This is a genomic window from Pseudomonas fluorescens (assembly GCF_000730425.1).
In the GTDB taxonomy this organism is placed as follows: domain Bacteria; phylum Pseudomonadota; class Gammaproteobacteria; order Pseudomonadales; family Pseudomonadaceae; genus Aquipseudomonas; species Aquipseudomonas fluorescens_X.
On the sequence record NZ_CP008896.1, the window covers coordinates 3,491,271 to 3,604,690 of the forward strand.

The 113,420-nt window shown below is 61.5% G+C and carries 105 protein-coding genes and 1 other RNA gene (2 of these 106 cut by a window edge); 43 read left to right on the forward strand and 63 right to left on the reverse strand.

The window, feature by feature from the left end:
- A protein-coding gene (locus HZ99_RS15645) for a hydrolase (protein WP_038444174.1) crosses the window boundary here: on the forward strand, positions 1 to 187 show its end. The gene continues 812 nt to the left of window position 1, outside the view; only the last 187 of its 999 coding nucleotides appear in the window; its start codon lies off the left edge, out of view; the stop codon is at positions 185 to 187.
- A 55-nt stretch (positions 188 to 242) separates the two neighbouring features.
- Here HZ99_RS15645 and HZ99_RS15650 read toward each other — a convergent pair whose 3' ends face one another.
- Together HZ99_RS15650 and HZ99_RS15655 are read right to left on the reverse strand one after the other, a co-directional pair.
- The gene (locus HZ99_RS15650; RefSeq protein WP_038444176.1) at positions 243 to 1,097 is read right to left on the reverse strand and encodes a sulfurtransferase; all 855 of its coding nucleotides are present in this window, start codon (positions 1,095 to 1,097) and stop codon (positions 243 to 245) included.
- Between the two features lie 33 nt (positions 1,098 to 1,130).
- Positions 1,131 to 1,802, reverse strand: coding sequence for a TetR/AcrR family transcriptional regulator (locus HZ99_RS15655; RefSeq protein WP_029300622.1), 672 nt, complete (start codon positions 1,800 to 1,802; stop codon positions 1,131 to 1,133).
- A 147-nt stretch (positions 1,803 to 1,949) separates the two neighbouring features.
- On the opposite strand from HZ99_RS15655, the gene HZ99_RS15660 reads away from it, so the two are divergent.
- The 5 genes from HZ99_RS15660 to HZ99_RS15680 all read left to right on the forward strand — a co-directional run bounded on the left by HZ99_RS15660 (position 1,950) and on the right by HZ99_RS15680 (position 6,753).
- Positions 1,950 to 3,377 carry a coniferyl aldehyde dehydrogenase gene (locus HZ99_RS15660; protein ID WP_038444179.1) on the forward strand — a complete coding sequence of 476 codons (1,428 nt, stop codon included), beginning with the start codon at positions 1,950 to 1,952 and terminating at the stop codon, positions 3,375 to 3,377.
- A gap of 28 nt (positions 3,378 to 3,405) precedes the next feature.
- The gene (locus HZ99_RS15665; protein ID WP_038444181.1) at positions 3,406 to 3,951 is read left to right on the forward strand and encodes a hypothetical protein; all 546 of its coding nucleotides are present in this window, start codon (positions 3,406 to 3,408) and stop codon (positions 3,949 to 3,951) included.
- A gap of 134 nt (positions 3,952 to 4,085) precedes the next feature.
- Positions 4,086 to 5,681: a GMC family oxidoreductase gene (locus tag HZ99_RS15670; RefSeq protein WP_038444183.1), complete on the forward strand. Its 1,596-nt coding sequence runs from the start codon at positions 4,086 to 4,088 to the stop codon at positions 5,679 to 5,681.
- A gap of 237 nt (positions 5,682 to 5,918) precedes the next feature.
- A complete protein-coding gene (gene coaD, locus HZ99_RS15675; protein WP_038444185.1) occupies positions 5,919 to 6,398 on the forward strand; it encodes a pantetheine-phosphate adenylyltransferase in 480 nt (159 codons plus the stop codon).
- A gap of 103 nt (positions 6,399 to 6,501) precedes the next feature.
- Positions 6,502 to 6,753 carry a YfhL family 4Fe-4S dicluster ferredoxin gene (locus tag HZ99_RS15680; RefSeq protein WP_038444187.1) on the forward strand — a complete coding sequence of 84 codons (252 nt, stop codon included), beginning with the start codon at positions 6,502 to 6,504 and terminating at the stop codon, positions 6,751 to 6,753.
- Positions 6,754 to 6,877: 124 nt separating this feature from the next.
- Here HZ99_RS15680 and mutM read toward each other — a convergent pair whose 3' ends face one another.
- Both mutM and HZ99_RS15690 read right to left on the reverse strand, forming a co-directional pair.
- Positions 6,878 to 7,690, reverse strand: a complete 813-nt coding sequence (mutM, locus tag HZ99_RS15685; protein WP_038444189.1) for a bifunctional DNA-formamidopyrimidine glycosylase/DNA-(apurinic or apyrimidinic site) lyase — start codon at positions 7,688 to 7,690, stop codon at positions 6,878 to 6,880.
- Positions 7,691 to 7,711: 21 nt separating this feature from the next.
- Complete coding sequence (locus HZ99_RS15690; RefSeq protein WP_181883270.1) at positions 7,712 to 8,524, reverse strand: HDOD domain-containing protein; 813 nt, start codon at positions 8,522 to 8,524, stop codon at positions 7,712 to 7,714.
- Positions 8,525 to 8,768: 244 nt separating this feature from the next.
- Between HZ99_RS15690 and HZ99_RS15695 the strand changes: the two genes are divergently transcribed.
- Both HZ99_RS15695 and ilvD read left to right on the forward strand, forming a co-directional pair.
- Positions 8,769 to 9,965, forward strand: coding sequence for a class I SAM-dependent rRNA methyltransferase (locus HZ99_RS15695; protein WP_038444195.1), 1,197 nt, complete (start codon positions 8,769 to 8,771; stop codon positions 9,963 to 9,965).
- A gap of 324 nt (positions 9,966 to 10,289) precedes the next feature.
- The gene (gene ilvD / locus HZ99_RS15700) at positions 10,290 to 12,131 is read left to right on the forward strand and encodes a dihydroxy-acid dehydratase (protein WP_038444197.1); all 1,842 of its coding nucleotides are present in this window, start codon (positions 10,290 to 10,292) and stop codon (positions 12,129 to 12,131) included.
- Between the two features lie 189 nt (positions 12,132 to 12,320).
- Here the strand turns inward: ilvD and HZ99_RS15705 are convergent, their stop codons facing one another.
- Complete coding sequence (locus HZ99_RS15705; RefSeq protein WP_038444199.1) at positions 12,321 to 13,379, reverse strand: phosphorylcholine phosphatase; 1,059 nt, start codon at positions 13,377 to 13,379, stop codon at positions 12,321 to 12,323.
- A 242-nt stretch (positions 13,380 to 13,621) separates the two neighbouring features.
- Between HZ99_RS15705 and HZ99_RS15710 the strand changes: the two genes are divergently transcribed.
- On the forward strand, positions 13,622 to 15,013 hold the full coding sequence (locus tag HZ99_RS15710; RefSeq protein WP_038444201.1) for an L-cystine transporter: 1,392 nt from the start codon (positions 13,622 to 13,624) through the stop codon (positions 15,011 to 15,013).
- Between the two features lie 95 nt (positions 15,014 to 15,108).
- Here HZ99_RS15710 and HZ99_RS15715 read toward each other — a convergent pair whose 3' ends face one another.
- A complete protein-coding gene (locus tag HZ99_RS15715; RefSeq protein WP_038444202.1) occupies positions 15,109 to 15,621 on the reverse strand; it encodes a dihydrofolate reductase in 513 nt (170 codons plus the stop codon).
- A gap of 69 nt (positions 15,622 to 15,690) precedes the next feature.
- Between HZ99_RS15715 and HZ99_RS15720 the strand changes: the two genes are divergently transcribed.
- Entirely contained in the window at positions 15,691 to 17,070 is a 1,380-nt protein-coding gene (locus tag HZ99_RS15720; protein WP_038444204.1) for a DUF2868 domain-containing protein, read from the forward strand.
- Positions 17,063 to 18,430 carry a DUF3482 domain-containing protein gene (locus HZ99_RS15725; protein WP_038444206.1) on the forward strand — a complete coding sequence of 456 codons (1,368 nt, stop codon included), beginning with the start codon at positions 17,063 to 17,065 and terminating at the stop codon, positions 18,428 to 18,430. The genes HZ99_RS15720 and HZ99_RS15725 overlap by 8 nt, the downstream gene beginning before the upstream one ends.
- Here HZ99_RS15725 and HZ99_RS15730 read toward each other — a convergent pair.
- The 7 genes from HZ99_RS15730 to HZ99_RS15760 form a co-directional block, all read right to left on the reverse strand.
- The gene (locus HZ99_RS15730; protein WP_038444207.1) at positions 18,427 to 18,981 is read right to left on the reverse strand and encodes a phosphonate degradation HD-domain oxygenase; all 555 of its coding nucleotides are present in this window, start codon (positions 18,979 to 18,981) and stop codon (positions 18,427 to 18,429) included. The genes HZ99_RS15725 and HZ99_RS15730 overlap by 4 nt on opposite strands.
- Positions 18,981 to 20,114 carry a TIGR03364 family FAD-dependent oxidoreductase gene (locus HZ99_RS15735; protein WP_038444208.1) on the reverse strand — a complete coding sequence of 378 codons (1,134 nt, stop codon included), beginning with the start codon at positions 20,112 to 20,114 and terminating at the stop codon, positions 18,981 to 18,983. The genes HZ99_RS15730 and HZ99_RS15735 overlap by 1 nt, the downstream gene beginning before the upstream one ends.
- Before the next feature lie 124 nt (positions 20,115 to 20,238).
- The gene (locus HZ99_RS15740; protein WP_038444210.1) at positions 20,239 to 21,264 is read right to left on the reverse strand and encodes a putative 2-aminoethylphosphonate ABC transporter substrate-binding protein; all 1,026 of its coding nucleotides are present in this window, start codon (positions 21,262 to 21,264) and stop codon (positions 20,239 to 20,241) included.
- A gap of 26 nt (positions 21,265 to 21,290) precedes the next feature.
- A complete protein-coding gene (locus HZ99_RS15745; protein WP_038444211.1) occupies positions 21,291 to 23,015 on the reverse strand; it encodes a putative 2-aminoethylphosphonate ABC transporter permease subunit in 1,725 nt (574 codons plus the stop codon).
- Position 23,016: 1 nt separating this feature from the next.
- Positions 23,017 to 24,081, reverse strand: a complete 1,065-nt coding sequence (locus HZ99_RS15750) for a putative 2-aminoethylphosphonate ABC transporter ATP-binding protein (protein ID WP_038444213.1) — start codon at positions 24,079 to 24,081, stop codon at positions 23,017 to 23,019.
- Positions 24,082 to 24,316: 235 nt separating this feature from the next.
- Positions 24,317 to 25,180 (reverse strand): LysR family transcriptional regulator, encoded by an 864-nt coding sequence (locus tag HZ99_RS15755; protein WP_038444215.1) that lies wholly within the window; start codon positions 25,178 to 25,180, stop codon positions 24,317 to 24,319.
- 16 nt (positions 25,181 to 25,196) lie between these two features.
- On the reverse strand, positions 25,197 to 27,470 hold the full coding sequence (locus tag HZ99_RS15760) for a heavy metal translocating P-type ATPase (RefSeq protein ID WP_038444217.1): 2,274 nt from the start codon (positions 27,468 to 27,470) through the stop codon (positions 25,197 to 25,199).
- Between the two features lie 85 nt (positions 27,471 to 27,555).
- Between HZ99_RS15760 and cadR the strand changes: the two genes are divergently transcribed.
- Positions 27,556 to 28,005 (forward strand): Cd(II)/Pb(II)-responsive transcriptional regulator, encoded by a 450-nt coding sequence (cadR, locus tag HZ99_RS15765; protein ID WP_038444219.1) that lies wholly within the window; start codon positions 27,556 to 27,558, stop codon positions 28,003 to 28,005.
- Between the two features lie 117 nt (positions 28,006 to 28,122).
- Here the strand turns inward: cadR and HZ99_RS15770 are convergent, their stop codons facing one another.
- On the reverse strand, positions 28,123 to 29,094 hold the full coding sequence (locus HZ99_RS15770; protein ID WP_038444220.1) for a thymidylate synthase: 972 nt from the start codon (positions 29,092 to 29,094) through the stop codon (positions 28,123 to 28,125).
- A 51-nt stretch (positions 29,095 to 29,145) separates the two neighbouring features.
- The gene (gene lgt / locus HZ99_RS15775; protein WP_038444222.1) at positions 29,146 to 29,958 is read right to left on the reverse strand and encodes a prolipoprotein diacylglyceryl transferase; all 813 of its coding nucleotides are present in this window, start codon (positions 29,956 to 29,958) and stop codon (positions 29,146 to 29,148) included.
- A gap of 213 nt (positions 29,959 to 30,171) precedes the next feature.
- On the opposite strand from lgt, the gene HZ99_RS15780 reads away from it, so the two are divergent.
- Positions 30,172 to 30,918, forward strand: coding sequence for an NRDE family protein (locus HZ99_RS15780; RefSeq protein ID WP_038444223.1), 747 nt, complete (start codon positions 30,172 to 30,174; stop codon positions 30,916 to 30,918).
- Between the two features lie 81 nt (positions 30,919 to 30,999).
- On the opposite strand, the gene ptsP is transcribed toward HZ99_RS15780, so the two are convergent.
- Together ptsP and HZ99_RS15790 are read right to left on the reverse strand one after the other, a co-directional pair.
- Positions 31,000 to 33,279, reverse strand: a complete 2,280-nt coding sequence (gene ptsP, locus HZ99_RS15785; RefSeq protein WP_038444226.1) for a phosphoenolpyruvate--protein phosphotransferase — start codon at positions 33,277 to 33,279, stop codon at positions 31,000 to 31,002.
- Positions 33,280 to 33,301: 22 nt separating this feature from the next.
- Positions 33,302 to 33,781, reverse strand: a complete 480-nt coding sequence (locus HZ99_RS15790) for an RNA pyrophosphohydrolase (RefSeq protein WP_003176750.1) — start codon at positions 33,779 to 33,781, stop codon at positions 33,302 to 33,304.
- Between the two features lie 143 nt (positions 33,782 to 33,924).
- Here HZ99_RS15790 and HZ99_RS15795 point away from each other — a divergent pair, with 143 nt between their 5' ends.
- The gene (locus HZ99_RS15795) at positions 33,925 to 34,581 is read left to right on the forward strand and encodes an HAD family hydrolase (RefSeq protein WP_038444229.1); all 657 of its coding nucleotides are present in this window, start codon (positions 33,925 to 33,927) and stop codon (positions 34,579 to 34,581) included.
- A gap of 127 nt (positions 34,582 to 34,708) precedes the next feature.
- Here HZ99_RS15795 and HZ99_RS15800 read toward each other — a convergent pair whose 3' ends face one another.
- Positions 34,709 to 35,122 (reverse strand): DUF2269 family protein, encoded by a 414-nt coding sequence (locus HZ99_RS15800; RefSeq protein ID WP_038444231.1) that lies wholly within the window; start codon positions 35,120 to 35,122, stop codon positions 34,709 to 34,711.
- Positions 35,123 to 35,162: 40 nt separating this feature from the next.
- Entirely contained in the window at positions 35,163 to 36,677 is a 1,515-nt protein-coding gene (gene ilvA, locus HZ99_RS15805) for a threonine ammonia-lyase, biosynthetic (RefSeq protein ID WP_038444234.1), read from the reverse strand.
- Positions 36,678 to 36,813: 136 nt separating this feature from the next.
- Between ilvA and rpiA the strand changes: the two genes are divergently transcribed.
- Positions 36,814 to 37,485, forward strand: a complete 672-nt coding sequence (gene rpiA, locus HZ99_RS15810; RefSeq protein WP_038444236.1) for a ribose-5-phosphate isomerase RpiA — start codon at positions 36,814 to 36,816, stop codon at positions 37,483 to 37,485.
- A 361-nt stretch (positions 37,486 to 37,846) separates the two neighbouring features.
- Complete coding sequence (locus HZ99_RS15815; RefSeq protein ID WP_038448088.1) at positions 37,847 to 39,793, forward strand: autotransporter domain-containing protein; 1,947 nt, start codon at positions 37,847 to 37,849, stop codon at positions 39,791 to 39,793.
- A 90-nt stretch (positions 39,794 to 39,883) separates the two neighbouring features.
- Here HZ99_RS15815 and HZ99_RS15820 read toward each other — a convergent pair whose 3' ends face one another.
- The 4 genes from HZ99_RS15820 to HZ99_RS15835 form a co-directional block, all read right to left on the reverse strand.
- On the reverse strand, positions 39,884 to 40,798 hold the full coding sequence (locus HZ99_RS15820) for an SdiA-regulated domain-containing protein (RefSeq protein WP_038444238.1): 915 nt from the start codon (positions 40,796 to 40,798) through the stop codon (positions 39,884 to 39,886).
- Between the two features lie 122 nt (positions 40,799 to 40,920).
- A complete protein-coding gene (locus tag HZ99_RS15825) occupies positions 40,921 to 41,841 on the reverse strand; it encodes an SdiA-regulated domain-containing protein (protein WP_038444241.1) in 921 nt (306 codons plus the stop codon).
- 175 nt (positions 41,842 to 42,016) lie between these two features.
- Positions 42,017 to 42,682 carry a fumarylacetoacetate hydrolase family protein gene (locus tag HZ99_RS15830; protein WP_038444243.1) on the reverse strand — a complete coding sequence of 222 codons (666 nt, stop codon included), beginning with the start codon at positions 42,680 to 42,682 and terminating at the stop codon, positions 42,017 to 42,019.
- Positions 42,683 to 42,706: 24 nt separating this feature from the next.
- The gene (locus HZ99_RS15835; protein ID WP_038444246.1) at positions 42,707 to 44,101 is read right to left on the reverse strand and encodes an FAD-binding oxidoreductase; all 1,395 of its coding nucleotides are present in this window, start codon (positions 44,099 to 44,101) and stop codon (positions 42,707 to 42,709) included.
- Positions 44,102 to 44,306: 205 nt separating this feature from the next.
- Here HZ99_RS15835 and serA point away from each other — a divergent pair, with 205 nt between their 5' ends.
- A complete protein-coding gene (gene serA, locus HZ99_RS15840; RefSeq protein ID WP_038444249.1) occupies positions 44,307 to 45,536 on the forward strand; it encodes a phosphoglycerate dehydrogenase in 1,230 nt (409 codons plus the stop codon).
- A 64-nt stretch (positions 45,537 to 45,600) separates the two neighbouring features.
- Here serA and HZ99_RS15845 read toward each other — a convergent pair whose 3' ends face one another.
- Positions 45,601 to 46,038 carry a DUF4399 domain-containing protein gene (locus HZ99_RS15845; protein WP_038444251.1) on the reverse strand — a complete coding sequence of 146 codons (438 nt, stop codon included), beginning with the start codon at positions 46,036 to 46,038 and terminating at the stop codon, positions 45,601 to 45,603.
- A gap of 134 nt (positions 46,039 to 46,172) precedes the next feature.
- On the opposite strand from HZ99_RS15845, the gene HZ99_RS15850 reads away from it, so the two are divergent.
- On the forward strand, positions 46,173 to 46,796 hold the full coding sequence (locus HZ99_RS15850; protein WP_038444252.1) for a transporter substrate-binding domain-containing protein: 624 nt from the start codon (positions 46,173 to 46,175) through the stop codon (positions 46,794 to 46,796).
- A 131-nt stretch (positions 46,797 to 46,927) separates the two neighbouring features.
- On the opposite strand, the gene HZ99_RS15855 is transcribed toward HZ99_RS15850, so the two are convergent.
- Together HZ99_RS15855 and HZ99_RS15860 are read right to left on the reverse strand one after the other, a co-directional pair.
- The gene (locus tag HZ99_RS15855) at positions 46,928 to 47,422 is read right to left on the reverse strand and encodes a DUF523 domain-containing protein (protein ID WP_038444253.1); all 495 of its coding nucleotides are present in this window, start codon (positions 47,420 to 47,422) and stop codon (positions 46,928 to 46,930) included.
- A gap of 2 nt (positions 47,423 to 47,424) precedes the next feature.
- On the reverse strand, positions 47,425 to 48,057 hold the full coding sequence (locus tag HZ99_RS15860) for a 2OG-Fe(II) oxygenase (protein WP_038444255.1): 633 nt from the start codon (positions 48,055 to 48,057) through the stop codon (positions 47,425 to 47,427).
- Positions 48,058 to 48,188: 131 nt separating this feature from the next.
- Between HZ99_RS15860 and HZ99_RS15865 the strand changes: the two genes are divergently transcribed.
- Positions 48,189 to 48,941, forward strand: a complete 753-nt coding sequence (locus HZ99_RS15865; RefSeq protein WP_038444257.1) for a DUF2059 domain-containing protein — start codon at positions 48,189 to 48,191, stop codon at positions 48,939 to 48,941.
- Between the two features lie 23 nt (positions 48,942 to 48,964).
- Here HZ99_RS15865 and HZ99_RS15870 read toward each other — a convergent pair whose 3' ends face one another.
- Complete coding sequence (locus HZ99_RS15870; RefSeq protein WP_038444259.1) at positions 48,965 to 49,906, reverse strand: alpha/beta hydrolase; 942 nt, start codon at positions 49,904 to 49,906, stop codon at positions 48,965 to 48,967.
- Between the two features lie 111 nt (positions 49,907 to 50,017).
- On the opposite strand from HZ99_RS15870, the gene HZ99_RS15875 reads away from it, so the two are divergent.
- Together HZ99_RS15875 and HZ99_RS15880 are read left to right on the forward strand one after the other, a co-directional pair.
- Complete coding sequence (locus tag HZ99_RS15875; RefSeq protein WP_038444261.1) at positions 50,018 to 50,605, forward strand: DUF6436 domain-containing protein; 588 nt, start codon at positions 50,018 to 50,020, stop codon at positions 50,603 to 50,605.
- A gap of 15 nt (positions 50,606 to 50,620) precedes the next feature.
- A complete protein-coding gene (locus HZ99_RS15880) occupies positions 50,621 to 52,981 on the forward strand; it encodes a penicillin acylase family protein (protein WP_038444263.1) in 2,361 nt (786 codons plus the stop codon).
- A gap of 73 nt (positions 52,982 to 53,054) precedes the next feature.
- On the opposite strand, the gene HZ99_RS15885 is transcribed toward HZ99_RS15880, so the two are convergent.
- Entirely contained in the window at positions 53,055 to 54,020 is a 966-nt protein-coding gene (locus tag HZ99_RS15885) for a GlxA family transcriptional regulator (RefSeq protein WP_038444265.1), read from the reverse strand.
- 310 nt (positions 54,021 to 54,330) lie between these two features.
- Between HZ99_RS15885 and HZ99_RS15890 the strand changes: the two genes are divergently transcribed.
- On the forward strand, positions 54,331 to 54,972 hold the full coding sequence (locus HZ99_RS15890) for an HD domain-containing protein (protein WP_038444268.1): 642 nt from the start codon (positions 54,331 to 54,333) through the stop codon (positions 54,970 to 54,972).
- 117 nt (positions 54,973 to 55,089) lie between these two features.
- Here HZ99_RS15890 and HZ99_RS15895 read toward each other — a convergent pair whose 3' ends face one another.
- From HZ99_RS15895 to HZ99_RS15930, 8 genes are all read right to left on the reverse strand, one after another.
- The gene (locus HZ99_RS15895; RefSeq protein WP_038444270.1) at positions 55,090 to 55,974 is read right to left on the reverse strand and encodes an ABC transporter permease subunit; all 885 of its coding nucleotides are present in this window, start codon (positions 55,972 to 55,974) and stop codon (positions 55,090 to 55,092) included.
- Positions 55,971 to 56,891 (reverse strand): ABC transporter permease subunit, encoded by a 921-nt coding sequence (locus tag HZ99_RS15900; protein ID WP_038444272.1) that lies wholly within the window; start codon positions 56,889 to 56,891, stop codon positions 55,971 to 55,973. The genes HZ99_RS15895 and HZ99_RS15900 overlap by 4 nt, the downstream gene beginning before the upstream one ends.
- The gene (locus tag HZ99_RS15905) at positions 56,888 to 58,030 is read right to left on the reverse strand and encodes an ABC transporter ATP-binding protein (protein ID WP_038444275.1); all 1,143 of its coding nucleotides are present in this window, start codon (positions 58,028 to 58,030) and stop codon (positions 56,888 to 56,890) included. The genes HZ99_RS15900 and HZ99_RS15905 overlap by 4 nt, the downstream gene beginning before the upstream one ends.
- A 68-nt stretch (positions 58,031 to 58,098) precedes the next feature.
- On the reverse strand, positions 58,099 to 59,193 hold the full coding sequence (locus tag HZ99_RS15910) for a polyamine ABC transporter substrate-binding protein (protein WP_038444278.1): 1,095 nt from the start codon (positions 59,191 to 59,193) through the stop codon (positions 58,099 to 58,101).
- Positions 59,194 to 59,432: 239 nt separating this feature from the next.
- Entirely contained in the window at positions 59,433 to 60,530 is a 1,098-nt protein-coding gene (locus HZ99_RS15915) for a polyamine ABC transporter substrate-binding protein (RefSeq protein WP_038448089.1), read from the reverse strand.
- A 194-nt stretch (positions 60,531 to 60,724) separates the two neighbouring features.
- Complete coding sequence (locus HZ99_RS15920) at positions 60,725 to 62,089, reverse strand: aspartate aminotransferase family protein (RefSeq protein ID WP_038444280.1); 1,365 nt, start codon at positions 62,087 to 62,089, stop codon at positions 60,725 to 60,727.
- Between the two features lie 54 nt (positions 62,090 to 62,143).
- Positions 62,144 to 63,502, reverse strand: coding sequence for a glutamine synthetase family protein (locus HZ99_RS15925; RefSeq protein ID WP_038444282.1), 1,359 nt, complete (start codon positions 63,500 to 63,502; stop codon positions 62,144 to 62,146).
- Between the two features lie 39 nt (positions 63,503 to 63,541).
- The gene (locus HZ99_RS15930; RefSeq protein ID WP_038444284.1) at positions 63,542 to 64,318 is read right to left on the reverse strand and encodes a gamma-glutamyl-gamma-aminobutyrate hydrolase family protein; all 777 of its coding nucleotides are present in this window, start codon (positions 64,316 to 64,318) and stop codon (positions 63,542 to 63,544) included.
- Between the two features lie 278 nt (positions 64,319 to 64,596).
- Between HZ99_RS15930 and HZ99_RS15935 the strand changes: the two genes are divergently transcribed.
- Together HZ99_RS15935 and HZ99_RS15940 are read left to right on the forward strand one after the other, a co-directional pair.
- Positions 64,597 to 65,973: a glutamine synthetase family protein gene (locus HZ99_RS15935; protein ID WP_032858908.1), complete on the forward strand. Its 1,377-nt coding sequence runs from the start codon at positions 64,597 to 64,599 to the stop codon at positions 65,971 to 65,973.
- 215 nt (positions 65,974 to 66,188) lie between these two features.
- On the forward strand, positions 66,189 to 66,818 hold the full coding sequence (locus tag HZ99_RS15940; RefSeq protein ID WP_038444288.1) for a TetR/AcrR family transcriptional regulator: 630 nt from the start codon (positions 66,189 to 66,191) through the stop codon (positions 66,816 to 66,818).
- Positions 66,819 to 66,941: 123 nt separating this feature from the next.
- Here the strand turns inward: HZ99_RS15940 and HZ99_RS15945 are convergent, their stop codons facing one another.
- From HZ99_RS15945 to HZ99_RS15980, 8 genes are all read right to left on the reverse strand, one after another.
- Entirely contained in the window at positions 66,942 to 67,157 is a 216-nt protein-coding gene (locus HZ99_RS15945) for a TOBE domain-containing protein (RefSeq protein ID WP_003213899.1), read from the reverse strand.
- Positions 67,158 to 67,184: 27 nt separating this feature from the next.
- Entirely contained in the window at positions 67,185 to 67,991 is an 807-nt protein-coding gene (ssuB, locus tag HZ99_RS15950; RefSeq protein ID WP_038444290.1) for an aliphatic sulfonates ABC transporter ATP-binding protein, read from the reverse strand.
- A complete protein-coding gene (gene ssuC / locus HZ99_RS15955; RefSeq protein WP_038444293.1) occupies positions 67,988 to 68,776 on the reverse strand; it encodes an aliphatic sulfonate ABC transporter permease SsuC in 789 nt (262 codons plus the stop codon). The genes ssuB and ssuC overlap by 4 nt, the downstream gene beginning before the upstream one ends.
- 9 nt (positions 68,777 to 68,785) lie before the next feature.
- Positions 68,786 to 69,934, reverse strand: coding sequence for an FMNH2-dependent alkanesulfonate monooxygenase (ssuD, locus tag HZ99_RS15960; RefSeq protein WP_038444296.1), 1,149 nt, complete (start codon positions 69,932 to 69,934; stop codon positions 68,786 to 68,788).
- A gap of 25 nt (positions 69,935 to 69,959) precedes the next feature.
- Entirely contained in the window at positions 69,960 to 70,928 is a 969-nt protein-coding gene (locus HZ99_RS15965) for a sulfonate ABC transporter substrate-binding protein (RefSeq protein WP_038444298.1), read from the reverse strand.
- Positions 70,929 to 71,021: 93 nt separating this feature from the next.
- Positions 71,022 to 71,615 (reverse strand): NADPH-dependent FMN reductase, encoded by a 594-nt coding sequence (gene ssuE / locus HZ99_RS15970; protein ID WP_038444301.1) that lies wholly within the window; start codon positions 71,613 to 71,615, stop codon positions 71,022 to 71,024.
- A 299-nt stretch (positions 71,616 to 71,914) separates the two neighbouring features.
- Entirely contained in the window at positions 71,915 to 72,553 is a 639-nt protein-coding gene (locus HZ99_RS15975; RefSeq protein WP_038444304.1) for a peroxiredoxin, read from the reverse strand.
- A gap of 276 nt (positions 72,554 to 72,829) precedes the next feature.
- A complete protein-coding gene (locus HZ99_RS15980; RefSeq protein ID WP_038444305.1) occupies positions 72,830 to 74,164 on the reverse strand; it encodes an OprD family porin in 1,335 nt (444 codons plus the stop codon).
- A 369-nt stretch (positions 74,165 to 74,533) separates the two neighbouring features.
- Between HZ99_RS15980 and tauA the strand changes: the two genes are divergently transcribed.
- Positions 74,534 to 75,520: a taurine ABC transporter substrate-binding protein gene (gene tauA, locus HZ99_RS15985; RefSeq protein ID WP_038444307.1), complete on the forward strand. Its 987-nt coding sequence runs from the start codon at positions 74,534 to 74,536 to the stop codon at positions 75,518 to 75,520.
- A gap of 132 nt (positions 75,521 to 75,652) precedes the next feature.
- Here the strand turns inward: tauA and argA are convergent, their stop codons facing one another.
- Together argA and argE are read right to left on the reverse strand one after the other, a co-directional pair.
- On the reverse strand, positions 75,653 to 76,951 hold the full coding sequence (argA, locus tag HZ99_RS15990; protein WP_038444309.1) for an amino-acid N-acetyltransferase: 1,299 nt from the start codon (positions 76,949 to 76,951) through the stop codon (positions 75,653 to 75,655).
- Positions 76,952 to 77,085: 134 nt separating this feature from the next.
- Positions 77,086 to 78,234: an acetylornithine deacetylase gene (gene argE, locus HZ99_RS15995; protein ID WP_038444311.1), complete on the reverse strand. Its 1,149-nt coding sequence runs from the start codon at positions 78,232 to 78,234 to the stop codon at positions 77,086 to 77,088.
- Positions 78,235 to 78,394: 160 nt separating this feature from the next.
- On the opposite strand from argE, the gene HZ99_RS16000 reads away from it, so the two are divergent.
- Entirely contained in the window at positions 78,395 to 79,762 is a 1,368-nt protein-coding gene (locus HZ99_RS16000; protein WP_038444312.1) for an inorganic triphosphatase, read from the forward strand.
- A gap of 84 nt (positions 79,763 to 79,846) precedes the next feature.
- Here the strand turns inward: HZ99_RS16000 and HZ99_RS16005 are convergent, their stop codons facing one another.
- Entirely contained in the window at positions 79,847 to 80,317 is a 471-nt protein-coding gene (locus HZ99_RS16005; RefSeq protein WP_038444314.1) for an Lrp/AsnC family transcriptional regulator, read from the reverse strand.
- A gap of 127 nt (positions 80,318 to 80,444) precedes the next feature.
- Between HZ99_RS16005 and HZ99_RS16010 the strand changes: the two genes are divergently transcribed.
- The 6 genes from HZ99_RS16010 (at position 80,445) to HZ99_RS16035 (ending at position 85,758) form a co-directional block, all read left to right on the forward strand.
- Positions 80,445 to 80,780, forward strand: a complete 336-nt coding sequence (locus HZ99_RS16010) for a hypothetical protein (protein WP_038444316.1) — start codon at positions 80,445 to 80,447, stop codon at positions 80,778 to 80,780.
- Positions 80,781 to 80,864: 84 nt separating this feature from the next.
- The gene (locus HZ99_RS16015) at positions 80,865 to 82,616 is read left to right on the forward strand and encodes a GspE/PulE family protein (RefSeq protein ID WP_038444318.1); all 1,752 of its coding nucleotides are present in this window, start codon (positions 80,865 to 80,867) and stop codon (positions 82,614 to 82,616) included.
- 75 nt (positions 82,617 to 82,691) lie between these two features.
- A complete protein-coding gene (locus HZ99_RS16020; protein WP_038444319.1) occupies positions 82,692 to 83,612 on the forward strand; it encodes an SPFH domain-containing protein in 921 nt (306 codons plus the stop codon).
- A gap of 10 nt (positions 83,613 to 83,622) precedes the next feature.
- Positions 83,623 to 84,069 (forward strand): NfeD family protein, encoded by a 447-nt coding sequence (locus HZ99_RS16025; protein WP_038444321.1) that lies wholly within the window; start codon positions 83,623 to 83,625, stop codon positions 84,067 to 84,069.
- Positions 84,070 to 84,138: 69 nt separating this feature from the next.
- Positions 84,139 to 84,456 carry a DUF2388 domain-containing protein gene (locus HZ99_RS16030; protein ID WP_038444322.1) on the forward strand — a complete coding sequence of 106 codons (318 nt, stop codon included), beginning with the start codon at positions 84,139 to 84,141 and terminating at the stop codon, positions 84,454 to 84,456.
- Positions 84,457 to 84,618: 162 nt separating this feature from the next.
- Entirely contained in the window at positions 84,619 to 85,758 is a 1,140-nt protein-coding gene (locus tag HZ99_RS16035; RefSeq protein ID WP_038444324.1) for a DegT/DnrJ/EryC1/StrS family aminotransferase, read from the forward strand.
- 98 nt (positions 85,759 to 85,856) lie between these two features.
- Here the strand turns inward: HZ99_RS16035 and gcvH are convergent, their stop codons facing one another.
- The 9 genes from gcvH to HZ99_RS16080 all read right to left on the reverse strand — a co-directional run bounded on the left by gcvH (position 85,857) and on the right by HZ99_RS16080 (position 95,259).
- Positions 85,857 to 86,240 carry a glycine cleavage system protein GcvH gene (gcvH, locus tag HZ99_RS16040; protein ID WP_038444326.1) on the reverse strand — a complete coding sequence of 128 codons (384 nt, stop codon included), beginning with the start codon at positions 86,238 to 86,240 and terminating at the stop codon, positions 85,857 to 85,859.
- Between the two features lie 52 nt (positions 86,241 to 86,292).
- The gene (gene gcvT / locus HZ99_RS16045; RefSeq protein WP_038444327.1) at positions 86,293 to 87,375 is read right to left on the reverse strand and encodes a glycine cleavage system aminomethyltransferase GcvT; all 1,083 of its coding nucleotides are present in this window, start codon (positions 87,373 to 87,375) and stop codon (positions 86,293 to 86,295) included.
- Between the two features lie 156 nt (positions 87,376 to 87,531).
- Positions 87,532 to 89,148, reverse strand: a complete 1,617-nt coding sequence (locus HZ99_RS16050; RefSeq protein WP_038444330.1) for an ABC transporter permease — start codon at positions 89,146 to 89,148, stop codon at positions 87,532 to 87,534.
- Positions 89,149 to 89,325: 177 nt separating this feature from the next.
- A complete protein-coding gene (locus tag HZ99_RS16055) occupies positions 89,326 to 90,330 on the reverse strand; it encodes an extracellular solute-binding protein (RefSeq protein ID WP_038444332.1) in 1,005 nt (334 codons plus the stop codon).
- 139 nt (positions 90,331 to 90,469) lie between these two features.
- Positions 90,470 to 91,687, reverse strand: coding sequence for a 2-octaprenyl-3-methyl-6-methoxy-1,4-benzoquinol hydroxylase (locus HZ99_RS16060; protein ID WP_181883272.1), 1,218 nt, complete (start codon positions 91,685 to 91,687; stop codon positions 90,470 to 90,472).
- 9 nt (positions 91,688 to 91,696) lie between these two features.
- Positions 91,697 to 92,182 (reverse strand): DUF4442 domain-containing protein, encoded by a 486-nt coding sequence (locus tag HZ99_RS16065; RefSeq protein ID WP_038444338.1) that lies wholly within the window; start codon positions 92,180 to 92,182, stop codon positions 91,697 to 91,699.
- Complete coding sequence (gene ubiH / locus HZ99_RS16070) at positions 92,175 to 93,362, reverse strand: 2-octaprenyl-6-methoxyphenyl hydroxylase (RefSeq protein ID WP_038444340.1); 1,188 nt, start codon at positions 93,360 to 93,362, stop codon at positions 92,175 to 92,177. Before ubiH ends, HZ99_RS16065 begins: the two co-directional genes overlap by 8 nt.
- Positions 93,359 to 94,681, reverse strand: coding sequence for a Xaa-Pro aminopeptidase (gene pepP, locus HZ99_RS16075; RefSeq protein WP_038444341.1), 1,323 nt, complete (start codon positions 94,679 to 94,681; stop codon positions 93,359 to 93,361). Before pepP ends, ubiH begins: the two co-directional genes overlap by 4 nt.
- A gap of 20 nt (positions 94,682 to 94,701) precedes the next feature.
- Complete coding sequence (locus HZ99_RS16080; protein WP_038444342.1) at positions 94,702 to 95,259, reverse strand: YecA family protein; 558 nt, start codon at positions 95,257 to 95,259, stop codon at positions 94,702 to 94,704.
- A 137-nt stretch (positions 95,260 to 95,396) separates the two neighbouring features.
- On the opposite strand from HZ99_RS16080, the gene HZ99_RS16085 reads away from it, so the two are divergent.
- From HZ99_RS16085 to HZ99_RS16095, 4 genes are all read left to right on the forward strand, one after another.
- Positions 95,397 to 95,606 carry a TIGR02449 family protein gene (locus HZ99_RS16085; protein ID WP_007982902.1) on the forward strand — a complete coding sequence of 70 codons (210 nt, stop codon included), beginning with the start codon at positions 95,397 to 95,399 and terminating at the stop codon, positions 95,604 to 95,606.
- Positions 95,603 to 95,920: a cell division protein ZapA gene (locus HZ99_RS16090; RefSeq protein ID WP_029289530.1), complete on the forward strand. Its 318-nt coding sequence runs from the start codon at positions 95,603 to 95,605 to the stop codon at positions 95,918 to 95,920. Before HZ99_RS16085 ends, HZ99_RS16090 begins: the two co-directional genes overlap by 4 nt.
- A gap of 30 nt (positions 95,921 to 95,950) precedes the next feature.
- Positions 95,951 to 96,129, forward strand: a non-coding RNA gene (ssrS, locus tag HZ99_RS27885) — 6S RNA.
- A 56-nt stretch (positions 96,130 to 96,185) separates the two neighbouring features.
- On the forward strand, positions 96,186 to 96,821 hold the full coding sequence (locus HZ99_RS16095; RefSeq protein ID WP_038444347.1) for a 5-formyltetrahydrofolate cyclo-ligase: 636 nt from the start codon (positions 96,186 to 96,188) through the stop codon (positions 96,819 to 96,821).
- A gap of 2 nt (positions 96,822 to 96,823) precedes the next feature.
- On the opposite strand, the gene HZ99_RS29020 is transcribed toward HZ99_RS16095, so the two are convergent.
- Positions 96,824 to 96,973, reverse strand: coding sequence for a hypothetical protein (locus HZ99_RS29020; RefSeq protein WP_181883237.1), 150 nt, complete (start codon positions 96,971 to 96,973; stop codon positions 96,824 to 96,826).
- Positions 96,974 to 97,169: 196 nt separating this feature from the next.
- Between HZ99_RS29020 and HZ99_RS16100 the strand changes: the two genes are divergently transcribed.
- The 4 genes from HZ99_RS16100 (at position 97,170) to HZ99_RS16115 (ending at position 102,503) form a co-directional block, all read left to right on the forward strand.
- Positions 97,170 to 97,619, forward strand: coding sequence for an EVE domain-containing protein (locus tag HZ99_RS16100; protein WP_038444349.1), 450 nt, complete (start codon positions 97,170 to 97,172; stop codon positions 97,617 to 97,619).
- Between the two features lie 86 nt (positions 97,620 to 97,705).
- Positions 97,706 to 98,671 (forward strand): HlyD family secretion protein, encoded by a 966-nt coding sequence (locus HZ99_RS16105; RefSeq protein WP_038444351.1) that lies wholly within the window; start codon positions 97,706 to 97,708, stop codon positions 98,669 to 98,671.
- A complete protein-coding gene (gene rbbA, locus HZ99_RS16110; RefSeq protein WP_038444353.1) occupies positions 98,668 to 101,385 on the forward strand; it encodes a ribosome-associated ATPase/putative transporter RbbA in 2,718 nt (905 codons plus the stop codon). Before HZ99_RS16105 ends, rbbA begins: the two co-directional genes overlap by 4 nt.
- Complete coding sequence (locus HZ99_RS16115) at positions 101,385 to 102,503, forward strand: ABC transporter permease (protein ID WP_038444355.1); 1,119 nt, start codon at positions 101,385 to 101,387, stop codon at positions 102,501 to 102,503. Before rbbA ends, HZ99_RS16115 begins: the two co-directional genes overlap by 1 nt.
- A gap of 123 nt (positions 102,504 to 102,626) precedes the next feature.
- Here the strand turns inward: HZ99_RS16115 and HZ99_RS16120 are convergent, their stop codons facing one another.
- Positions 102,627 to 103,034, reverse strand: coding sequence for a flagellar basal body-associated protein FliL (locus HZ99_RS16120; RefSeq protein WP_038444357.1), 408 nt, complete (start codon positions 103,032 to 103,034; stop codon positions 102,627 to 102,629).
- A 149-nt stretch (positions 103,035 to 103,183) separates the two neighbouring features.
- Here HZ99_RS16120 and HZ99_RS16125 point away from each other — a divergent pair, with 149 nt between their 5' ends.
- Both HZ99_RS16125 and glpT read left to right on the forward strand, forming a co-directional pair.
- Complete coding sequence (locus HZ99_RS16125; protein ID WP_038444359.1) at positions 103,184 to 104,161, forward strand: NADPH:quinone oxidoreductase family protein; 978 nt, start codon at positions 103,184 to 103,186, stop codon at positions 104,159 to 104,161.
- Positions 104,162 to 104,373: 212 nt separating this feature from the next.
- Positions 104,374 to 105,711, forward strand: coding sequence for a glycerol-3-phosphate transporter (gene glpT, locus HZ99_RS16130; RefSeq protein ID WP_038444360.1), 1,338 nt, complete (start codon positions 104,374 to 104,376; stop codon positions 105,709 to 105,711).
- On the opposite strand, the gene HZ99_RS16135 is transcribed toward glpT, so the two are convergent.
- Positions 105,708 to 106,361 (reverse strand): gamma-glutamylcyclotransferase, encoded by a 654-nt coding sequence (locus HZ99_RS16135; protein ID WP_038444362.1) that lies wholly within the window; start codon positions 106,359 to 106,361, stop codon positions 105,708 to 105,710. The genes glpT and HZ99_RS16135 overlap by 4 nt on opposite strands.
- A 41-nt stretch (positions 106,362 to 106,402) precedes the next feature.
- Entirely contained in the window at positions 106,403 to 108,790 is a 2,388-nt protein-coding gene (locus tag HZ99_RS16140; protein ID WP_038444363.1) for a TonB-dependent receptor plug domain-containing protein, read from the reverse strand.
- A gap of 327 nt (positions 108,791 to 109,117) precedes the next feature.
- Between HZ99_RS16140 and HZ99_RS16145 the strand changes: the two genes are divergently transcribed.
- Positions 109,118 to 109,594: a hypothetical protein gene (locus HZ99_RS16145; RefSeq protein ID WP_038444365.1), complete on the forward strand. Its 477-nt coding sequence runs from the start codon at positions 109,118 to 109,120 to the stop codon at positions 109,592 to 109,594.
- A 98-nt stretch (positions 109,595 to 109,692) separates the two neighbouring features.
- Here HZ99_RS16145 and HZ99_RS16150 read toward each other — a convergent pair whose 3' ends face one another.
- The 3 genes from HZ99_RS16150 to rho all read right to left on the reverse strand — a co-directional run.
- A complete protein-coding gene (locus HZ99_RS16150; RefSeq protein WP_038444367.1) occupies positions 109,693 to 110,661 on the reverse strand; it encodes a CDP-6-deoxy-delta-3,4-glucoseen reductase in 969 nt (322 codons plus the stop codon).
- Positions 110,661 to 112,127: a 4-hydroxy-3-polyprenylbenzoate decarboxylase gene (gene ubiD / locus HZ99_RS16155; RefSeq protein ID WP_038444369.1), complete on the reverse strand. Its 1,467-nt coding sequence runs from the start codon at positions 112,125 to 112,127 to the stop codon at positions 110,661 to 110,663. Before ubiD ends, HZ99_RS16150 begins: the two co-directional genes overlap by 1 nt.
- Positions 112,128 to 112,285: 158 nt before the next feature.
- Positions 112,286 to 113,420 carry the 3' portion of a transcription termination factor Rho gene (rho, locus tag HZ99_RS16160; RefSeq protein ID WP_003176825.1) on the reverse strand. The gene runs 125 nt beyond the window's last position, so 1,135 of the gene's 1,260 nt are visible here — the last part of the coding sequence; its start codon lies off the right edge, out of view; its stop codon occupies positions 112,286 to 112,288.

Below are 113,420 nucleotides of genomic sequence, written 5' to 3' on the forward strand. Positions count from 1 at the left end.
GGCGGCGGATGATCCTTTCGTGTTTGCCCACAGCTTGCCCGAGACCAGCGAACTGTCGGACTGCATCGAGTTTGAGTTGCAGGCCAAGGGCGGGCATGTGGGGTTTGTCGATGGTTCGCTGAAGCAGCCGGGGTACTACCTGGAGCGGCGGATTCCGCAGTGGCTGTTGTCGCAACTCGGTCAGTAATGTGGGAGCTGGCAAGCCAGCTCCCACATTGGATTGGGTCTACAGGCCCGGCAACTCAATCGCCGGTTGCGATTTGTCGCTGCGGATCATTGATCCACTCACTCCACGACCCCGCATACAATTTGCCCAGCGGATACCCCGCCAGGCTCAGAGCAAACAGGTTGTGACACGCCGTCACACCCGAGCCGCAATACGCCACCAACTCGTCTGGCGAACGGCCTTGTAGCTTGTCGGCAAAACGCTGCTTGAGCTGCGCCGCCGGCAAGAAGCGTCCGTCACTGCCCAGGTTCTCGTTAAACGCCGCACATTGCGCGCCAGGAATATGCCCGGCAATCGGATCGATGGGCTCCACCTCACCACGAAAACGCGGCAAGGCACGGGCGTCGATCAACGTCAGGCCGGGCTGGCCGAGGCGCTTTTGCAAGTGTTCGGCGTCCAGCAGCAGATGATTGTCCGGTGTTGCGGCAAAGGTGCCGGGCTCGATCTTCGGTGCATCCAGGCTCAAAGGGAAACCAGCGGCATGCCATGCCTTCAGCCCACCGTCGAGGATCGACACGCCGTCGCGCTTGCCCAGCCACACCAGCAGCCACCAGGCACGGGCGGCAAACGCGCCAGGGCCGTCGTCATACAGCACGATCTCGCTATCGGCATTGATGCCCCAGGCCTGCAACTGCTGGGCCAGCACCTGAGGCGCCGGCAGCGGATGGCGACCGGTCACACCCTTGGTCACCGGCCCGCTGAGATGGCGCTCCAGGTCCGCATACTGCGCGCCCTCGATATGCCCCTCGGCATAGCTGCAACGCCCGTAGTCCGGGTCTTCCAGGGCGAAACGGCAATCGAGGATGACTAAGCCTGCGTGCTTCTGGCGTTCGGCCAGTTGTTGCGGGCTGATCAGTTGCGCAAGCGGCATAACGGACTCCTGGAAATACGTTCGGGAAAGGGCCTACTTCACTTCTTCCAGTGCCTGACTTAACGGCACGTAAAACTCCTTGAACAACGCGTCCACGGCCTCTTTGGCCTGCGGCGTGATAAACCCGGCCTCCAGCACCAGCACCTGGTACACCCCACGCTTGATCGCCTCGGCACTCAGGTGTGCAGAGTTCTCGTTGGTGGTGCACAAAAAACGCACCCAGGAGGTGAGGATAATCCAGGCATTGAGGGTCAGGGCTTCGGTCTGCACCGGGTCCATATTCAGGATCCCCGCCTCGACAAACCCCCGGTAAATCGCACCGCCCTGGATCAGACAACGTTGGGAGAAACGCCGGTAACCGGTGGCCAGTTCCGGGTCGCTTTCCAACAGGTGCTCAAGGTCACGGTGCAAAAAGCGGTAGCGCCACATGCCCGCCAGCACCGCCTGCAGGTAGAAGCGCTTGTCTTCGACCACCATGGCGCGTCCCTGGGGCGGGCGCAGGAAGCTGTCCACCAGGGCTTCGTACTCGCGAAACAGCACTGCGATGATCGCCTGCTTGTTCGGGAAGTGGTAGTACAGGTTGCCCGGGGATATTTCCATGTGGGCGGCAATATGGTTGGTGCTGATGCTGCGCTCACCCTGCTGGTTGAACAGCTCCAGGCTGGTTTGCACAATGCGTTCGCTGGTCTTTACTCGTGGTGCCATGGGGGATCGGCTTCTTGAATCCTAATGCAAACATCTTACGGTCTATCCTTGCCAGGATAAAACTGCCTGTTGCTGCAAAGGCATTTGACAAAATAGAGCAATAACTCTAAAAACGCAGGTATTCCAATAACAATCGGGAACTGCGCCATGTCTGCCAACGTTGCCTACCTGCAAGATTCCCAGGCGCTGGACCAACTCCAGGACCTGTTCGCTGCCCAGCGCCGCGCCTACGCGGCCAATCCGATGCCGCCAGCGGCGCAGCGCCAGCAGTGGCTCAAGGCCTTGCGCGACCTGCTCAGCGATGAGCGCCAGGCGCTGATCGAGGCCATCAGCAACGATTTCAGCCATCGCAGCGCCGATGAAACCCTGTTCGCCGAACTGATGCCCAGCCTGCACGGCATCCACTACGCCAGCAAACACCTCAAGGGCTGGATGAAACCGTCGCGCCGCGCTGTAGGTATAGCCTTCCAGCCGGCGTCTGCCAAAGTTATCTATCAGCCCCTGGGCGTTATCGGGGTGATCGTGCCCTGGAACTATCCGCTGTACCTGGCCATCGGCCCGCTGGTCGGTGCGTTGGCGGCCGGCAACCGGGTGATGCTCAAGCTCAGCGAATCCACCCCGGCCACCGGCCAGTTGCTCAAGGCCTTGCTGGCAAAAATCTTCCCCGAAGACTTGGTGTGTGTGGTGCTCGGCGAAGCGGAAGTGGGCATGGCGTTTTCCAGGCTGCCTTTCGATCACCTGCTGTTCACCGGTGCCACCAGTATCGGCAAGCACGTCATGCGCGCCGCCGCCGAACACCTGACCCCAGTCACCCTGGAGCTGGGTGGCAAATCCCCGGCCATTGTTTCGGCCGACGTGCCTCTGAAAGACGCCGCCGAACGGATCGCGTTCGGCAAGGCGCTGAATGCCGGGCAAACCTGCGTGGCGCCGGACTACGTGCTGGTTCCTGAAGACCGTGTGGAGGGTTTCGTCGAGGCCTATACCCAGGCAGTGCGCGGGTTTTATCCGACCTTGGCCGACAACCCGGACTACACCGCCATCATCAACGAGCGACAGCTCGCCCGGCTCAATGCCTACGTCAAGGATGCCACCGACAAGGGCGCGACCCTGGTCCCACTCTATGACCAGGGCCAGGCCCGGCGCATGGCCCATAGCCTGCTACTGAATGTCAGCGATGAAATGACCGTGATGCAGGACGAGATTTTCGGCCCAGTGCTGCCCATCGTGCCCTATCGCGGGATCGACCAGGCCTTTGCCTACATCAACCAACGCCCTCGCCCGCTGGCGCTGTATTACTTCGGCTATAACAAGACCGAACAGAATCGCGTGCTCCACGAGACCCACTCTGGAGGTGTGTGCCTGAATGACACCCTGCTGCACGTGGCCCAGGACGATATGCCATTTGGCGGCATCGGCCCTTCAGGCATGGGCCACTACCACGGCCATGAAGGTTTCCTCACCTTCAGCAAGGCCAAGGGAGTGCTGATCAAGCAGCGCTTGAATGCGGCCAGGCTGATTTACCCGCCGTATGGCAAAGCCATCCAGAAACTGATCCAGAAGCTGTTCGTGCGCTAAAACCGTTACCACTGGGACAATAATAAAAATGAACCCTAGCCTGACTGAATCACCTGCGCTGTCACGGCGCGGCGTCTTGAAAATCGGCCTGTGCGCCAGTGCCTTCCTGGCGACCGCGGGCCTTGGCGCCAGCCTCAGCGGCTGCTCCAGCAGCACCCCCGCCAGCGGTTTTGCCATGCTGCGCAACAGCGACCTGCCGTTTTTGCGCGCGATAATCCCGGTGTTGCTGGAAGGCGCGGCCAGCGCCGAGGTCGTGGCAGCAGGCCTTGAAGACACCCTGAAAAAACTCGATTACAGCCTGCTGCACCTGTCGCCGGAGATGTTCAAGCTGACCCAGCAGCTGTTCGATGTGCTGGGCATGGCCGTCACCCGTGGCCCGCTGACCGGCATCTGGGGCAGTTGGGAAAACGCCAGCAGCGAACAGATCCGCAACTTCCTGCAGCGCTGGGAAAACAGCTTCCTCAACCTGCTGCGCATGGGCCAGGGTTCGCTGCTCAAGCTGGTGATCATGGCCTGGTATTTCCGGCCCGAATCCTGGGCCCATTGCGGCTACCCCGGCCCACCCCAAATCTAGCCTTGAGAACCCAATCAAATGTAGGAGCAGGCTTGCCGGCGATAGCGCTAACCCTGACACACCGCGCCGCCCGGATCGCCAGCACGCCGGCTCCTACACGTCATGACCGCTGATAAAAATAAGAGAACAAGCTAATGCCCGTACCTGATGTGTTCCGCGATGGCATGGCCCGCGGCTGGAAAACCCATAACGGCGCCGCCCTCGACCAGGACCTGACCCTGGAGGCCGACGTCGCGATCATCGGCAGCGGCGCAGGTGGCGGTACCACCGCCGAAATCCTCAGCGCCGCGGGCTACAAGGTATTGCTGATCGAAGAAGGCCCACTCAAGACCAGCAGCGACTTCAAGCTGCTGGAAGACGAGGCCTACGCCAGCCTGTATCAGGAAGGCATCGGACGCATGAGCAAGGACGGCGCTATCACCATCCTGCAGGGCCGCGCCGTGGGCGGCACCACCTTGATCAACTGGACTTCGAGCTTTCGCACGCCGGATCCGACCCTGTCTCACTGGGCCAGCGAGTACGCGGTCAAGGGCCACAGCAGTGCCGAAATGGCACCCTGGTTTGAAAAAATGGAACAGCGCCTGGGCATCGCGCCCTGGGCCATGCCGCCCAGCGCCAACAACGATGTGATCCGCAAGGGCTGCGAAAAGCTTGGCTATAGCTGGCACGTGATCCCACGTAACGTGCGTGGCTGCTTCAACCTGGGCTATTGCGGCATGGGTTGCCCGGTCAACGCCAAGCAATCGATGCTGGTGACCACCATCCCCTCAACCCTGGAGCATGGCGGCGAATTGCTGTATCTGGCCCGTGCCGAGCGCCTGAAGTTCAGCGGCGACACCATCACCAGCCTCGAATGCGCGGCTATGGATGCACGCTGCGTAGCGCCCACCGGCCGCAAGATCACGGTCAAAGCCAAGCATTACGTACTGGCCGGCGGCGGCATCAACAGCCCGGCGCTGCTGATGCGCTCAGACGCGCCCGACCCGCATTCGCGCCTGGGCAAGCGCACCTTCCTGCATCTGGTGAATTTTTCTGCGGGACTGTTCGACGAGGTGATCAACCCGTTCTATGGCGCACCACAATCGATCTACTCCGACCACTTTCAGTGGCAGGACGGCACCACCGGCAAAATGTCTTACAAGCTCGAAGCGCCCCCCTTGCACCCGGCCCTGGCCAGCACGTTGTTCGGTGGTTATGGCACGCAGAACGCCCTGGACATGAGCCAGTTGCCCAATACCCACGCGATGCTGGCCCTGTTGCGGGACGGCTTCCACCCCGACAGCCAGGGCGGCAGCGTCAGCCTGCGGGGCGATGGCACGCCGGTGCTCGACTATGAGGTCTCGCCCTACGCCTGGGACGGCCTGCGCCGGGCTTTCCACAGCATGGCCGAGATCCAGTTCGCCGCCGGTGCCAAGTCGGTCAAACCGCTGCATCACGATGCTCGCTACGTCAGCACACTGGCCCAAGCCCGCAGCCTGATTGACAGCCTGAACCTGGAGTTGCATCGCACCTGCCTGGGCAGCGCCCATGTGATGGGCGGTTGCGCCATGGGCGAAGAACCGAAAAATGCCGTGGCCGACAGCCTTGGCCGGCATCACCAGCTACGCAACCTGTCGATCCATGATGGTTCGCTGTTCCCCACCAGCATTGGCGCCAATCCCCAACTGTCGGTGTATGGCCTGACTGCGCAACTGGCGACGGCGCTGGCCGAGCGCCTGAAAACCGCATGAAACCACGGTGATGACCCTCTGCAGGAGCAAGCTTGCTCGCGAAAATCGTCAACGATAACGTGGTGTTTGCAGACAGCACGCGTTGCCTATGGGCTCTTCGCGAACAAGCTCGCGCCTACAGGGGCCATGGGGGTATTCGCGGTGTCTATAGTGCTTTCTTCTGAATAAGTTGACTTGGCCGACCGGGATGGCTGCGATACCATCCGGTTCCCCAACGGACTCCGCCAGGACGACGCGATGAACCGAGTGTTGTACCCAGGTACCTTCGACCCGATTACCAAAGGCCATGGCGATCTGGTCGAACGCGCCTCGCGCTTGTTCGACCATGTGATCATCGCGGTCGCTGCCAGCCCCAAGAAAAACCCGCTGTTTCCCCTGGAGCAGCGCGTGGATCTGGCCCGCGAGGTCACCAAGCACCTGCCCAACGTTGAAGTGGTGGGCTTTTCGACGCTGCTGGCGCACTTTGCCAAGGAACAGAATGCCAATGTGTTCCTGCGCGGGCTGCGGGCGGTGTCGGACTTCGAGTACGAATTCCAACTGGCCAATATGAACCGCCAACTGGCGCCGGACGTAGAGAGCCTGTTTCTCACGCCGTCGGAGCGTTATTCGTTCATTTCCTCGACTTTGGTCCGAGAGATTGCGGCGTTGGGCGGTGATATCACCAAGTTCGTACACCCAGCGGTGGCGGATGCGCTGACCCTGCGCTTCAAGAAGTAAGACCGCTCAACCGGCGCCTGCTCGCACTGCGGGCGCCAATGCGGCACAATTGCGCGCATTAGTTTTTCAGATGCCTTGGCAGAGTGCCCTGGCAGGAGTTTCCATGTCCCTGATCATCACCGACGATTGCATCAACTGCGACGTCTGCGAACCCGAGTGCCCGAACGCTGCCATTTCCCAGGGTGAAGAGATCTACGTGATCGACCCCAACCTGTGCACCCAGTGTGTCGGCCACTACGACGAACCCCAGTGCCAGCAAGTGTGCCCGGTCGATTGCATTCCGCTGGATGAAGCCCATCCGGAAACGCAAGAGCAGTTGATGGAGAAGTACCGGTTGATTACCGGCAAGGCCTGAAACCTTGTGGTGGCTGGGCTGGCCCCATCGCAGGCAAGCCAGCTCCCACATTTGAAGGTATTCACAAGTCAACATGTGGGAGCGGGCTTGCCCGCGATGAGGCCAGCCGCAGCGCCCGCTGTCTTCAGCTCTGGCACTTGGGGCAAAACACGCTCGCCCGCTGCCCCAGCATCACATTGCGCAATTCACTCCCACAGACCTTGCAGGCCTCGCCACCCCGGCCGTAGACGAACAGTTCCTGCTGGAAATACCCCGGCTGGCCATCGCCACCGATAAAGTCACGCAAGGTCGTACCGCCGCGCTCGATGGCGGCCGCGAGAATGCGTTTGATCTCGATCGCCAGCTTCAGGTAACGCCCACGGGAAATGCCCCTGGCTTCGCGGCGCGGGTCGATCCCGGCGGCAAACAGCGCCTCGGTCGCGTAGATATTGCCCACGCCCACCACCACCGCGTTGTCCATGATGAACGGCTTGACCGCCATGGAGCGCCCGCGGGACAGCTGGAACAGCCGCTCGCCGTCAAACAGGTCGGTCAACGGCTCCGGCCCCAGGCGCAGCAGCAGTTCGTGATTGTGCGGGTCCTGGCTCCAGAGCATCGCGCCAAAGCGCCGGGGGTCGGTGTAGCGCAGGGCCAGGCCCGATTCCAGCTCGATGTCCACATGCTCATGCTTGGCCGCCGGCAGACCGACCTCCACCAGACGCAGATTGCCTGACATGCCCAAGTGACTGATCAGCGTGCCGACTTCGGCATTGATCAGCAGGTACTTGGCCCGGCGTTCCACCAACACGATGCGCTGCCCCGACAGGCGCACATCCAGGTCTTCGGGGATCGGCCAGCGCAGGCGCCGCTCACGCACCACCACACGGCTGACCCGCTGGCCTTCCAGGTGCGGCGCGATCCCGCGCCGGGTGGTTTCGACTTCTGGCAGCTCAGGCATATTCGTCTCGCGATAAAAAGGTTAGTGCGCGCCCAACTCGCGGATCGACAGCTTCATGTTCTCGAAGTCGTAGTCCGACAGGCCCACGTAATCCAGCACCAGTTGGCCGATGCTGTCCCATTCATGGTCAACCGTCTGGTTGCCCAATACCCGATAGGACGCGCAGATATGCTCGGCCATCTTCAGGATCGCCAGCAGGTTTTTCAGCGGGCTGTTGCGCGCCGACTCATCGCTGAATATCGCCAGGGCGTTGTGATGGTTGGCGATGGCATTGGTCACATGCTCCGGCAGGCGCCAGGACTTGGCGGTGTAATAACCCACCACCGCATGGTTGGTATGGAACGCGCGGTTCTCGGTATCGACCACCCGGCAATCAGGCCCCGCCTTGGCGTAGGAATCTTCCAGCACACTCATGTAGTCCGGGAACCGCTTGAGCATCAGCGGCACGCCACAATCGTGGAACAGCCCCAAGGCATAGGCTTCGTCCACCGCCTGGGCGCCGGTGCGCTTGGCCAGGGTCAGGCAGGTCATCGCCACATCCTGGGCGGTGTCCCAGAACCGGTTGAGGGTGACAATGGTGTCGTCGCTCATCTCGCCCTTGATCGACTGGGCGTTGATCAGGTTGACGATGGAACGGCTGCCCAGCAGGTTAACCGCACGCTGGATCGAGGCAATTTTGTTGCTCAGGCCGTAATACGGCGAGTTGACGATTTTCAGCAGCGAGCCGGACAGGCCCGGGTCCTGGGAGATCAACCGTGCAATCACCTCCAGATCCGGGTCGGGCATGTATTGCTCCATCTGCAAATCCACCATGATTTGCGGTTGGGGCGGCACGCTGATGCCTTGCAGGGCCTGTTGGATCTGCTCGGCGGAAAGCTCTTGGGACATATAGGTACATACTCTGGGCTAGGTGGGGATTCTAACCTCTATCTCGGTCTTTTGTGGGAGCTGGCTTGCCTGCGATAGCATCAACGCCGTACGTCAGATACACCGCGCCGTCCGCATCGCAGGCAAGCCAGCTCCCACATGAACGGATGCGCAAAGGGTATACTCCCGCTCTTTTTTCCGGAGCGACGTCATGTCCCTGCCAAGCCTGCGTCTCAAAGCCAACGCCGATCGTCGTTTGCGCAACGGCCACCTGTGGGTCTACAGCAACGAAATCGACGTGGCCGCCACCCCACTCCACGGCTTCCAGGCGGGCGACCAGGCCATCCTCGAAGCCGCCGGCGGCAAGACCCTGGGCATCGTGGCCATGAGCCCGAACAACCTGATCTGCGCGCGCCTGCTGTCGCGCGACATCAAGTTGCCTTTGGACAAGTCGCTGCTGGTACACCGTCTGAACGTCGCCCTGTCCCTGCGCGAGCGCCTGTTCGACAAGCCGTTCTACCGCCTGGTCTACGGCGATTCCGACCTGCTGCCGGGCCTGGTGGTCGACCGTTTTGGCGACATCCTGGTGGTACAGATCGCTTCGGCGACCATGGAAGCCCATAAAGAAGATGTGATCGCCGCGCTGACCCAGGTGCTCAAGCCCAGCGGCATCCTGTTCAAGAATGATTCCGCCGCACGCGATGCCGAGGGCCTCAACCGCTACGTCGAAACCGTATTCGGCCTGGTGCCGGAGTGGGTTGCCCTGGAAGAAAACGGCGTGAAATTCGAAGCCCCGGTGATCCAGGGCCAGAAGACCGGCTGGTTCTACGACCACCGCATGAACCGCGCCCGCCTGGCGCCTTACGCCAAAGGCAAGCGTGTGCTCGACCTGTACAGCTACATCGGCGGCTGGGGCGTGCAAGCGGCAGCGTTCGGCGCCAGTGAAGTGTTCTGCGTCGACGCCTCCGCCTTCGCCCTTGACGGCGTAGAGCGCAATGCCGCGCTGAACGGCTTTGCCGAGAAAATGACCTGCATCGAAGGCGACGTCTTTGAAGCACTCAAGGAACTGAAAGCCAGCGAAGAGCGCTTCGACGTGATCGTCGCCGACCCACCGGCCTTCATCAAACGCAAGAAAGACATGAAGAATGGCGAAGGCGCCTACCGCCGCCTGAACGAGCAAGCCATGCGCCTGCTCAGCAAGGACGGTATCCTGGTCAGCGCCTCGTGCTCCATGCACCTGCCGGAAGATGACCTGCAGAACATCCTGCTGACCAGCGCCCGCCACCTGGACCGCAATATCCAGATGCTCGAACGCGGCGGCCAGGGTCCGGACCATCCGGTACACCCGGCAATTGTCGAGACACGCTATATCAAGAGCATTACCTGCCGGCTGTTGCCAAACAGCTAAGCGTCCCCCCCCTGTAGGAACCGGCTTGCCGGCTCCTACAGGGGAGCGCAGTTATTCTTTTTGCAGGCCACGCGGCCTGCCTGGACGCACGCGTTTTCATTGACGACTTTCGCGAGCACGCTCGCGCCTGCAAGAAGACGGTGTAGAATCGGCCCTATTCATCGCCAGTCATCCCCGGCGGGTTTATGAGCTCAAGGCCAATGCGCACGGCGATCCCGTAACGTTTGCGGCAACTTCCGGACACACGGCCATTTTTCGGGTGTTCCAGACGTCGAAAGAAGCTCACTCCCCTTTAGTACCTGATTAGCCGCCCGGAGTGCTCAAATGCCCGATTACCGCTCGAAAACATCCACCCATGGCCGCAACATGGCCGGCGCCCGCGCACTGTGGCGTGCCACGGGGATGAAAGATGACGACTTCAAGAAGCCGATCATCGCGATTGCCAACTCGTTCACCCAGTTCGTACCGGGCCACGTCCATCTCAAGGACCTGGGCCAACTGGTCGCCCGCGAGATCGAACGCGCCGGCGGCGTGGCCAAGGAATTCAACACCATCGCCGTGGATGACGGCATCGCCATGGGCCATGACGGCATGCTGTATTCCCTGCCGAGCCGCGAGATCATCGCCGACTCCGTGGAGTACATGGTCAACGCCCACTGCGCCGACGCCATCGTGTGCATCTCCAACTGCGACAAGATCACCCCTGGCATGCTGATGGCCTCCCTGCGCCTGAACATCCCGGTGATCTTCGTCTCCGGAGGCCCGATGGAAGCCGGCAAGACCAAGCTTGCCTCCCACGGCCTGGACCTGGTGGACGCCATGGTCATCGCCGCCGATTCCAGCGCTTCTGACGAGAAGGTCGCGGAATACGAGCGCAGCGCCTGCCCGACCTGCGGTTCGTGCTCCGGCATGTTCACCGCCAACTCCATGAACTGCCTGGTCGAAGCCCTGGGCCTGGCCTTGCCGGGCAACGGCTCGACACTGGCCACCCACAGCGACCGCGAGCAGCTGTTCCTGCAGGCCGGCCGCACCATCGTCGAGTTGTGCAAGCGTTACTACACCGAGAACGACGAGTCGGTATTGCCGCGCAATATCGCCAACTTCAAGGCGTTCGAAAACGCCATGACCCTGGATATCGCCATGGGCGGTTCCACCAACACCATCCTGCACCTGCTGGCCGCCGCCCAGGAAGCCGAGATCGACTTCGACCTGCGCGATATCGACCGCCTGTCCCGACATGTGCCGCAGCTGTGCAAGGTCGCGCCGAACATCCAGAAGTACCACATGGAAGATGTACACCGCGCCGGCGGGATCTTCTCGATCCTGGGTTCCCTGGCCCGTGGCGGCCTGCTGCACACCGACCTGCCGACCGTACACAGCAAATCCATCGCCGAAGGCATCGCCAAGTGGGACATCACCCAGACTGACGACCAAGCCGTGCACACCTTCTTCAAGGCAGGCCCGGCTGGCATCCCGACCCAGACGGCGTTCAGCCAGTCGACCCGTTGGGACACCCTGGACGACGACCGTGAAAACGGCTGCATCCGCAGTGTCGAGCACGCCTACTCCCAGGAAGGCGGCCTGGCCGTGCTCTACGGCAACATCGCCCTCGACGGCTGCGTGGTGAAGACCGCGGGTGTGGATGAGTCGATCCACGTGTTCGAGGGGCGCGCCAAGATCTACGAAAGCCAGGACAGCTCGGTGCGCGGCATCCTCGCCGATGAAGTGAAAGAAGGCGACATCGTGATCATCCGCTACGAAGGCCCGAAAGGCGGCCCGGGTATGCAGGAAATGCTGTACCCGACCTCGTACCTCAAATCCAAGGGCCTGGGCAAAGCCTGTGCGCTGCTGACCGATGGTCGCTTCTCTGGCGGCACATCCGGCCTGTCCATCGGCCACGCTTCGCCAGAAGCCGCTGCCGGCGGCGCGATTGGCCTGGTGCAGGATGGCGACAAGGTGCTGATCGACATTCCGAACCGCTCGATCAACCTGTTGATCAGCGATGAAGAATTGGCTGCGCGTCGGGTCGAGCAGGACAAGAAAGGCTGGAAGCCGGTGGAGAAGCGTCCGCGCAAAGTCACCACCGCCCTGAAAGCCTACGCGCTGCTGGCCACCAGTGCCGACAAGGGGGCAGTGCGCAACAAGGCCATGCTCGACGGCCTGTAAGCCCCGCCCCTAAAAAAGCCCCGCCAAGTGCGGGGCTTTTTTTTCCTACCAAAAACACCAGAACACCGAAGATCAAAATGTGGGAGCGGGCTTGCTCGCGATAGCGGTGGGTCAGTTGATGGATATTTGACTGACACTCCGCCATCGCAAGCAAGCCCGCTCCCACATTGGTTGATCGCGTTTAACCTGTTACTGGATTTCGTCGGGCTTGACGATCACCCAGTTCTTGTCCGCCGTCACCGGCAAACCTTCCTTGGCCTGGGCCGCGGCGTGCTTGGCGATCATGCCGTTGAGCTGGGTCATGTACTTGTCCTTGCGGTTGATCCACAAATGGATGCCACCCTTGGCCACGTCCACATCGTGGAACAGCATGTAGCCGTCGCTGGTCGGTGTGTCGCCGCCGACCAGCACCGGTTTTTTCCACTCGTCGATGTAGGTGAGGATGGCCGCGTGCTTGCCGGCCATCCAGGTTGCCGGGGTCCACAGGTAGGGGGTCAGTTCCAGGCCGAGGTTAGCCTTTTCGTCATACTTGCCGGCCGCGACTTGCTTGCGTGCGGTGGTCAGCTCGCCGGTCTTGCGGTCCTTGAGCAGCAGGCTGACGCCAATCACGTTCTGCGGCTTGACGTTGTAGCCGTACTTGGGATCAGACGCGACCATGCGCACCAGTTCTTCGGAAGCGGCGGTCATCACATACACGTCGATGCCGTTTTCCATCAGCTTGTTGTACAGCTCGGTCTGGCCGGTGAAGATTTTCGGTGGCTGCACCTCCATGTTCTTCACCACGTCGCCTTCGAAGTAGGTGACCGGCACCGGCTTGCCGGAGGCCATCAGCTCATCGACGTAGCCCTTGAGCTCCTTGAGGGTGAAACCGGAAAAGACTTGGGCGACCCACGGGTAACAGACCATGTCGTCGACTTCGCACAGGCGGTAGTAGTAACTGAACAGGCTTTCCTTATGGTCGGCGGTGTCTTTGAACGGCATCAGCTTGAGCGACGGGTCGAGACTGTCGCGGGTGATCAGGCCCTTGTTCTCCATGTATGGCAACAGCGACTCTTCGAGGTCGAAGCGGTAGCTGGTGTTGTCCATGTCGAACACCGCGTAGTTACCCTTGTTGGCGTTGGCGGCAATCATTTCATTGAGTTGCTTGGCGGCGGGCGCCGGCCAGTGTTTCAACTCGGTGGCGGCCATGACCTGGCTGGCAAGCCCCAGGCATAGCGCGGCGGCAAACAGTCTCGGCGCGAGCTTCATGTGCGTTTTCTCCCTGAGTGAAAGGCATCAACGCTAGCAAATCTGTATGACAACCTTCACCACACGCACGACCGGCGACGTCCTGATCCCGCCACCCACGTACACAGGAGCGTCAACGCCTTATTCCAAAAACGACGGTCGCCATTCCATCTTGTTATTAATTCATTAGATATCAAACTGTTAGGCTTGCCGGTTCGCAATCGCAGGCTCACGCGATTGGCAGCCTTCTACTCGGAGCTTCAATGAATCTGCCGCTGATTCTCAACTTGCTGGTGTTTTTCGCCCTCTTGCTGGGCCTGGCCCAAACCCGCCGCACCCAATGGAGCCTGGCTAAGAAAGTCCTGCTCGCCCTGGTGCTCGGGGTGGTTTTTGGTGGGGTCCTGCACACCCTCTATGGTGCTGGCCACCCGGTGCTCAAGGCTTCGATCAGTTGGTTCGACCTGGTGGGCAATGGTTATGTGCAACTGTTGCAGATGATCGTGATCCCGCTGGTATTCGCCTCGATCCTCAGCGCCGTGGCGCGCCTGCATAACGCCGCGTCCCTGGGCAAGATCAGCTTCCTGACCATCGGCACGTTGCTGTTCACCACCGCCATTGCGGCGCTGATCGGTATCGGCCTGACCAACCTGTTCGGCCTCACCGCCGAAGGCCTGGTGGCCGGCACCCAGGAACTGGCGCGCCTGCAAGTGATCCAGAGTGACTACGCGGGCAAGGTCGCCGACCTGAATATCCCGCAGTTGCTGCTGTCGTTCATCCCGCAGAACCCGTTTGCCGACCTGGCCCGGGCCAAGCCGACGTCGATCATCAGTGTGGTGATCTTCGCCGCGTTCCTGGGGGTTGCCGCGCTGCAACTGCTCAAGGATGACGTGGAAAAAGGCCAGAAAGTGCTGAACGCCATCGACACCCTGCAAGCCTGGGTGATGCGCCTGGTGCGCCTGGTGATGAAGCTGACCCCCTACGGCGTACTGGCGTTGATGACCAAAGTGGTCGCCAGCTCCAACCTGCAAGACATCATCAAGCTCGGCAGTTTCGTGCTGGTGTCCTACCTGGCGCTGGGGCTGATGTTTGTGGTCCATGGCCTGCTGCTGTCGCTGGCCGGCATCAACCCGCTGCGCTTCTTCCGCAAGGTGTGGCCGGTGCTGACCTTTGCCTTCACCAGCCGCTCCAGCGCGGCAAGTATCCCGCTGAGCATCGAAGCGCAGACCCGCCGCCTGGGCATCCCGCAATCCATCGCCAGCTTCGCCGCCTCGTTTGGCGCGACGATTGGCCAGAATGGCTGTGCCGGCCTGTACCCGGCGATGCTGGCCGTGATGGTGGCGCCGACCGTGGGCATCAACCCGCTGGACCCGCTGTGGATCGCAACACTGGTGGCCATTGTGACCCTGAGTTCGGCCGGTGTAGCCGGCGTGGGTGGCGGTGCGACGTTTGCCGCGCTGATCGTGCTGCCGGCCATGGGCTTGCCAGTGGCGTTGGTAGCGTTGCTGATTTCCGTGGAGCCACTGATCGACATGGGCCGCACGGCATTGAACGTGAATGGTTCGATGACGGCGGGGGCGATTACCAGCCAGATCATGCAGCAGACGGATAAAGAATTGCTCAATGCCGATGAGCACGCTGAGTTGGCGCAGGCCTGATAGACCCCTATCGCCGGTAAGCCGGCTTCTACCATTGAACCGGTTTCGTCAATAAAACCCGATCAACTGTAGGAGCCGGCTTGCCGGCGATGCTTTCAGGCTTTTTCCCAGACTTCAAAACTGTAGGCCGGCTTGTCACCTTCAGCCGGGTTCTGCACATTCGACACCAGCTTCCACCGGTTCAAGTCAAACTCCGGAAACCACGCATCCCCCTCCGGGCTCAACGCAACCCGCGTCAGATACAGGCGATCCGCCTGCTCCAGCCCTTGCGCATACAACTGCGCGCCGCCGATCAGCATCAGCTCGTCCACGCCCTGCTCCAGCGCCCAGGCCTCGGCCCGTTCAACGGCCGCCTCCAACGACGGAAAAACGTGCGCACCTTCGAGCACCAGATCGGTCTGACGACTGACCACAATGTTCAAGCGCCCCGGCAACGGTCGACCCAGGGAGTCCCAGGTCTTGCGCCCCATGATGATCGGCTTGCCCAGGGTGGTGGCCTTGAAATATTTGAAATCCCCCGGCAAATGCCAGGGCATGCTGTTGTCGACGCCGATCACGCGGTTTTCACCGAGCGCTGCGATCAGGCTTAAAGGGAGAGTTTTTTTCATGACGACGAGAATACCAGAGGCGCGGGCCAGGGGTTATGCTCCAGGCTCACTGACACAACAGGACGGCGCGTGACTGCTCTGAACCCCCTGCACACACTCTGGCTGACGGAAACTGTGCGCCTGCGTGAAGAACACGCCGGCCCCCTGGACGACCAGGAAGCCAATCGCCTGGCCCGCAGCAGCGGCGGCGACCTGCCGACGCGTATCCAAAACCGCGCCCTGTGGCTGGCCGAGCGTGATGGCCTGACCGCCGCCCTGCACCACTGGTTGCAAGGTGCGCGTCTGGCGCTGATCGTGCTGATGGTGCTGGCCATCGTCAGCGGCGCCGGCCTGGCCTTTGCCGCGCTGGGCAACGGCCTGGCCCCGGTCAATGTGTTCTGGGCCCTGGGCAGCCTGTTGGGCTTGAACCTGATCCTGCTGCTGAGCTGGGCCCTGGGCCTGCTGTTTGCCGGCGAACACAGCGCCAGCCTCGGCCGCCTATGGTTGTGGCTCAGCGAAAAACTCGCCCGCGATGCCAAGGCCGCGCAACTGGCGCCGGCGCTGTTGTTGTTGCTCCAGCGCCGCAAGCTCAACCGCTGGGCCGTCGGCGCGCTGGTCAATGGCCTGTGGCTGCTGGCGCTGTGCAGCGCGCTGGTGATCCTGCTGACCTTGATGGCCACCCGGCGCTACGGGTTTGTCTGGGAAACCACCATCCTGGGCACCGACACCTTTGTCAGCGTAACCCAGGCCCTGGGCAGCCTGCCCGCCCTGCTGGGCTTGAGCGTACCGACGGTGGAGATGATCCGCGCCAGCGGCGACAGCGCCTTGAACATCGAAAGCGCCCGCCAGGCCTGGGCTGCCTGGCTGGTCGGGGTGCTGCTGGTCTATGGCCTGCTGCCCCGGCTGATCCTCGCCCTGCTGTGCCTGTGGCGCTGGCAACGCGGGCGAGCGGCCTTGGCCCTGGATCTCAACCTGCCCGGCTACAGCCACTTGCGCGAAGCCTTGATGCCCAGCAGCGAGCGTCTGGGTGTCAACGACGCGGCGCCAGAACAGCTGCATCACGTCAAAGGTGGCGCCAGCGAACTGCACAGCGATGGCGCCCTGCTGGTGGCCATCGAACTGGACGACCAGCGCCCCTGGCCCCCCAAACTGCCGGCCACGGTCAAGGACGCCGGCATCCTCGACAGCCGCGAATCACGCCACAGGCTGCTGGAGCAACTGACCCGCTTCCCGCCTGCCCGCCTGGTGATCGCCTGTGACCCGCGCCGCTCGCCGGATCGCGGCAGCCTCGCGCTGATCGGCGAGTTGGCCCGCAGTGCCGGCGCTACCCGCGTCTGGCTGTTGCAAGCGCCCCCGGGCCAGGCGCTGGATGCTGAGCGCCTCGGCGATTGGCACACCGCGTTACAGCAACTGGGCCTGCCCTTCGCCGATTGCGCGCCGCTTACCTGGCTGGAGACCGGTCATGACTAAACCCCTGAAACTGGCGGTGGTCGGCCACACCAACGTCGGCAAGACTTCGCTGCTGCGCACCCTGACCCGTGATGTGGGCTTTGGCGAAGTGTCCCACCGCCCCAGCACCACCCGGCATGTCGAAGGCGCGCGCTTGTCGGTCGACGGCGAGGCCTTGCTGGAGCTGTACGACACGCCAGGCCTGGAAGATGCCATCGCCCTGCTCGACTACCTCGAACGTCTCGACCGCCCTGGCGAACGCCTGGATGGCCCGGCACGCCTGGCGCGCTTTCTGGAAGGCAGCGAAGCCCGCCAGCGTTTTGAGCAGGAAGCCAAGGTATTGCGCCAATTGCTGGCGTCCGATGCCGGCCTGTACGTGATCGACGCCCGGGAACCGGTACTGGCCAAGTACCGCGACGAGCTGCAAGTGCTGGCCAGTTGTGGCAAGCCGCTGCTGCCGGTGCTCAATTTTGTCAGCAGCGCCGAACACCGCGAGCCCGACTGGCGCGAAGCCCTGGCCCGCCTGGGCCTGCATGCGCTGGTGCGCTTTGACAGCGTGGCGCCCCCCGAAGATGGCGAGCGGCGGCTGTATGAAAGCCTGGCCCTGTTGCTGGAGAGTTCACGGCCGCAGTTGGAGCGGCTGATCCGCGACCAGGAGGCCCAGCGCCAGGCGCGCCAGCAAAGCGCCGCACGCCTGATCGCCGAGCTGCTGATCGACTGCGCCGCGTGCCGGCGCAGCGTACTCACCGAAGATGAACAGCAAGCCATCAGCGACCTGCGCAAGGCTGTGCGCCAACGCGAGCAACGTTGCGTCGAAGCCCTGCTCAAACTGTTCGGCTTTCGCCCGCAAGACGCCGCCGCCAGCGATCTGCCCTTGCTGGATGGCCGTTGGGGCGACGACCTGTTCAACCCCGAAACCCTCAAGCAGTTGGGGGTGCGGGTCGGCGGCGGGATGGCCGCGGGGGCAGCGGCCGGGGCCGGTGTGGACTTGCTGGTGGGCGGCCTGACCCTGGGCGCCGCCGCCCTCGCCGGGGCGATTGCCGGCGGCGCGCTGCAAACCGCGCGCAGCTACGGCAGCCGTCTGCTGGGCAAGATCAAAGGCCAGCGCGAGCTGACCGTGGATGACAGCGTGCTGCGCCTCCTGGCCCTGCGCCAGCGCCAGCTGCTCAAGGCCCTGAACCTGCGCGGGCATGCGGCGCTGCACAGCATCAAGGTCGACACGCCGCAGGACAAGTCCTGGCGCGACGGCAAGCTGCCCGAGGCCTTGCACAAGGCGCGCGCCCATCCGCAATGGTCGTCGCTCAACCCCCACCCAAGGTTGAGCCAGGCCGAGCGCCAGGAACAGATCGAAGCCCTGGCCCAGCGCCTGGACGAGGCTTAAGCCGCCAGCAGTTGCCGGGCCTTGGCCTTCAACACCTCAAGGTCCAGCAGCGGCACATGCATTTGCTTGGCCTGCTCATCCCAATGACGCATGCGCAGGCTCACCGCGCACAGCGGGTCCTGCTCGAACGCCCGGGCCTCGGCGGCCGTCATCACCCCGCCCTGGTAATTCAGGGTGCGGCGGCTGGCTTCGCTCAGGCGTGCGTAATAGCCCGGCTGGCTGAACGTCAGATAGCGCTTGGCTTGTACGTGATACTCCACCAGTTTCGCCAGACGCTCGCTGAACCCGGCCCGACGCAGGTAATCGGCGCCCAGGCGTTCGTGGCTGACCACGCCGTAGCCGCCCATGTTCGCGCCACCCTGGCCACAGATATGCCCGATATCGTGGAAGAACGCCGCCAGCACCACTTCATCGTCGAAGCCTTCGGCCATGGCCAACTGCGCGGCCTGGGACATATGTTCGATCTGCGACACCGGTTCGCCGATGTAATCGGCGGCGCCGTGCTGTTCATACAAAGCAAAGACCTCGGCGACGACTTGCTCAGCCTGCATCACGCCTCTCCCCACAGTTCAGTGATATTGCCCTCGGCCATCGCCGGCCCCACGCTCATGCCCACGCCTGTGTGCATCAAGGCCACGCTGACACCATCGGCGGCGCGCAGGAACGAAAACGGCCCCGGCCCCCGGGAACCATAGACGCCTTGCCAGCGTTCCACGACCTGAATCTGGCAGCCCAGGGTCTGTTCGGCCAGTTCGATCATCCAGTTGTCCACCTGCTCGGCATTGAACGGTGATGGATCGCTGCCGTAATGGTGGGAATCGCCGATGATCAACTCGCCATGGGGTGTCGGGCTGATCAGCAGGTGGATGCCATGCTCATGCAGGTGCGGCGTGTCGCGCAGGATCTGCGCCTGCACGGGCGCCGCTTGCGGCAAGTCGGCGAAGGCGCCGTAGTGCACGCAACTCAGGCCGGTCAGCAGGGCATGTTGCAGGTTCAAGTCGACCTTGGGCCGCGCGCGCAACATCTGCAATTGGCAGATTTGCGGGTTGAGTCCGGCGATCTGCTCGGCCAGCAGGGTCTGGTAGTCGTGGCCGGAGCAGACAATGATCTGCTGGCCACGAAAGCTGCCGGCGGTGGTGTGCAGTTGGCCGGGCTCGATGTCGCGCACCAGGGTGGAGAAGTGGAACTCCACCTTGAGTTCGCGGCACAGGTATTGGATCAGTGCCGGCAGGGCTTCGCGCGAATACAGTTGTTGATCGTCCAGGCCATGCAGCGCGGCGCGGTGATGACGGAACTGACCGCCGTACAGGTCGTGCAGGGCCGCCCCTTGCAGCAGGTTGACGCGGTAGCCGTACTCCTTGGCGCGACCGGCACAAAAGGCGTGCAGCAGATGCTCTTCGGCCTCGGTACGAGCAAACAGATAGGAGCCATTGCGCTTGAGTTGCAGGTTCGCCAGGTGTGCCCACTGGCCCCAGATCTCCCGGCTTTGCCGGGCCAGGTCGAGCATCTGCCCGGGCGGTTGGCCGGTGACCAGCGCCTGGCCGAAATTGCGCACCGACGCGCCCAGGGGCGTGGCCGTGCGCTCGAAGACCTTGACCTTGAGGCCGCGCCTGGCGGCAGCATAGGCATGGGACAGGCCGAGGATGCCGGCGCCGATGATCAGTAGGTCGGTGTGGTGTGTCATTAAGTGATGTCCTGAATGGGAGGCCGCCATCGCAGGCAAGCCAGCTCCCACCTGTTGAATGGTGAACACCTTCAAATGTGGGAGCTGGCTTGCCTGCGATGAGGCCATCAGCCCCAACGAATATTTACTGGCCCGCCACCTTCTCCGACTTGCCGTCATAGCGCTTGCGCCATTCAGCCAGGATGTTGTCGCGGTTTTTCGAGGCCCAGGCAAAGTCGTTCTTGATCAGGCGCTGCTCGTAGTCCGCCGGCAGTTCGGTCTGTGGCTTGGCGATACCCGGCTGGGCCAGGACCGCGAAGTTTTCCTTGTACAGCTCCATCGCTGCGGGGCTGGCGGAGAAGTCGGCGAGTTTCTGTGCCGCTTCCTGGCGGGCCGTGCCCTTGATCACCGCAGTGGCTTCGATGTCCCAGCCCAGGCCTTCCTTGGGCAGGACGATATCCAGCGGCGCGCCCTGGCGCTTCAACTGCACCGCCGGGTATTCAAAGGAAATGCCGATCGGGAACTCCCCGGAAGCCGCCAACTTGCACGGTTTGGAACCGGAGTGCACGTACTGGCCGATGTTCTGGTGCAGGTCATCCATGTACTGCCAGCCCTGTTTCTCGCCAAAGGTCTGCAACCAGGCGCTGACGTCAAGAAAGCCTGTGCCGGACGACGCCGGGTTCGGCATGACGATCTTGCCCTTGTACTCAGGCTTGGTCAGGTCCTGCCAGCTGATCGGCTTGCTCAGGCCCTGTTTTTCGGCCTCCACGGTGTTGAAGCAGATGGTCGCGGCCCACACGTCCATGCCGACCCAGGCGGGTGGGTTGGCCGCGTCGCGGTAGTTCTTGCCGATCTTGTCCAGATCCTTGGGTGCGTAGCTTTGCAGCATGCCCTGCTGATCGAGGATCGCCAGGCTGGAGGCCGCCAGGCCCCACACCGCATCGGCCTGCGGGCGGGCTTTTTCCGCCAGCAGCTTGGCCGTGATGATCCCGGTGGAGTCACGCACCCACTTGATCTCGACGTCCGGGTTGGCCGCTTCAAAGGCTTTTTTGTAGGTCTTCAACTGTTCGGCTTCAAGGGCCGTGTACACGGTCAACTCGGTCTTGGCAGCAAAGGCATTCAGGCTGAACGCGGTGAGCACAGCAGCGGCGAGGGCCAGGGGCTTGAACATGGTGCGTTTCCTTGTGTGGGGCAGCGTTATTGACCGGGCGCGGTTTGGCGCCAGGCCTGGGAGCGGCGCAACAAGCCGCGTGAGGCCCACGCCAGCAGCAGCGAGACGCCGGCCGACGTGAACAGAATCAGGGTCGACATGGCCGCGGCGCCGCCAACGTTGCCGGCATCGTCCATGTTCAACACAGCGACTGCGGCGAGGATGGTGTCGGGGCTGTAGAGAAAGATCGCCGCCGACACAGTGGTCATCGCAGAGACAAACAGATAGCGCAGGATGTCCAACAGTGCCGGCAGGCAGATCGGCACGGTGACCCGCAGATAGTGGCGGTACAGCGGCGCCTTGAGCGACAGCGCAGCGGCTTCGAACTCGGCGTCGAGTTGGCGCAGGGCGGTCATGGCCGTCATCTGCGCAGTGGTCAAATAGTGAGCAATGGTGCACACCACCAGCAGCGTCATCGTCCCGTAGAGCACATGCAGCGGGTTGCCATTGAGGTTGAAAAAGAACACATAGCCCAGGCCCAGCACCAAGCCCGGCACCGCCATCGGCACGAAACTGAGCATGCGCAGTGCCAGGTTGAGGCCTTTTTGCCCCTTGGTCTTTTCCATCAGGTAAGCGCCGGTGAAGATCAGCACACTGCCGATCAACGCGGTGCACAGGGCCATGGTCAGGCTATTGCGATAGGCCAGCCAGCCACCGCCGGCGGTGTCGTTGAACTGGTAGTGATTGAGCGACAGCGACAGGTTGTACGGCCAGAACTTCACCAGCGACGAATACACCGCCATGCCGAACACCAACAGCAGCACCGTGCAGATCAACAGCACAATCGCCAGGTAGCAGCCATCCCGCAGGCGTGACGGCGCCGGCTGGAACACCTGGGCGCGACCGCTCATGGAGTCGCCGTGACGCCGACGCAGCCAGGTATCGACCGCGAAACTCAGCAGTGCCGGCACCAGCAGCACCATGCCGATCAACGCGCCGCGACCGAACTGCTGCTGGCCGACCACCGCCTTGTAGGCTTCCAGCGCCAGCACTTGATAGTCGCCGCCCACCACCACCGGCACGCCGAAGTCGGTGATGGTCAGGGTGAACACCAGGCAGAACGCCGCGAACACCGCCTGGCGTGTCGCCGGCCAAGTGATGCTGCGAAACGCCCGCGCCGGGCTGGCGCCCATGCTTGACGCCGCATCGAACAGGCGCGCATCCGCCAAAGACAGTGCCGACAGCAGGATCATCAGCGCATGGGGGAAGGTGTAGATCACCTCGCCAAGGACAATGCCCCAGAAGCCGTAGATGTTGTCTGACAGCAGGCCGCGCAACAGGCCCTGATTGCCGAACAGGTACACCAGGGCAATGCCCGGCAGCATCGACGGCGCCATCAGCGGCAGCAATGACAGGCCACGCCAGAGGGTCTTGCCGGGGATCAGCGTGCGTTGCAGGGCGTAGGCAAACAGGTAGGCCAGGGGGACGACGATGATCGCAACGCTTAAGGAAACCTTCAGGCTATTGCCCAGCAGCCAGCGGAAGTTGGCGCTGGTCAGCAGCTCACGCGCCGCCACCAGCCCGCCGCCCTGGCCGTCTTCGGCGCTGAAGCCGCGCCAGAAGATCGCCAGCAACGGCAGCAGCACGGCGACGCCCAGCAGCACCAGCAGCAGCAATTTGCCGCCCAGGACGAAGAGGCGGTCACCGATTTCGGCGCGCGAGGCCTGACGAGCCGCGCGCTGGGGTATCGGCAGAGTCATGTCAGCGGCCATCTCAGGCAAACACCTGCAGGCTGCGCGGCGGCAGCGCCACCCAAATGTCCTGGGCCCCCAGGCGTGGCATGGCTTCCGGTGCCAGTTCAGCCAGCAGCGGGTGGCCGGGCAACTGGTCCAGTTCAAAGCTCATGCGGCAACGGTTACCGAGGAAGGTGATTTCACGCACCTTGGCCGGGAACAGGTTTTCCTCATGCACCGGCGGGTTGACGCTGATCGCTTCCGGCCGGCAGAACAGGCGGCCCGACGCCGCCTTGCCACTGTCTTCGGCCAGGCGCACATTCATCCCGCCGACCTGGGCGTGGCTGGCGCTGTTGCGGCTGAACGGCAGCCAGTTGCCCTGGCCGACAAACTCGGCGACAAACGGCGTGGCCGGACGGTCGTAGATTTCCTGGGGGGTCGCGTATTGCTCCACTTTGCCGTTGTTCATTACCGCAATGCGGTCGGCCATCAGCATGGCCTCGTCCTGATTGTGGGTGACCATCAGGGTGGTGATACCCAGGCGGCGCTGCAGTTGGCGCAGTTCGGTACACAGGTGCTCGCGCACCCGGGCGTCGAGGGCCGACATCGGCTCGTCCAGCAGCAATAGCGATGGGGCCGGCGCCAGGGCACGAGCCAGGGCGACCCGCTGCTGCTGGCCACCGGACAATTGGCCGGGATACTTCTTTTCGCTACCGCTCAGGCCCACCAGCTCCAACATCTGCGCCACGCGTTTGCGCACTTCATCGCGCCCGCTGCCGCTCAGGCCATAACCGATGTTGGCTTCGACGCTGAGGTTGGGAAACAGCGCGTAGGACTGGAACAGGATGCCGTAGTCCCGCGCCTGGGGCGCCAGTAGGGAAACATCGCGATCACCCAGGTACAACTCGCCACTGTCCTGGCGTTCCAGGCCGGCGATGCAGCGCAGCAGGGTGGTCTTGCCACAGCCCGAGGGGCCGAGCAGGCACACCAGTTCACCGGCGGCGACGTCCAGGGACACATGGTCCAGGGCAGTGAAGGCGCCGAAGCGCTTCTGGATACCACGCACCTTCATCGGCGCGCCGGGGTTGAGCTGGGCTGTGTTCATGGTGGCACCTCATCAAACTGATGAAGGCCATGCTAGGGAGCAAATGCGTCCCTGTTGTGGCAGGAAGGCAAAAGCGGGTGATAGTGGTATTGGTGGATTTGGGTAAGACCATGGCCATGGGGTGTCTGGTCTGGCGCCATCGCAGGCAAGCCAGCTCCCACATTTGAATGTATTCACAGCCCCAAATGTGGGAGCTGGCTTGCCTGCGATGGCGATTTCAAAGCCACCAACGCCCTCAGAGCGGCGACATTTCCTGTGCCAAGCCCAGAAACGCCGCCGGCAGCCGCGCCCCCTTGCGCTCCTTGAGGCAGTACAGATACTCGGGGATCTGCGGTGCATTCTCGATGGTCAGCACCCGCAATTGCGGATCATGGGGCACTTCCTGGCGGGCAATGATGCTGATGCCGATATTGCGCAGCACCGCCTCGCGAATCGACTCACGGCTGCCGATCTCCAGCAGCGGGCCATAACTCACGCCGGCACCCTCGAGCATCTCCTCGGTCAGGCGCCGGGTGGTGGAGCCTGCTTCGCGCATCAACAGGGTATGCCCCGCCAGCGCACTGAGTGACACATGGTCCAGCACGGCCAACGGGTGATTGCGATGCACCGCCAGCACCAGCGGGTCGGTGCCCAGTACCCGGCGGATCAGGCGGGGATCCTCCAGCAGTTGCGAGGAGGCGGCGACGTCCACCCGGTAATCATCCAGTGCTTCAAGCACCTGCTGGGAGTTGCCGATTTCCACCGCCACTTCCACATGCGGCAAGCGTTCGCGAAAGGTTTTCACCAGGTCGAGGATGTAATAAGGCGCCGTCGCGGCGATCCGCAGCGTGCCCTGGACCTGGCCGCTGTTGCGCAGGAAAAACTCGATATCCGCTTCCTGCTGCAACAGCGCCTTGACCATCGGCAACAGCCGCGCGCCCTCGTCGCTGACGGTGAGACGGCGACCTCCGCGATAGAACAGCTCAACCGAGTACTGGCTTTCCAGATGGCGAATCTGGGTGGTCACCGTGGGTTGGCTCAGGCCGAGCTTTTTCGCCGCCTGGGTAATGCTGCCCAGGCGGGCGACCATGTAAAACGCCTTCAGCTCGGCACTCAGCACACCACCCTCTCATCGACTATTTGCGCAACAGGCGCAGACCATTGAACACCACCAGCAGGCTGACGCCCATGTCGGCGAACACCGCCATCCACATGGTGGCCATGCCCAGGAAGGTGACCGCAAGGAAGATAGCCTTGATCACCAGCGCCAGGGCGATGTTCTGCTTGAGGATACTCGACGTTTGTCGCGACAAACGTATGAATGCCGGAATCTTGCGCAAATCATCGTCCATCAGTGCCACGTCGGCGGTCTCGATCGCCGTGTCGGTACCGGCGGCAGCCATGGCAAAGCCAATTTCGGCACGGGCCAGGGCCGGGGCGTCGTTGATGCCGTCGCCAACCATGCCGACCCGGTGGTTTTTGCCGTACAGATCCTCGATGGCCTTGAGCTTGTCGGTGGGCAGCAGGTCGCCCTGTGCCTGGTCAATACCCACCTGGGCGGCAATCGCCTGGGCGGTGTGGGTGTTGTCGCCGGTAAGCATCAGGGTCTTGATGCCCAGGTCGTGCAATTGCTCGATGGCTTCGCGGCTACTGTCCTTGACCGTATCGGCCACAGCGAACAGCGCCAACGGGCCGGACTTGTCGAGCAGCAGCACCACCGACTTGCCTTGTTTTTCCAGGGCGAAGAGTTTTTCTTCAAGGGCTGGCGAGCACAGACCCAGTTCTTCTACCAGGCGATGGTTGCCCAGGTGGTAGACCTCGCCGTTGATCTCGCCACGTACTCCGCGCCCAGCCAGAGCCTCGAAGTTATCCACAGCGAGTAGCGCCAGGTTTTTATCCACAGCCGCGTTGGCTATGGCCAGCGACACCGGGTGGTCGGAGCGCCCGGCCAGGCTCGCGGCCAGGACCGGGGCGTTGTCTTGGGCGGACAACGCCAGGTAGTCGGTCTGCACCGGCTTGCCATGGGTGATGGTGCCGGTCTTGTCCAGGGCCAGGTAGTCCAGTTTGTAGCCGGCCTCCAGGTACACGCCGCCTTTGATCAGGATGCCCTTGCGCGCGGCCGCGGCCAGGCCACTGACGATGGTCACCGGGGTGGAAATCACCAGGGCGCATGGGCAGGCGACCACCAACAGCACTAGGGCGCGGTAGATCCAGTCGAACCACACCCCGCCCATGAACAGCGGCGGGATAAGGGCCACGCCCAAGGCAAACAGGAAGACTGCCGGGGTGTAGATTTTCGAGAAACTGTCGACAAAGCGCTGGGTTGGCGCCCGTGAGCCCTGGGCTTGTTCTACCGCATGGATGATGCGCGCCAGGGTGGAGTTGTTGGCAGCGGCAGTCACCCGGTACTCCAGGGAGCCGGCCTGGTTGATGGTACCGGCGAAGACTTTATCGCCGACGGTCTTCTCGATCGGCAGGCTTTCCCCGGTGATCGGCGCCTGGTCGATGGTGGATTGGCCGGCAGTGACTTCGCCGTCCAGGCCAATGCGCTCGCCGGGACGCACCCGCACGATGGCGCCCAGTTCAATGATTTTGACCTCTTGTTCGACCCAGCTACCGTCAGCCTGGCGCACCGTGGCCCGTTCCGGGGTCATCTGCATCAGGCCACTGATGGCGTTGCGCGCACGGTCCAGGGACTTGGCCTCGATCAACTCGGCCACGGTAAACAGGAACATCACCATTGCCGCTTCCGGCCACTGCCCGATCAGGACCGCGCCGGTCACGGCGATACTCATCAGCGCGTTGATGTTCAGGTTGCGGTTTTTCAGGGCAATCCAGCCCTTTTTATAGGTCGTGAGGCCGCCACTGAGGATCGACACCAGCGCCACCAGGGCCACCACCCAGGTCGGTGCGGCACTGGTGAAGTGGATCACTTCCGCCGCCAGGGCGCCCACGCCGGACAGGGCTAGCGGCCACCAGTGCTTCTTGACCGGGGGGGCTGCGGCAGGCACACCCTCCTCGATCGGGTCGGCCTGCATGCCCAGGGATTTGATGGCCTCGATGATCGGCGCGGTATTCGGCAAGTCGTGGGTCACACCGAGGATGCGGTTGATCAGGTTGAATTCCAGTTGCTGCACACCGGCCAGCTTGCCCAGCTTGTTCTGGATCAGCGTTTGCTCGGTGGGGCAGTCCATGGCTTCGATGCGAAAGGTACTCAGGCGCGCGTTGGCGCTGGGTGCCTCGGTCAACGTCACCAGGGACGGCGCCGCCGCGCCAGAACAGCAGGAGTCGCCATGGTCGTGCTTGGGCACGGGCGTTAGCTTTTGCGCGTGGCTGTGGCCGTGGTTGTGATCGTGATCGTGATCGTGATCGTGATCATGCTTGTGCGGGGTATGCAGGGAATCGCTCATTATGTCGCGTCCGTGAAGGTGCCTGTTGCCAAGTAAAGACCCTGTAGCCACTATAGGGTCAAGCACCCTTTTGGAGATTGCTGCGATGAAGATCGGTGAACTGGCAAAACTGACCGACTGCCCGGTGGAAACCATCCGCTATTACGAGAAGGAAGGCCTGCTGCCGCCACCGGCGCGCAGTGAGGGCAACTATCGCCTGTACACGCAGGCCCACACCGAGCGCCTGACGTTTATCCGCAACTGCCGCAGCCTCGATATGACGCTGGAAGAGATCCGCAGCCTGCTGGGCCTGCGCGACAGCCCCCAGGACCAGTGCGAAAGCGTGAATGCGCTGATCGACGAGCATATCCATCACGTCAAGGCGCGGATTGATGGGCTACTGGCCTTGCAGACACAACTACTGGACCTGCGCCAGCGGTGTAGCGAAGGACCGGAGATTGAGCAGTGTGGGATTTTGCAGCGGCTGGAGGTCAGCGGGAGTGTGGCAGCCAGTGAAGCGGAGCATTCACATGTGGGTAGAAGCCACGGCCACTAACTAATGTGAACGCCACCTAAATGTGGGAGCGGGCTTGCTCGCGAAAGCAGTGTGTCAGTCGACATCTTAATCGACTGATCCGCCGCTTTCGCGAGCAAGCCCGCTCCCACATTTGCCTTAGACCGCCATCGGCGCCGTCATCGGCGCATGGTGCTCGTAGCCTTGCAGCGAAAAGTCGCTCGGCTCGATCAGTTCCAGCCATTCGGGTTGGTACACCCCAGTCTTGGCAAACTCCGGCACGCGATCGCTGATCACCAGCTTCGGCGCGGCAAATGGTTCGCGCTTGAGCTGTTCGTTGAGCATGTCCAGGTGGTTTTCGTAGACGTGGGCGTCGCCGATGAAATAGGTGAACCAGCGCGGCGTGTAGCCGGTCAGGCGTGCGATCAGGCTCAGCAACGCGGCACCTTCGGTGAGGTTGAACGGCGTGCCCAGGCCCAGATCGTTGGAACGGATGTAGAGGGTCAGGGAAATCTCCCGGGTCTCGACATTCGGATGGAACTGGTACAGCAGGTGGCACGGCGGCAGGGCCATTTCATCGAGCTGGGCGCAGTTCCAGCCGTGGAACAGGATGCGCCGGCTGCCCGGGTCCTTGATGATGGTGTCGACACACTGGCGGATCTGGTCGATGGCCTTGTACAGCACCACATAGGCCTGGCCGTCTTCCTCGCCTTCGGCGATCTGGCGATAGCCCTGGGCCAGGGTCTGCTCGATAGCGGCCTGGTTGCTCAACGGGATCTGCTTGTACGCCGGCCATTTGCGCCATTGCACGCCGTAGATCTCGCCCAGGTCGTCCTCACCCTGGCGGAATGGGTTGGCCAGCCACTGCGCGTTTTCGTTGGCATTCTGGTCCCAGACCTTGCAGCCCAGGGCACGGAACTCGGCGGCGTTATTGACCCCACGCAAAAAGCCGCACATCTCGCCAATCGCCGACTTGAACGCCATTTTGCGGGTCGTGATGGCCGGGAAGCCTTCCTGCAGGTCAAAACGCAACATCGCACCGGGGAAGCTGATGGTATTCACGCCCGTACGGTTGGCTTGCTTGGTGCCGTTGTTGATGACGTGGGAAACCAGCTCGAGATATTGCTTCATGACATTACCTGTATCGGTGAAGCCCAGACCCTCAGGCCCAGGCGTTCGAATTTATAGCGCGGTGCTCTTGATCGCCTGCGGGCGATTGTAAGCCCACCAGAGCATGCCCAGGCCTGCAACAATCATCGGAATGCTCAGCACCTGCCCCATGGTCAGCCAGCCGAACGCCAGGTAGCCCAACTGCGCATCGGGCACCCGCACGAATTCGACGATGAAACGGAAGATCCCGTAGAACAGGGCGAACATCCCGGATACCGCCATGGTTGGCCGCGGTTTGCGCGAGAAGATGTAGAGAATCAGGAACAACGCCACCCCTTCCAACGCGAACTGGTACAGCTGCGACGGATGGCGCGGCAACTGTGCCGGGTCGCTGAACGGCGGGAATACCATGGCCCACGGCACGTCAGTCGGCTTGCCCCACAACTCGGCGTTGATGAAGTTACCGATTCGCCCGGCGCCCAGGCCAATCGGCACCATCGGTGCGACGAAGTCCATCAGTTGGAAGAATGACTTGCCATTGCGCCGGCCAAACCACCAGGCCGCGAGCATTACGCCGATAAAGCCACCGTGGAACGCCATGCCGCCCTTCCACACCTCGAAGATCAGCGTCGGGTTGGCCAGGTACGCGCTCAAGTCGTAGAACAATACATAGCCCAGGCGCCCGCCCACGATCACGCCCATCGACATCCAGAACACCATGTCGGAGAGCTTCTCCTTGGTCCAGGTCGGGTCGAAGCGGTTCAGGCGCCGAGAAGCCAGCAGCCAGGCACCGCCAATGCCGATCAGGTACATCAACCCGTACCAGTGGATTTTCAGCGGACCGATGGCCAGGGCCACCGGGTCGATCTGCGGGTAAGGCAGCATTGCGACTCCTCGTTAATTCATTCGTTATTGCGCACGGACCATGCCGGTGGGCGATTAAGCCTGCGTTACAGCAGTTCGATCAAATGAAGAAGTTCGCCCCCACGCCAAGCAGCCTGGCATGTTAACGGATGGGAGGCATCTGGCCCAACTTCGATACGATGGATAGCCGGCAGTTCTATGGGTAGAGTGAACAAAACACAAAAGGATCACCTTATGTGCCTGATTGTTTTCGCCTGGCGGCCTGGCCACGCTCAACCGCTGATCGTCGCGGCCAACCGTGATGAATTCTACGCCCGACCCAGCCTGCCCTTGGCCCAGTGGCCGGATGCACCGCAGGTTTATGCCGGCCGCGACCAGGAAGCAGGCGGCACCTGGCTGGGGGTGGGCGCCGATGGACGGTTCGCCGCGCTGACCAATATCCGTGACCCGCACCAGCCACCGGCGCGCAAGTCCCGGGGCGAATTGGTGGCACGTTTTCTCTGCGGTTCGCTGCCAGTTGACCACTACTTGGCCGAGGTTAACGGCAGATCGATTGAATATGCCGGATTCAACCTGCTGGTTGGAACGCCCCACGAACTGTGGCACTACAACGCCAATGAGTCGGCCCCCACGCAACTGACGGCCGGGATCTACGGGTTATCCAATGCCGGGCTGGATACGCCATGGCCAAAGCTGCTCAAGGCCAGGGCGGCGCTGGCCGAAGTGCTGGGTGATCCACAGCCAGATGCCCTGCTGGGGATTTTGAGCGACCCGCAGACCGCACCTTTTGCCGAGCTGCCGGATACCGGGGTCGGATTGGCCACGGAGAGTTTGTTGTCGAGTGTGTTTATCGCCAGCCCCAGTTACGGGACACGGGCGAGCACCGCGCTGATTGTCCATGCCGACGGGCGGCGACAAATGTTCGAACGCAGCTTTGGGCCCCATGGTGGGCGGCTGGGCGAGGTACAGCTTGAGATTTAGCGGTGTCCGGACCCGCGGCTCCTACATTGGAATGCGATCCCCTGTAGGAGCCGGCTTGCCGGCGATAGCAGCACCTCGGTGCTAGAGGGTTTTCGTCGCGGTCGGATTGATCATCCGCGCCAACCCCAGGCTCTTCAGGGCCAGTTGCAGGGAGCTGTGGATCACTTGCGGGTTGTCGATAGTCATCAGTTCCGCCAGCAGTTCCCTGGCCTTGCTCAGGTTGATCTGGCGCAGCATCCACTTGACCTTGGGCAAGTTGGTGGCGTTCATCGACAGGCTGTCAAAGCCCATGGCCATCAACAGCACCGCCGCCGCCGGATCACCGGCCATTTCCCCGCAGATACTCACCGGCTTGCCTTCGGCATGGGCATCGCGCACCACGTTCTGCAAGGCTTGCAGCACCGCCGGGTGCAGGTAGTCGTAAAGGTCTGCCACCCGTGGGTTGTTACGGTCCACGGCCAGCAGGTATTGGGTCAGGTCGTTGGAGCCCACCGACAGGAAGTCCACCTGCCGTGCCAGTTCCTTGGCCTGGTACACCGCTGCCGGAATTTCGATCATCACGCCAACCGGCGGCATCGGCACATCGGCACCTTCGTCGCGCACTTCGCCCCAGGCCCGGTGGATCAGGTGCAGCGCTTCTTCCAGTTCGTGGGTGCCGGAGATCATCGGAAGAAGGATGCGCAGGTTGTTCAGGCCTTCGCTGGCCTTGAGCATGGCGCGGGTCTGGACAAGGAAGATTTCGGGGTGGTCGAGGGTCACGCGGATGCCACGCCAGCCAAGGAAGGGGTTGTCTTCCTTGATCGGGAAATAAGACAGTGACTTGTCGCCGCCGATATCCAGGCTGCGCATCGTCACCGGTAGCGGATGGAAGGCGGACAGTTGCTCGCGATAAATCGCCAGCTGCTCCTTCTCGCTCGGGAAACGCTGGTTGATCATGAACGGCACTTCGGTGCGGTACAGGCCCACCCCTTCAGCGCCACGTTGTTGAGCACGCGCCACGTCCGCCAGCAGGCCAGTATTGACCAGCAGCGGTACCCGGTGGCCGTCGAGGGTCACGCAGGGCAGTTCGCGCAGGGCATCAAGCCCCTGGGATAGCTGGCGCTCCTCCTCGACCACTTCAGCGTACTGCTTGCGCAGCACCTCGCTGGGGTTGGTGAACACCTCGCCACGGTGCCCGTCGACGATCATCGAAATGCCGTCGACCTTGGAATACGGCAGGTCCACCAGGCCCATGACCGTCGGAATGCCCATGGCCCGGGCCAGGATTGCCACGTGGGAGTTGCCCGAACCCAATACCGAGACCAGGCCCACCAGTTTGCCTTCCGGCACTTCGCCGAGCATGGTGGCGGTCAGCTCTTCACTGATCAGGATGGTGTTGTCGGGGTAGACCAGGTTGGTGGTGCGGTCTTCCTGCAAATAGGCCAGCAGGCGGCGGCCGAGGTCGCGCACATCCGAGGCGCGTTCGCGCAGGTAGGCGTCGTCCATCAATTCAAAACGGTTGACGTGATCGGTGACCACCTGGCGCAGCGCGCCCTGGGCCCACTGGCCGGTCTTGATCACGGTCTTGACTTCATTACCGAGCGACGCGTCATCGAGCATCATCTGGTACACGTCGAACAGCGCCCGCTCTTCGGGGCGCAACTGGGTGGCCAGTTTGGTCGACAGGTTGCGCATGTCGGCGCGCACGCCTTCCAGGGCGGTCTTGAACAGTTTGATTTCAGCGTCGATGTCATCGACGGCCTTGTCGGGCACGACATCCAGGTCAGCCGGGGGCAGCATGACCACCGCAGTACCGACTGCCGCGCCCGGTGAACCTGGCACGCCGACGAACTTGGCCTCCTGGATACCCTTGCCCTGGCGACCCAGGCCACGAATCGAACCGGTGGCTTCGGCGTGGGCGATAACCCCGGCCAACTGTGCGCTCATGGTCACAAGGAAGGCTTCTTCCCCTTCATCGAACTGGCGGCGTTCTTTCTGCTGGATGACCAATACGCCGACAACGCGGCGGTGGTGGATGATCGGAGCACCGAGGAAGGAGGCATAGCGCTCTTCACCGGTTTCGGCAAAGTAGCGATAACGCGGGTGATCGGCCGCGTTCTCAAGGTTCAAGGGTTCTTCACGCGTCCCCACCAGGCCCACCAGACCTTCATTGGGCGCCATGCTGACCTTGCCGATGGAGCGCTTGTTCAAGCCCTCCGTGGCCATCAGCACAAAACGGTTGGTCTCGGGATCCAGCAGGTAAACCGAGCAGACCTGGCTGCCCATGGCTTCCTTGACGCGCAACACAATAATCCCCAACGCCGCCTTGAGATCCTTGGCGGAGTTAACTTCCTGGACGATCTTGCGCAGCGTATTGAGCATGGCTCGGGGTCGAACTCCGTCGTCAGTCGCGCGCTAAAAGGCGCGGGGCAAGCTCTTTGAGAGCGCGACGATAAACCTCGCGCTTGAATGTCACCACCTGGCCCAACGGATACCAATAACTGACCCAGCGCCAGCCATCGAACTCCGGTTTACCGGTCAAATCCATCCGCACCCGTTGCTCGTTGGAGATCAGGCGCAGGAGAAACCATTTCTGCTTCTGGCCGATGCACAGCGGTTGGCTGTGGGTACGCACCAGGCGTTGCGGCAAACGATAGCGCAACCAGCCTCGGGTACAGGCGAGAATTTGCACATCTTCGCGTTCCAGGCCTACTTCTTCGTTCAACTCGCGGTACAAGGCATCTTCAGGGGTTTCGTCGGGGTTGATCCCGCCCTGGGGAAACTGCCAGGCATCTTGGTTGATACGGCGAGCCCATAGCACCTGTCCGGCATCATTCGTAAGAATAATCCCGACATTTGGACGGAAACCATCGGGGTCGATCACGGCAACAACCTCGCAAACGCATGTCGCCGCATTGTTCCACAAAGCTTGTTGCAGCGGCAACGAGGCTGCTTACCTTATGTGCACTCTTGTGAAAAGACCGTATTCTGGACGCCTTTTTACAGACTTTTCAGCGAGTAACCGCAATGCGCCTGGCTTTATTCGACTTGGACAACACGCTTTTGGGCGGCGACAGTGACCACGCCTGGGGTGATTACCTGTGTGAGCGCGGCATCCTCGATGCCGTTGCCTACAAGACCCGCAACGATGCGTTCTACCAGGATTACCTGGCCGGCAAGCTGGACAACGCCGCGTACCTGAACTTCAGCCTGGAAATCCTTGGCCGCACCGAAATGGCCCAGTTGGACGAATGGCACCGCGACTTCATGCGCGACTGCATCGAGCCGCTGATGCTGCCCAAGGCGGTTGAACTGCTGGCCAAGCACCGCGCCGCCGGCGACACGCTGGTCATCATCACCGCCACCAACCGCTTTGTCACCGCGCCGATTGCCGCACGTTTGGGGGTAGAAACCCTGATCGCCACCGAGTGTGAGATGGCCGATAGCCGCTACACCGGGCGCAGCACGGATGTTCCGTGCTTTCGCGAGGGCAAGGTGACGCGCTTGAATCGATGGCTGGAAGAGACCGGGTATAGCCTGGAGGACAGCTATTTCTACAGCGACTCGATGAATGACCTGCCGCTGCTGGAGCAGGTAACCCACCCGGTGGCGGTGGACCCGGACCCGAACCTGCGGGCTGAGGCCCAGAAGCGTGGCTGGCCGGTAATCAGCCTGCGCGGCTGATAACGCCTTCGCGAGCAAGCCCGCTCCCACATTCGACCGCCTTCCAAAGGTGGAACTCGATCGAATGTGGGAGCGGCGGTGCGACGATTCGACTTGCTCGCGAATGAGGCCAACTCGGTCTCAAGTGTTAAACAGGTTTAGCCCCCATCAACCCGGCAATCGCCACAAACCCCACCAGGCTGACAACTGCCAGGGCCAGGGTGAATTTCGCGCTGCCCGTACCGCCCAGGCGCAGGCGGTTGAGGCGCACCACCAGCCAGAACCAGGCCAGTGCCGCCACGGTGTAGATCAGGCTGGAGCCCAGGATCCAGGTCTGCCCCAATGGCCAGCCGATCAGGTGCACCAGCCACCAGCCGGTGAATGGCATGCTCACCAGGCTTACACCCATCAACAACCAGACAAACAGCCACGGCCGGTGCAACATCACCGCCGGCCCGGCGGCGCGCTTGCGCCAGCTCAGCACGGCCAGGGCCAGGCCACTGGCCAACAGCAGCACGGTTGCCACCATGTGGATAGTCTTGAGGGTCGTCAGATATTCCATGCTCTCGATTCCTTAAAGGCCGCCCAGTCAGCGTAGTCGCTCAACCGAGAAACAGCTGATAGGCCGGGTTGTCGCTTTCATCCCAGTACGGGTAACCAATCGCTTCCAACGCCGCCGGCACCAGGTGGCGCTCGTTGGCCGGCACTTGTAGCCCGGCCACCACACGGCCGTCGGCCGCGCCGTGGTTGCGGTAGTGGAACATCGAAATGTTCCAGCGCCCGCCCAATTTGTTAAGAAAGTTGAACAAGGCCCCCGGACGCTCCGGGAACTCGAAGCGAAACACCACTTCATTGCTGACATGCGCCGCATGGCCACCGACCATATGGCGGATGTGCAACTTGGCCAGTTCGTTCTCAGTCAGGTCCAGCACCGGGAAACCCTGCTCGCAGAGGCTGGCGATCAGTGCGCTGCGCGGGTCGGTTTCCGGGTGGGTCTGCACCCCGACAAAAATGTGCGCCTCGCTGCCGGAGTGGTAGCGGTAGTTGAATTCGGTGATCTGACGCTTGCCCACGGCCTCGCAGAAGGCCTTGAAGCTGCCCGGGCGCTCGGGGATGGTCACGGCAATGATCGCTTCGCGGCCTTCACCCAACTCGGCGCGCTCGGCCACATGGCGCAGGCGGTCAAAGTTGACGTTGGCCCCCGAGTCGATGGCGACAAAGGTCTGGCCGCTGACGCCACGGGTTTCCACATACTTCTTGATCCCAGCCACGCCCAAGGCCCCGGCGGGCTCGGTGATGGAGCGGGTGTCGTCGTAGATATCCTTGATCGCCGCGCAGATCTCATCGGTGCTGACGGTGATCACTTCGTCGACATAGTCTTTGCAGATATCGAAGGTGTGCTGGCCGATCTGCGCCACCGCCACGCCATCGGCAAAGATGCCCACGGCCGGCAGTACCACGCGCTCGCCTGCCGCCATGGCAGCCTGCAGACAGTTGGAGTCGTCCGGCTCGACCCCGATGATCTTGATCTCCGGGCGCAGGTACTTCACATACGCCGCGATCCCGGCAATCAGGCCACCACCGCCCACCGGGACGAAAATCGCGTCCAGCGGCCCCGGATGCTGGCGCAGGATCTCCATCGCCACGGTGCCCTGCCCGGCAATGGTGTGCGGATCATCGTAGGGGTGGATGTAGACGTAGCCTTTTTCGTCGACCAGCTTGAGCGAATACGCCAGCGCTTCCGGGAAGGAGTCACCGTGCAGTACCACTTTGCCGCCACGGGAGCGCACGCCTTCGACCTTGATTTCCGGCGTGGTCTTGGGCATCACGATGGTGGCCTTGACCCCCAGCACCTTGGCCGCCAGGGCCAGGCCCTGGGCGTGGTTGCCCGCCGACGCGGTGACCACGCCACGCGCACGTTCTTCGGCGCTCAGTTGGGTCAGCTTGTTGTAGGCGCCGCGAATCTTGAAGGAAAACACCGGCTGCAAGTCTTCGCGCTTGAGCCAGACCTTGTTGCCCAGGCGCTCGGAGAGCTGGCGGGCGATCTGCAACGGGGTTTCCACGGCAACGTCGTAAACGCGCGAGGTGAGGATCTTCTTGACGTACTGTTCGAGCATCGGAAAGCATCACTGGGCGGGTTGGGCAGGGCCGAGGAGTCTAACCCGCCTTTTGGCCGGACGACCACACGAATCCAGAGGTTTTGTTGGGTTATACTCGCGCCCTCGATAACTCCCCGCCCGTTCCGGAGCCCGCATGACCCAGGATCAACTCAAACAGGCAGTGGCCCAGGCCGCCGTCGATTTAATCCTTCCTAAACTCGACGATAAAAGCATCGTCGGTGTTGGCACCGGCTCCACCGCCAATTGCTTTATCGATGCGCTGGCCCTGCACAAAGGCGCATTCGACGGCGCCGTGGCCAGTTCCGAAGCCACCGCCGCACGCCTCAAGGGCCATGGCATTCCAGTGTATGAGCTCAATACGGTGAGCGACCTGGAGTTCTACATCGACGGCGCCGATGAAAGCGACGAGCACCTGAACCTGATCAAGGGCGGCGGCGCAGCCCTGACCCGCGAGAAAATCGTCGCCGCCGTGGCCAAGACCTTTATCTGCATCGCCGACGCCAGCAAGCTGGTGCCGGTGCTCGGCCACTTCCCGCTGCCGGTGGAAGTGATCCCCATGGCCCGCAGCTACGTGGCCCGCGAGCTGGTGAAACTGGGCGGCGACCCGGTGTACCGCGAAGGCGTGCTGACCGATAACGGCAACATCATCCTCGATGTGTTCAACATGCAGATCACCAACCCGGTGGCGCTGGAGACCCAGATCAATGGGATCGTTGGCGTGGTCACCAATGGGCTGTTTGCCGCACGTCCTGCGGATGTGCTGCTGCTGGGTACCAGTGAAGGCGTGAAAACCCTCAAGGCCTAAGTACACGCAGAACCCCTGTGGGAGCGGGCTTGCTCGCGAATGCGGTGCGCCAGTCACCGAACTGCTGGCTGACACACCGCATTCGCGAGCAAACCCGCTCCCACATTTTTGACCGCGCTCCGTTCGATGGATATGTAACAAAAACGCTACTTTTCGCAGCAGCCTCTCCCCCGCCCGCCCCAATTTGTGCGCCACGTCACGGCAACCCCCGCCGTATCTGGTATCAAATCCGTTACAACTTATAGCCAGGCGACCCCCTCTTCCAACAACGCGCCAATTCGCGACCGCCCCATGGAATGAGGCGCGCATTGTGCAATCGGTCCCGCCGAGCAACTCCCTCAACCACCTCAAGGAAGACCTTGTGATCAAGCCCCTAGCTCTCGCTGTCAGCGTTGCCTGTGCCCTGCTGTCGACTCAATCCAATGCCTACGACTATGGCGAGCACGCCAATATCACCCTGGAAAAGCTGATCACCGACTACCCCGGCCGTTATCGCGGCACAGCCAACTTTGCCGGGGCCGCCGACTGGATGCAGAGCCAGATGGGCAGCGCCTATAACATCAGCCGCCAGGACTTCACCTGGAACGGCGGCAGCCGCGCTTCGCAGAACGTGGTGGCCTACGCTGCCGGCACCAAGCCCCAGTACGTGGTGATTGGCGCACACTTCGATACCTACTTCGGCCGGCCAACCCTGCAAGGCCTGGACGACAACGGCTCCGGCGCCAGCGTGTTGACCGAAGTGGCGAAGAACCTCGGCGGCCTGCAACTGGAAAACGGCTTGCAGATCGTCGGCTTCGGCGCCGAAGAGGAAGGCCTGCGCGGCTCCCGGGCGTTTGTCGATTCGTTGAGTGCCAGCCAGCGCGCCAATATGCTGGCCATGATCAACCTCGACAGCCTGATCACCGGCGACAGGATGTACGCCCACGCCGGCCAGAACAGCACCGCCAACCCGGCCCTGGCGTCGTTGCGCGAGCATACGTTCCAGATCGCCAAGGAACTGAACATCAACCTGTTCACCAACCCCGGCCTGGACGCGCAATACCCCGCCGGCACCGGCTGTTGCAGTGATGGCGAAGCTTTCGAGGCGCTGAGCATCCCTATCCTGTACATCGAAGCCACCCACTGGGAACTCGGTGACCTGGACGGCTACACCCAGACCAACAACCCGGCAATCCCCGGCGGATCCACCTGGCACGACCCCAACGAAGACAACAAGACCGTCCTGACCAACGCCTTCGGCCAGGCACGCATCGACCAGCGCCTGCGCGACTATTCGCGCCTGCTCAGCCGCCTGGTGCTGGAGCTGACCAATGCCGACCTGATGGCCTCCACCTCCTCGGGCGGCGCCGTCGCACGCAACATGCAAGACAACCTGCAACGCCAGCACCAGGCCATGGTGCGCCTGCATGACCGGCGCTGGCTGACCCTGCAATCGGCCAGCCGCGAAGTGGGCAGCTTCGATGGCGAGATCGGCGTGGACGGCGAATACAACCCAGACAGCGGCTTCGACGCCGCCCCCAACCCCGAGGCCCGGCGCCTGGGCCTGCATGCCCTGGGCGACTATCAACTGAGCAGCAGCCTGAACATCGGCGCCAGCCTCAGCTACCTCAACGGTCGCGACAAACTGGAACACCGCGGCAAGCTGGAAAGCGACACGTGGCAAGCCGCAGTCTATGCCTTGTTGAACGATGGTGGCCCAACCTGGCTGGCCGGCGACCTGAGCGTGGGCCACAGCAGCTTCGACTCAAAACGTAACCTGGTGATCCAGGCCAATGGCGGCCCTGTATTGCTTAACCAGCAGTTGACCGGCGAGACCGATGCCTTGTCCCTCGGGGCCCGGGTGCTCGGTGGTTATGACTTCGATTTGGGCACGATCAAGACCGGGCCGTTTGCCGGGCTGGACTACAGCCACTCGCGCATCGACAAGTTCCGCGAGAAGCAGAACCTGCGCACAGCCCTTGAATATGAAGAACAGTCCTTCGACTCTCTGGAAGCCAGTCTTGGCTGGCGTGTGCGCGGTGCTGTGGCACTGCCTTACGGCCTGAGCCTGATGCCTTATGGCGACATCGCCTGGGTCAAGGAACTGGCCGACGGTCGCCTGGATGATCTGGACCTGACCGCCCGCGCCGACGGCCAGGTGCGCACCGCCAGATTGGGTTCTGTAGACAAGAGCTTTGGCCGCGCACAGGTCGGCAGCCAGTTGGCAATCACCCCGCAGCTTGGGGTGTACGCCGAAGTGAACGGGCGCCTGGGCCATGCCGAAGGCAGCCAGACCGGTTATTCGTTGGGCGTGCAGTGGATGTTCTGATTCCCTGACCTTGTAGGAAGCCGGCTTACCGGCGATGGCGGCCTCAAGATCGCCATCGCCGGCAAGCCGGCTCCTACAGAGGTCGGGGTGTTATGGCGACGGCTTCTTGAAGACGTAGAACAGGTTCGGCTCACTGACCAGATAGAGCGCGCCATCGTCATCCATCGCGATGCCCTCGGCCTGGGGCACGCGTTTCTTCAGGCCATGGCGCCCCTTGAGCAATGACAGGCTGCTCAAGGGGCGGCCGTCGATGTCCAATTCCAGCACCAGATACGACTCATCGGACAGCGCCAGCAGGTGACCGCTGCGCTCGTCGTATTGCAGGCTGGACAGGTCGCGCACAAAAAGCCCGGCATCGCGCCGGGGATTGTTGACGACGTGGACCGAGTAGGTTTTTTCTGGTTTGAAATGGGGAAAACCGTGCACTTCATAAATCAGCATCGGGTCCCGTTCCTTGGCGACAAACAAGCGTTTGCCCACCGAGTCATACGCCAGCCCTTCAAACCCTTTGTTACCCTTCAGGTGTACGCCCAGGGTCATCTGCTCGGCATCAGCCGCGTCGAGGAACTGCGTGTCGTCCTCCAGATGAATCTTGATCAAGCGTTGCTGGCGCTCATCGCTGATCACATACGTGTTCTCGCTGATGAACTCCACCGCTTCGGCATCGCCAAAACCCACCAGGTTAATACGCCGCAGGATGTTGCCGTCCAGGGACAACTCGATCAATTCGGCGTTTTGATTGGTCACGGTAAACAGGCTCTTGCGCACCGGATCAAAGGTCAGCGCCGAGACATCATCGTCCAGGCCCTCGATCACCCGGGCTTCCAGCACCACCTGATAATCCGCCAGGCCGATGGAGCGTTCGTCCGCCGGCTGGCGCCAGGCCTGCCAGTTGAACCATGCCCGCTCGAACAGACGAAACTGCTGCGCGACCACTCCCCCGGCAACCAGAGCGATCAGCAACAAGATAAGAAGGGCAGGTTTGGGGCGGGCAAATCGACGCATGGGGGGCTGGCTCAAAGTCAAAACTGGCAAATGAATATCACAGCAGTCTGAATTTAAACTTAAACGCCCCTCACTGTCTGGCCAATGCCGCTCCTAGAGAACAATCCGACGTAATCAGTCGGCTATTTCCGCTTCTCGAAGCGGTAGAACAGATTGGGCTCGCTGACCATGTACAGCGTGCCGTTCTCATCCATGGTGACGCCTTCGGCACGTGGGATGGTTCTTTTCAGGCCATTGAAACCACCCAACACCGTCATAAAGCTGACTTGCCCGCCTTTTTCGTCCAGCTCCAGCAACAGGTTCGAGTCAGCAGACAGTACCAACAGGTGGCCGGTACGCGGATCGACGCTCAGGGCCGAGAGGTTGCGGATATCCAGCTCGGAGCTGGGCAACGCCTGCTTGTCGCCGGCCAGGATCTGGCTGCCGTCGCTTTTCCAGGTAAACAACTGCGCTGGCCGTTCAAAACCCAAGACCAGCTGTTGATTACGCTTGTCCCAAGTGATGGCCTCGAACGCCTTGTTCTGGTTTTCGGAGGGGCCCAGGTCGTAGCTGGGGAAGTCAGCGAAGGCCAGCTCACGGGTGTCGGCATCGACCTTGACCAGCGTCACGCTGTGCCTGCGCTCATCCACGATGGCCAGCACGCCGTTTTCCATGACGGTCACGCCTTCCGGGTTGCTCCAGCCCACCAGAGGAATCTTGCGCAGTACATCGCCCTGCAGGTTCAGCTCCACCAGGAACGGGTTGCGGCCCATGACCGCGAACAGGGTCTTGGTCCTGGGGTCGTAGGCCAAATCCGAAGCTTCATCCTTTTCCATGCCGGGCAACGGCTTGGCGTCGATCACGGCCTGGTAGTCCGGGAGCCAGACACTCTCCTGGCGCTCGACCGGGCTTTCAAAACGCTCCAATACCCATAACGCGCCCCGGTCATCCCAGTGCATCAACCAGGCAATCCCATACAGGATCGCTCCGGTCAGGAGTAGCCAGGAATACCAGCGCATGCTCAGGCGAAGGGTGGGTTTCACAGAAGGGAGAGGCACGGCCATGGAGGCATTCCAGATAATCGGCTGTAAGTGATAGCCCAGGCTCAGAGCGCCTGCGTGCCATATGGCCGAGGATTATCCGGATGGCGTGTGAAAAAAATGCAATGCCCCGATTTGCGGGGATAAACGCCAAGCCCTTGTAGGAGCCGGCTTGCCGGCTCCTACATAGGGTATGAGGTTAGCGTACGGTGCTTTCGAAGCGGCTGACGCCCGGCAGTTCCAGCACCAGTTCGTCACCCACCTCCAGCGGGCCGACACCGGCAGGCGTACCGGTGAGGATCACATCACCGGCCTGCAGCGAAAAGCAACCGGCCATGTGCTGGATCATTGGCACAATCGGGTTGAGCATGTGCGAGCTGTTGCCGTCCTGGCGCACCTGGCCATTGATGGTCAGGCGGATGCCGATATCGGCCAGGTCCGGGAACATGCTACCCACCACGAACGGTGCAATCACTGCCGCCCCGTCGAAGGACTTGGCGATCTCCCACGGCAGGCCCTTGGCCTTGAGCTCGGCCTGCTTGTCGCGCAGGGTCAGGTCCAGGGCCGGGGCGAAGCCGGAGATGGCGTCCAGCACTTCTTCACGACTCGGAGTTTTCGACAAGGGTTTGCCGATCAGCACCGCGATTTCCGCTTCGTAGTGCACCGAACCGCGTTCGGCTGGAATGGCAAAGCCACCTTCCAATGGCACCACGCAACTGCCCGGCTTGATGAACAGCAGCGGCTCGGTCGGCACCGGGTTATCCAGCTCCTTGGCGTGTTCGGCGTAGTTACGCCCGATGCACACCACTTTGCCCAGTGGAAAGTGGATATTGGTGCCGTCGACGTACTTATGCTGATAGCTCATGGACCACTGCCTCTTTGGTGATGGTTAAACAGCGAAGATCTTGCCCGGGTTCATGATCCCGTTCGGGTCGAACACGGCCTTCACAGCCTTCATGTATTCGATTTCAACCGGGGAGCGGCTGTACGTCAGGTAATCGCGCTTGGTCATGCCCACGCCATGTTCGGCGGAGATCGAGCCGTTGTACTTCTCGACCGTCTCGAACACCCATTTGTTGACGGTGGCGCACTTGGCGAAGAACTCGTCCTTGGACAGGTTTTGCGGCTTGAGGATGTTCAAGTGCAGGTTGCCGTCACCGATGTGGCCGAACCAGACAATCTCGAAATCCGGGTAGTGTTCGCCGACGATCGCGTCGATTTCCTTGAGGAATGCCGGCACTTTCGACACGGTGACCGAGATGTCGTTCTTGTACGGCGTCCAGTGGGAGATGGTCTCGGAGATGTACTCGCGCAGCTTCCACAGGTTATGCAACTGGGTTTCGCTCTGGCTCATCACGCCATCCAGCACCCAACCCTGTTCGACACAGTGCTCGAAGGTTTCCAGGGCGTGGTTGGCCACTTCTTCGGTGGTGGCTTCAAATTCCAGCAGGGCGTAGAACGGGCAATCGGTTTCGAACGGCGCCGGCACATCGCCACGCCCGAGGACTTTGGCCAGGGCCTTGTCGGAGAAGAATTCGAAAGCGGTCAGGTCCAGCTTGCTCTGGAACGCGTGCAGCACCGGCATGATCGAGTCGAAGTCGGCGGTGCCCAGGACCATGGCGGTGAGGTTTTTCGGTGCCCGGTCCAGGCGCATGGTGGCTTCGACCACAAAGCCCAGGGTGCCTTCGGCGCCGATAAACAGCTGGCGCATGTCATAGCCGGTGGCGTTCTTGATCAGGTCGCGGTTGAGTTCCAGCACATCGCCCTTGCCGGTGACGACCTTCAAGCCGGCCACCCAGTTGCGGGTCATGCCGTAGCGAATGACCTTGATCCCGCCGGCATTGGTGCCGATATTGCCGCCAATCTGGCTGGAGCCGGACGAAGCGAAGTCCACCGGGTAGTACAGGCCGTTTTCTTCGGCGACGTTCTGCAATTGCTGGGTAACCACGCCCGGTTGGCACACGGCGGTGCGGTCCGTGAGGTTCACATCGAGGATCTGGTTCATGTAGTCGAATGACACCACCACTTCGCCATTCGCCGCCACGGCAGCGGCCGACAAACCGGTACGCCCGCCCGAGGGCACCAGCGCCACCTGGTGCGTGTTGGCCCAGCGGACAATGGCCTGCACCTGCTCAATGGTCTTGGGGAAGACAATAGCGCTCGGTGCGGGGGCGAAATGCTTGGTCCAATCCTTGCCGTAAGCCTCCAGGGAGTCGGCGTCGGTCAGCACTTTGCCGGGCTCAACCAGGGTCTTTAGCTCATCAATCAGGGCAGGATGGGTCATCGACAGAACTCTCGAACAATTCATGGTCATCCTGAGAACGCTTCACGTCGCAGGAATGAGTGTTTAGCGGGGCGCGTATGCTAGCATACCGCCCCCGCAGGACAGAGCCCAAGGGCGTTTCTGCGGTGACGGCTTTCCTGCCGTCCGGGTCAGCTTAAGTGATCCGATTCCCTGCCATTTTTCTCCGGGATACAGGTTTACGCAGATGAGCAAGACTTCTCTCGATAAGAGCAAGATCAAGTTCCTTCTTCTGGAAGGCGTCCACCCATCGGCCGTCGATGTCCTAAAGGCCGCCGGGTACACCAGCATTGAGTACATCACCAGTTCTCTGCCGGAATCCCAGCTCAAGGAAAAGATCGCCGACGCGCACTTTATCGGCATTCGCTCCCGCACCCAGCTGACCGAAGAGATCTTCGATCATGCCAAGAAGCTGGTGGCGGTCGGCTGTTTCTGCATCGGCACCAACCAGGTCGACCTCAATGCGGCGCGCGAGCGCGGTATCGCGGTGTTCAACGCCCCGTACTCCAACACCCGCTCCGTGGCGGAGCTGGTATTGGCCGAGGCCATCCTGCTGCTGCGCGGTATCCCTGAGAAAAACGCTTCCTGCCACCGTGGCGGCTGGATCAAAAGCGCGGCCAACTCCTTCGAAATCCGCGGCAAGAAGCTGGGTATCGTCGGTTACGGCTCGATTGGTACCCAACTGTCGGTACTGGCTGAAGGCCTGGGGATGCAGGTGTTCTTCTATGACACCCTGACCAAGCTGCCCTTGGGCAACGCCACCCAGGTGTCGAGCCTGACCGAACTGCTGGGCATGTCCGATATCGTGACCCTGCACGTCCCGGAAACCGCTGAGACCCAGTGGATGATCGGCGAGAAGGAAATCCGTGCCATCAAGAAAGGCGGGATCCTGATCAACGCCGCACGCGGCACCGTGGTCAAGCTGGACGCCCTGGCCGACGCGATCAAGGACAAGCACCTGATCGGCGCCGCCATCGACGTGTTCCCGGTGGAGCCGCGCTCCAACGACGATATCTTCGAAAGCCCGCTGCGTGGCCTGGACAACGTGATCCTGACCCCGCACATCGGCGGCTCCACCGCTGAGGCCCAGGCCAACATCGGTCTGGAAGTGGCGGAAAAGCTGGTCAAGTACAGCGATAACGGTACGTCGGTGTCCTCGGTCAACTTCCCGGAAGTGGCCCTGCCGGCTCACCCTGGCAAGCACCGCCTGCTGCACATCCACCAGAACATCCCGGGTGTGATGATGGAAATCAACAAGGTCTTCGCGGAAAACGGCATCAACATCTCCGGCCAGTTCCTGCAGACCAACGAGAAGGTCGGCTACGTGGTCATCGACGTCGACGCCGAGTACTCGGACCTGGCGCAAGAGAAACTGCAGCACATCACCGGCACCATCCGTAGCCGCGTATTGTTCTAAGGTTTGCAACGCACCACGAAAAAGGGAGCCCCGCGGGGCTCCCTTTTTTGCGTCTGAACAAATCTTACTTGACGGTAACAGTGATCACTTTTGAGGCTACAGTAGGTTCGAACTGACGATGCACGTTATCGCCCGCCACCAGTTGCAAGGTGTGCTTGCCGGGTGCCAGGGTCAGTTCAGTCTTGGTTTGCGCCTTGCCGAAGTGGATCACCGTATCGGTGGCGGGGATCGGCTGACTCGGATCAGGCAGTTGTGCCTGGTCGACCAGCAGGTGGTGGTGGCCAGCACCAGGGACTTGTTTGTCGATGGGCTCCAGGTCCATGCCCTTGATGCCGAACTCAACCGTGAAGGTCTTGTCGACCGTAGCGCCATCCTTGGGCGAAACAATGAACACTTCAGCCCCTTTGGGCGCAGGCGTACGCGGGATATCCGCCGCAGATGCCAGCATGGAAGCCCCCAGCAGCAGGCTGGCCAGGGTTGCACGAGACAAAATGGCTTTCATTAACTTCTCCAGTTTTTCTGTGAAATCTGTAGGGTTATGACAACTTAGTGACGAAACGTTGTCCAAGGCACTCGACACCATAGCAAAGCGAGCCTGAACCGCGTCTCGCACCTTCGAATTCTTTAGGAGTGACCATGCGCTTTTTGCCTGGCCTGTTACTTTTGCTGCCTTTGCTGAGCCCCTTGGCTCACGCCGAGCTGTTCGACGACGTGTTTGACCGTGGGGAACTGCGCATTGCCCTGGAGGCCGATACGCCCCCCTTCAACTTCAAGGAAGGCGACAAACTCACCGGTTTTGAAGTGGAACTGGGTGAGTTGCTGGCTCGGGAAATGGACGTGCGCGCTTCCTTCATCACCACCGACGACAGCGACTTGCTGCCCGGGGTGGAGAGCGGCAAGTACGACGTGGCAATCAACCATATCGCTGTGACTCCTGAACTGCGGAATCGTTTCGACTTCAGCGTGCCTTACAGCTACGCCAACGCCCAGATGATTGTGCACAAGCAGCAAAACCGCCTGCTGAACAACCTGGACACGCTCACCAGCAGCCAATTTGCCGCAAAGCCCAGCGACGGCGTGGATCTGCGCAGCCGAGCCGATGCCAAGGCCACATTGACCCTGGCCATCCCGTTCCAGAAGGGCAACCCGGCGTTCAAGTCGAGCCTGGACAAGGCACTGGAGCGGATCAAGGCCGATGGACGGCTGACCGCACTGTCGGAAAAGTGGTTTGAGGCGGATACCAAAAAAACCACCCAATAACCAATGTGGGGAGGGCTTGTGTGGGAGCGGGCTTGCTCGCGAAAGCGGTGTATCAGTGCCAGATTTGTTGACTGACATACCGCTTTCGCGAGCAAGCCCGCTCCCACAAAAAGCCCGCTCCTACAATGGATTCAGGTGGGGCTTGAGAGTTGGGCCAGGGCAGCGGCGGCCTCAGCCAACTCCAACTCGCTGAACACCTGCACCCCATGGCGTTTGAGCAACGCCGCCGTCACCCCTTCGCCCGCGACTTTCACCCCAGTGAAGGTGCCGTCATAAGTCAGCAGGTTGCCGCATGACGGACTGTTGGCCTTGAGCACGGCGATGCGGATGCCATGGCGCTGCACCAGGGCCAGGGCCTGCCGCGCCCCCTCCAGGAAGGCTTCGCTGAAGTCCTCGCCATCGGCGGTCAGCACATGGGCGCGGCCTTCCCACACATCCACCCCCTGCCCGCCCGGAATCTCGGCAGGCGGTCGTGGCGTCGGCAGGCCGCCAGCCACCTCCGGGCACACCGCAACCAACCGGCCTGCGGCCTGCCAGGCAGCCAGTTGGTCAAACGGCCCGCTGGCGCCACCGTCATACCGCACGCGGTGCCCCAACAGGCAGCGGCTGACCAGCATCTTTTCCATGCTCAAAACGGCTCATTGCCCCGCCGGCGAAACCAGCCCGTCAGGGACAGGCGTTCGCGGTGGGCAGGCAGGACTTCATGGGGCACTTCCCCCGACAGGAACACCACCAGGCAACCGCCGGCGGGGTCCACATCGTATTCAATGCCATCCTTGAGGTACATGCGCAACTGGCCGCCGTGCTCGGGCAGCCAGTCCTGGTTCAGGTAGACCACCGCCGAGACCATGCGCCGATCATCGTCACGAAAACGGTCAAGGTGCTTGAGGTAGAACGCCCCCGGCGGGTACATGGCGAAGTGACACTCGAACTCTTCCAGCCCCAGGAACAGCCCCCTGTTCATCGCCAGCCGCAGGCTGTCCATCAACGCCAGATAGCGGTCACAGATGATCGCCTGGCCGGGCTCCAGCCATTGGATATGGTCGCCACGGATCCCCTCGCGAATCTCCTGGGCCGGCCCGCGCCCGATTGCGGCCGGTGCCAATTCACCTTCCGCGGCACGTTTATGGCACTCAGCCGCCAGTTCCAGGGTCAGAGCCTCTGGCAAGAAGATGTTCTGCTGCGACCAGCCTTTCACGGCCAGGTCGTCGACGATGCGTAGCAGCAGCGGGTCATCAGGGGATATTTGCATGGCGCGCATAGTATCCATCCGCCTGGAAAACCGACAGCGCCGCCGAGCGCCTAAATACACTTTAGTCAGGCAATTGATAGGACTTCTCGACAAATCCTACGCCCGACACGGACAATAGTGGCCGACTGACAGGAGTCCCTATGCGTCGTTTGTTTTTATCCTTGCTGATGTTCTGCGTGTCGCCCGCCTGGGCAGACAGCCATGACCAGTTGTACGCGGTCGCCGGCTGGCCGGAACAACGTGCGCATTTCAATGACGCCTTGAGTGCCGCCCAACAGCGCTACCGCAACAGCTTGCCGCCAGCGGTGTATCAGGCGCTGGTGGACAACAGCAACAAACGCTTCGCCCCCAAGGCCATGGATCAGCGCGCCGAAGCCCAGTTGCGCCAGAACCTGGCGGACCCCAAGCCGGCGCTGGCGTTTTTCCAGTCACCTCTGGGGCGCAAGATTGTCGCCGCCGAGTTGCTGGCGACCCGGCGCGACCAGTTGGCCAAGAACGCCCAGGGCTTGCCGCAGATCCAGGCCGACGCCACCCGCAGCCTGATCATCGGCCACCTGGCCCAGGCCCTGCCCGCCCGCGAAGCCGGGGCCGAGGTCAGCCTGGCGATTGCCGGCGTGGCAGCGGACAGCCTGAGCCAGATGATCCCCGGCCTGCTGGGCGGCGGCCAGGCACAAAGCATGCTCAACGGCCAGCGTGAGCGGCTGATGCAGCAGATCGGCAATGACCTGAACAACACCTTGCTGTACGTCTATCGGGATCTGTCGGACCCGGAGCTGGAAGAGTTCGCCACCTTTGCCGAATCGCCGGAAGGCAAGGCGTATTACCAAGCGGCGCTGGCAGCGATCCGCGCCGGCCTGGCGGTCGGCCAAAGCACCTCCAGCCTGGCCCCATAGCCGGCTCCTACAAAGGGGGCGTGTCAGGTCAGGTGATCGGTGAGGAACTTGAAGTAGTGCGCGCGGATTTCCGGCAGCTCATTGGCCAAGTGATGCCGCCCACGCGGCAATATCAAGATCTGCGGCTGATCAAACTTGCTGCGCAGCACCTGCAGATTGTGCTGCCAGTCCACCGTCATATCCTCTTCTCCCTGCACGATCAGTGGCCGCCGCGTGCTGCGCGGCGCGGCCTCGATGCGTTTGATCCAGCGCGCCAGCGCGCCCACCCAGGCCGTCGGCAACTGCCGGGGCTGCAACGGATCGGCCTCAAGGAACGGACGAAACGCCGGGTCATTGCTGTTATCACTGAAGCGCCGGGCAATGCCTTTGACGAACGGTTTGAGCAGGTAATAGCTGAGCTGCGACCAACCCCAGGCCCGCGGCCTGACCAGCGGCGACAACAGGAAGGTCTGCCCTTGCGCCGGGCTGCCCGGGCCATGGTTGAGCAGATGGTCCACCACAATCGCCCCGCCAGTGCTCTGCCCGAACAGATGCCAGGGCTTGGGCAGTTGCAGCGCGTCGGCCTGTTCGAACAGGCCCCGCACCACGTGCTGGTACACCGCAAAATCATCGATGCTGGCGCGCTCGCCGCTGGACAGGCCATGGCCCGGCAAATCACAGGCGATCACCACAAAACCCTGGTCCAGCCCCCACTCCACCACATTGCGGTACAGCCCCATGTGGTCGTAGAAACCGTGGAACATAAACAGTGTGGCCACCGGTTGCGCCGGCCACCAGACCTGGCTGACCACCTCGAACCCCTCCACCTCGAAACGCCCCAGGCGGCTGCGCACCGGCGTTTTGCGCCCAGCCAGGTCCAACCCATAGAAGCGCTGGTAGACCCTGGCCTCGGCCGAAAGCGCCTGCGCGTCCACCAGGGGCCGCAAGCTTTCGCGCAGATGATCGGGGTCAAAGGTAACGGGCATAAGAACTTCCAGACTAGGGCTTCACAGCATTGAACAGATGAATATCGAGTCGCGATATTCATCTGTCAGAGCAAGCATGGCAAGCTACGCCACCGTCGAGGATTGTCCTGAATGCGAAAGCCCTACCGCACCGCCCTGCTCGCCAGCCTGATCCTGCTGATCTGCGCCGCCGTGCTGTGGGCCGCGTATGACTGGTTCCAGGGCCGCTATCTGCGGGCATTCAGCGAACATACGGCGGTGTTTTCCGGCGACCTGTTGCGCCTGCCCGACGACCTCGCAGGCCCCGGCCCGATCCGCCTGGTCCACTTCTGGGACCCGGCCTGCCCGTGCAATGTCGGCAACCAGCAGCACCTGAGTGAACTGATCGAGCAATACGCGCCCCTGGGGGTGGAGTTCTATGCCCTGCAAAAAGCCGGCAGCCACGGCCAATTGCCCGCGACCCTTGGCGCGATGAAAATCCTCACCACCGTGCCCGGCGCCGACCAACTGCCCGCCAGCCCGGCGGTGGGTATCTGGGACAGCAGCGGCAAGCTGGCGTATTTCGGCCCGTACAGCGAGGGCCTGACCTGTAATTCGAGCAACAGTTTTATCGAACCGATCCTGCAGGCGCTCAAGGGCGGGCGGGCGGTGAATGCAACCCACACCCTGGCGGTGGGCTGCTATTGTTCCTGGTCGCAAGACTCAACGTCCCACTTCTAATAATAAGGATCGTTCATGAAGCGCGTCTTGTCGGGTCTCGCGGCCCTGCTGGTGTTGATCGCCCTCGGGGCCGGCTGGTATGTCTACAGCAAGCAACCCACCCGCCAGGGCACGGTGGAGCTGGCCAACCTGCAAGGCTCGGTCACGGTGCGCTACGACGACCGGGGCGTGCCGCATATCCGCGCCGAGAACGAAGCCGACCTGTATCGCGCCCTGGGTTATGTGCATGCCCAGGACCGCCTGTTCCAGATGGAAATCATGCGCCGCCTGGCGCGCGGTGAACTGGCCGAGGTGCTCGGCGTCAAGTTGCTGGACACCGACAAACTGTTCCGCAGCCTGCGCATCCGCGAGCGCGCCACCACCTACGCGGCGCAGATGGACCGCCAGTCGCCGCACTGGAAGGCCCTGCAAGCCTACCTGGACGGGATCAACCAGTATCAGGACCGCCACGCCAGCCCCATGGAGTTTGACGTGCTGGGCATCCCCAAGCGACCGTTCACCGCCGAAGACACCATCAGCATCGCCGGTTACCTGGCCTACAGCTTTGCCGCAGCCTTTCGTACAGAGCCCCTGCTGACTTACGTGCGCGACCAACTGGGCAGCGACTATCTCAAGGTGTTTGACCTCGACTGGAAACCCAAGGGCGACCTGGGCCTGGCGGCCACCGACTGGCAAGGCCTGAGTGCCATCGCCCGCCTCAGCGAACAGGCCCTGGCCGACAACGGTCTGCCGCAGTTCGAGGGCAGCAACGCCTGGGCCATCAGCGGCAACCGCACCAAGAGCGGCAAGCCGTTGCTGGCGGGCGACCCGCATATCCGTTTCTCGGTGCCATCGGTGTGGTACGAGGCGCACCTGTCAGCGCCCGGCTTCGAACTCTATGGTTATCACAACGCTCTGGTACCGGTGGCATTCCTGGGCCACAACAAGGCGTTTGGCTGGAGCCTGACGATGTTCCAGAACGACGATCTCGACTTGATCGCCGAGAAGGTCAACCCGGACAACCCCAACCAGGTGCGCTACCACGACCAATGGGTCGACATGACCACCAGCGAGCAGCAGATCGCCGTCAAGGGCCAGGCCCCGGTGACGCTGACCCTGCGCCAATCGCCCCACGGTCCGATCATCAACGACGTGCTCGGCGCCAATGCTGGCACCGCGCCAATTGCCATGTGGTGGGCCTTCCTCGAGACCGAAAACCCGATCCTCGATGGCTTCTACCAACTCAACCGCGCCGACACGCTGGCCAAGGCCCGCCAGGCGGTGGCCAAGGTGCATGCGCCAGGGCTGAATATCGTGTGGGCCAATGCCAAGGGCGATATCGGCTGGTGGGCTGCGGCGCAGTTGCCGATCCGGCCGGCCGGGGCCAACGCCGGGTTTATCCTCGACGGCAGCACGGCCCAGGCCGATAAGCCGGGCTTCTACCCGTTCAGCGCCAACCCCCAGGAAGAAAACCCGGCGCGCGGTTATGTGGTCTCAGCCAATGCCCAGCCGGTGTCGCCTACCGGCATGCAGATCCCCGGTTACTACAACCTGGCGGATCGCGGCCAACAGTTGAACGCGCAATTGAGCGACAACCCAGTCAAATGGGACCTGGACAACAGCCAGGCGTTGCAGCTGGGCACCACCACCGCCTACGGGCCCCGTCTGCTGGCCCCGCTGTTGCCGGTGCTGCGCGAGGTGGTCAAGGATCCTGCCGAACTCAAGCTGCTGGAGCAACTGGCCGCGTGGAAAGGTGACTACCCGGTGGAGTCGCTCCCGGCCACGCTGTTCAACCAACTGCTGTTCGACCTGGTAGACGCAGCCTTTCGCCCCAAGTTGGGTGACGAGATGTTCAAGACCCTGATCACCACCCGCGTGATCGACGCTGCCCTGCCGCGCCTGGCCGCGGACCCAGACTCGCCGTGGTGGAACGGCCAGCGCGCCGAGACCGTCAAGCGCGCCTGGGACAAGAGCCTGGCCCATTTGAAATCCACCTTCGGCGCTGATCCGGCGCAATGGCAGTGGGGCAAGGCCCATACCCTGACCCACGGCCATCCACTGGGCATCAAGCAGCCGCTGGACCAGATCGTCAATGTCGGCCCGTTTGCCTCACCGGGCAGCCATGAAGTGCCGAACAACCTGTCCGCAATCATCGGCCCGGCGCCATGGCCGGTGACTTACGGCCCCTCGACCCGACGCCTGATCGACTTCGCCGACGCCGCCCATGCCCTGACCATCAACCCGGTGGGACAAAGCGGCGTGCCATTCGACAAGCACTATGCCGACCAGGCCGAGACCTATATCGAGGGCGGGTACGAGCAGGCGCACTTTGATGAAGAAGAGGTCCAGGCTAATACTCGCGGCACCCTCAAGCTTTTGCCCGCAAGAACCCCATGAGCCCCCCTTGCCGGCGATAGCGGGTTCAGATTGGGCGCCAGACTCAAGGCCGTCATCGCCGGCAAGCCGGCTCCTACAGAAGGGTTGAGAAGTTGAGCCGGAACTGTTGCGGCGTCACGCCTAGCCGACGGTTGAACACGCTGCGCATGTGCTGGGCATCGCGAAACCCGCATTGATAGGCCACGGTCTTGAGCGGTACGTGGCTGCTTTCGAGCAACACCCGCGCCGCGTCCACCCGCGCCCGTTCGACAAACTCTGCCGGGGTGATCCGCGCCTCACGGGCAAATACCCGCGAGAAGTTGCGCGCACTCATATTGGCCGCGCGAGCCAGGTCGGCAATGCCCAGGTCGCCGGTCAGGTTCGCCAGCACATACAACTGCACCTGCGCCACGGCCGAGGTGGCTTCGGCGTGGGGCGTAAGAAACGGGCTGAACTGCGATTGGCCACCGCTGCGCTGGGTAAACACCACCAGGCGCTTGGCCACGCTCAAGGCCACTTCCGGGCCGTGGTCCTGGGCCAGCAGGTACAGCGACAGGTCGATGCCTGCCGTGACCCCGGCGGAGGTGTAGAGGTTGCCGTCTTGCACGTACAGGCGGTCGGTGTCGACCAGGGTCGAGGGGCACAGGTGCGCCAGGTCGGCTGCGTCGCCCCAGTGGGTGGTGACCGTACGGCCCTCCAGCAAACCAGCGCGAGCGAGCATGAACGCGCCGTTGCAGATCGAACCGAAACGCCGGGCCCTGGCGCTGGCGCCCTGCAACCACTGATTGAACGCCGGGCCGAAATCCTCGAAGGGCAACTGCGGGCCACCGGCTACCAGTAACAGGTCATAGGCTTGCAGCGCGTCGCTGTAATGGATGTGGGCCTGCAAGGACAGACCGTTGGAACAGGCGATCTGGCCATGGACCTGGCCGATGACTTCGAGCTGGTAATGATCCGCAGGCGCCAGGAAGCGATTGGCCTCGCAGAACACATCCATCGGGCCGGTCACATCCAGTGACTGGACGCCGGGGAAGATCAGGATGGCGACGGTCTTGCGCATGGATGGCACACCTTTCTATCGGAATGAACGAAGAAACAAATGTGGGAGCGGGCTTGCTCGCGAATGCGGTGGATCAGTCTATACATCTTGTGACTGACACTGCGCATTCGCGAGCAAGCCCGCTCCCACATTTGGATTGTTGCAGGCTTCAAGGGATAGCAGTGCCTGCTACACCCTAGCCGATTTCACGTGGCACGATGTGACCGCACATTGGCCGGGATCGCATCCTCACCGCAATGGCCCTCGCGCACAGGCGCGACCAAACTGCACTCATCAGCGCCAACCCGGCGCCCTCGTGAGGAGCATGACCATGAGCACCACCATCGCTGGCATCAAAATCCCCGACAGTGCCCTGGCCAAGGCCACCACCGAATACATTCGCGATATTGAATCCGACCTGCTTTACCACCACTCCCGCCGCGTCTTCCTGTTTGGCGCTTTGAGCGGCGAGCGCAAGCAATTGGCCTACAACCCAGAGCTGCTCTACGTCGGCGCGATGTTCCATGACCTGGGCCTGGTGGCCGGCCATCGCAGCGATGAGGAGCGGTTTGAAGTGGACGGCGCCAATGCGGCCGCTGAGTTTCTCAGGCCCTACGGTTTGAGCGATGACGATATCGAGCAGGTGTGGCTGTCCATTGCCCTGCACACCACGCCGGGCGTGCCCAAGCACCTGCGCCCTACGGTCGCCCTGGTGACCGCTGGTGTGGAGATGGATGTGCTGGGTATGGACTACGCCGCGTTTACCGGCGTGCAGCGCGAGGCGGTGGTGCATGCGCATCCACGGGGTGACGGGTTCAAGGAATGCATCATCTGCGCCTTTGCCGACGGCTTGCGCCATCGCCCGCAGACCACGTTTGGCAACGTGAAGACCGATGTGCTGGTGGATCAGGAGCCGGGGTTCAAGCCGATGAACTTTGTCGAGGTGATTCGCCACTCGCCGTGGACTGCTTAATCTGACTGGAATGCCATCAAAAAAGGTGGGAGCGGGCTTGCTCGCGAATGCGGTGGATCAGTCTATATATCTGGTGACTGACACTGCGCATTCGCGAGCAAGTCCGCTCCCACATTTTTAGACCGGCGCTGGCGCCCGGCGTACATCCGGCTGTTTCCAGCCATCCGCTGCCGCTTCTTCGATGGCTTGCTGGATCGCTTTCTTGCGCCGCTCTTCAGCACGACGGCTGAAGAACCACACCAGGAACGTGACCAGCGACACCGCGAGCAGGATCAGGCTGGCCACGGCGTTGATCTCGGGCTTGACCCCAAGGCGCACCGCCGAGAACACTTCCATCGGCAAGGTGGTCGAGCCCGGGCCCGACACGAAGCTGGCCAGTACCAGGTCATCCAGGGACAGCGCGAAGGACATCATGCCGCCCGCCGCCAGCGAGGGGGCGATCATCGGAATGGTGATCAGGAAGAACACCTTCCATGGCCGCGCACCGAGGTCCATGGCCGCCTCTTCGATCGACAGGTCCAGCTCACGCAAGCGCGCCGACACCACCACCGCCACATACGCCGCACAGAACGTGGTGTGGGCGATCCAGATGGTGACGATGCCACGCTCCTGGGGCCAGCCGATCATCTGTGCCATGGCCACGAACAGCAGCAACAGCGACAGACCGGTGATCACTTCCGGCATGACCAGCGGCGCGGTCACCAGGCCGCCGAACAGCGTGCGGCCCTTGAACTGGCTGATACGGGTCAGTACGAACGCCGCCAACGTACCTAGCGCCACGGCAGCCACCGCCGTGTAGCAGGCGATTTCCAGGGAGCGCGCCACCGAGCCCATCAACTGGGTGTTGTCCAGCAGGCCCACGTACCACTTGATCGACCAGCCACCCCACACCGTCACCAACTTCGATTCGTTGAACGAATAGATCACCAGGATCAGCATCGGCAGGTAGATGAACAACAACCCGGCTACCAGCATGAAGCTGGAGAAACTGAAGCGCTTCATACCTTGCCCTCCATCTCTTTGGCTTGGCTGCGGTTAAACAGAATGATCGGCACGATCAGGATCGCCAGCATCACCACCGCCAGGGCAGAGGCTACCGGCCAGTCGCGGTTGTTGAAGAACTCTTGCCACAACACTTTACCGATCATCAGGGTTTCCGGGCCGCCCAGCAGTTCCGGGATCACGAACTCGCCCACCACCGGGATGAACACCAGCATGCAGCCGGCGATGATGCCGTTCTTGGACAGCGGCACGGTGATTTTCCAGAAGCTGTTGAAGGTGCTCGAACCCAGGTCCGACGCGGCTTCCAGCAAGCTCTGGTCATGTTTGACCAGGTTGGCATACAGCGGCAGGATCATGAACGGCAGGTACGAATAGACCACGCCGATATACACCGCGATATTGGTGTTGAGGATCTGCAACGGCTCGTTGATCAGGCCCATGGACATCAGGAAGCCATTGAGCAGGCCGTTGTTGCTGAGGATGCCCATCCACGCATACACACGGATCAGGATCGCGGTCCAGGTCGGCATCATGATCAGCAGCACCAGCACGGTCTGCATCTCTTTGCGTGCACTGGCGATGGCGTAGGCCATCGGGTAGCCGATCAGCAGGCAGAGGGCCGTGCTGAAAAACGCCATCTTCAGCGAGCCCAGGTAGGCGGCGATATACAGCTCGTCACCGGCCAGCAGGCCGTAGTTGGCCAGGTTGAGCACCACCTCCAGCTTCTGCTCAACGTAGGTGTAGATCTCGGTGTAGGGCGGGATCGCCACGTCGGCCTCAGCAAAGCTGATCTTCAGGACGATGAAGAACGGCAGCATGAAGAACAGGAACAGCCACAGGAACGGAATCCCGATGACCACCTGCTTGCCGCTGGGAATTATTCGGTGCAATCGCCGTTTGAATTTCTTCATGTTCATGAGCGAAGTACCACGCCGCTGTCGTCTTCCCACCAGACGTAGACCTGGTCACCCCAGGTCGGCCGCGCGCCACGGCGTTCGGCGTTGGCGACGAAGGACTGCACCAGCTTGCCGCTCGGCAGCTCGACGTAGAACACCGAGTGGCCGCCCAGGTAGGCAATGTCATGCACCTTGCCACTGGACCAGTTGTGCTCGCAGGTCGGCATTTCGGTGGTGACCAGCAGCTTTTCCGGACGGATGGCGTAGGTCACCGACTTGTCTTCCACCGAGGTGGCGATGCCATACCCCACGTAGATATCGCGGTCCAGGTCGGCACACTGGAGCACCGCGTGGCCTTCGGCATCATCGACCACCACGGTGTCGAAGATGTTGACGTTGCCGATGAACTCGCACACCAGGCGGCTGGTGGGGGTCTCGTAGATATCGATCGGGCTGCCGATCTGCGCGATCCAGCCCAGGTGCATGATCGCGATGCGTTCGGCCATGGTCATGGCCTCTTCCTGGTCGTGGGTCACCATCACGCAGGTCACGCCAACGCGCTCGATGATCTCCACCAACTCCAGTTGCATCTGCGAGCGCAGCTTCTTGTCCAGGGCGCCCATCGGCTCATCGAGCAGCAGCAGTTTCGGGCGCTTGGCCAGGGAACGGGCCAGGGCCACCCGCTGGCGCTGGCCGCCAGACAACTGGTGCGGCTTGCGCTTGGCGTACTGGCTCATCTGTACCAGCTTGAGCATCTCGGCCACACGGGCTTCGACTTCAGCCTTGGGGATCTTGTCCTGTTGCAGGCCGAAGGCGATGTTCTGCGCCACGGTCATGTGCGGGAACAAGGCGTAGGACTGGAACATCATGTTGATTGGCCGCTCGTAGGGCGGCATGTCGGTGATATCCACACCGTCGAGGAAAATCCGCCCTTCGGTCGGGCGCTCGAAACCTGCGAGCATGCGCAGCAAAGTGGACTTGCCCGAACCCGAACCGCCGAGCAAGGCGAAGATTTCGCCTTTCTTGATTTCCAGGGACACGTCGTCCACGGCAATCGTCTCGTCGAACTTCTTCGTGACCCGGTCGATTTTGACCAACACCTTTTTCGGTGTCTGGTCGCCCTCGAGGGCTTTCTTATAGGCGCCGGAGGCAACTGCCATTTACGAAACTCCCAGAAAAAAAAGAGTGCAGAACGTCCAGTACGGACGAACCTTGGATAGTTTGAGCCTTACTTGCCCGTCTTGACCTTGGTCCAGCTACGGGTCATCAAGCGTTGCACTTTCGGGGGTAGCTCGAAGTTGACAAACGTCCGGTCGAGAACCGCCTGCGGTGGATAAACCGCTTCGTCGGTGCGTATCGATTGCTCCATCAGCGTGTCCGCCCCTGGGTTAGGGTTGGCGTAGCCGACGTAATCACTGACCTGAGCGATCACTTCAGGCTGCAGTAAATAGTTGATGAAGGCGTGGGCCTCCTTGACGTTGGTCGAGTCCTTGGGGATCGCCAGCACGTCAAACCACAGGTTGCCGCCTTCTTTGGGAATCGCGTAGGCGATGTTCACGCCCTTGCCCGCCTCGGCCGCCCGGGCCTTGGCCTGGAATACATCGCCGGAGAACCCGGCGGCCACGCAGATGTTGCCGTTGGCCAGGTCCGAAATGTATTTGGATGAATGGAAGTAGGTCACGTAGGGACGCACTTTCAGGAGTTTTTCCTCGGCCTTTTTATAGTCGGCCGGGTTGGTGCTGTTGGGGTCCAGGCCCATGTAGTTGAGCACGGCGGGCAGCATTTCATCGGCCGAGTCCATGAACGACACGCCGCAACTGGCCAGCTTCTTCATGTTCTCGGGCTCGAACAGCACGGCCCAGGAGTCGATCTTGTCGACACCCAACACTTCTTTCACTTTGTCGACGTTGTAGCCAATGCCGTTGGTGCCCCACAGATAAGGCACCGCGTATTGGTTACCCGGGTCGTTCTTTTCCAGGCGCTTGAGCAGCGCCGGGTCGAGATTGGCGTAGTTGCCGAGCAACGACTTGTCGATCTTCTGGAATGCACCGGCCTTGATCTGCTTGCCCAGGAAGTGGTTGGACGGCACCACCACGTCATACCCGGTACGCCCGGCCAGCAACTTGCCTTCCAGGGTTTCGTTGGAATCGAACACGTCATAGACCGGCTTGATGCCGGTGGCCTTTTCAAAGTTGGCCAAGGTATCGGGGCCGATATAGTCCGACCAGTTATAAACATGCACGGTCGAAGCCGCCTGCACGCTGACTGCCAACGTGAGGCCCGCCCCTACCAGCAAGGCTTTGCGAAATAAAGAAATTGGCAAGTGGAGGTCCTCTTAAATAGTTGGGCCCAAAGTTGTTGCCCGACAACAAAACCGGCGCGCAACTTACCCTCGATAAACCGATCCGGCAAAACTTTCTGTCATTTAATTTGTGAGAGCGGGCCTGGGTGGGAGCGGGCTTGCTCGCGAAGGCGGCGTGTCAGCCAGCATTTATATCTACTGATACGCCGCTTTCGCGAGCAAGCCCGCTCCCACACAAGCTCGCTCCTACAGGTTCTCGCTTATTTACCCGACTTGATCTTGGTCCAGCTGCGTGTCAGCAGGCGCTGGGTTGCCGCCGGCAGATCGCTGATTGCATACAGTTTGGCCTTCACTGCATCCGACGGATAGATGCTCGGGTCGCCCGAAATATCCTTGTTCACCAGCGGCGTAGCAGCCTTGTTACCGTTCGGGAAACGTACGCTGTTGGTGATGGCAGCCATGACTTCAGGCTTGAGCAGGTAGTTCATGAACTGGTAGGCGGCGTCCAGGTTCTCGGCATCCTTAGGGATAGCAACCATGTCATAGAAACTGCCTGCGCCTTCCTTCGGAATGGCGTAGGAAACCTTGACCTTGCCACCGGCTTCCGCTGCCCGGGACTTGGATTGTTCCAGGTCACCCGAGTAACCCACGGCCACGCAGATGTTGCCGTTGGCCAGGTCCGAGATGTACTTGGAAGAGTGGAAGTAGCCTATCGAAGGGCGGATCTTGAGGAACAGCGCCTCGGCCTCAGCCAGTTGTTTCTTGTCCTGGCTGTCGGTCGGGTAGCCCAGGTAGTGCAGGGCCACCGGGATCATTTCGGTTGGCGAGTCGAGGAAGCTCACGCCACAGCTTTTGAGTTTTTCGATGTTCTCGGGCTTGAACAGCACATCCCAGGAATCGATTTTGTCGACGCCCAGCGCAGCCTTGACCTTGTCTGGGTTGTAGCCGATGCCGATGGTGCCCCACATGTACGGGAATGCATGCAGGTTGCCTTTGTCACTCGCATCGCCCACGGCCTTGAGCAGGTCGGTGTCGAGGTTCTTCCAGTTAGGCAGCTTGGACTTGTCCAGTTCCTGATACACACCGGCCTTGATCTGCTTGGCCAGGAAGTTGTTCGACGGCACAACCACGTCGTAGCCCGACTTGCCCGCCAGCAGCTTGGCTTCCAGGGTTTCGTTGCTGTCGAAAACGTCGTACACCACCTTGATGCCAGACTCTTTCTCAAAGTTGGCGATGGTGTCCGGTGCAATGTAGTCGGACCAGTTGTAGACATGCAGTACTTTACTGTCTGCCTGGGCCGCGCCCGCCATCACGCCCATCAGGGACAAGGCCAGGAGGGTCTTGCCAGCGTTCTTCAAACCTAATGCCTTCATTCGGTCATGCTCCAATTTTTCTTTTTTGGGCCACATTTTTTCTGCGTTTCATGGCCCGTCGAAGGGCGACAAAACAGGGCGACAGTCTGGCAAGTTCAGGGGCCGGCTTTCAACCAAAGCCCCGCATTTATCACTGCCTGAATGCAGCAGCCGCAACCGCTGCATTCTGAGCCTAGCACTTAGCCCTGCAATGCCGCCAAAGTCAGGTCCAGGCACAGGCGAGCCTTGGTCACCAGTTCGTCAATCTCGGCCTTGCTGATCACCAGCGGCGGCGAAATGATCATGGTGTCGCCCACGGCGCGCATGATCAGGCCATTCTCGAAGCAGAAGGTGCGGCAGATCATGCCCACACCCTTGCCTTCGTAACGCTTGCGCGTGGCCTTGTCCTGCACCAGTTCGATCGCACCCAACATGCCGACACCACGTACTTCGCCCACCAGTGGATGATCCGCCAGCTCGCGTAGACGCTTTTGCAAATACGGTGCCGTTTCGTCATGGACGCGGCTGACAATTTTTTCATCACGCATGATGCGGATGTTTTCCAGGGCCACCGCAGCCGCCACCGGGTGCCCGGAGTAGGTGAAACCGTGGTTGAAATCGCCCCCTTCGTTGAGCACCGCCACCACGTCGTCGCGCACGATCAGGCCGCCCATGGGGATGTAGCCCGAGGTCAGGCCCTTGGCGATGGTCATCATGTCCGGCTTGAGGCCGAAGAAATCGCTACCGAACCACTCACCGGTGCGACCAAAGCCACAGATCACTTCGTCGGCGACAAACAGGATGTCGTACTTGGCGAGGATTTCCTTGATGCGCGGCCAGTAGGTTTCTGGCGGCACGATCACACCGCCAGCACCCTGGATCGGCTCGGCAATAAAGGCACCGACGTTGTCCACGCCGATTTCAAGGATCTTCTCTTCCAGTTGGTTGGCGGCCCAGACCCCGAACTCTTCAGGGCTCATGTCGCCGCCTTCACCGAACCAGTACGGCTGGGCGATGTGCACGATGCCCGGGATCGGCAAGTCGCCCTGCTCGTGCATATACGTCATGCCGCCCAGGCTGGCGCCGGCCACGGTGGAGCCGTGGTAGCCATTCTTGCGGCTGATGATGGTTTTCTTGTTCGGCTGGCCCTTGATCGCCCAGTAGTGGCGGACCATGCGCAACATGGTGTCGTTGCCTTCGGAGCCGGAGCCGGTGAAGAACACATGGTTCATGCCGGCCGGAGCGATATCGGCAATGGCCTTGGCCAATTCCAGCACCGGCGGGTGGGCGGTCTGGAAGAACAGGTTGTAGTAAGGCAGTTGTTTCATCTGCTTGGCAGCGGCATCCGCCAGCTCCTCCCGGCCATAACCGATGGCTACGCACCACAGGCCGGCCATGCCGTCGAGGATCTTGTTGCCTTCGCTGTCCCACAGGTAAACGCCCTTGGCATCGGTGATGATGCGCGGGCCTTTCTCTTTCAACTGCTTGAAGTCGCTGAACGGCGCCAGGTGATGATCGTTGCTCAGGGCCTGCCATTCACGGGTTTGCGGGTTGTTGCTGGACATACCAATCTCCAAAAAGTAGGTGAAGGTGCGGCGCTCCTGGCCGCACCCGGCGCATCAGACGGCAAAGAGCAGGAATTCCCGCTCCCACGAACTGATCACGCGCTTGAAGTTTTCATGCTCGGCCCGCTTGACCGCGACGTAGCCTGTGATGAATTTATGACCTAGGTATTTCTCGATGGTCTTGCTGTTTTCCATGCGTTCCAACGCATCTTCAATGGTCAACGGCAGGCGCAGGTTGCGTCGCTCGTAACCACGACCGACCACCGGGGCGCTCGGGCTGATGCCTTCGACCATACCGATATAGCCACACAGCAGACTGGCGGCGATGGCCAGGTACGGGTTGGCATCGGCGCCTGGCAGGCGATTTTCCACGCGGCGGTTCTGTGGGCCGGCATCCGGCACGCGCAGGCCGACGGTGCGGTTCTCTTCGCCCCACTCCACGTTCACTGGCGCCGAGGTGTCGGGCAGGAAGCGGCGGAACGAATTGACGTTGGGCGCGAACAGCGGCAGCAGTTCGGGGATGAACTTCTGCAGGCCGCCGATGTGGTGCAGGAACAGCTCGCTCTTGGAGCCATCCTCATTGGAGAACACGTTCTTGCCGGTGGCGATATCAATGATGCTCTGGTGCAGGTGCATGGCGCTGCCGGGCTCGCCGGTCATGGGCTTGGCCATGAAGGTGGCGGCCACGTCGTGCTTGAGCGCGGCTTCGCGCATGGTGCGCTTGAACACCAGGATCTGGTCGGCCAGGGACAGGGCATCGCCGTGACGGAAGTTGATTTCCATCTGCGCCGTGCCGTCCTCGTGGATCAGGGTGTCGAGGTCCAGCTCTTGCAACTCGCACCAGTCGTAGACGTCTTCAAACAATGGGTCGAATTCGTTGGCCGCTTCTATAGAGAAGGACTGGCGACCGGTTTCCGGGCGGCCGGAGCGGCCAATCGGCGGTTGCAGCGGGAAGTCCGGGTCTTCGCAGCGCTTGGTCAGGTAGAACTCCATCTCCGGCGCCACGATGGGCTGCCAGCCTTTGTCGGCGTAGAGCTTGAGGACTTTCTTGAGCACGTTGCGCGGCGACAGCTCGATCGGGTTGCCTTGCTTGTCGTAGGTGTCGTGGATCACCTGGGCGGTGGGCTCGATGGCCCAGGGCACCAGGAACACGGCGTTCTGGTCGGGGCGGCAGATCATGTCGATGTCGGCCGGGTCGAGCAGTTCGTAATAGATGTCGTCTTCGACATAGTCGCCGGTCACGGTCTGCAACAGAACGCTCTCGGGCAGGCGCATGCCTTTTTCGGCAATGAACTTGTTGGTCGGCGAGATCTTGCCCCGGGTGATCCCCGTGAGGTCGCCAATCATGCATTCGACTTCTGTGATCTTGTGGTCTTTCAACCAATCGGTGAGCTGGTCGAGGTTGTTACTCATAAATGCCTCTGGGCTGGGTTTCCTGACATCCATTAAAGGTCAGGCGTTGTTTGACGCGTGCGCGTCTCTTTGTTTCGCCCGCGTTCGGCAGGCATCGCCAAATGCCTGGAAGATCGCGAGGTAGTACGGGTTGGAGCTTACCTGCCATTCAGGGTGCCATTGCACTCCTATTGCAAAAGCCTTGCCCTGTTTGAGCGAAAAAGCCTCGATCAGGCCATCCGGCGCGGTGGCTTCGACCTGCAGGCCGGGTGCCAGGCGGTCGACGCCCTGGCTGTGGATCGAGTTGACCTGGATCGTGTGCGGCAAGCCCAGGCTCGCCAATACACCGCCCGGGGCAATCGCCACGGCGTGCGCCGGGCCGTACTGGACGTCCAGCGGCTGGGTGTCGTCTTCGCGGTGATCGAGCATACCCGGCAATTCATGAACCTTCTGGTGCAGGCTGCCGCCCAGGGCCACGTTCATTTCCTGGAAGCCCCGGCAGATCCCCAGGACTGGCACGCCTGCAGCAATCGCGGCGCGAATCAGCGGCAGGGTGCTCTGGTCCCGCGCAGGATCATGGGCAGTCCCAGGCGCGCTGGCCGGACCGTCGTAATGAAAGGGTTCGATATTGGAAGGTGAGCCGGTAAAGAGAATGCCGTCCAGGCCGTCAAGAATATTGGCCGGTTCGAGCAACTGCGCCAGGGACGGAATAATCAGTGGCAGGCCCTTGGCAGCGACTGCCACGGCACGCACGTACTTGTCGCCACTGATGTGATAAGCATGCAGACCAACCTGTTTGGAGCAGGCGGTGACGCCGATTAACGGCAGGCCAGACATGAAGCACCCCGGTATTATTGCTGTTATGGGTTTGAATCGAGCTTAGCCTTGTTCATTTTTTTACACAACACCCCCGTAAAAAATACAACACGGCCCGCTCAAGCCTGCTGGTCCCAAGCCGATCAAACCACCAAAACCGCCCTAAAAAGCCCCAAAAAAGCCTCCACAGCGCTTTTTTAGGGCAAAAAAGGCCTCGCTTGACTTCGGCATGCCGTTCGGGTTGACTGAAACCAGAAAAGATCAATGATTGATATTTTTAACAACAAAGGTGTTGCATCATGTCGGTACCCCCGCGTGCCGTTCAGCTTAACGAAGCGAACGCGTTCCTTAAGGATCATCCTGAGGTTCTGTACGTAGACCTTCTAATTGCGGATATGAATGGTGTGGTGCGCGGTAAGCGCATCGAACGCACCAGCCTCCACAAGGTTTACGAGAAAGGCATCAACTTGCCGGCCTCTTTATTTGCCCTGGATATCAATGGCTCGACGGTGGAAAGCACCGGCCTGGGTCTGGACATCGGTGATGCTGACCGAATCTGTTATCCAATCCCCGACACCCTGTGCAATGAACCCTGGCAAAAGCGCCCTACTGCGCAACTGCTGATGACCATGCACGAACTTGAAGGTGAACCTTTCTTTGCCGATCCGCGCGAAGTGCTCCGCCAAGTTGTAACCAAGTTTGACGACCTCGGCCTGACCATCTGCGCTGCCTTCGAGCTTGAGTTCTACCTGATCGACCAGGAGAACGTGAACGGCCGGCCACAACCTCCCCGCTCGCCGATTTCCGGCAAACGCCCGCACTCGACACAGGTCTACCTGATCGACGACCTCGACGAATACGTCGATTGCCTCCAGGACATTCTGGAAGGCGCCAAAGAGCAAGGCATTCCGGCTGACGCCATCGTCAAGGAAAGTGCCCCGGCGCAGTTTGAAGTGAACCTGCACCACGTCGCCGACCCGATCAAGGCATGCGACTACGCGGTGCTGCTCAAGCGTTTGATCAAGAACATTGCCTACGACCATGAGATGGACACCACCTTCATGGCCAAGCCTTACCCGGGCCAGGCTGGCAATGGTTTGCACGTGCATATTTCGATCCTGGACAAAGACGGCAAGAACATCTTTGCCAGCGAGGATCCCGAGCAGAACGCCGCATTGCGTCACGCGATCGGCGGTGTGCTGGAGACCCTGCCTGCACAAATGGCTTTCCTGTGCCCCAACGTCAACTCCTACCGTCGTTTCGGCGCACAGTTCTATGTGCCGAACTCGCCGTGCTGGGGCCTGGACAATCGCACCGTGGCGATTCGCGTACCGACCGGCTCGTCCGACGCCGTACGTATCGAACACCGTGTGGCCGGCGCCGATGCCAACCCTTACCTGCTGATGGCTTCGGTCCTGGCGGGCGTGCACCACGGTCTGACCAACAAGATCGAGCCTGGTGCACCGGTGGAAGGCAACAGCTACGAGCAGAACGAACAAAGCCTGCCGAACAACCTGCGCGATGCCCTGCGCGAGCTGGACGACAGCGAGGTGATGGCCAAGTACATCGATCCGAAATACATCGATATCTTCGTCGCCTGCAAGGAGAGCGAGCTGGAGGAGTTCGAACACTCCATCTCCGACCTTGAGTACAACTGGTACTTGCATACCGTGTAAGCGGGTGCGCCAGTAAAAGAAACGCCACAGGCTTTTGGCCTGTGGCGTTTTTTTATGGCCGCCTGCGGCGGATCGCCGGCAAGCCGGCTCCTACAGGTTGACGCGTGTTCGATGTGGGAGCCGGCTTGTCGAATCGTCGCACCGCGGCGATCGCGGTTTGGCAGACAACACACCTTCCTGCTCATACAATGCCCGCTGCCTTGTAGGAGACGTTCATGACCACCCGCCCCGCCGCCCCTCGCAAACCCCGCGCCCGCAGCCAGGCCCGGATCGACGCGATCCTCGACGCCGCCCGCACCTTGCTGGCCGCCGAAGGGGTGGCCAGCCTGTCGATCTACAGCGTGGCCGAACGGGCGCAGATTCCGCCGTCCTCGGTGTATCACTTCTTTGCCAGCGTACCGGCCTTGCTCGAAGCCCTGACCGCAGACGTGCATGCTGCGTTTCGCGCCGCGCTGCAGGCCCCCATCGACCACGAAGCACTCCACCATTGGCGTGACCTGTCACACCTGGTCGAGTTGCGCATGCTGGCCATCTACAGCAAGGACGCCGCCGCCCGCCAGTTGATCCTCGCCCAGCACGGCCTCACCGAAGTGACCCAGGCCGACCGCCAGCATGACCTGGAGCTGGGGAACTTGATGCTGGAAGTGTTCAACCGCCACTTTGAAGTGCCGGTGCTACCGGCGGATGTGGATGTGTTCGCCCTGGCACTGGAACTGAGTGACCGCGTGTACGCACGCTCGGTGCATCAGCATGGGCAGATCACCCCACGCATGGCGGAGGAAGGGATGCGGGTATTCGATGCGTATGTGGGGCTTTATTTGCCGGTGTTTTTGCCTAAGCGATAAGTGTTGTCGTGGCTGGGCCGGCCTCTTCGCGAGCAAGCCCGCTCCCACATTCGACCGACTTCCCACATGGGAATGCGGTCGAATGTGGGAGCGGGCTTGCTCGCGATAGCGGTCTAAAGCCGATCACAGCTTGGCGATCGACACCTCGGTAGACTTCACAAACGCTATCACTTCACTACCAATCACCAGTTCCAGCTCTTTCACCGAGCGGGTGGTGATCACCGAAGTGACGATGCCCGACGCCGTCTGCACGTCGATTTCCGACAGTACGTCGCCTTCGACGATTTCCTTGATGGTGCCTTTGAACTGGTTACGCACGTTGATCGCTTTGATAGTCATGGTGTTATTCCTTAAAGGACAAGTGAGTTATTGCGCCCAACGCAATTGCGTAGGCAACGGTGAAACAGGTTCCGGCTCCGGCGGCGTACCGGGCAGTGACAGCACACGGTTGAGCACTTCGGTTTCCAGGGCTGCCAGGCGATGGGACCCTCGGACCCGCGGACGTGGCAGTTCCACATGCAGGTCGAGGCCGATTTCGCCGTCCTCGATCAGGATCACCCGGTCGGCAATGGCCACGGCTTCGCTGACGTCATGGGTCACCAGCAACACGGTAAAACCGTGTTTGCGCCACAGGCTTTCGATCAACTGCTGCATCTCGATGCGGGTCAGGGCATCCAGCGCACCCAAGGGTTCATCCAGCAGCAACAGGCGCGGCTGGTGAATCAGGGCGCGGGCCAGGGCCACCCGTTGTTTCTGACCGCCAGACAACGCCGCCGGCCATTCATCGGCACGCTCGGCCAGGCCGACCGCTTCCAGGGCCTCAAGGGCCTGTGGTCGCCAGTTGCCTTTAAGGCCCAGGCCGACGTTATCGATGATCTTTTTCCAGGGCAGCAGACGCGCCTCCTGGAACATCAGGCGCGTGTCCTCAAGCGCTTCGCTCAACGGCGCAGAGCCTGCGAGCAACTCGCCGCTGCTGGCGCGATCAAGCCCGGCCAGCAGGCGCAGCAAGGTACTTTTGCCACAGCCACTGCGCCCGACAACGGCCACGAACTGGCCCGCCGGGATATGCAGGTCGATCTCGCGCAGGACTTCCCGCGCGCCAAAGGCCTTGCGCAGTTTGCGCACCGCCAACGGAATGCCCCGCAGCAAACGAGGAGGTTGTTGAGCCGTCATGCCACACCTCCTTTTTGCACTTGATAGGCTGGATGCCAGCGCAGCCAAACCCGCTCCAGGCCGCGCGCCGCCAGGTCTGCCAACTTGCCGAGTAGCGCGTACAGCACGATCGCCAGCACCACCACGTCGGTTTGCAGGAATTCCCGGGCATTCATCGCCAGGTAGCCGATGCCGGAACTGGCGGAGATGGTTTCCGCCACGATCAGCGTCAGCCACATAAAGCCCAGGGCAAAGCGCACCCCCACCAGGATCGAGGGCAAGGCGCCGGGCAGGATCACCTGGCGAAACAGACTCAACCCCGACAAGCCGTAACTGCGCGCCATCTCCACCAGTGCCGGATCGACGTTGCGGATGCCGTGATAGGTGTTGAGGTAAATCGGGAACAGCGTGCCGAGGGCCACCAGGAAAATCTTCGCCGTCTCATCGATGCCAAACCACAGGATCACCAGCGGGATAAGCGCCAGATGCGGCACGTTGCGAATCATCTGCACCGAGCTGTCCAGCAGGCGCTCGCCCCATGTCGACAGGCCGGTGATAAAACCCAGGGCCAGGCCGATGCCACCGCCGATCACGAAGCCCAGGCCCGCGCGCCAGCCACTGATGGCCAGGTGGGTCCAGATTTCACCGCTGCTGACCAGGTGTACCCCGGCGGCAATCACCGCGCTGGGGGCCGGCAGAATCCGTGTCGACAACCAGCCCGCCGCCACCGACAACTGCCACACCGCCAGCAACAGGATCGGCAGCGCCCAGGGCGCCAGCCGATGCAGAATCCGTTGACTATTCATGATGGCCCCTCAGCTCTGCGACGCGGCTTTGGGAAGAATGTCGTTGGCCACCATCTCGCCAAACGGGCTGACGTAGCCGGCGCTTTTCGGCCGTTCGGGACGTTCGATATCCAGGTGCGGAAACAGCAATTCCGCGACCCGGTACGACTCCTCCAGGTGTGGATAACCGGAGAAGATAAAGGTGTCGATGCCCAGGTCCGCGTATTCCTTGACCCGCGCCGCCACCGTCGGGCCATCGCCCACCAGTGCCGTACCGGCGCCACCGCGGACCAGGCCGACGCCGGCCCACAGGTTGGGGCTGACTTCGAGGTTGTCGCGGCTACCGCCATGCAAGGCGGCCATGCGTTGCTGGCCTACGGAATCAAAGCGCGCCAGTGAGGCCTGGGCACGGGCGATGGTGTCGTCGTCCAGATGAGAGATCAGCTTGTCGGCGGCCTTCCACGCCTGCTCGTTGGTTTCACGCACGATCACATGCAAGCGAATGCCGAAGCGCACGGTACGTCCGAACTTGGCCGCCTTGGCCCGCACCTGCTGGATTTTTTCCGCCACCGCCGCCGGTGGTTCGCCCCAGGTCAGGACCATTTCCACTTGTTCGGCTGCCAGGTCCTGGGCCGCTTCGGATGAACCGCCGAAATACAGTGGCGGACGGGGCTGCTGGATCGGTGGATACAGCAGCTTGGCACCTTTGACGCTGATGTGCTGGCCGTCGTAGTCCACGGTTTCGCCTTCCAGCACGCGCCGCCAGATGCGGGTGAATTCCACCGAGGCCTGGTAGCGCTCCTCATGGCTGAGGAACAGGCCGTCACCGGCCAGTTCTTCTGGATCACCGCCGGTCACCAGGTTGAACAGTGCACGGCCGCCGGACAGCCGGTCCAGGGTCGCGGCCTGGCGCGCCGCCACCGTCGGGGAAATGATCCCGGGGCGCAGTGCCACCAAAAATTTCAAGCGCTGGGTCACCGGGATCAGCGAGGCAGCCACCAACCAGGAGTCTTCGCAGGAGCGGCCAGTGGGGATCAGCACCCCACCAAAGCCCAGGCGATCTGCCGCCTGAGCCACCTGTTGCAAATAACCGTGATCCACGGCGCGAGCGACTTCGGCGGTGCCAAGGTAATGGCCGTCGCCATGGGTAGGCAGGAACCAGAAAATAGTGAGGCTCATGGAGTTGTCTCCTGAAGAAGTCGGATTACGGCGCTTTGGCAACGGTCGCAGGTGGCGTCCAGATCACGTCCTTGATACTCAAGGGCTTGGGAATCAATTTGAGCTGGTAGAAGCTGTCAGCGATTTTCTGCTGGGCCGCGACCACTTCCGGGGTCAGGAACAGCGCGCCGTAGCCCTGGCGTTTCACCGAGGTCAGGGTGATGTCAGCCGGCAGGCCGAGCAGCGGGGCAACTTGTTCGGTGACTTCCTGGGGGTTGGCCTTGGACCACTCGCCCACGGCCCGCACTTCTTCGACCAACGCCTTGATCACCTGCGGATGCTTTTCGGTGTAAGGCTTGGTGGCCAGGTAGAACTGATGGTTGTCGGCAATGCCGGTGGCGTCACGCAGGGTGCGTGCTTGCAGTTGCTTCTCCGCCGCCGCCTGGTACGGGTCCCAGATCACCCAGGCGTCGACACTGCCGCGCTCGAAGGCGGCACGGGCGTCGGCGGGTGGCAGGAACACGGTCTGCACATCGGTGTATTTCAGGCCGGCATCTTCCAGGGCACGTACCAGCAGGTAGTGCACGTTGGAACCTTTATTGAGCACGACTTTCTTGCCCTTGAGCTCGGCCACCGATTTGATCGGCGAGCCCTTGGGTACCAGGATCGCCTCGCTGGTCGGTGCCGGCGGTTCGTAGGCGACGTAGAGCAGATCGGCACCCGCGGCCTGGGCGAACACCGGTGGGGTTTCACCGGTGACGCCAAAGTCGATGGAGCCGACATTCAGCCCTTCAAGCAACTGCGGGCCACCGGGGAATTCGGTCCACTGCACGTTCACGCCCTGGTCAGCCAGGCGCTTTTCCAAGGTGCCCTTGGCCTTGAGCAGCACCAGGGTGCCGTATTTCTGGTAGCCGATCCGCAGGGTTTCAGCCGCTTGAGCCTGAACAATGGCGCCGAAGGACACAGTCGCAGCAAACAGTGCGACCAGGCCCCGACGCAAGATGATAGTGCGCATGGCGCTCTCCAAATTGACGATGAGGGTTGTGGCTGCACCTGCTTGGCCGTTGGCGGCTGAGTAAGGTGAGGGTTTCTGGTATTCGGGTGCGGTTCAGATGCTCCAGCGAGCACTCAACAAACGTTCATTCAACACATGGGGGTCCAGCGGTTGCGGGCGGCGGGCCATGGCGCTGTAGAACTGCTCCAGGGCTTCGCTCAAGCGTTGTTCCAGGATTGGCACCAACTGCGCCTGGGCACTGCCTTCACCGTAGGCAATCTGGCTGTCTTCGGCAAAAATCCCGTGCAGCAGCTCCTGGGCTTTCAGCGCCGACAGCACGGGCTTCAAGGCGTAGTCCACCGCCAGCATGTGGGCAATGCTGCCGCCAGTGGCCATGGGCAGTACCACCTTGTGGGCCAGGGCCCGTTCCGGCAGCAGGTCGAGGACTGTTTTCAATGCGCCGGAAAACGACGCCTTGTAGACCGGCGTGGCGATCAGCAGACCATCGGCGTTGGCCACCTGGGCCAGCAGGTCGAGGACCTTCGGACTGTCGAAGCGCGCATACAATAGATCTTCGGCCGGGAAGTCCCGCACCTGATAACTCACCACTTCCACGCCTTGCTGCTGCAACCAGCGCCGGGAATGATCCAGCAAGACCCCGGAGCGGGAACGCTGACTGGGGCTGCCACCAAGTGTTACGACCAGCATCTGGAGTTTCCTTGAGCAAGTTTCGGCGGTTCGCGGTGCGGCGATGGCGCCAAGATGGAACAGACCTTAGCAGCAGATTTATATATCTATAAATCTTATTTTTTCATTTGTTTATTCTTAAACTGCATATAAAAAGATCATTTCCCAGGCGAAAAAAAAGGCCGTGGAGACGGCCTGAAAACCCCTGCTGTGTGAGCACTGAAATGCGGTCCCACTGTAGGAGCTGGCTTGCCAGCGATGGCGGCCTGTCAGTTGACACCGCTATCGCTGGCAAGCCAGCTCCTACATGGGCTGATGCGTTAGCGGTTGGGTTGTGGGGTCAGCCGCAGGTACGGCTTGACCGCACGGTAGCCCTTGGGAAAGCGCTTCTTGATCTCTTCCTCATCCTTGAGCGAAGGCACGATCACCACTTCATCGCCGTCCTGCCAGTTGGCTGGGGTGGCGACTTTGTAGTTGTCGGTCAGCTGCAATGAGTCGATGACCCGCAGGATTTCGTGGAAATTGCGCCCGGTACTGGCCGGGTAGGTAATGGTCAGGCGAATCTTTTTGTTCGGGTCGATCACGAATAGCGAACGCACGGTGAGGGTGTCATTGGCGTTGGGGTGGATCAGGTCGTACAGGTCCGAGACTTTGCGATCGGCGTCGGCCAGGATCGGGAAGTTGACGAGGGTGTGCTGGGTTTCGTTGATGTCCTCGATCCACTTGTGGTGGGAGTCCACAGGGTCCACCGACAGGGCGATGGCCTTGACCCCACGCTGGGCAAATTCGTCCTTGAGCTTGGCAGTGAAGCCCAGCTCGGTGGTGCACACCGGGGTGAAGTCCGCCGGGTGGGAAAACAACACGCCCCAGCTGTCGCCCAGCCACTCGTGGAAACGAATCTTGCCGGCGCTGGAATCCTGTTCAAAGTCGGGGGCGATATCGCCCAGTCTGAGGCTCATGGTGTGGCTCCTGATGAGTGCTTATGGAGCCCACTGTGCCTGTGCTGCTGAAAATTTAAAAAGAATAAATATCGATTTATTTAGACGATAAATGAATATTAAAAATCTGTTCACTGGACCGCAACCCAGGTGCAGACGAACATGCACCCAAGGTTCGAGAAGGCCTTGAGACGCTGTAAAAAGAGGGGTTCAGGAAGGGCTTGCGGGGGTTGAGCCCGACTTGGAAGCAACAGCACCTTGCCCGGCATTGCGCCGGGCAAGGTTTTACAGCAGGTCTTACAAGATCGGCAGGGTGTAGCTGACGATCAGACGGTTTTCGTCCTGGTCACGCTGGGAAGCAACCTGGGAGCGCAGCGAGGCGTTTTTCCACGCCAGGCCCAGGCCCTTGAAGGTGCCTCCCGGGATTACGTAGCCGAGGTTGAAGTCACGTTCCCACTCGCTTTTGTCACCGGTCACGGTGGCAATGTTGTCACCCTTGAGGTAGACCACGGAGGTGGTCAGGCCTGGCAAACCGATGGTTGCGAAGTCATAAGCGTACTGGGCCAACCAGGTACGCTCGCCGGCGCGCTGGAACTTGCCGATCTGCACGTCAGTGATCAGGTACGAAGAAGCACCGTCACCCTGGTTGAGGAACGGGAAGTCGCTGGTGCCATTGACACGCTGGTAGCCGGCACTGATCGCGTGGCCTTGCAGGCTGTACGTGAACTTGGCGCTCCAGGTGCGGTTGTCGACTTCGCCGCCATTCTGGTAGCCCGACGCACGGTAGCCGGCAATGCGACCTTCCTGGCTCGAGTTCTTGCCATCGGAGTCACTGTTGAAGTAACGCAGGTCGGACTTGATGCTGCCCACTGGCAGTTCCCAGTTGTGGGTCAGGCCCAGGAAGTGCTGCTTGTAGAAGTCGGACAGGTTGCCGTAGTAGTACTGGGCTACCAGGTCCTTGGTGATCTTGTAATCACCACCGGCATAATAGAACTCGTTGCTACGTGCGTTGGCGGTGGCGGTGCGGGTTGCACCGTTGGAGCCCGCGATAGTCAGCGAGTCATTGTTGCTGGAGTTACGACCTTTAGCGTGTTCCAACTTACCGCCAACCAGGGTCAGGTTGTCGATTTCGTTGGAAGTGATCTGGCCACCTTCAAAGGTTTGTGGCAGCAGACGACCGTCGTTGGAAGTCACTACCGGCAGTTTCGGCAGCAAGGTACCCAGTTTCAGTTCGGTCTTGGAAATCTTGACCTTGCCGGTCAGGCCCAGGCTAGCGAAATCGTCTACCGCACGACCGTCGCTGTCGCTTGGGAAAACAACGCCACCTTTGTTGGCGCTGTTGTTGTTGTAGGCGGTGCCTTTACCGGAGTCCAGCTTGACGCCGTACAGGCCGATCGCATCAACACCGAAGCCAACGGTGCCTTGGGTATAGCCCGAGGCGAAGTTGAAGATGAAACCCTGGCCCCATTCTTCCTGCTTGGAAGGCTTGGCGGTGCCATTACGGTTATCTTGGTTGATATAGAAATTACGTGCAGTAACGCTTGCCTTGCTGTCTTCAACAAAACCAGCGGCGCCAGCTTGCTGGGCCAAAACCCCAGCCGCGACGGCGAACGCCAATGTGGACTTCTTCATGTACCGCTCCTCTCGTTTCTAATTTTTGTAGTTCTTTGGTCTCGGGTCTGACGCCCTTGATCCACAGATGCGCGATTAGCGCCAGATCGTGACTGACAAGTCAATCGTAACCTTGTGTGTCTACTACCTTCGTCTAATCGCAGTTGATTTGGTCCCTGCAGGGTAATGAGTTTTTCATACACCCAAAAAGAATTATTTCATCCTTTTTCATACCATTCAGGAATAACACTTTCCATGGGGCAACAAACCCGCAACGGGGTATCGCTCCATAAGCTAATTACTAAAGGGTATTTGTTAGCCGTTTTTTAGATCGTTTAGTGTGAACTGAAGTTTGCACACGTCACTCACGATCAAAAAGGCGACGCCATCATGGCCAAACGCGCATCCTCTAGTCAATTTGTTACAGTTTTACTATCACTTACAATTTCTTTTGGGGCGCAGGCGGCCAACCTCACTGTCGGTTATCAGACCGGCATTGACCCGAGCAAAGTGCCCCAGGCCGACGGTCTGTATGAGCAGGTCATCGGCGAGAAGATCGACTGGCGCCGCTTCAACAGCGGCCCGGAAGTCGTCACCGCGATTGCCTCCGGCGATGTACAGATCGGCAACCTAGGCTCCAGCCCGTTGGCGGCCGCCGCATCCCGTAACCTACCCATCGTAGCGTTCATCGTATCGGCCCAGATCAATAGTTCTGAAGCTTTGGTGGTGCGCAACGGCAGCCATATTGACGCACCTAAAGACCTGATCGGCAAAACCATTGCTACACCTTTTGTCTCCACATCCCACTACAGCCTGCTCGGGGCCTTGAAACACTGGGGCCTGGATACCCGCCAGGTCAAAGTGGTGAACCTGCAACCGGGCGAAATTGCCGCAGCCTGGAAACGCGGGGATATCGACGGTGCCTTTGTCTGGTCGCCGGCCCTGGGGGAAATCCGCAAGACCGGCAAGACGCTGACCGACGCGGCCGAGGTGGGCCGATGGGGCGCGCCGACGTTCGAAGTGTGGGTGGCGCGCAAGGATTTTGCCGAGAAGCATCCAGAGGTCGTGGCCAAGTTTGCCAAGGTCACGCTTGATTCGTTTGCCGAGTATGCGGCCAATAAAGCCAGCTGGACGGCGGACTCGGTGCCAGTGCAGAAGATTGCCCGCTTGACCGGTGCGAACGCCGCAGATATCCCAGAGTTACTGGAGGGCAGCACTTTCCCGGATGCCCAGGCGCAGCAAACCGGCGCCTTGCTCAACGGCGGGACGGCCAAGGCCATCGGGGAAACGGCGAAGTTTCTCAAGGAACAAGGGAAGGTAGAGACAGTACTACCGGACTATTCCGCCTATGTGACCGGAAAGTTCGTCAAAGAATAATCCGGACAAAGAATGTGGGAGCGGGCTTGCTCGCGAAGGCGGTGTGCCAGTCAATAAATGTGCTGACTGACACACGGCCTTCGCGAGCAAGCCCGCTCCCACATTAGGTATTGGATGTACCGAATACCGTGTTTACAGGGTCTTCTCGAAGATCTTCGAGTTGCGCTGGAAGTTGTACAGCGACGCCCGCGCCGACGGCAGGCGATCCACGCTGCTGGGCACAAAACCACGCTCGCGAAACCAATGGGCGGTACGGGTCGTCAGCACGAACAGGGTCTTCAAGCCTTGGGTGCGGGCGCGGGTTTCGATGCGCTCCAGCAGCTCATCGCCACGGCCGCCATGACGATATTCCGGATTGACCGCCAGGCATGCCAGCTCGCCAGCATCCGAATCGGCAATCGGGTACAGCGCGGCGCAAGCGATGATCATGCCTTCGCGTTCCACCACGCTGAACTGCTCGATTTCCCGCTCCAGCACTTCCCGCGAACGGCGCACCAGAATCCCTTGCTCTTCCAGCGGGCTGATCAGGTCCAGCAGGCCGCCGACATCTTCAATCGCTGCCTCGCGCACCCGTTCGAACTGCTCCTGGGCCACCAGCGTACCGCCGCCGTCCCGGGTAAAAAGTTCAGTCAGCAACGCACCATCTTCTACATAACTGACGATATGGCTGCGACCCACGCCTCCACGACAGGCCTCGGCCGCCGCATCCAGCAATTCGGCCTGGTAGTTATTGCCCAGGCGTTGCAGGTGTGCCGGCACTTGTTGCGGGCGCAGTTCACGCACCAGGCGGCCGTTTTCGTCGATCAGGCCCAGGTCGGCGCCAAACAGCAGCAACTTGTCGGCCCCCAGGTCGATGGCGGCGCGGGTGGCGACGTCTTCACAAGCGAGGTTGAAAATCTCCCCGGTCGGCGAATAGCCCAGAGGCGACAGCACGACGATGGAGCGCTCGTCCAACAGGCGGTTGATGCCTTTGCGGTCGACCCGGCGCACTTCACCGGTGTGGTGGTAATCGATGCCGTCCAGCACACCGATCGGCCGCGCAGTCACCAGGTTGCCACTGGCCACCCGCAGGCGGGAGCCCTGCATCGGCGAGGACGCCATGTCCATGGACAGCCGCGCTTCAATGGCGATGCGCAAATGGCCGACCGCGTCGATCACGCACTCCAGGGTCGCCGCATCGGTGATGCGCATCCCGTCGTGGTAATGCGGGGTCAGGCCGCGAGCGGCGAGGCGGGCTTCGATTTGCGGACGCGAACCATGCACCAGCACCAGTCGCACGCCGAGGCTGTGCAGCAGCACCAGGTCGTGGACGATATTGCCGAAGTTGGGGTGATCCACACCATCGCCCGGCAACATGACCACAAAGGTGCAGTCGCGGTGGGCATTGATGTAGGGCGAAGCGTGACGAAGCCAATTGACGTATTCGGGCATAAACCTGGGCCTGTAATAAAAAGCAGCCAAAAAAGGATGAATCGCTAAACGCACAGCGGGCTGATGGTTATCGTCGGAACAGGCTTGGCGACACGCTCGCTCTCCTTCTATGTACGGGGTGCAATGGGGTTAATTTATGCAGACTTGAGGCAGTAGTGTTCAATCAATTCCCGCAATAGACGCACTGTAGGCGTCAAGCGTGACATTTCAAGGTACTCGCCCGGCTGGTGGGCACAGGCGATATCCCCAGGGCCGAGCACCAGGGTTTCACAACCAAGGCGCTGAAGATAAGGCGCTTCAGTGCCGAACGCCACTGCTTCGGCACGATGGCCGGTCAACCGTTCCGCGACCCGCACCAGCTCGGCGTCTTCCGGCTGTTCGAAGGGCGGCACCTCGGGGAACAGCGGTGCGTAGTCGATTTTTACTTGATGGCGCTCGGCGATAGGCTGCAGTTTCTGGCCAATGGCGTCGCGCAACACCTGAGGGTCCATACCGGGCAAAGGCCGCAGATCGAACTCCAGGGAACACTGGCCGCATATCCGGTTGGGGTTGTCGCCGCCATGGATGCAACCAAAGTTCAGGGTCGGTTGGGGTACCGTGAATTGTGGGTTGCGATACTCCCGCTGCCAGGCCAGGCGCAGGCCACGCAACTCGCCCATGGCGTCATGCATGGCTTCGAGGGCGCTGTGGCCCAGGCTCGGATCCGACGAATGGCCACTGCGTCCGAGGATATCGATGCGCTCCATCATCACGCCCTTGTGCAGGCGAATCGGCTTGAGCCCTGTGGGCTCGCCGATCACCGCCGCACGCCCCAGGGGACGGCCGGCCGCAGCCAGGGCGCGGGCGCCGGCCATGGAGCTTTCTTCATCGCAGGTGGCGAGAATCAACAGGGGCTGCCTGAAGGGTTGATCCAGCAGCGGCAGAACCGCTTCGATGGCCAGTGCGAAAAAACCCTTCATGTCGCAACTGCCCAGCCCTACCCAACGGCCATCCACTTCCGTCAGCCTCAAAGGATCGGTCTGCCACAGCGCTTCGTCGTACGGCACGGTATCGCTATGCCCCGCCAGCACCAGGCCACCGGGGCCACTGCCGAAGCTGGCCAACAGGTTGAATTTGCCGGGGCTGACCTGCTGGATCTCGCACTCAAAACCCAAGTCGCCAAGCCAGGTGGCGAGCAAATCGATCACCGGGCGGTTGGTCTGGTCGAGAGACGCTTGGGTGCAACTGACAGAAGGCGCAGCAATCAGTGCAGCAAATTGTTCTTTCATGGACGGTAAAGGCATGTGCTGTCTCTCGACTTCCACAGATGAAACCCATCATAGAACCATCTGCGCTGCACAATAAACCCGTGGCGGCACGTTGCCCGGCTCAGTCCTGTACACTGCACGGCCTTGGCAGCCACCTATTCCCCCGGCTGCACTCCCGATCCTGGATGTTCCGGCCATGCAAAAAGAAACCGAAATCAAGCTCCGCGTCAGCCGCGAGACCCTCGCCGCGCTGCGTGAGCACCCGCTCCTGAAAAAACGCAACAAAAGTGGCTGGGAACGCCGTGAGTTGATGAACCAGTACTTCGATACCCCCGAGCGCGACCTGGCTCAGGCCAAGGTTGCCCTGCGCCTGCGCAAGGATGGCGACGAAGTGATCCAGACCCTCAAGACCCGCGGCCACAGCGTTGCCGGCTTGTCGCAGCGTAATGAGTACGACTGGAAACTGCCCAAGGCCAAGCTGGATGTAAAAAAACTCGATGGCGAATGCTGGCCCGAGCAACTGGCCGGGCTGGACAAGAAGACCCTCAAGCCGATCTTCACCACCGACTTCGTGCGCGAACGCGCCGAAATCGCCTGGGGCCGTGGCAAGGCCAAGGTGGTGATCGAAGCCGCCCTGGACCTGGGCCAGGTGATTGCCGGTAAGCAGAAGGAAGAAATCTGCGAGTTGGAGCTGGAACTGCGCGAAGGCGAGCCCGCCGCCCTGCTGGAGCTGGCTGCCGAACTGGCCCAGACCCTGGCACTGATGCCGTGCGATATCAGCAAGGCCGAGCGCGGCTACCGTCTGTTCGACGCCAACAGCTATTCCCTGAGCCTGCCGGCCCCGCAACTGCAACCACAGATGCCCCTGGACGACGCCTTCGCCGCCCTCACCTGGCATCTGCTGGGGAGCAGCCAGCGCCTGGCCGAACAGTACCGCTTCAACGGACACTGGCGCCTGCTGCAGGACTGGGTAGAAAACCTCGCAGAAATGCGGGCCCTGATCGGCAGCCTCGGCCAGGCCGCGCCACGCCAGGCTACCAGCGAGCTGCGCAGCGCCCTCGATGCCCTGCTGGAAGACTGGCGCCCGCTGGTCCAGGCCGGTGAAGATGATGAAGACGTGCGCAAAGCCGCGCCGGAGCAGTTCCTTGAAGAATTGACCGACGTGCGCTGGGGCCTGTTCTCACTGAACACTTCGCGCTGGCTGCTGGCCCGCACCTGGACCCTGGACCGCAATGTGCGCGGCAACCGCCAGGGCGCCGCCCAGGTCGCCAACTGGCTGCCGCGTCTGCTGGCCGACGAAGCCGTCGCCCTGCGCCTGCCACGCTACCAGCAACAGCCCGAAGACCTGGCCGAGCAACTGCCGCGCATCGAGCGTCTGCAGGCTTGGCTGCACCATGCCCGGCACCTGCTGGAGATCCCGGAACTGGACCGTTTGTACGGCGAGTTGAACAAGTTGGCGGCACTGGCCAACCAGCCAATTACTGATGAGTCGCTGGATGCGCGGATGCATCAGGTGATTGCGGTGTATCAGAACCGTGCCTGGAAGACTTTGCTGCGTCTGTAAGATTGCTATCGCGGGCAAGCCCGCTCCCACATTGGAATGCCTTTTCCTGTGAGAGCGGGCTTGCCCGCGATAATGCCTGCACTTTCAACGCAACACTGGCAGGCTGGTGGTCGACTTGATTTCCGACAATGCCACAATCGAATTGACCTCTTGTATCCCCGGCACCATCGACAGTTTCTCAAAGAAAAACCGCTCATACGCCTCGATATCCGAGGTAACAATGCGCAACAGAAAGTCCACCGCCCCCATCAGCACATAACACTCCAGCACCTCCGGGAACCCGCGAATCGCCTCGGTGAACTCCGTGAAGTTGGAGCGCCCGTGGGCGTTGAGTTTGACCTCGGCAAAGATCTGCGTGTTGAGGCCAATCTTCTTGCGATCGAGCAACGTCACCTGGGCGCGAATCACCCCCTCTTCCTTGAGCCGCTGGATCCGCCGCCAGCAGGGCGACTGCGATAGCCCGACCTGCTCGGCAATCTGCGCGCTGGAGAGTGACGCGTCTTCCTGGAGCAGTGCCAGGATACGGCGGTCATACATGTCCAACTCACTATGCATAAAAATTCCCTTAAATCTGGCTTCTGCAAATTGCACTATTCATTTATAAGGCATATCAATTAAACATAGATAAGAAATACCCCACAGCCCATGTAAAAATTTCTCCAGTCAAACCTGGAGAACATCCATGCATTCAGTCCCAGCCAGCCCCACCACCCGCGTCGATGCCTGGGCCGCGAGCAACAGCCATTGCCAGGCGCGCTACCAGATCCTCGCCGAAGCCGAGCCTGATGTGCTGTGCCGGATCCTCAATTACTTCGCCTTGCAGTTCCTCGTGCCGCAACAGGTAAACGTGACCCGCGACCATGACCTGCTGAACATCGACGTGGTGATGGACGACCTGAGCTGGCACCGCGCCCAAGTGATCGGTGAAAAACTTCGTAACCTGATCAGCGTGTGCTCGCTGGAGCTGCAACCCGTTGAATCCACACGGCTGCAAACCGTACTGGCGGCAGCTCAGTAAAAGCCGGCAATAACCCTCTGGGCGACAGCGGTCAGGATCGGACTAGCCTTGGCACCACCGCTTGAAACCGCCCAGGAAACCGCTATGCCCGTAGCGCCAGAACTTCAGGATCGCAAGCTTTGCCTCGACGAACTGCTGCCCGCCCTCACCGCTCACGGCCTGATCGACACAGCCCTGGCCGAGCGCTTGCGGCGTACCCCGGCCAATGGCTTGCATCCGCTGGAGCTTCTCGCCGGCCAGTCACTGCCCGACCCCACACGGCCCGGCATGTCGCTGTCCCTGGAGCGGCTGACGGAGTGGCTCTCCAGTCATGTGGGGCAGCCCTATCTACGCATCGACCCACTGAAGATCGATGCAGCGAGCGTGGTACCGCTGATGTCCCACGCCTACGCCCAACGCCACCATATCCTTGCCGTCGCCCTTGATCGCGACAGCGTGACCGTGGCCAGTGCCGAACCTTACCTGCGTGACTGGGAAGCGGGACTGGCCCATGTGTTGAAGCGTTCGATCAAGCGCGTACTGGCCAACCCCCAGGCGATCCGCAGTTGCACCCAGGAGTTCTTCCGTCTGGCCAGGTCGGTCAGCGGGGCCGACCAGACCAACCCCATGGCGCCCCCCGTCGAGCCAATGCTCAACCTCGGTACCGGTGATCAGGAGCCTGATGCCAACGACGCGCATATCGTCAACATTGTCGATTGGTTGCTGCAATTTGCCTTTGGCCAGCGCGCCAGCGACATCCATATCGAGCCCGGCGCCGACCAGGGACGCGTGCGCTTGCGTATCGATGGGTTGCTGAACGATGTCTATCAGTTTCCGCCCCAGGTCACGACCGCCGTGGTCAGCCGCCTGAAAAGCCTTGGGCGGATGAATGTCGCAGAGAAGCGCAAGCCCCAGGACGGCCGGGTCAAGACCAGGACGCCCACGGGTATCGAAGTGGAGCTGCGCCTTTCGACCCTGCCCACGGCCTTCGGCGAGAAACTGGTGATGCGGATTTTCGATCCCCAGGTACTGCTCCAGGATTTCCGGCAACTGGGGCTTTCCACCGATGACCTGCAGCGCTGGCAGTACATGACCGGCCAGGCCAACGGTATCATTCTGGTCACCGGTCCCACTGGGTCAGGCAAGACCAGCACGCTCTATACCACCCTGCGGCAACTGGCGGCCCGCACAGTGAACCTGTGCACGGTGGAAGACCCTATCGAGATGGTGGAACCGGCCTTCAACCAGATGCAGGTCCAGCACAATATCGACCTGACCTTCGCCAGCGGCATCCGCGCACTGATGCGCCAGGACCCGGACATCATCATGATTGGCGAGATCCGTGACCTGGAAACCGCTGAAATGGCGATCCAGGCGGCATTGACCGGCCACCTGGTGCTGTCGACCCTGCACACCAACGACGCTCCCAGCGCGGTAAGCCGCTTGCTGGAGCTGGGCATTCCCCATTACCTGATCAAGGCCACCCTGCTTGGGGTCATGGCCCAGCGCCTGGTTCGGCGATTATGTCCGCAGTGTAAAAGCCCGGTGGTGTTGAACCAGGACGATTGGCACAGCGCCACCCAGTCATGTACACCGCCGCCCACCCACGCCTACCGGGCCAATGGTTGCGTGGAGTGCCGGGACAGCGGCTATCACGGGCGCATCGGGGTCTACGAAATCATGCTGATGAATGACGCAGCCAAGGCCCTGGTCAGCGCCGACACCGACCTGCAGGCATTGCGCCGCGAGGCGCTCAAGGGCGGCATGCACAGCCTGCGCCTGGCGGGTGCGCACAAGGTGGCTGCGGGGCTGACTACCCTGGAAGAAGTGATACGGGTCACACCGGCGAACGAGTAAACCGTTCTTATCTGCGACAAGCCCGTTACAATCGACAGACTTCGCGTCACCGCCACCACCAGACAAGGAATCGTTATGCAGATCGGAACAGTGCTTCTCCTCTTTGTAGGCTTGGCCATCGCCATCCTGTTCATGGGCTTCAAGGTCGTACCCCAGGGCTACCAGTGGACAGTGGAGCGCTTCGGCCGCTACACCAATACGCTCAAGCCTGGCCTGAATATCATCATTCCGGTGATGGACCGTATCGGGCGCAAGATCAACGTGATGGAAAGCGTGCTGGATATTCCACCCCAGGAAGTGATCACCGCCGATAACGCCACGGTGCAGATCGACGCGGTGTGCTTCTTCCAGGTGGTGAACACCGCCCAGGCGGCCTACGAGGTCAACAACCTCGAACACGCGATCCGCAACCTGCTGCAAACCAATATCCGTACGGTGCTCGGCTCCATGGAGCTGGACGCCATGCTCAGCCAGCGCGACGGCATCAACGAGAAGCTGCTGCGCACAGTCGATGAAGCCACCGCGCCGTGGGGCATCAAGATCACCCGCATCGAGATCAAGGACATCAGCCCGCCAGCCGACCTGATGGCCGCCATGTCCGGCCAGATGAAAGCCGAACGGATCAAGCGTGCCCAGATCCTCGAAGCCGAAGGCCTGCGTGCCTCCGCCATCCTGACCGCCGAAGGCAAGAAACAGGCGCAGATCCTCGAAGCTGAAGGTGGTCGCCAGGCCGCATTCCTCGAAGCCGAGGCCCGTGAGCGCCAGGCCGAGGCAGAGGCCCGCGCCACACAAGTGGTATCGGAAGCGATTGCCACGGGCAATGTGCAAGCCATCAACTACTTTGTTGCGCAGAAATACATCGATGCCCTGGGCAAGCTGGCCTCGGCCAACAACAGCAAAGTGATCCTGATGCCGCTGGAAGCCAGCCAGGTCATCGGCGCAGTGGGCGGCATCGGCGAAATCGTCAAGGCCACCTTCGACAACAAGAAAGCCTGAGGCTCGCGCCATGTGGGAGTTCCTGCAACACCTGTCTTTCTGGGATTGGCTGGCGCTGGGCACGGTACTGCTGATTCTCGAAGTGTTTGGTGCCGGCGGTTATCTGTTGTGGATGGGCATCGCGGCGGCGGCCGTTGGCGTGCTCAAGTTCCTGATCCCGGGGCTTGGACTGGAGCTGCAACTGCTACTGTTTGCGATGCTGTCCATCCTGACGGCGGTGTACTGGTGGAAACGCCAGCGCAGCAGCGCCAAGGCCAGCGATCAGCCTGGGCTGAACATGCGCGGTTCGGAGCTGGTTGGCCGCACCTTTGTGGTACACCAGGCCATTATCGACGGCCGGGGCAAGATCAAGGTCGGCGACGGGGTGTGGATGGTGACAGGCCCTGATATGCCTGTAGGCACTCAAGTCCGGGTGATTGGCCAGGATGGCGTGATTTTACGCGTTGAAACTGTTTAGTCAGCCATGGAACTCGATCGGGTTATCTACAATCAAACTGTTCAGATAACCCAGTCGGAGTCACCCATCATGCGTCTCAAATATGCTGTCGCCACACTTGCCCTGCTGTCCCTTCCTGTTGGTTCAGCGATGGCCGACAGTTTCTGGCGTAATGTCATTTCATCGGGCGCCACCACCGGCTCGACCTACCTGACCTTCAAGGACCACAAGCTGGTCGTCGCCGCCCAGGACGACGCCGGCAGCTTTGTTGCCAGCGACGGCGGCATCCGTGGCCCTTACCTGGAAGCCGCCATGCAGAAAGTACGTGCGGACAACCCAGGCCTGAAGGCCACTGACATGGAGCTGGCCAACGCCATCCTGGCGAAGAACGCCATCGCCGCCGAGTGACAACCGGCACAAGAAAGCCGCTTTTGAAGCGGCTTTTTTTTGCCTGTTGTTCGACGATTCATTCACGGATGACAGGCTATATTCAGTCACCCCATGCGACGATGCCGGGGTTGATTTGAGCTTTTATTCTTAGTTCTTCTTAAAACGGATGCCTTCAACGTCATGAGCCAACTGCCTTTTCTGCCGTTTTCAAAACCTACCATTGATGAAGCCACCATTGCGGCAGTCGGTGATGTGTTGCGCTCCGGCTGGATCACCAGCGGGCCCAAGGTGCAGGCGTTCGAAGCGCAATTGTCACAATACTTTGGCGGTAGGCCGGTGCGCACCTTCAACTCCGGCACCTGCACCATGGAAATTGCCTTGCGCATTGCCGGCGTCGGGCCGGGGGATGAAGTGATCACCACGCCGATTTCCTGGGTGGCAACGGCCAACGTGATTCTGGAGGTAGGCGCCACGCCGGTGTTTGTCGATATCGATCCAGTCACACGCAATATCGATCTGACTCAATTGGAAGCGGCGATCACACCGCGCACCAAGGCAATCATCCCGGTGTACCTGGCTGGCCTGCCACTGGACATGCCGATGCTTTACGCACTGGCCAACAAATACGGGTTGCGGATTATCGAGGATGCCGCCCAGGCGTTGGGTTCCAGTTGGGATGGCCAGCGTATTGGTGCCACCGGGGATTTTGTCTCGTTCAGTTTTCAGGCGAACAAGAACATCACCTGTTCCGAAGGCGGCTGCCTGGTATTGAACAATGCCGAAGAAGCGCGCCTGGCGGAAAAGTACCGCCTGCAAGGCGTGACCCGTAGCGGGTTCGATGGCCTGGACGTGGATGTGCTGGGCGGCAAGTTCAACATGACCGATATCGCCGCCGCCATCGGCCTGGGCCAGTTTGCCCATATCGAGCAGATCACAGCCCATCGCCAGGCCCTAGCCCGGCATTACTTCGAGTGTTTCGGCAGCGATTTCGAGGCAACGTACGGCGCGCAACTGCCACCAGCAGACTTTGAAAACAGCAACTGGCATCTATTCCAACTAGTACTGCCTGAGCGTTCGGATGGCCTGCCAGCCCGCGCCACCTTCATGGAGCAGATGCAAGCCCAGGGCGTGGGCATTGGCTATCACTACCCGCCAATCCACCTGCTGAGCCTATATCGGGCGCAGGGATTCAAGGAAGGCATGTTCCCGGTAGCGGAAAGTGTTGGGCGCTTGATTGTGTCGTTGCCGATGTTTACGGCGATGACCAAGGGAGATGTGGAGCGGGCCGTCGCAGCAGTGAAGCAGGCGCTCAAGCCCTGACGGTTGTAGGAGCCGGCTTGCCGGCGAGGGCGATCACAAGATCGCCACCCGGCTTGAAGGCCTCATCGCCGGCAAGCCGGCTCCTACAGGGGGCGGTGTTATTCGCCGATGGCAGCTTTGTAGCCAGCGGCATCCAGCAGCTTTTCCAGATCGGCGGCATTGCTTGGCTTGACCTTGAAGATCCAGGCCTCGTACGGCTTTTCATTGAGCGACTCAGGGGCATCGGCCAACGCCTCGTTGACCGCAATCACTTCGCCCGAAACTGGCGAGTAAATATCCGAAGCAGCCTTCACCGACTCTACTACGCCCGCAGCGTCGCCCGCGGCGAACACCTTGCCCACTTCAGCCAACTCAACGAAAACCACATCACCCAACGCTTCCTGGGCATGATCGGAGATCCCGACGGTCACGGTGCCATCCGCTTCCAGGCGTGCCCATTCGTGGCTTTCGGCAAAACGCAGTGCGGCAGGGATATCGCTCATAGTCTGTGTCCTCAAAAAGAAATGTCAGCGGCCATCGGCCCGCCGGAAAAGATTAGATCAAGGTTTTGCCATGGCGCACAAAGGTCGGCTTGACCACTCGTACCGGGTACCACTTGCCGCGAATCTCGACTTCAGCACGGTCAGCGGTGGCCATCGGTACACGCGCCAGGGCAATGGATTTACTCAGCGTAGGAGAGAAACTACCACTGGTGATCTCTCCTTCGCCAACATCGGCGATACGCACCACTTGATGAGCGCGTAAAACTCCACGTTCTTCCAGCACCAGGCCCACCAGTTTGAGCTTCACGCCAGCCGCCCGCTCGGCTTCCAGGGCGGCGCGGCCAATGAAGTCGCGGCTGGCGGGTTCCCAGGCAATGCTCCATGCCATATTGGCAGCCAAAGGTGACACATTCAGATGAATATCCTGGCCGTAGAGGTTCATGCCGGCCTCAAGGCGCAAGGTGTCACGCGCGCCGAGACCAATGGGCGAGATGCCCGCGCCCACCAGGTCGTTGAAAAAACCTGGCGCCTGGTCGGCGGGCAGGACGATTTCCAAGCCATCTTCGCCGGTATAACCCGTACGGGCGATAAACCAGTCGCCGTCGGCCCTGCCTTCGAAAGGCTTGAGCTGGTGGATCAAGGTGGCGCGGGACTGGGTGACCAACTCGGCAATCTTGTGCCGGGCCTGGGGCCCCTGGATGGCCAGCATCGCCAGGTCCGGGCGTTCGCGCATCATCACCTGGTAGCTGCCCAAATGGGCCTGCATCCAGGCGATGTCCTGGTCGCGAGTGGCCGCATTGACCACCAGTCGGTAACCGTCGTCGGCACGATAGACGATCATGTCATCCACCACGCCGCCCTGCTCGTTGAGCATGGCGCTATACAACGCATGGCCGCAGCCATGCAAACGATCGACATCATTGGCCAGCAGATACTGCAGCCACTCCCTGGCCTGGCGGCCCGAGATATCGATCACGGTCATATGGGAAACATCAAACACCCCGCAGTCCCGGCGCACCTGATGGTGCTCCTCGACTTGCGAGCCGTAGTGCAGAGGCATATCCCAACCGCCAAAATCGACCATTTTCGCGCCAAGGGCGAGATGCAGGTCATACAGAGGCGTACGCTGTCCCATGGGTTTCTCCTTCCGGGCGTGGCGAAGGTGCGGGCAATGGCGATTCGGGCTACACACCTTGAAATAAAAGGCCTGCAGCCACAATCAACCACCCTGCCCAAAAGACGGGCCGCACCGAATGCCGCGCATTGTAGCCTCAAGCCGTAGGACTGGCACCTAACCGATTCGTCGGGCGGAGCGTCGTATCAAGCCAATGACCGGCAACAGGCCGACCAGTACCAGGGTTAATGCCGGCAAGGAAGCACGCGCCCACTCGCCTTCGCTGGTCATCTCAAAAATGCGTACCGCCAGCGTATCCCAGCCGAATGGGCGCATCAGCAGGGTCGCGGGCATTTCCTTGAGTACATCGACAAACACCAGCAGCGCTGCACTCAAGGTGCCGGGCAGCAAAAGCGGCAGATACACTTTGCAAAACAGTCGTGGCCCACTGACGCCCAGGCTGCGTGCCGCTTCCGGTAAAGACGGGCGGATGCGTGCCAGGCTATTTTCCAGTGGACCATAAGCCACGGCCAGGAAGCGCACCAAATAGGCCATCACCAGGGCCGACAGGCTGCCCAGCAGCAACGGTTTGCCTGCGCCTCCCAGCCAACTGGAAACCGGGATCACCAACTCGCGGTCCAGATAGCTGAACGCCAACATGATCGACACGGCCAATACCGAGCCCGGCAAGGCATAGCCCAGGTTACCCAGGCTCACCCCGGAGCGGATGGCCCGGGTCGGCGCCAGGCGGTTGGCGAACGCCAGCAGCAACGCCACGCTGACGGTAATCAGCGCCGCCATACCGCCCAGGTAGAGGGTATGCACAATCAGCCCGGCGTAGCGCTCGTCGAGGTCCAGGCGCCCGCGCTGCCAGAACCAAACCACCAATTGAATCATCGGGATAACAAAGGCACAGGCAAACACCAGGGCACACCAGCCGGTCGCGGCGGCGGCCTTGAAGCCATGCAGGTGATAGAGCGCCTTGCCCCGCGGGCGTTCGTTGCTTGGGCGGCTGGCGCCACGGGCACGACGCTCGCCGTAGAGCACCAACATCACCACCAACAGCAACAGGCTCGCCAGTTGCGCGGCGCTGGACAGGCTGAAAAAGCCATACCAGGTCTTGTAGATGGCGGTGGTAAAGGTGTCGAAGTTAAAGACCGACACCGCGCCGAAGTCCGCCAGGGTTTCCATCAGCGCCAGGGCCACGCCAGCGCCAATGGCCGGTCGCGCCATGGGCAAGGCCACCCGCCAGAACGCCTGCCAGGGCGATTGACCCAGCACCCGCGCAGCTTCCATCAGCCCCTTGCCCTGGGCCAGAAAGGCAGTGCGCGCCAGCAGGTAGACGTAGGGATAGAACACCAGCACCAGCACGATGATCACGCCGCTGGTGGAACGTACCCGGGGCAGGCGCAGCCCTGTGCCGAACCACTCGCGCAGCAGGGTTTGTACCGGCCCGGAGAAGTCCAGCAGGCCGACGAAGACAAATGCCAGAACATAGGCCGGAATGGCAAACGGCAGCATCAGCGCCCAGTCCAGCCAGCGCCGGCCGGGGAACTCACAGAGGCTGGTCAGCCAGGCCAGGCTCACGCCCAGCACTGTTACGCCAACCCCGACACCCAGCACCAGGGTCAAGGTGTTGCGCAGCAGACGCGGCATCTGGGTGTCCCACAGGTGCGACCAGATTTGCGTGTCGATACTTTGCCAGGACAGCAACAGGACACTCAGCGGCAGCAGCACCAGGGCGGCGACCGTGAAAACCGGCAGGTACCAGCGGCGTTGGGCGGGGTGGGCCAAGGACGAACTCTCAGGCTGTGGGGGTCTTGAAAGGGCCGCAAACCAATGTGGGAGCGGGCTTGCCCGCGATGCAGGCACCTCGGTTTATCATCAATACCGAGGTGATGCTATCGCGGGCAAGCCCGCTCCCACAAAAACCTGCTCCTACCTATGATTTGCGGTGTTTTTAAACCCGCATCAGTTCCAGCCCGCACGATCCATCAGGCGAATGGCTTCAGCCTGGCGCTTGCCCGCCACTTCCACCGGCAGGGTATCGGCAACGAATTTGCCCCAGGCCGCCACTTCTTCGGAGGGCTGCACCGCCGGGTTGGCCGGGAACTCCTGGTTGACGTCGGCAAAGATTTTTTGCGCCTCAGGCGTGGTCATCCACTCCACCAGAGCCTTGGCGGCTTGCGGGTGCGGTGCGTACTTGGTCAGGCCAATGCCCGATAGGTTGACATGTACGCCACGGTCGCCCTGGTTCGGCCAGAACAGCTTGACCCCCAGGTCCGGCTTTTGCTTGTGCAGGCGGCCGTAGTAGTACGTGTTGACGATGCCAACGTCACATTGCCCAGCGTTGATTGCTTCCAGCACAGCAACATCATCGGAGAACACATCGGTGGACAGGTTATTCACCCAGCCCTTGATGATTTCTTCAGTCTTGGCCGCGCCATGGGTTTCGATCAGGGTGGCGGTCAGCGACTGGTTGTAGACCTTCTTCGCCGTGCGCAGGCACAGGCGGCCTTCCCATTGCTTGTCGGCCAGGGCTTCGTAGGTGGTCAGCTCACTCGGTTTCACCCGGGCGGTGGAATAGGCGATGGTCCGCGCACGCAGGCTCAGGCCGGTCCAGGCATGGCTCGATGAACGATATTGCGCAGGGATATTGGCGTCGATCACCTTGGAGGTGAACGGTTGCAGGATACCCATCTGCTCGGCTTGCCAGAGGTTGCCGGCATCCACGGTCAGCAGCAGGTCGGCGGTGGCGTTCTCGCCTTCGGCCTTGATGCGCTGCATCAGCGGCGCTTCCTTGTCGGTGATGAACTTCACCTGGACACCGGTTTTCTTGGTGTAGGCATCGAACACTGGCTTGATCAACTCGTCGATACGAGAGGAATAGACCACCACTTCGTCAGCCGCCTGGGCGGTGGTGCTGGCGATAAGGGTGAGTGCCAGGGCAGTCAGGAGGCGCTTGGGGGCCAACATAGGTGCGGTCTCTCGTAGGAAAAGTGAACGTAAATGATAAGGACTCACATTTAGCATCTCAACCGAACACTGGGTGGAGGCGTTACGAGATGTTGCGTGATTGGATTCTGAGGGTGCGGCAACTGGCCTCACAAAAGTGTCAGGCCTTGGCCAGATCCGGCAAATCCCCGGTCAAGCCCAGCGCCTGACGCACAAACAGCGCCTTAGCCTCAGGCATCTGATCAACCATCTTCAGCCCGGCATTGCGCAACCAGCGCAACGGCAGTTGGTCGGCCTGGAACAACCGCTCAAAGCCCTCCATCGCCGCCATCAGCGCCAGATTGTGCGGCATGCGCCGCCGCTCGTAGCGGCTAAGCACCTTCACATCCGCCAAGCGCTCACCGCGCTCGCTGGCCTGCAGCAACACCTCGGCCAACACCGCCGCATCGAGGAAGCCCAGGTTCACGCCCTGCCCGGCCAACGGGTGGATAACGTGGGCCGCATCGCCAATCAGCGCCAGGCCTTCGGCGACGTAGCGCTTGGCGTGGCGCTGGCGCAACGGCACACACAGGCGTGGGTCGGCACTGACCACGCTGCCCAGCCGCCCTTCAAAGGCGCGCTCCAGTTCGCGGCAGAAGCTTTCGTCGTCCAGGGCCATCAGGCGCTCGGATTCACTCGGCGTGGTCGACCAGACGATGGAACACCAATCTTCCTGACCATCACGTACCAACGGCAGGAACGCCAGTGGCCCATGATCGGTAAAACGCTGCCAGGCCGTGCGCTGGTGCGGCTGGCTGCTGCGCACGCTGGTGACGATGGCGTGGTGCAGGTAATCCCATTCGCGGGTGGCAGTGCCCGTCAGGCGGCGCACGGCCGAGTTGGCGCCGTCGGCGGCGATCACCAGCGGCGCCCGCAGGGTGCGGCCATCGGCCAGGGTCAGCAACCAGTCATCGCCGGAGCGGCGCATCTGCTCCAGGCGGGCATTGGCCAGCAGCCCCAGGTCGCAGTCGTGCAGGCGCTCAAGCAAGGCGTCCTGGACCACGCGGTTTTCGACGATATGTCCCAGCACCTCGGCATGCACGCTGGCCGCTGAAAAGTGGATCTGCCCGGTACCGCTGCCATCCCACACCTGCATCTGGCCGTAAGGGCTGGCGCGGCGGCTGGCGATGCCGTCCCACACCCCCAGGCGCTCAAGAATACGCTGGCTGGCCGCCGACAAGGCGCTCACCCGCGGCTCAAACGGAGCATCGGCGTCAAACGGTTTGACGCTCAAGGGGCTGCCGTCGAGCAGCAGCACTTGCAGGCCACTGCCTTGCAACGCCAGCGCCAGGGCGCTTCCGACCATTCCGGCCCCGACAATCAGCACATCTGCGCGCATGTCCATGCTTTATGCCTGTTTCGCTGGCGGCTTGCGCCGCACGTAAAGGGTTTTGTCGACTCGCGCCACCAGGGTGCCGGAGCCGTCGTGAATCTGTACCTTGAGGTGTGGCAAGTACTTCTCGCCACCCTCGGTCTGGCGCCGCACCTCATCCAGCAAGGCCTGGTCGATGGAGAACTCGGCAAACACCGGTCCTTTGCCCGGTGAGATGAAATCGATACTGGCGGCCTTGTCCCAGACGATGTAGTCGCGCCCCAGGTTCTCCATCAACATCAGCATGTAGAACGGGTCGACCATCGAGTACAGGCTGCCGCCAAACTGCGTTCCGACGTAATTGCGGTTGTACCAGCCCAGGCCCATGCGCACTTTGGCATGACGAAAGTCAGCACTCAGGTGCTGGACCCGTACCCCGGCACCGAGGTACGGCGGGTACAGGCTCAAGACCCAGCGCAACAACCGCGCCTTGCCCAGGCGCTCGATCAGCCACTTACGCATCGGGGCGCGTACCCAGGCCCATGGCCTGCCGGGCGAACCAGCGTTTGGCCGGCGGCAGCAGGTCCAGGCCCAGCAGGCCAAGGTTGCGGCCCATGGCGACCAATGGCTGGCCGCTGCCGAACAGGCGGGTGACCTGGTCGGAGAAGCCCACGGTCAGTTGTTGATCCAGGCGCTGGCGTTCGCGGTAGGCCTGCAGAGTCGCCAGGTCGCCCGGCACCGCAGGCCCGGCCAGCAAGGCCTCGGCCAACGCATAGGCATCGCGCAGGGACAGGTTGAAACCCTGGCCGGCAATCGGGTGCAGGCTATGGGCGGCGTTGCCGAGGATCACCAGGTGCGAGCGTACTTGTTCTTCGGCCTCCACCAGGGTCAACGGGTAAAGGTGACGCGCGCCGACCTGCTTGAGGGTGCCCAGGCGATAGCCGAACACACCCTGCAGCTCGCTGAGGAAACTGCGCTCATCCAGCTGTGCCAGGCGCTGGGCGTCCATGCCGACGCGGGTCCAGACCAGTGCGCAGCGGTTGTCCGCCAACGGCAGCAAGGCCATCGGGCCGTCATCGGTGAAGCGCTCGAACGCCTCGCCGTTATGGGCTTCGCTGGGGGTGATGTTGGCGATCAGGGCGCTCTGGTTGTATGGCCGTTGCTTGACGCCAATGCCCAGCTGCTCGCGCAACCCGGAGCGGCCACCATCAGCCAGTACCGCAAGGTCACACTCGATGACGGTTTCATCGTCGAGGGTCAGGCGATAACCATCGGCCAACGGTTCCATGCGGCTGACGTGCGCCGGGCAGCGCCAACTGATCACGTCTTTGTCCAGGCCTTGCCACAGGCACTGCCCAAGCCAGGCGTTTTCCACCACATAGCCCAGGGCCGGTACGCCTTCTTCCAGCGCCGACAAGCGTGCGGTAGAGAAGCGGCCACGGTCGGAAACGTGGATTTGCTTGATCGGCTCGGCGCGCCGGGAAATGTCCTGCCATACGCCCAGGCGCTGGTAAATCTGCCGCGCCCCAAACGACAGCGCCGAAGAGCGCGCGTCGTAGCTCGGCTGATAGCTGTCGCCGGGGGCGAAGGGTTCGATCAACACGATCTTCCAGCCCCGGGCCTTGGCCCCGGCCTGCAACGCCAGCGCCAGGCTGGCGCCCACCAGGCCGCCGCCGATAATCGCCAGGTTGACCCGGCTCATCGGGCGGCCGCCATCAGTGCTTCAATCTCGGCCACGCCCTTGGGTACGCCACCGGTCAGAATTTCACAGCCTTGCTTGGTCACCACCACGTCGTCCTCGATGCGCACGCCTATGCCACGCCATTTCTTTGCCACGTTCTGGTTGTCCGGGGCAATGTAGATGCCCGGTTCCACGGTCAGGGCCATGCCCACTTCCAGCACCCGCCATTCGCCGCCGACCTTGTACTCGCCGACATCATGCACATCCATGCCCAGCCAGTGCCCGGCACGGTGCATGTAGAACGCCTTGTAGGCTTCGCTGGCGATCAATTCGTCCACATCACCCTGCAACAAACCCAACTTCACCAGCCCGGCAGTGATGACGTGCACCGTCGCCTCATGGGCCTGGTTCCAGTGCTTGTCCGGCGCGATCTGCGCAAAAGCGGCTTCCTGGGAGGCCAGCACCACTTCGTAGATCGCCTTCTGCTCGGCGGAGAACTTGCCATTGACCGGCCAGGTACGGGTGATATCGCTGGCATAGCAGTCGATCTCACAACCGGCGTCGATCAAGACCAGGTCACCGTCCTTGAGCAGCGCGTCATTCTGCTGGTAGTGCAGGATGCAGCTATTGCGCCCCGAAGCAACGATGGAGCCATAGGCCGGCATCTTCGCCCCGCCCCGGCGGAACTCGTAGTCCAGCTCGGCTTCCAGGCTGAACTCATGCAACCCGGCGCGGCAGGCCTGCATCGCCCGGATATGGGCCGCACAGGAAATCCGTGCGGCTTCGCGCATGACCTTCACTTCTGCGGCGGATTTATACAGGCGCATGTCGTGCAGCAGATGATCCAGGGCAACGAATTCGTTCGGCGGCTGCGCACCGAGGTGCGCCTTGGAGCGGATCACGTTGATCCACTCCATCAGGTGCCGGTCGAATTCGGCATTGCTGCCCATGGCCGAGTACACGCGGTCGCGGCCTTCGATCAGGCCGGGCAGGATGTCGTCGATATCGGTAATCGGGAAGGCATCGTCGGCACCGTATTCGCGAATCGCGCCTTCGGTGCCGGCACGCAGGCCGTCCCACAACTCGCGCTCGGCATTGCGTTCACGGCAAAACAGCACGTATTCGCCATGAATGCGCCCAGGCATCAGCACGATCACCGCTTCGGGTTCGGGAAAGCCGCTCAGGTATTGGAAGTCGCTGTCCTGGCGGTAGACGTGCTCGACATCACGGTTGCGGATCGCCACGGCGGCGGCCGGCAGGATCGCGATGCTGTTGGGTTCCATCTGCGCCATGAGCGCCTTGCGGCGGCGGGTGTATTCCGCCTTGGGGATATGGATCATGGGCAGGTGGGTTCCCTCTTTTAGTGCAGCGACGGCTTGGCGGCTGCCGGTTGCGCAGACTTTTTGGTCTCGGTGAACAGCAGCAGCGGCGCGACGCGCAGGTATTCCATGACTTCCATATAGTCGCCTTCGCCGTCTTCGGACTCTTCCAGGGCGTCTTGCACCTGGGAGATGGCCGCCAGGTCCTGCAGCACTTCCTGGGCATCGGTACTCAGTTCCAGGCCACCGGAATTCACGCCAAAGCCGTGGAGAAAGCCTTGGCACCATTGGCCCAGTGCAGCGGCGCGCTCGGTGAGCGGCGCATCGTCGGTTGGCAGCAGCAGGACCACGGTGACGTCATCACCGGTCAACTCGCCCTTGACCATCTCTTGCAGGCCGATCAGCGCGGCGCGCACATTGTCTTCAGGCTCTTTCTCCAGCAGTTCGGCCACGTCGGCCAGCCAGTTGTCGGCGTCAAAACCGACGCCGGTGCAACTGCGGCCCAGGAGCACGCCATGCAGTTCGGCAGGCGAGCAAGGGTGGCCGCTGGTGCTCAGCAGTTTGGAAAAAGCGTCGTACGGGGAATTCTGAATAGGCATGATGAGCTAGGCGCCAGGCGGCGCGATGTCTAGAATGAAGCGCTGTATCCTAGCACCGGCAGACGCACCCGACTATCAAGGGCGTCAGATCGTTTATCCTGCAGTTGCCATTCATCAGACAAATCCAGTGGAACCCCATGGAAGACACCGACTTGCAAGCGCTGATGGCCAGACTCGAATTGCTAATTACCCGGGTCGAGCAACTAAAGAGTCAAAACGGACTCCTATTAGCTCAGGAAAAGACCTGGCGCGAGGAACGCGCGCACCTCATTGAAAAAAACGAAATCGCCCGGCGTAAGGTCGAATCGATGATTTCGCGCCTGAAGGCCCTGGAGCAAGACTCATGAGTTCAAGCAATAGCGTCACCGTGCAGATTCTCGACAAAGAGTATTCGATCATCTGCCCCCAGGAAGAGCGCAGCAACCTGGTGAGCGCTGCCCGCTACCTGGATGGCAAGATGCGTGAAATCCGCAGCAGCGGCAAAGTCATTGGCGCCGACCGAATCGCCGTGATGGCCGCGCTGAACATTACCCACGATTTGCTGCATAAGCAGGAACGCCCTGACGTACAGGCCAGCGGCTCGACACGCGAGCAAGTGCGTGACCTGCTCGAACGCGTTGACCTGGTGCTGTCTACCGACCAGGAACCACCCAAGGGCTGATTGCCACGCCTGTTTGGGGTATACTCCCCTCACTCCCTGGCGTGCTTGCCAGTCGGCGATGTCCCTGAGCCGATTCGCACTACCCTGGAAGTTGCACGTTGGGCTGGTGTGCATGTCCGCTAGACGGAAAGCCTTAAAGCCTACTGCTTCTTCCACCTTGAACTTTCGGGTTCAAGGGCTAAGTCGACAGCGGTTCTGTCGGGGAGCCTGATTCCCAAACTCAATGCCAGTCTTCGGACTGGCATTGTTTTATGAGCCGAACACCATGACCGAACCTGCGCCGCTTTCCCGTCCGCAACTTCGACGCATGTTGCGCAAGGCACGCCGTGCCCTGACGCCAAGCGAGCAGCGCCAGGCCGCCACTGGCCTGTATCGCCAACTGGCACAGCACCCGCTGTTTCGCCGGGCCAAACATATTTCCCTGTACCTGCCGACGGATGGCGAAATCGATCCGCGCTTGCTGCTGCGCGCGGCCCAGCGCCGGGGCAAGGCCACCTACCTGCCGGTGCTCAGCGCCTGGCCACGGACCAAGATGGTGTTCCAGCGCGTGGGCCCCAGGGAAAAACTTGCGCCCAATCGCTTTGGCATTCTTGAGCCACGGATCAATGTCGGCCGCCAGCGCAAGATCTGGGCGCTGGACCTGGTGCTATTGCCGCTGGTGGGTTTCGACGACACGGGCGGGCGGCTGGGTATGGGTGGCGGCTTTTACGATCGCAGCCTGGCCTACCTGGCGCGCCGCTGTGCCTGGCGCAAGCCGACGCTGCTGGGCCTGGCCCATGAATGTCAGAAAGTCGAACGACTGGTACAGGCAAGCTGGGACGTGCCGCTAAAAGGCACCGTTACCGATAGAAAGTGGTATGTCGCAGAGGGGACGCCGCTGGAATCAACGGCGCCAAAATAGCGTCAACGCTTGAAGGTTTGTTGCTGCTGCTGTGCAAATTCAACCGGGACTTCGGTCTTGTTCGACCACAGGCTTTGCGCATACCCGGTGGTCACGACGCCCAGACCGAACAAAATAACCAAAATCCATAGTAAATCCGGTTTGCGTTTCATCGATTGCCCCCCTTCAGGCATATCACACACGATGACAGCAACGTTCCAAAATAGTCCGTTCCAGCTGCGTCAAGCTTAAAATCCCGGCATTCTGCGTGAACGTGAACCAACACGCAAACCTTGACGTCAACCGACCGTCGGTTTGTCATGAAAGTGACGCACAACCGGCTCACCTACCTGCAAAGGAGCAAAAACCATGGCCTATTGGCTGATGAAATCCGAGCCCGATGAGCTGTCCATCAAGGGCCTGGAAAAACTCGGCGAGGCGCGCTGGGATGGCGTGCGCAATTACCAGGCGCGCAACTTCCTGAGGGCCATGGCCGTGGGTGACGCGTTTTTCTTCTACCACTCCAGTTGCCCGGAACCAGGCATTGCCGGCGTAGGGAAAATCATCGAAGCGGCTTACCCGGACCCGACGGCACTGGAACCTGGCAGCCATTACTTCGATGCCAAGGCCACGCCGGAAAAAAATCCGTGGAGCGCGATCACCGTTGCCCACGCCGAAACCTTCCCCAAAGTCCTTCGGCTCGGCTACCTCAAGCAGCAGGCAGCCCTGGCCGAATTGCCGCTGGTGCAAAAAGGCAGTCGCTTGTCAGTGATGCCGGTGACGGCGCAGCAATGGGCGGCAGTAATGGCCTTGCGCTGACGCTTAAAGGTATTCATTTGACCGGTATCAACGGCTATCGGTTACGATCCGGGCAAACTAGGAAGCTAACACCGCAGGATGCACCCATGTCGACGCCACATCGCCGTTCGCAGTTCTTCGCCTTTCTCCTGATCTTGCTGCTGGTGGCCGCCGGCGGCTTCGGCTACTGGAAATCCACCCTCGATCGCCTGCCAGAAGGCCTGAGCATGGGCAACGGTCGCCTGGAATCCACCGAAGTGCAGATCGCCACCAAGGTCCCTGGCCGCCTGGCCGAAGTGCGGGTCGATGAAGGCGACAAGGTGCTCAAGGGCCAACTGCTGGCGCGTATCGATACGCGCACCCTGGAGGCCCAACGCTCCCAGGCCGAGGCTGAAGTGCTGCGCGCCAAGGAAAACTTCGCCGCCGCCGAAGCCAACGTGCAACTGCGCCAGAGCGAAAACCTGCTGGCCAGCCAGGAACTCAAGCGCACCCAGGAGCTGTACCGACGCGGCTTCGCCAGCGCGCAGCTGATCGACCAGCAACAGGCGCGGCAGAGCACCGGCAACGCAGCGGTGGTAGCGGCCCAGGCCCAGGTCAATGCGGTCAAGGCCGCCATCGGTGCCGCCCGGGCGCAGGTGGCGCAACTGACCAGTGAAATCGAGGACAGCAGCCTGCGCGCGCCCATCGACGGCGTCATCCAATTACGCCTGGCCGAACCCGGCGAAGTACTCGGTGCCGGCGGCCGGGTGTTGCTGCTGATCGACCCGAATGACCAGTACATGAACCTCTACCTCCCCGCTTCCGTCACCGGCCGCCTGACCGTGGGCAGCGAGGCGCGGATCGTGCTCGATGCCCTGCCGGATCAGCCGCTGCCGGCGAAAATCAGCTTTGTCGCGGCCAAGTCCCAGTTCACCCCCAAGGAAGTGGAAACCCGCGACGAACGCCAGAAACTGGTGTTCCGCGTCAAGCTGCGCCTGACTCAACCCAGCGCCGTGCCCCAGGCCAAGCCCGGCATGCCGGGCGCCGGCTACGTGCGCACCGCCGATCTGGACTGGCCGGCCAACCTGCAATGAACGGGCTGGCGCTGCACGCCACGGGCATCAACCATCGCTACGGCAAGCAACAGGCACTGATCGACATCACCTTCAGCCTGCCGGCCGGCACGCGCTGCGGGTTGATCGGCCCGGATGGCGCGGGCAAGTCGAGCCTGCTGGGCTTGATCGCCGGGGTAAAAAAGCTGCAGGCCGGTCACTTGCAGGTGCTGGGCGGCGCCATCGAAGACCGCCGCCATCGCAACAGCCTGTACCCGTTGATCGCCTTTATGCCCCAGGGCCTGGGCGGCAACCTGTACCCTGAGCTGTCCATCAGCGAGAACATCCGTTTTTTCGCCACCCTGTTTGGCCTGTCCAAGGCCGATTGCGACCCGCGTATGCACAACCTGCTGCAGGCCACTGACCTGGCACGCTTCGCCGATCGCCCGGCCGGTAAACTGTCCGGCGGGATGAAGCAAAAATTGGGGCTGTGCTGCGCGCTGATCCACGATCCGGACCTGCTGATCCTCGATGAACCCACCACCGGCGTGGATCCTTTGTCACGCCGGCGCTTCTGGGAACTGGTGGAAACCGTGCGCAGCGAGCGCCCGCAACTGACACTGCTGGTGGCCACGGCCTACATGGAAGAAGCCGAGCAGTTCGAGCACTGCCTGATGCTCGACCGCGGCAAGCTGATCGCCGACGGCCTGAGCCGTGACCTGGCCGCCGCCACACCCAGTGGCAAGCTCGATGACGCCTTCACCCATTTCCAGGGCGACAGCGCGCACAACAACCAGCCGCTGGTGATCCCCCCGCGGGATAACGACAACACCGATATAGCCATCGAAGCCCACGACCTGACCCTGCGCTTTGGCGACTTCACGGCGGTGAACAACGTCAGCTTCGCCATCGGCCGCGGCGAGATCTTTGGCTTTCTCGGCTCCAACGGCTGCGGCAAGACCACCACCATGAAAGTCCTCACCGGGCTGATGCCGGCCAGTGAAGGCAGCGCCACGCTGTTGGGCAACCCGGTGAATGCCAAGGACCTGGCAACCCGCAAGCGCGTGGGCTTCATGTCCCAGAGTTTCTCGTTGTACGGTGAACTCAGCGTGCGCCAGAACCTGGTGCTGCACGCGCAGTTGTTCGACCTGCCCAAGGCCGACAGCAGCCCGCGCATCGAAGCCTTGATCCAACGCTTTGACCTGGACAGCGTCGCCGAACAACCCTCGGGCGAGTTGCCCCTGGGCTTGCGCCAGCGCCTGTCCCTGGCCGTGGCCGTGTTGCACCGCCCGGAAGTGCTGATCCTCGACGAACCCACGTCCGGTGTGGACCCCGCCGCGCGCGACGATTTCTGGCGCTTGCTGGTGGAATTGTCCCGCGAGCAAGGGGTGACGATTTTCCTCTCCACCCACTTTATGAACGAAGCCCAGCGCTGCGACCGCATTTCGTTGATGCACGCCGGCAAAGTCCTGGCCTGCGATACACCGCATGCCCTGCAACAGCAATTCCACGGCCAGACCCTGGAAGCCGCGTTCGTCACCTGCCTGGAGCAAGCCCAGCAAACCCCGCAAGCCAGCGCGCCCAGCCCGACCGTCAGCACACCGACCACGCCACCCGCCAGCAAGCGCGGCTTCAGCCTGGCCCGCCTGCTGGCGGTGGCCAGCCGTGAAGGCAAGGAACTGCTGCGCGACAAAGTGCGCATGGCCTTTGCCCTGCTCGGGGCGATTTTCATGATGGTGATCTTCGGCTACGGCATCTCCCTGGACGTGGAAAAACTCGCCTTCGCTGTGTACGACCAGGACCAGACCCCACAAAGCCGCGCTTACCTGGAGGCCTTCCGCAGTTCGCGCTACTTCGCCGAACAGCCACCGATCACCGATTCGGCCGAACTGCACCGGCGCCTGCAACGCTCGGAAATCAAACTGGCCCTGGAAATTCCACCCGGGTTTGGCCGCGACCTGTACGCCAGGCGCCAACCGGCGGTGGCCGCCTGGCTCGATGGCGGCATGCCGTTTCGCGCCGAGACCAGCCGCAATTATGTAGAAGCCGTACACCAGGCCAACCTCCAGCAATTGGCCGAGTTCAACAGCTCACCGTTGAACCCGCAGGCCGCTGCCAGGCTGGAAACGCGCTTTCGCTACAACCAGGACGTGGTCAGCGTCAATGCCATCGGCCCCGGTGTGATGGCGCTGATCCTGGCGTTTATCCCGGCAATGCTCACTGCCCTGGGCATCGTGCGCGAGAAGGAGCTGGGCTCGATCACTAACTTCTATGCTACGCCGCTGACCCGCCTGGAATTCCTCCTCGGCAAACAGGCGCCGTACCTGGTCATCAGCCTGATCAACCTGGCCTTGCTGGTAGTCATGAATCGCTGGCTGTTCGGTGTGCCGTTCAAGGGCAGCGGCCTAACCCTGGCGTTTGGCGGCCTGCTGTATGTGCTGGCTACCACCAGCATGGGCCTGCTGATTTCTGCGTTCACCCGCACCCAGATTGCGGCGATCCTCGGCACCATGATCATCACCAGCCTGCCGACCATCCAGTTCTCCGGGCTGATCGTGCCCCGCTCGTCCCTGGAAGGGGCCGCCGCGCTGATGGGCATGCTGTTTCCCGCCGGTTACTTCCTGGATGTCGCCGTCGGTACCTTCACCAAAGCGCTGGACCTGCGCCAGTTGTGGCCGCAGTGCCTGGCGCTGTTCGGGTTTTTCCTGGGGTTCACCGGGCTGAGCCTGGTCATGCTCAAGAAGCAGGAGGCCTGATGCACACGTTCGCCCATATCCTGCGCCTGGGGATCAAAGAACTCACCAGCCTGCGCCACGACAGCGTGTTGCTGCTGTTTCTGTTCTACGCCTTTACCGTCGCCATCTATATGCCAGCAGCCGGCTCGGTGATTGGCGTACACAACGCCAGTGTGGCCTTTGTCGATGAAGACCACGGCCAATTATCGCGCCAGTTGGCCGAAGCCCTGCAGCCACCGGAGTTCCAGCCTGCCGTGCCACTGCCCTACGACCAGTTGGACAAGGTCATGGACAGCGGCCAGTACACCTTCGTGATCAACGTGCCGGCTAATTTCCAGGCGGACCTGTTGGCCGGGCGCCAGCCGAGCGTGCAGGTCAACGTGGATGCCACGGCAATGAGCCAGGCCTTTATGGGGGCTGGCTATATCGGGCGGATTTTCCAGCGCGAACTGCTGAACTACAGCGGCCAGCCTGACGCCAGCCAACGCGCGCCGGCGACCCTCACCACCCGGGCACTGTTCAACACCAACCTGGAAGGCGGCTGGTTCCTGGCGGTGATCCAGATCGTCAACAACATCACTATTCTCGCCATCGTCCTGACCGGTACCGCGCTGCTGCGCGAACGCGAGCACGGCACCCTCGACCATTTGCTGGTGCTGCCGCTCACGGCCCTGGAAATCATGCTGGCGAAAATCTGGAGCAACATGCTGGTGGTGGTGTTCTGCACCTGGCTGTCACTGGAAGTGGTGGTCAAGGGCCTGCTCGGCGTGCCGCTGGCCGGGTCGCCCGGCCTGTTCCTGCTGGTGACGGCGCTGTATCTGTTTGCCAGCACCGCCCTGGGAATCTTCCTCGCCACCCTCGCCCGTTCAACCCCACAGTTCGGCTTGCTGGCGATTCCGGTGATTATCCCGATGCTGCTTTTGTCAGGCGGCAGTACGCCGTTGGACAGCATGCCCGAATGGTTGCAGTGGGTGATGCAGGGTTCGCCGTCGACACATTTTGTGAGCCTGAGTGCAGCGATTCTGTTCCGGGATGCGGGAGTGAGCGTGGTGTGGCCGGACTTGCTGGCGCTGGCGGGGATTGGATTGTTGTTTTTTGCGGTGGCGTTGGCGCGATTCAGGAAAAGTCTGGCCTCATGAGGCACCTGCAAAGACGCCATCGCAGGTAAGCCAGCTCCCACATCTTGATTTGTGAACACCATCAAATGTGAGAGCTGGCTTACCGGGGCGCCGCGTCGCGGCGATGGGCGCGAAGCGTGCGCTTTACTGGATGATCAAGTTGTTGAACAGCAGATCTTCAACCACCGGCTGGCCCGTCTCGTCATTCATCACTTGTTGGGTCTGCTTCAACGCCTCCTGGCGCAGCTTCTCTTTGCCTTCGACACTGCCCATGCTCTCGACCGTCTGCTGGGTAAACAACGCCACCAGTTGGTTGCGAATCAACGGCTCATTGGCCTTGATCGCCGCAGCCGCTTGCGGGCCGGTCACGCGCAGGGCCACATCGGCCTTGTACACCCGCAGTTTCGCGCCGCCATCCAGGGCGTAGTTGCCCACAAAAGGCGGCGTCAGGCTGTAATAGCTGACCTTCGGCGCTTCGCCTTCCTTGGCTTCTTCGGCATGGGCTGCCATCGGCAGCGTCAGGGCCAGCATCAACAGGGTCCACGCTTTCACAGTTCATTCCTCACATTCGATTGCCAGTAGCATAACGCTAGCAAGGCAGAGCACAAGCTTATGGCGACTTATCAGGCCGGGGCATGCTCGTTGACCCTTGACCTGACCCACCTACACTTATCGGCCAATACGCCAAAAGGAAGAGTCCGATGAAAGCCGTGCTGTGCAAAGCCTTCGGCCCCGCCGAAACCCTGGTGCTGGAAGAGGTCGCCAGCCCCGCGATCAAGAAGAACGAGGTCCTGCTGGAGGTGCATGCCGCCGGAGTGAATTTCCCGGATACGTTGATCATCGAGGGCAAGTACCAGTTCAAGCCCCCCTTCCCGTTCTCGCCGGGTGGCGAAGCGGCAGGCGTGGTCAGCGAAGTCGGGGAAAAGGTCAGCCACCTCAAGGCCGGCGATCGGGTCATGGCGCTGACCGGCTGGGGCAGCTTTGCCGAGCAGGTCGCGGTACCGGGCTATAACGTGTTGCCGATCCCGCCGAGCATGGATTTCAACACCGCCGCCGCCTTCAGCATGACCTACGGCACCTCGATGCACGCCCTCAAGCAACGGGGCCACCTGGCCGCTGGTGAAACCCTGCTGGTGCTGGGTGCGTCCGGTGGCGTTGGCCTTGCCGCCGTGGAAATCGGCAAGGCCATGGGTGCCCGGGTGATCGCTGCCGCCAGCAGCGCCGACAAGCTGGCCGTGGCCAAGGCCGCAGGTGCCGATGAGCTGATCAACTACAGCGAAAGCAACCTCAAGGATGAAATCAAGCGCCTGACCGATGGCAACGGTGCCGACGTGATCTACGACCCGGTGGGCGGCGATCTGTTTGACCAGGCGATCCGCGCCATTGCCTGGAACGGTCGCCTGCTGGTGGTGGGGTTTGCCAGTGGGCGCATCCCCGAGTTGCCGGTGAACCTGGCATTGCTCAAAGGCGCGGCGGTGGTGGGCGTGTTCTGGGGCTCGTTTGCTCAACGCCAGCCGCAGGATAATGCGGCGAATTTCCAGCAATTGTTCAGTTGGTATGCCGAGGGGAAGCTCAAGCCACTGGTGTCGCAGGTGTACCCGCTGGATAACGCCGCCCAGGCGATCAACGACCTGGGGCAGCGCAAGGCCGTGGGCAAGGTGGTCGTGCAGGTCCGGTAAATGGTCTGAAATACGTCCAATGTAGGAGCTGGCTTGCCAGCGCCTACATTTGCTCTGATCACGACCCACACTTATCTATTGGCGACATGTTCGTAAAAGAACATGCAATTGCTCCCGTTTCCTGTACTTGCAGATAAGAGGCGATGCTATTTTCGGTAACGAAACTGTAACATTCGCATCCGCAGTCAAAACAAGAAATTTGGAGCTCTTGAATGTTTGCTTTCTTTCGTCCTGCCCCCCATCAGGCACCCCTGCCTGAAGAAAAGATCGACAGTACCTACCGACGACTGCGCTGGCAGATCTTCGCCGGTATCTTCTTTGGCTACGCGGGTTACTACCTGCTGCGCAAAAACTTCTCCCTGGCCATGCCCTACCTGATCGACGAGGGTTACACCCGTGGTCAACTGGGCCTGGCCATGTCGGCCATTGCCATTGCCTACGGCCTGTCCAAGTTCCTCATGGGCCTGGTGTCCGACCGCTCCAACCCGCGCTACTTCCTGCCCTTCGGCTTGCTGGTATCGGCCGGGGTGATGTTCATTTTCGGTTTCGCGCCCTGGGCAACCTCCAGCGTGACCATGATGTTCATTTTGCTGTTCATCAACGGTTGGGCCCAAGGCATGGGCTGGCCACCGAGCGGGCGGACCATGGTGCACTGGTGGTCGCAGAAGGAGCGCGGTGGCGTGGTGTCGGTATGGAACGTGGCGCATAACGTCGGCGGCGGCCTGATCGGCCCGCTGTTCCTGCTGGGCATGGCCTGGTTCAACGACTGGCACGCCGCGTTCTATGTCCCGGCCACTGTGGCCTTGGCTGTGGCGGTCTTTGCCTTCATCACCATGCGCGACACCCCACAGTCGGTGGGCCTGCCGCCGATCGAGAAGTACAAGAACGACTACCCGGAAGGCTACGACGCCAGTCACGAAGACGAATTCAGCGCCAAGGAAATCTTCGTCAAGTACGTGCTGCGCAACAAAATGCTCTGGTACATCGCCTTCGCCAACGTGTTCGTGTACCTGCTGCGCTATGGCGTGCTGGACTGGGCACCGACCTACCTCAAGGAAGCCAAGCACTTCACCGTCGACAAGTCGTCCTGGGCGTACTTCTTCTACGAGTGGGCGGGGATTCCGGGCACGCTACTGTGCGGCTGGATGTCGGACAAGATCTTCCGTGGCAACCGTGGCCTGACCGGCATTGTGTTCATGGCGTTGGTGACCGTGGCAACCCTGGTGTACTGGCTCAACCCGCCAGGCAACCCGATGGTCGACATGATCGCGCTGTTCTCCATTGGCTTTTTGATCTACGGCCCGGTGATGCTGATCGGCCTGCAGGCGCTGGAACTGGCGCCGAAGAAAGCCGCAGGTACGGCCGCAGGCTTTACCGGCCTGTTCGGATACCTCGGCGGTTCAGTGGCCGCCAGTGCGGCCATGGGCTACACCGTGGACCACTTCGGCTGGGACGGTGGCTTTGTGCTGCTGATCGGCGCGTGCCTGCTGGCCATCGCGTTCCTGATCCCCACCCTGTGGCATACCAATAGCGTCAGCTCGGCGCGTTAATCGCCGTCGCAGCCTCTGGCACATCGCTTGAGCCGCGCCTCCAGATTCTTGTCTGGCATGGCGTGGCTACGCAGGGCGTTGACGGTCTGCTCGACATAATCGCGAGTAGTGCCGTAGCGCCCGCAAGCGCTTTCAAATACCTGGTTCAGCACGCTGTCGGGCAAGTTGCCGGCATAGCTGGGCAGGTGCCGCTCCAACACAAACCCCAATGCCTGCACCTGGCTGCCGTCTTCCAGCCGGCAACTGAGCCAGTGTGGTCGATACGACGGGTAAGGCATCTCACGCTGCCACAAGGCATAAAGCGAGGCTTCCAGTTGCTCCTCCGGCAGGCGGTAGGCAAAGCCACTGCACGAGCCGCCGCGATCCAGACCGAACACCAGCCCCGGCAATTCCGGCGTGCCCCGGTGCTCATGGGACCACAGGTACAGGCCCCGGTGATAACCGTGGACCCGTGCGCGCAGACGCTGGGTTGCCGAACACTCGGGACGCCAGATCAGCGAGCCATACGCAAACAGCCAGACCGGCCCACCCTTATGCAGGTCCATGGTGGCCTGCATCGAGCTCATCAATTGTTCGTGAGTGAGTTGCGGCCCCAGATCGAGCCGCGGCGGGTAAGCCAATTGCAGAGGTTCGGATTCAATAACGGTCATGGCGGATCGCTTAGGTCTCCTTTCTTGGAAATGAAGAGCTACTACCAGTTATAGGCGACTTTACCGTAATAGAACGCGCCGCTGTAACCGTAAGGCGAAAAAGTGCTATAGGCCAGGTTGCCGCCACTGCTGGCGTAGGCATTGAGCTTTTCCGGGTACTTGTCGGTGACGTTGTCGCCGCCCACGGTGAAGGTCCAGTTGTGCAATTTATAGTCAGCTGACAGGTCCAGCACCCAGGCGGCCTTGAAGGTCTGGTCGTTGACCTTGTCTGCCTGGTAGCTGGTGAATTCGCCATAGCGCACCAGGTTGCTGTGCAGCGCCCAGTTACCGAAGGTGAAATCGTTACCCAGGCTCAGCTTGTGCTGGGGCGTCGTGTCGCCCAGCAACCCGATGCGCTCGCGCCGGTCGACCCGCACCAGGTTGGCGCCCAGGCTATCGAGAATGGCCGGGTTGGCCTTCACGTCCGTGACCTTGGTGTGGTTGTAGTTGTAGCCCACAGTGCTGTTCCAGCGGATGCCGTTGTCCAGTTGATAGCGATAGTTGGCCACCAGGTCGACACCGTCGGTGCTGGTGTCAGTGGCATTGGTGAAGTAGCGGGCAGTGGTGTAGTCGATATTGCCGACACCGTTGGCCTGCAGATAGGCACGGGTCGCTGCATTAAGGGCGAGGTTGGACGACAGGCTGATACGGTCGCGGATATCGATACGGTAGACGTCGACCGTTACCGTCAGGTTGTCCGCAGGCTCCAGCACCAGGCCCAGGCTGTAGTTGCGTGACTTCTCGGCCTTGAGATCCTCAGCACCGAGCAAGCGCGCCACCTGGCTGTTGGCCGGGAAGGTGCCGGCTTCCTGGAGGGTATTGCCGATCAACTGCGACGAGGTGTAGGCAAAGTTCTGCTGGGCCAGGGATGGCGCGCGAAAACCATTGGAAATGCTGCCGCGCAGGGCCACCTGCGGGGTGAAGTCATAGCGCGCCGACAGCGAGCCACTGACGTTGGAGCCAAAATCGCTGTAGTCCTCATGACGCACCGCTGCCGAAACGCCGAGCTTTTCGGTGAAGTTGGTTTCCAGGTCCAGGTACTGCGCCCAGTTGTGGCGCGAAGTGCTCCCGGCATCGGCATCGCGGAAACCGCCGAGGCCTGAACTGCCGGTCTGGTAGTAGGACGCCGGCTCGCCGGCTTCAATTTCATAGCCCTGGTGCAGGTATTCGCCGCCGAATGCCACCGATACCGGGTACGGCAGCCAGCTCAGGTCAAATTCACGGGACAGGTCCAGGCTGAGCTGCTTCTGCTCGTTGCTCAGGGTGCCGTTGTCGAACTTGCGCGGCGTCGCCAGGCCCAGGGAGGTGTTGATGGTTTCGGTGCGCAGTTCGTACTGGTTCTTGCCGTAGTTGGCCGACAGGTCGTAGTGCCAGTCATACGCCAGTTGCCCACGCAGGCCGGCCACCAGCGAGGTGTCTTCGAGATTGCCACGGATCAGCGGCAGGTAACCATTGGGGTTGAGCGCCGGGAGGTTGTTGGGCGCATTGCTCGCCCGGTAGAACGCCGCCGTCTCGCCGCGCCGCTTGCTGTAGCCGCCAAAGGTGTAGAACTCGGCGGCATCGTTGAAGGCATAGCCGGCGTTTAGCCACAGCTTGCCTTCGTTGGTCGAGGGTTCGCCCTGGCGGAACACGCGCTGGCCGTATGTCGTGGAGCCGATGCTGCCTGGGCGGTAATCGTGGCCGGCGCGATTGGTGTAGTCATTGTCGGCACCTTCGGCGGAAAGGTTGATAAACCCATTCTCACCCACGGCCAGGCCGGTATTGCCGCTGATGTTGCGCTGGATCCCGTCACCTTTCTTGTACTGGCCGAACTTGCTGGAAACCGAGCCGCCGTGGTCGGTCTGCTTGAGGATCACGTTGATCACCCCGGCAATCGCATCGGACCCGTATCGGGCCGACGCGCCATCGCGCAGCACTTCGATATGGTCGACCGCCGACAGCGGGATGGCATTCAAATCCGCCGGGGCCGAACCGCGGCCGACCGCCCCGCCCAGGTTGACGAAAGCGCTGGTGTGGCGCCGCTTGCCATTGACCAGCACCAGCACCTGATCCGGCGACAGGCCGCGCAGTTGCGCCGGACGCACCAGTTCGGCGCCGTCCACCAGGCTGGGGCGTGGGAAATTGATGGAAGGAATCAGCCGTGCCAGTACCGCGCCCAACTCGTCGGAGCCGGTACTGCGCAGGCTTTCGCCGGAAATCACATCGATGGGCGACAGCGATGCGCTGGCCGTACGCTCCTGGGCACGGGTACCGGTAACGATCACGGTGTCGAGTTTTGGCGTGTCGGTTGTCGCCGTTTCAGCAGCAATCACTGGATTGAATCCCACGGCGGTCAGCAAATTGGCTGACAAAATCGCCGTGCACAGCGCGTGCTTCTTGTAGCTCCCCATACCGCTCCCCTTGGAATCAAAAGTCAGAACGTCAATGCCCTGAGTTCATACGATCGATCCGTGTGGCGGACGGTGGCGGTCATTTACTGGTTATTGGCAGATAGTCGGTGGCCCGATTTGTATATACCTTAATGATATTTATGAAAGCCAATAAATACCTTTTAAGAATAAGAAAAAGCATAAGCAACAGGTCCCACTCGTCAGGATTGCCACGGGAGATCCCGCTATTTTCAGCGCCCGTTCAGCCTTTGTGCAGAGCGAACCTTCAAAATAGGCGCGCATCACGACCCACTTAGCCGCGCACCCACCGACTATCGAGGTCGCCCCATGAAAAACCGACTTTCCGGCCTGCTGCTCCTGGCGCAGGCCACCACCGCCCTGGCCGCCGAAGCGCCAGCCAAGGACGACAAAGGCTTCTGGTACGCCCAGACCAGCGTCTACACCCGGCACTTTGCACCGGATCCCGAACACAACAACCATCAGGACCTGATCGGTCTGGAGCGCAATGACGCTTCGCGGTGGGTGTATGGCGGTGCGACCTTTCGCAACTCGTTTCGCCAACGCTCGTATTACGCCTACGTGGGCAAACGCTACGACATGAGCGACTATCCGGTGTATGTGAAGCTGACCGGTGGGGCGATCCAGGGCTATCGCGGCAAGTATCGCGACAAGATTCCACTGAACCGCTATGGCGTGGCACCCGTGATCATTCCCTCGGTGGGGGCTCACTATGGGCCGGTGGCGGCAGAGTTGGTGTTGCTGGGGTTCAATGCGGCGATGGTGACCACGGGCGTGCGGTTCTAAGAACCCGCCGTGTGTAGGAGCCGGCTTGCCGGCGATGGCGTCCTTGAAAACAACGCATGACTCAAGGGCCTCATCGCCGGCAAGCCGGCTCCTACAGGTCAGGAGCGCGGGGCGTAGGCAAATACGTCGGCGCGCATCTGGTGTGCATCCATACCGGCATTGACCAACGCATCCAGCGTGCCATAGATCATCGCCGGCGAACCGCTGGCATAGACATGCACGGCCTTGAGGTCGGCAATGTCTTCGCACACCGCCTCATGCAACAAGCCACAACGCCCTTCCCAACCGCACAGGTCGCTGACCACTTTGTGCAGGAACAGATTGGGCAATTGCTGCCATTGCTCCCAATGCTCGACCTGGTAGAAATCATCGGGACGGCGCACGCCCCAATACAGATGTACCGGGTGCCTGAAACCGCTGGCCCGGCAGTGTTCGATCAGGCTGTGCATCTGCGCCATGCCGGTGCCGGCCGCGATCAGCACCAGCGGCCCGTCGGGCAACTCGGCCAGGTGGGTATCGCCAAACGGCAGCTCGACCCGCGCCATCTGGTTACGCTGCAACTGCTCGATCAGGCTGCGGGCGCTGTCTTCACGGACCAGCACATGCAACTCCAGCTCGCGCCCGGCATGGGGCGCCGAAGCCAGGGAAAACGCCGATTTCTCGCCGTTTTCGCGCTCTATCATCAGGTACTGGCCCGCGTGGTAACGAGCTGCCTTGCCGGCTGGCGCACGCAGGCGCACACGCCAGACATCGCCACCCAGGTCCACGCATTCGCTCAACTGGCAGGCAAGCTTGCGTACCGGCAACTCTCCCGGTGCCAACACGCCATCCCATAACACGATGCAATCTTCCAGCGGTTCGGCGATGCAGGTGTAGAACTCACCATGGTCACGCACTTCGCCGGCCTGTTGCACCCGGCCTTCGACCAGCAGCGCAGCGCACACGTGACACACGCCATTGCGGCACGCCTGCGGGCATTCGTAGCCCAGGCGCCGTGCACCTTCAAGAATCCGCTCGCCGGGCTGCAAGTCGAGGACCGCACCGGAAGGTTGCAGGGTTACACGCATCAATCTATTCCCAGTTCTTTCCACATCGCATCGACACGCGCCGTCACGGCTTCATCCTTGACGATCACCCGGCCCCATTCACGGGTGGTTTCACCCGGCCATTTATGGGTGGCATCCAGGCCCATCTTCGATCCCAGGCCCGACACCGGCGAAGCGAAGTCAAGGTAGTCAATCGGCGTGTTATCAATCATCACTGTGTCGCGCTTGGGGTCCATGCGCGTGGTGATGGCCCAGATCACATCGTTCCAGTCTCTGGCATTAATGTCGTCGTCAGTGACGATAACGAACTTGGTGTACATGAACTGTCGCAAAAACGACCACACACCGAGCATGACGCGCTTGGCATGGCCCGGGTACGACTTTTTCATGGTCACGATGGCCATGCGGTACGAGCAGCCTTCCGGCGGCAGGTAGAAGTCGGTGATTTCCGGGAACTGCTTCTGCAGGATCGGTACGAACACCTCATTCAACGCCACGCCAAGGATCGCCGGCTCATCGGGCGGCCGGCCGGTGTAGGTGCTGTGGTAGATCGGCTTGATCCGGTGGGTGATGCGCTCGACGGTGAACACCGGGAAGCTGTCGACTTCGTTGTAGTAGCCGGTGTGGTCGCCATAAGGGCCTTCATCGGCCATCTCGCCCGGGTGAATCACGCCCTCGAGGATGATTTCGGCGGTGGCCGGTACTTGCAGGTCATTGCCACGGCACTTCACCAGCTCCGTGCGATTGCCGCGCAGCAGGCCGGCAAAGGCGTATTCGGACAGGCTGTCAGGCACCGGCGTCACGGCACCGAGGATGGTGGCCGGGTCGGCGCCCAGGGCTACAGAGACCGGGAACGGCTGGCCCGGATGCTTCTCGCACCACTCACGGAAGTCCAGCGCGCCACCACGGTGGCTCAACCAGCGCATGATCACCTTGTTGCGGCCGATCACTTGCTGACGGTAGATGCCAAGGTTCTGGCGATCCTTGTTCGGGCCCTTGGTGACGGTCAGGCCCCAAGTGATCAGCGGGCCGACGTCGCCGGGCCAGCAGGTCTGCACCGGGAGCATCGCCAGGTCGACATCATCGCCTTCGATGACCACTTCCTGGCATACCGCGTCCTTGACCACCTTGGGCGCCATGGCAATGATCTTGCGGAAGATCGGCAGCTTCGACCAGGCATCCTTCAGGCCCTTGGGCGGCTCGGGCTCCTTGAGGAAGGCCAGCAGCTTGCCGATCTCGCGCAGTTCGCTGACCGACTCGGCGCCCATGCCGAACGCCACCCGATCGGGCGTGCCGAACAGGTTGCCGAGCACCGGGATATCAAAGCCTGTGGGGTTTTCGAACAGCAGCGCCGGGCCCTTGTTACGTAAGGTGCGGTCGCAAATCTCAGTCATTTCCAGAACCGGGGAAACCGGCACCTGAATACGTTTCAACTCTCCGCGCTGCTCAAGTTGCTGCACGAAATCCCGAAGATCCTTGAATTTCATTAACCATGCCACCCGTAAAATAGGCGTACATCCTACCTGCTCTGAGGGCGACTGGCAGCCCTATCGGCGGCGCAATTGTCCGCTAAACGTGGTTAAAAATCCCAAGCAAAAAAATGGCGCCCCTGGGGGCGCCATTTTTTCGGACCTGAAACGTCGTATTACTTACGTTTCATCGACAGGAAGAACTCGTCGTTGGTCTTGGTGGTTTTCAGCTTGTCGATCAGGAACTCGATGGCAGCCACTTCATCCATCGGGTGCAGCAGCTTGCGCAGGATCCACATGCGCTGCAGTTCGTCGTCGGCAGTCAGCAGCTCTTCACGGCGGGTGCCGGAGCGGTTGATGTTGATGGCCGGGAACACGCGCTTTTCAGCGATGCGACGGTCCAAAGGCAGCTCCATGTTGCCGGTACCCTTGAACTCTTCGTAGATCACTTCGTCCATCTTCGAGCCGGTTTCAACCAGCGCCGTGGCGATAATGGTCAGCGAGCCGCCTTCTTCGATGTTACGCGCGGCGCCGAAGAAACGTTTCGGTTTCTCCAGGGCGTGGGCATCGACACCACCGGTGAGCACTTTGCCGGAGCTCGGGATCACGGTGTTGTAGGCTCGGGCCAGACGGGTGATGGAGTCGAGCAGGATCACGACGTCTTTCTTATGTTCGACCAGGCGCTTGGCCTTCTCGATCACCATTTCGGCAACCTGCACGTGGCGGGTTGGCGGCTCATCGAACGTCGAGGCAACCACTTCGCCGCGCACGGTGCGCTGCATCTCGGTCACTTCTTCCGGACGCTCATCGATCAGCAGCACGATCAGGTGAACTTCAGGGTTGTTACGCGCGATGTTCGCTGCAATGTTCTGCAGCATGATGGTCTTACCGGCTTTCGGCGGGGCGACGATCAGGCCACGCTGGCCTTTGCCGATCGGGGCGCACAGGTCGATAACGCGGCCGGTCAAGTCTTCGGTGGAGCCGTTGCCGGCTTCCATCTTCATGCGCACGGTCGGGAACAGCGGCGTCAGGTTCTCGAAGAGAATCTTGTTCTTCGCGTTCTCCGGGCGATCGAAGTTGATCGTGTCAACCTTGAGCAGGGCGAAATAACGCTCGCCTTCCTTTGGAGGGCGGATCTTGCCAACGATGGTGTCACCGGTGCGCAAGTTGAAGCGACGGATCTGGCTCGGCGAGACGTAGATATCGTCTGGGCCGGCGAGATAGGAGGCGTCTGCAGAGCGGAGAAAGCCGAAGCCGTCCTGGAGAATCTCCAGCACGCCATCACCGGAGATTTCCTCGCCGCTTTTCGCG

Coding starts and splice junctions, on each gene's coding strand:
- HZ99_RS15650 (WP_038444176.1), bottom strand. CDS start 1,097: ATGCCGCTTGCGCAACTGATCAGCCCGCAACAACTGGCCGAACGCCAG.
- HZ99_RS15655 (WP_029300622.1), bottom strand. CDS start 1,802: ATGGCACCACGAGTAAAGACCAGCGAACGCATTGTGCAAACCAGCCTG.
- HZ99_RS15660 (WP_038444179.1), top strand. CDS start 1,950: ATGTCTGCCAACGTTGCCTACCTGCAAGATTCCCAGGCGCTGGACCAA.
- HZ99_RS15665 (WP_038444181.1), top strand. CDS start 3,406: ATGAACCCTAGCCTGACTGAATCACCTGCGCTGTCACGGCGCGGCGTC.
- HZ99_RS15670 (WP_038444183.1), top strand. CDS start 4,086: ATGCCCGTACCTGATGTGTTCCGCGATGGCATGGCCCGCGGCTGGAAA.
- coaD (WP_038444185.1), top strand. CDS start 5,919: ATGAACCGAGTGTTGTACCCAGGTACCTTCGACCCGATTACCAAAGGC.
- HZ99_RS15680 (WP_038444187.1), top strand. CDS start 6,502: ATGTCCCTGATCATCACCGACGATTGCATCAACTGCGACGTCTGCGAA.
- mutM (WP_038444189.1), bottom strand. CDS start 7,690: ATGCCTGAGCTGCCAGAAGTCGAAACCACCCGGCGCGGGATCGCGCCG.
- HZ99_RS15695 (WP_038444195.1), top strand. CDS start 8,769: ATGTCCCTGCCAAGCCTGCGTCTCAAAGCCAACGCCGATCGTCGTTTG.
- ilvD (WP_038444197.1), top strand. CDS start 10,290: ATGCCCGATTACCGCTCGAAAACATCCACCCATGGCCGCAACATGGCC.
- HZ99_RS15705 (WP_038444199.1), bottom strand. CDS start 13,379: ATGAAGCTCGCGCCGAGACTGTTTGCCGCCGCGCTATGCCTGGGGCTT.
- HZ99_RS15710 (WP_038444201.1), top strand. CDS start 13,622: ATGAATCTGCCGCTGATTCTCAACTTGCTGGTGTTTTTCGCCCTCTTG.
- HZ99_RS15715 (WP_038444202.1), bottom strand. CDS start 15,621: ATGAAAAAAACTCTCCCTTTAAGCCTGATCGCAGCGCTCGGTGAAAAC.
- HZ99_RS15725 (WP_038444206.1), top strand. CDS start 17,063: ATGACTAAACCCCTGAAACTGGCGGTGGTCGGCCACACCAACGTCGGC.
- HZ99_RS15730 (WP_038444207.1), bottom strand. CDS start 18,981: ATGCAGGCTGAGCAAGTCGTCGCCGAGGTCTTTGCTTTGTATGAACAG.
- HZ99_RS15735 (WP_038444208.1), bottom strand. CDS start 20,114: ATGACACACCACACCGACCTACTGATCATCGGCGCCGGCATCCTCGGC.
- HZ99_RS15740 (WP_038444210.1), bottom strand. CDS start 21,264: ATGTTCAAGCCCCTGGCCCTCGCCGCTGCTGTGCTCACCGCGTTCAGC.
- HZ99_RS15745 (WP_038444211.1), bottom strand. CDS start 23,015: ATGGCCGCTGACATGACTCTGCCGATACCCCAGCGCGCGGCTCGTCAG.
- HZ99_RS15750 (WP_038444213.1), bottom strand. CDS start 24,081: ATGAACACAGCCCAGCTCAACCCCGGCGCGCCGATGAAGGTGCGTGGT.
- HZ99_RS15760 (WP_038444217.1), bottom strand. CDS start 27,470: ATGAGCGATTCCCTGCATACCCCGCACAAGCATGATCACGATCACGAT.
- cadR (WP_038444219.1), top strand. CDS start 27,556: ATGAAGATCGGTGAACTGGCAAAACTGACCGACTGCCCGGTGGAAACC.
- HZ99_RS15770 (WP_038444220.1), bottom strand. CDS start 29,094: ATGAAGCAATATCTCGAGCTGGTTTCCCACGTCATCAACAACGGCACC.
- lgt (WP_038444222.1), bottom strand. CDS start 29,958: ATGCTGCCTTACCCGCAGATCGACCCGGTGGCCCTGGCCATCGGTCCG.
- HZ99_RS15780 (WP_038444223.1), top strand. CDS start 30,172: ATGTGCCTGATTGTTTTCGCCTGGCGGCCTGGCCACGCTCAACCGCTG.
- ptsP (WP_038444226.1), bottom strand. CDS start 33,279: ATGCTCAATACGCTGCGCAAGATCGTCCAGGAAGTTAACTCCGCCAAG.
- HZ99_RS15795 (WP_038444229.1), top strand. CDS start 33,925: ATGCGCCTGGCTTTATTCGACTTGGACAACACGCTTTTGGGCGGCGAC.
- HZ99_RS15800 (WP_038444231.1), bottom strand. CDS start 35,122: ATGGAATATCTGACGACCCTCAAGACTATCCACATGGTGGCAACCGTG.
- ilvA (WP_038444234.1), bottom strand. CDS start 36,677: ATGCTCGAACAGTACGTCAAGAAGATCCTCACCTCGCGCGTTTACGAC.
- rpiA (WP_038444236.1), top strand. CDS start 36,814: ATGACCCAGGATCAACTCAAACAGGCAGTGGCCCAGGCCGCCGTCGAT.
- HZ99_RS15820 (WP_038444238.1), bottom strand. CDS start 40,798: ATGCGTCGATTTGCCCGCCCCAAACCTGCCCTTCTTATCTTGTTGCTG.
- HZ99_RS15825 (WP_038444241.1), bottom strand. CDS start 41,841: ATGGCCGTGCCTCTCCCTTCTGTGAAACCCACCCTTCGCCTGAGCATG.
- HZ99_RS15830 (WP_038444243.1), bottom strand. CDS start 42,682: ATGAGCTATCAGCATAAGTACGTCGACGGCACCAATATCCACTTTCCA.
- HZ99_RS15835 (WP_038444246.1), bottom strand. CDS start 44,101: ATGACCCATCCTGCCCTGATTGATGAGCTAAAGACCCTGGTTGAGCCC.
- serA (WP_038444249.1), top strand. CDS start 44,307: ATGAGCAAGACTTCTCTCGATAAGAGCAAGATCAAGTTCCTTCTTCTG.
- HZ99_RS15845 (WP_038444251.1), bottom strand. CDS start 46,038: ATGAAAGCCATTTTGTCTCGTGCAACCCTGGCCAGCCTGCTGCTGGGG.
- HZ99_RS15850 (WP_038444252.1), top strand. CDS start 46,173: ATGCGCTTTTTGCCTGGCCTGTTACTTTTGCTGCCTTTGCTGAGCCCC.
- HZ99_RS15855 (WP_038444253.1), bottom strand. CDS start 47,422: ATGGAAAAGATGCTGGTCAGCCGCTGCCTGTTGGGGCACCGCGTGCGG.
- HZ99_RS15860 (WP_038444255.1), bottom strand. CDS start 48,057: ATGCGCGCCATGCAAATATCCCCTGATGACCCGCTGCTGCTACGCATC.
- HZ99_RS15865 (WP_038444257.1), top strand. CDS start 48,189: ATGCGTCGTTTGTTTTTATCCTTGCTGATGTTCTGCGTGTCGCCCGCC.
- HZ99_RS15870 (WP_038444259.1), bottom strand. CDS start 49,906: ATGCCCGTTACCTTTGACCCCGATCATCTGCGCGAAAGCTTGCGGCCC.
- HZ99_RS15875 (WP_038444261.1), top strand. CDS start 50,018: ATGCGAAAGCCCTACCGCACCGCCCTGCTCGCCAGCCTGATCCTGCTG.
- HZ99_RS15880 (WP_038444263.1), top strand. CDS start 50,621: ATGAAGCGCGTCTTGTCGGGTCTCGCGGCCCTGCTGGTGTTGATCGCC.
- HZ99_RS15885 (WP_038444265.1), bottom strand. CDS start 54,020: ATGCGCAAGACCGTCGCCATCCTGATCTTCCCCGGCGTCCAGTCACTG.
- HZ99_RS15890 (WP_038444268.1), top strand. CDS start 54,331: ATGAGCACCACCATCGCTGGCATCAAAATCCCCGACAGTGCCCTGGCC.
- HZ99_RS15895 (WP_038444270.1), bottom strand. CDS start 55,974: ATGAAGCGCTTCAGTTTCTCCAGCTTCATGCTGGTAGCCGGGTTGTTG.
- HZ99_RS15900 (WP_038444272.1), bottom strand. CDS start 56,891: ATGAACATGAAGAAATTCAAACGGCGATTGCACCGAATAATTCCCAGC.
- HZ99_RS15905 (WP_038444275.1), bottom strand. CDS start 58,030: ATGGCAGTTGCCTCCGGCGCCTATAAGAAAGCCCTCGAGGGCGACCAG.
- HZ99_RS15920 (WP_038444280.1), bottom strand. CDS start 62,089: ATGTCCAGCAACAACCCGCAAACCCGTGAATGGCAGGCCCTGAGCAAC.
- HZ99_RS15925 (WP_038444282.1), bottom strand. CDS start 63,502: ATGAGTAACAACCTCGACCAGCTCACCGATTGGTTGAAAGACCACAAG.
- HZ99_RS15930 (WP_038444284.1), bottom strand. CDS start 64,318: ATGTCTGGCCTGCCGTTAATCGGCGTCACCGCCTGCTCCAAACAGGTT.
- HZ99_RS15935 (WP_032858908.1), top strand. CDS start 64,597: ATGTCGGTACCCCCGCGTGCCGTTCAGCTTAACGAAGCGAACGCGTTC.
- HZ99_RS15940 (WP_038444288.1), top strand. CDS start 66,189: ATGACCACCCGCCCCGCCGCCCCTCGCAAACCCCGCGCCCGCAGCCAG.
- HZ99_RS15945 (WP_003213899.1), bottom strand. CDS start 67,157: ATGACTATCAAAGCGATCAACGTGCGTAACCAGTTCAAAGGCACCATC.
- ssuB (WP_038444290.1), bottom strand. CDS start 67,991: ATGACGGCTCAACAACCTCCTCGTTTGCTGCGGGGCATTCCGTTGGCG.
- ssuC (WP_038444293.1), bottom strand. CDS start 68,776: ATGAATAGTCAACGGATTCTGCATCGGCTGGCGCCCTGGGCGCTGCCG.
- ssuD (WP_038444296.1), bottom strand. CDS start 69,934: ATGAGCCTCACTATTTTCTGGTTCCTGCCTACCCATGGCGACGGCCAT.
- HZ99_RS15965 (WP_038444298.1), bottom strand. CDS start 70,928: ATGCGCACTATCATCTTGCGTCGGGGCCTGGTCGCACTGTTTGCTGCG.
- ssuE (WP_038444301.1), bottom strand. CDS start 71,615: ATGCTGGTCGTAACACTTGGTGGCAGCCCCAGTCAGCGTTCCCGCTCC.
- HZ99_RS15975 (WP_038444304.1), bottom strand. CDS start 72,553: ATGAGCCTCAGACTGGGCGATATCGCCCCCGACTTTGAACAGGATTCC.
- HZ99_RS15980 (WP_038444305.1), bottom strand. CDS start 74,164: ATGAAGAAGTCCACATTGGCGTTCGCCGTCGCGGCTGGGGTTTTGGCC.
- tauA (WP_038444307.1), top strand. CDS start 74,534: ATGGCCAAACGCGCATCCTCTAGTCAATTTGTTACAGTTTTACTATCA.
- argA (WP_038444309.1), bottom strand. CDS start 76,951: ATGCCCGAATACGTCAATTGGCTTCGTCACGCTTCGCCCTACATCAAT.
- argE (WP_038444311.1), bottom strand. CDS start 78,234: ATGCCTTTACCGTCCATGAAAGAACAATTTGCTGCACTGATTGCTGCG.
- HZ99_RS16000 (WP_038444312.1), top strand. CDS start 78,395: ATGCAAAAAGAAACCGAAATCAAGCTCCGCGTCAGCCGCGAGACCCTC.
- HZ99_RS16005 (WP_038444314.1), bottom strand. CDS start 80,317: ATGCATAGTGAGTTGGACATGTATGACCGCCGTATCCTGGCACTGCTC.
- HZ99_RS16010 (WP_038444316.1), top strand. CDS start 80,445: ATGCATTCAGTCCCAGCCAGCCCCACCACCCGCGTCGATGCCTGGGCC.
- HZ99_RS16015 (WP_038444318.1), top strand. CDS start 80,865: ATGCCCGTAGCGCCAGAACTTCAGGATCGCAAGCTTTGCCTCGACGAA.
- HZ99_RS16020 (WP_038444319.1), top strand. CDS start 82,692: ATGCAGATCGGAACAGTGCTTCTCCTCTTTGTAGGCTTGGCCATCGCC.
- HZ99_RS16025 (WP_038444321.1), top strand. CDS start 83,623: ATGTGGGAGTTCCTGCAACACCTGTCTTTCTGGGATTGGCTGGCGCTG.
- HZ99_RS16030 (WP_038444322.1), top strand. CDS start 84,139: ATGCGTCTCAAATATGCTGTCGCCACACTTGCCCTGCTGTCCCTTCCT.
- HZ99_RS16035 (WP_038444324.1), top strand. CDS start 84,619: ATGAGCCAACTGCCTTTTCTGCCGTTTTCAAAACCTACCATTGATGAA.
- gcvH (WP_038444326.1), bottom strand. CDS start 86,240: ATGAGCGATATCCCTGCCGCACTGCGTTTTGCCGAAAGCCACGAATGG.
- gcvT (WP_038444327.1), bottom strand. CDS start 87,375: ATGGGACAGCGTACGCCTCTGTATGACCTGCATCTCGCCCTTGGCGCG.
- HZ99_RS16055 (WP_038444332.1), bottom strand. CDS start 90,330: ATGTTGGCCCCCAAGCGCCTCCTGACTGCCCTGGCACTCACCCTTATC.
- HZ99_RS16060 (WP_181883272.1), bottom strand. CDS start 91,687: ATGCGCGCAGATGTGCTGATTGTCGGGGCCGGAATGGTCGGAAGCGCC.
- HZ99_RS16065 (WP_038444338.1), bottom strand. CDS start 92,182: ATGCGTAAGTGGCTGATCGAGCGCCTGGGCAAGGCGCGGTTGTTGCGC.
- ubiH (WP_038444340.1), bottom strand. CDS start 93,362: ATGAGCCGGGTCAACCTGGCGATTATCGGCGGCGGCCTGGTGGGCGCC.
- pepP (WP_038444341.1), bottom strand. CDS start 94,681: ATGATCCATATCCCCAAGGCGGAATACACCCGCCGCCGCAAGGCGCTC.
- HZ99_RS16080 (WP_038444342.1), bottom strand. CDS start 95,259: ATGCCTATTCAGAATTCCCCGTACGACGCTTTTTCCAAACTGCTGAGC.
- HZ99_RS16085 (WP_007982902.1), top strand. CDS start 95,397: ATGGAAGACACCGACTTGCAAGCGCTGATGGCCAGACTCGAATTGCTA.
- HZ99_RS16090 (WP_029289530.1), top strand. CDS start 95,603: ATGAGTTCAAGCAATAGCGTCACCGTGCAGATTCTCGACAAAGAGTAT.
- HZ99_RS16095 (WP_038444347.1), top strand. CDS start 96,186: ATGACCGAACCTGCGCCGCTTTCCCGTCCGCAACTTCGACGCATGTTG.
- HZ99_RS29020 (WP_181883237.1), bottom strand. CDS start 96,973: ATGAAACGCAAACCGGATTTACTATGGATTTTGGTTATTTTGTTCGGT.
- HZ99_RS16100 (WP_038444349.1), top strand. CDS start 97,170: ATGGCCTATTGGCTGATGAAATCCGAGCCCGATGAGCTGTCCATCAAG.
- HZ99_RS16105 (WP_038444351.1), top strand. CDS start 97,706: ATGTCGACGCCACATCGCCGTTCGCAGTTCTTCGCCTTTCTCCTGATC.
- rbbA (WP_038444353.1), top strand. CDS start 98,668: ATGAACGGGCTGGCGCTGCACGCCACGGGCATCAACCATCGCTACGGC.
- HZ99_RS16115 (WP_038444355.1), top strand. CDS start 101,385: ATGCACACGTTCGCCCATATCCTGCGCCTGGGGATCAAAGAACTCACC.
- HZ99_RS16125 (WP_038444359.1), top strand. CDS start 103,184: ATGAAAGCCGTGCTGTGCAAAGCCTTCGGCCCCGCCGAAACCCTGGTG.
- glpT (WP_038444360.1), top strand. CDS start 104,374: ATGTTTGCTTTCTTTCGTCCTGCCCCCCATCAGGCACCCCTGCCTGAA.
- HZ99_RS16135 (WP_038444362.1), bottom strand. CDS start 106,361: ATGACCGTTATTGAATCCGAACCTCTGCAATTGGCTTACCCGCCGCGG.
- HZ99_RS16140 (WP_038444363.1), bottom strand. CDS start 108,790: ATGGGGAGCTACAAGAAGCACGCGCTGTGCACGGCGATTTTGTCAGCC.
- HZ99_RS16145 (WP_038444365.1), top strand. CDS start 109,118: ATGAAAAACCGACTTTCCGGCCTGCTGCTCCTGGCGCAGGCCACCACC.
- HZ99_RS16150 (WP_038444367.1), bottom strand. CDS start 110,661: ATGCGTGTAACCCTGCAACCTTCCGGTGCGGTCCTCGACTTGCAGCCC.
- ubiD (WP_038444369.1), bottom strand. CDS start 112,127: ATGAAATTCAAGGATCTTCGGGATTTCGTGCAGCAACTTGAGCAGCGC.